Origin of the sequence: Oligoflexus sp. (genome assembly GCF_035712445.1) — a bacterium.
In the GTDB taxonomy this organism is placed as follows: Bacteria; Bdellovibrionota_B; Oligoflexia; order Oligoflexales; family Oligoflexaceae; genus Oligoflexus.
The window spans coordinates 57,672-173,014 of record NZ_DASTAT010000063.1 but is presented as its reverse complement, the minus strand read 5'-3'; the positions used below and the strand labels follow the sequence as shown (position 1 = coordinate 173,014).

Below are 115,343 nucleotides of genomic sequence, written 5' to 3'. Positions count from 1 at the left end.
GCTCATGATTTATGTGGAATCCCAGGCGGAAATCGAACGCTACTCCAATGCCCTGTCCCGGGTGCCTGAGGCCGAGCAGTGCGGTTGGGTGAAGGACGCCTACGGAATTTCCTGGCAGATCGTGCCGACCCGCATGGATGAGATGATGGCCAAGGGTTCGCCGGAAGAAATCCAAAGGCTGGTGCAGGCGTTCCTGCCGATGAAGCGAATGAATATCGCGGCATTGGAGAAGGCCTTCGCCGGGCGCGAGCGCTAGGCGACCTGCGTGGTCGGAGTGACGAGCGTCGGTGCATCTATCCTTTGAAATCTGTTCTCGGGCAAAATCATTACAAAATGCGCGGGAACCGATTTCAAAACAGTGCTGTTGGGTTCGTCGACGCGCACCGCAAAGGTCCCGTTGATGTCCTCGATGAAGCTGCGGACCGCATCCATCCCCATGCCCCGGCCCGAGATATCGTTGACGCGCTCAGAGGTGGAAAAACCCGGCCGCAGTATAAGGTCGACCAGATGCTGATGGGTGACCTCCTGATCAGGCTGCAGCAGACCTTTGGCGATCCCCTTGTCGCGAATCCTTTTGAGGTCCATGCCGCTGCCATCATCCGTATAATCAATCCGCAGCTGATCATGGAAAGGACTCAGCCTGATCGTGATATGACCCTCGGGTGATTTGCCGCGCGCCGTGCGCTGCTCGGTGGACTCCAGGCCATGATCAATGGAATTGCGCAGAAGATGGGTGAAGACGTTATTGATCGTCTCATGGACTTCCCGGTTGATGGAAAAATCCTGATCGAAAAATTCCGTCCTGGGCGGCAGCTTGTTCAGCGAACGGGCCAGATGAGCGAGTCCTTCGACCTGAGCCTCCAGCACCTTATGCAAGGGCGTATAAGCGACCTTATAGAAAAGGGTGCGGATCTTTTCAAAGCGGGATTGATCATCCGCCTGCAGCGCCTGAAAATCAATCTCGCGGATGCTGCGCAGGTTTTCCTCGAACTGGCGCTTGTCGATCAGGATGTAATGATGATCCTGATTGCTGCCGCGACCGAGTTTATGGCGATGGATTTCCACCATTCTGCGCACAAGGCTCAGAATTCCATCCAGATCCTTGAGCAGGAGTGGAATCCTTACCGGCTCCCCGGCTTTCAAAGCCTTGTAGCGATTTTCAGCAGTGTGAACAAGGTCTGTGATCTGCCGCATCTGATAGCTGCGCATCATGCCCTTGACCGTATGCAGATTCCGATAGAGTCGATCGACCGAACCCGCATCGAGCTGATCCAGCCGGACAAGGATATCGCGGTTGGCCTCGGTCAATCGCTCGGTGGCCGTCATCAGACCTTCGAAGCGTTCCTTCGGAACATTGATGATGTCGGCGATCAGTTTCAACTCGGCCGCCTGATCCTCGGCTTCCAGACGCAGGCGTTTGATTTCCGTCACATCCCGGATCACGAGCAGAAGCTTTTCGATGCGTGATCCCGCCATGACCGGACTCCAGTCCAGTTCGAAAATCTGCGTGCCCTGGGGTCCATGACGCTGGATTTCCGTTGGCAGCGCGCTTTGGTTCAATTCAAAGGCGACGCTGTCCTCGCCCACGATCATGCTCAGAGCGTTGCGCAGCTGATCCAGCTGATCCTCGCTGATATCAAAGCCCACAAAGCAGGCGTCGAGGACGTTCATGCCTTCCGTTTTGCGGACGCCGATCATGGTTTCGAGATAAAGGGAATGTTCCTTCGCAAGTTCACCGCTCGGCGACTTCACGGCCATGATACCCTGCCGGATGTTATTCAGTATGGAAACGATATCACGGGTTTTTTCTTCGACCTTCTGCTCCAGGGTTTCGGCATAGTCGGTAAGACTCAGGTTCAGGGATTGGATTTCGCTTTGCTGCTGCAGCAGCGCGGCATTCTTGGTCTTGAGTTCGCGGCCCATCACCATGGTGCGTTCGAAGGTCAGGGCGAAGCGGCGGCCGACCACCAGGGACTGCGTGAAGATGAAAAGAACGAGGCTGTAATGCCCCAGATACATGAAATTATAGGCAGTGGTAGCGACCAGAAAATCATTGGTGTGACCGGCGAATATGATCGCGATGCCCAGGATACCCAGGACAGCTCCTTCCTCCCGAGCCCGTGCCGCTTTGAGACTGACGACGCAAACAGCAAGGAAAAGGATGAGCAGCACGATTGTGTAAGGGACCCAATGACTCTGCGCACGAACAATGGATGTAAAAAGAGCGTGAGTCGCCATGGTTCCGATCATCAAGATCGCGAGGAGAGGAAAAAAGGCAGGGACCTGTTTCGGATACGTATATCGAAGAAAAAGCGATAGGAAGAGGCCACAGGTCAGAGGCGCGAAGGCCAAACCCAAGAGATTCGATTCATAAAGAGACAAGCTGGGCTCAAAAATTCGATAGAGATAGCCATCGGTGGAAAGATAACGCCAGGCGAAAGAAAGACTCAGACCGAAGAGATAGAGCGGTCCCTTTTCGGAGGGCCTTTGAATGAAGAGGGCCAGATTGAAAAGAGCGATCAGCGCGAACAGTCCAAGAACGAAGGATTCTTCATAGACGTGAAGCTGAGCCCTTTTATTCAGGGCATGCTGCGGTCCCAATTCCAAGGGATGCAGTATGCGGTACGAGGGCATCGGCCCCTGAAAATAGGGATAGGCATTGGTCTGAATCAAAAGTATGCCGCTGCCAGTGACGGGAGGCAGCTGAATCGCATTGCTGCCTGTGAAGATATGCACCCGCTCTTTCGGATCACGGCTCACCTTGCCGAGCTGGCCCAAATCATACTGGATGCCGCTGGCTTCATGAAAGAAGAGGAAGCGATGGCTGCGAACGCCCATGTTCTCGATCCAAAGACTGACGGGCTGCTCCAGGCGAAGGCCTTGAATGCGAAGCACATAGGTGCGTTGATAGCGAATGGAATCGCGAGGCGCATCAAAACTCTCGGGGGTGGGAACAGGGGCCGGTGTCAGGGCATGGGCCGAGAGTTGATGGCCCTCCACGAGTTCATCTTCCACGCTCATCCAGGTACCGTTCAGAGAAATTCTGCTCGCGCCGTCCCATGCGGATAGATCGATCGCTCCATTCTGAACCTCAAGCGCTTCCAGCCTTGGGGCTGTCCAGCACAGGGCCATATATAGAAGTGCAAGGTAAGGACGCATGGCAAAAACCTCCCGCGACTTTCCCTCTAACGGCGGCTGCGGGATGGAATGGAGCATGCTCACAGCAGGAATATGCGGACAGCCGCTAACCATTCGTTCGGACTAGGGATTCTGCATGCATTCTTACAATAAAGGAAAACCCCCAGTCCGCTTTTTTACACAGCGAGCGCGCCTTCGGGAACAGGGGCCGGAGCTTTTTGCCGAACGAGAAGCGCAAGGCCAGCCATCAAAGTCGTGGCGATCCCGAGATAAAGGAGTGCAGTCGGCCACGCGAGGGCGCCACCGAATAAAAGTCCGGTGAGGATCGCGCCGACATTTCCGCCGGCTCCCACAATTCCAGCGACCGGACCGAGGGCTTTATTCTGGATAAAAGGAACAACAGCGTAGGTTGCTCCGCAGGCCATCTGACAAAAAAGGCTGAAAACCAGCATAAGTCCGATCGCGGATGAAAGCGTCTGCATCTGAGCAAAGCCGATGAGCGATATGCCTTCACCAAGGATGACGAGGGACAGCCAGGAGACCCGTCCGTTCAGGCCGATTTTCCGCCCAAAGACATCCCCCAGATAACCGCCCAGCGCGCGTGAAAAAATATTCATCATGCCAAAGGACGCGGCAGCAAATCCGGCCGTTTTCATATCGAGTTGAAAGTAGTCGATGAAGTAGAGAGCCGCGATATTATCAATGGTCAATTCCAAGCCAAAGCAAAGGCCATACATCATGGCCAGGATCCAGACCCGATAATCCTTCAGCGCCAGGGAAAAATTCTGCGAGGTTTTTTGAGGCGGGGGAAGGCGACCCGCGCGACGCAGATCGATCAGGTCACCTTCAGGAGTATCCTGGGTGAAACGATAGTAGAGGAAACCCATAACAAGGCAGAGGATGCCCACCAGGATCATGGAGAGACGCCAGGAACTGGACTGCGAAAAACCGAGGCTCAGGATGCCGGCGAAAATCAGGGGCATGGCGAGGTGCGTGGCTCCACCGCCCATGTTGCCCCAGCCGGCAGTGATAGCGTTTGCGGTTCCGACGATGCGCGGGCTGAACATCTGGGTCGTATGATACTGGCTGATGACGAACGAAGCCCCGATGGCGCCGATCGCCACCCTTGCGATCAGGAACGATTCATAACTATGAGTGAAGGCGATGCCGATCACAGGAATCGCCGAGGCGATAAGAAGAGCCGCATACATCCGTCTGGGGCCGATGCGTTCCAAAAGCCCGCCGATCACGAGGCGAAAGATGATGGTGATGGCCACCGATCCTGTGATGATATGCCCGATCTGACTCTTGGTGAGAGACAGTTCCTCACGGATCACGCCCATCAGCGCCGCGCTGCCGAACCACGCGAAAAAGCATAAGAAGAAGGCCATCCAACTCATATGGAAGGCCCGCATCGGCGCCGAACGAAAGTTCCAGAAGGTAATGGAATCAGCCTGACCGTGAGACAACATACTCGCTCCTCTTTGCATTGGATGTGAGGGACATGCTGCTTAGAAAACGGGATTTGAGGCTTTCAATCCAGTCCTTCCGTGATCCATGTGCTCAGGTTTTGCGCTTCCTTCCGGTATGAAAATTCCCTGCTCCTACCACAAGGTTGCAGGAACGAAATGCCTATGCAAAGACAACGGCTGCTTGTTTTCTTTATTCAACTCCCCTAGGAATACCAACCAGCAACCCTCGGGGGTGAGTCGAACCGAGCTGAATGATTTTTGCGGAGGAGAAAGGAATTGACAAGAATGAAGGCCGGTGAAATAAACGCCATGCGTATAGTCGCATAGCTTTGGGTTTCCGCAAGGAAGAGAAGGGAAGACGGTGAAAGACCGTCGCGGTCCCGCCACTGTAAGTCGTTAGACGCCACCAATGCCACTCAGTTGACTGGGGAAGGAGGGGGCGGCGCCGGAGTAACTGCCGGCTTCACGACAAGCCAGGAAACCTGCCCAAAGTGCACAAATTCAAAACGTCCTCGGGGTCTGGGAGGTTTTGGCAGGAGCTTGTTCGACAAGCGCGATCTTGCCTTATCTATCATACAGAAGCAGTGGAACGGACAGCCTGATTTCGGGACTGGGGAGCTGTGGTTATGAGCTTTGCGACCGTGATTGTTGGACACGGAAGTCGCGATGCTGAAGCCGAAGCCGCCTTTTTGCAGTGGATGGATCTTTACAGGTCGCGACATCCAGGGCGGAGCTTTGCGCACGCATTTTTGGAATTGAGCCCACCTTTCATCGGTGAGGTTCTGCGCGAGCAGGCCGCACAGAATGATGACATCGTGGTGGTCCCTCTGAGTCTTCTGCCTGCTGCTCATGTGAAGAATGATATACCGCTGGCCATCACAAGTTTGCGTCAGGAATTTCCGCAGCATCGACTGACCGTCACGCCCGCGCTGGGTCTGCATGCGGCTCTGGTTCAGGCCCTGCAGCAGCAAATCGAGTGCTGCGCGGGATTCGATCCCAAGGAATGGACGCTGCTGGTGGTGGGGCGTGGCGCCAGTGATCCCGATGCGAACAGCCAGCTTTATCAGATCGCTCGCGTGCTGGCGGAAAGCGCCGGCATGCGTCAGCTGGAAATAGCCTTCGTCGGCATCACCTGGCCGCGCTTGGATGAAGTCCTGCAGCGCCTCGCCCGTTTGAAACCCAAGGGTATTTTGATGGTACCCTATCTCCTTTTTCCCGGAGTCCTGGCGACGCGCATCGGCCAGATGTTCGATACCTTCGTCGCTCAGCATCCCTGGATCCGCGGCGAACGCGTGGGGCCTTTGGGAGTGACCACAGCCCTTTGCGAAGCGGTCGAGGATAGAATCGCCGATGCCCGCGGCACGCCGCGCTATGCTTTGCCCTGCGTCAGCTGTCAGTATCGGGTTCCGCTCGGGGCTCTGCAGGAACAGGTGGGCGGCATGAAAAGCCTTCTGTGGAGCGTTCGGCATCAGGCCACGCATCAGCAGGGCAAGCCGCATCAGCATGCGCATGCGCCCCTGAAAAAACATGTGCTGGTCTGCACCAATCACGATTGCAATAACAAAGGATCAACGGTCATCGCCGAAACCATGCAGCGCGAACTGCGAAAACTTTCTTTGCATCGCGAATACCGCGTGACGCGTACGAGCTGCCTCGGACGCTGCGGTGAAGGCCCCACGGTTGCGGTTTATCCCGATGGGATCTGGTATCGCAATTTTCAAAAAGAGGATGTGCCGGCTTTGGTCGCGCAGCATCTGCAAAAGGATCAGCTGCTCAGTGAGCGGATTGATTCCATTCTATAAGGAGTATTCCATGGCTTGTCACGAAATTGCGGCTTTACGTCTGGGAATGATGCGTATTCTGGGAGTGCAGGATCCGGCTCTGATCGAGCATGAACTGGCGGAACTCGGCGAAGCTGGGGAAAAACCAGGGCCTCTTAAGATGCTGAGCCAGGCCAATGACCTCAGAACTTTGGGTTACGCCTTTGAACTGGCGCGGACCGATCTGGAAGATCGTTTGAGTCAGATGAAAAGCGACGATCCCGAGCGCGCTTATGTGCAGACGCTGGCTGTGCTGAATAAAAAAATAGAAAGCGATCTTTCGAACCTTTATCACTATACCTCACAGTTCTTTGAAGATCTGGAGCAGGTGCATGATCACATGCACGTCATTTACCCAGCGGACTGAGGAGCGATCATGGCAGAAATGAGACAAGCGAAGGTTCTCGCGAAGGTGGCAGCGGCCGAACATGGTGCGATTCTGGCCTTTGAATTGGACGGGCATCCCGAGCTTGTGCTCAAGGGTGGGAAATATATCATCATTCACACCGGCCTTGAAAATGCGGAAGGCAAAATCATCAAACGCGCCTACAGCCTTTTCGCAGTGAAGCCGGAGTCGGGACAATTCTTCCTGGCCGTCGCTCCGACTCCAGACGGTGTGGCTTCGCGCTATCTCGCGTCGCTGGAGCCTGGCGATACTCTGCGTTTTTCCGGTCCCTGGGGCCGTTTTCACTGGCCCGAGGGTGCGCAGGAAAAAAAGGTGATCGCGGCCGCCTTTGGCAGCGGGATCACGGGGATCCTGGGATATCTGGCCAGTGTTCCGCGAAATTATGAAGTGGAGCTGCTCTGGTATCAGGACGCTCCAGGGGGCCTGGTCACCGATGCCATGGTCCGTGAGTGCCTCGCGCAGACCCAGATGAAAGTTTACGTAAGGTCGATGCGTGAGGATCCCTTGAATGATTTTCACGCGGTGAATCTGACCTCGCGTTTTATAGCGGCGGGTGAAGGCCAGCGCGTGGATCGCGTGTTTGGATATCTTCGCGAGCTGGGGGTCAGTGATGATCAGCTTCAGAGCGAAATTTTCTATCGGAATCAGGACCTGAGTGATGCAAAAGCAGACCGGTGACAAACCCCTCCGCAGCGGTTTCACCACCGGCGCCTGTGCCGCGGCGGCCGCTCGTGCGGCCAGTCAGTTCTTTCTGCGAGGCATCCCGCTTCAGGAGATTGAAAGCATTCTGCCGAATCGTCAGACGGTGCGTTTTGCGCTGAACCGCTGTCAGTGGGATGATGGTTTCGCTTTGACCAGCATCATCAAAGACGGCGGCGACGATCCTGATTGCACGCACGGGGCCGAGATCATCGCCCGCGTGCGCCTGCATCATGACAAAGCCTTGAATATTTACGGTGGCGTGGGCATAGCGCGCGTGACCAAACCAGGACTGGGACTTGAGGTCGGCACTTCGGCCATCAATCCCGTTCCAAGGCAGAACATTGCCGAGATGGTGCGGCTTGAACTGGATGACAGTATTTATCGGGGCGCGGATATTGAAATCTCGTGTCCCGATGGGGAAGAACGCGCGAAGAAAACCTTGAACGCGCGACTCGGTCTGCTCGGGGGTATTTCGATCCTCGGGACGACTGGGATCGTGCTGCCGTATTCCACAAGCGCCTTCATTGCCAGTATCGTGCAGGCCATCCAGCTGGCCCAGGCGGAAGGGCAAAAGCAGCTGGTTTTTACGACCGGCGGCCGCTCCGAGCAGTATGCGATGCGACTCCTTCCGCATCTTCCCGAATGCTGCTTCATCCAGGTCGGGGATTACGTGGGCATAGCCCTGCGCAATTCCGTGCGTTGCGGCATGGAAGGCGTTCATATCGTCGGCATGATGGGCAAACTTTCGAAGATGGCTGATGGTCGCATGATGACCCATGCCTCGGCTTCGGAAGTGAATATGGAGCTGCTCGCCTCGATTGCGGCTGAGCACGGCAGTCCCCTGGATGTTCAGGAGCAGATCCGCGGCGCGAACACCGCGCGGCATGTCCTCGAGATTTGCCAGGCGCATGAACTGGAAAAAATGCCGAGCATGATCTGTACGCGCACCCGCAATGTCTGCGAAAAGTTTGCGCGCGATAAACTCTGGATCGAAGTCACGATGGTGGATTTCGATGGGAAAACCCTTGGTTTCGATGAACTGCGAAAGGAAACGCCATGAGCGATATGCGGCAGATGACCGAGCAAGGTCGTCGAATTGAAACGGACAGCTTTGCCATCATCGACAGCGAAGTCGGCCCTCACGAGTTCCCGCCTTCGGAATGGCAGATTGTGCGCCGGGTGATTCATTCCACCGCGGATTTTGAATTCAAAGACCTCATGGCCTTTCATCCCGATGCTGTGAATTCCGGCATCCGCGCGCTGCGCCGGGGCTGTCCCCTGGTTCTGGACGTGCAGATGATCGCCGCGGGTTTGAATCAGGAGCGCCTGCAGCACTTCGGCTGCCAGACCTACTGCAGTATCTCCGATCCCGATGTGATCGCCCGCGCCAAGGAACTCAATACCACCCGGGCCATCGAATCCATGCGGAAACTTCACATGATGGGCAAGCTCGAAGGCTCGATCATTGCGATTGGCAACGCGCCGACGGCTCTTCTGGAAGTCCTGCGTTTGATCGCCGATGAGGATGTGCGTCCAGCCTTGATCATCGGTGTTCCTGTGGGCTTTGTTTCAGCCGCGGAATCGAAGGATCTTCTGGCGCAAAGTCAGGTACCCTGGCTGGCGGCACGGGGACGCAAGGGCGGCAGTACGATTGCTGTGGCCATTCTTCATGCACTTTTTGCTCTTGCTGTGGAGGCATGATGCGGCAGCCGGCGGTGATCGTGATCGGAATTGGCGAGGACGGCTGCCTTGGCCTTTCGAGTCGCGCGTATAATTGTATCAGGCAGTCGCAGATTCTGGTGGGCGGTCAACGCCAGCTCGACTTTTTCAATGATTATCCCGGACGCCGCGTGGTCCTTGGCAAACGGGTCAAGGATGCTTTGGAAAGCCTGCGGGATGAATCAGGTGATCATAACATCGTGATTCTGGCTTCGGGTGATCCCCTTTTTTACGGCGTCGGTAGCCTCGCCGTGAAAATATTCGGCGCGGAATTTTGCGGCTTCATCCCGCAGCCGAGTTCGATGCAGCTGGCCTTTGCCGCCGCGGGTCTTTCCTGGTCGGACGCGAGCTGTCTTTCCGTTCATGGACGCACGATCGAAGGGCTTTGCCAAAAGATGCGCCGCCTCAGAAAGGTGGCTCTGCTCACCGATGCGGACAACTCTCCGGTTCGCGTGGCGCTCCATCTTATGGAATATAGCGATACGCAATGGGACGCGATCCTCTGCGAAAATCTCGGCAGTACCGAGGAGCGCATTCGGCATCTGGATCTTCCTGGCCTGAGTCAGCTGACCGACGTGTCACCGCTGAATGTTCTGATACTGACCCGCACAGCGTCGTGGCGTTGTCCGCCTGCCTTTCATTCCGAGCCGGAAGAGGCCTATGCCCGCCGCATGCCCAAGCTGGGTTTGATCACCAAGCGCGAAATCCGTGTTCTGTCCCTTGCAGCGCTTCAGCTGCATGCCGAGGATGTGGTCTGGGACATCGGTGCAGGGTCGGGTTCTGTTTCATTGGAAGCGGCCCGCATTGCGAGTGAAGGCCGGGTTTTCGCGATTGAATGCGAAGCGGAAAGCCAGGGCTACTGCACGGACAATATTTTGAAACATGGCGCGGATAATGTGCGTTTGATTGCCGGCGAAGCGCCTGACGCGCTGGAAGGCCTCGATAATCCGGACGCCGTTTTTATCGGCGGATCCAAGGGTAAACTCGATGCTTTGATCCAGATCGTCTGGCAAAGACTCAATCCCGGTGGTCGCCTGGTCATCAATGCTGTGACCATGGAAAATGTCGGGCAAACGGTGAGCACGCTCAATGGACTTGGACTCAGCTACGATGTGAACCTCGTGCAGATCGCCCGCAGTTCCCTGCTCGCCGGCAAGTATCACCGCTATGAAGCCTTGAATCCCATCCATATATTCTCACTCTGCAAGGAAAGACCATGACAACAGGCAAACTCATCGGCATCGGCCTTGGGCCAGGTGCCAGCGATCTGATCACGCTGCGGGCTCTCCGGCATCTGGAGACCCTGCCTGTTCTGGCCATTCCGCGGCCCAATGCCTGGACACCGTCCCTGGCCTATCGGATTATCAAGGAGCACCTGCCGGTTGGTACGGGTCAGGAGCATCTTTTCCTCGAATTTCCCATGAGCCGGGATCCTGAGATTCTGGTTCCCGCCTGGACCAAGGCCTTTGCTGCGATTCGTGAAAAGCTTGAGGCTGGTCTTGATGTCGGCTTCGTCACGCAGGGTGATCCCTTTGTTTTCAGCACGTTTATCTATGTCTTTGAATCGCTGAAAGAGGATATTCCCGGTCTTGTCGTGGAAATGGTCCCGGGCGTCAGCTCGATCAATGCCGTTCCCAACGTTGCAGGCCGGCCTTTGGTGGATGGGCAGGAACGGCTTGCGGTCATACCTGCAACCTACGGGATCGAGGACCTTCGCAACATTCTGCGGAGCTTTGATTCGGTGGTGCTCATGAAAGTATCGAGCATCATGCCCCAGATCGTTCAGGTGCTGGAGGAGGAGAATCTTCTCGACGCTTCCGTTTACGTGGAGCGTGCGACCACCGATGAACAAAGAATCGTGCATGATCTGCGCCGCATCCGCAACGACCGCTGCGTTTATTTTTCCATGGTGGTCGTGACCAAGAAGCATCGGAACGGTGTTCTGCGCGGGGATGCTCCGAAATCCCAGCTGGAGGCCATGCATGCTCCCTAAAAAGAAACTCGCGATTCATGCGATCACGCGCCACGGATTCACGCTCGCCCAAAAACTGCAGGCGGCGTTTCCCGACAGCACGCTGTTCGTTTCGCAGAAAATTTCCCAGGACGCGCGCGAGAATGTCGTTCCCGTGAAACTGCCCTTGGGTCCCCTTCTGGACGAGGTGTTTCATGCCTATGAAACGCATGTCTTCATCATCAGCGTCGGGGCCGTCGTTCGCATGATCGCCCCTCTTTTGAAGGATAAAAAGCAGGACCCGGCCGTCGTCTGCATCGATGATGCGGGACAGTTTGCGATCTGCCTTCTGTCCGGGCATGTGGGCGGTGGCAATCGGGAGACCCTGCGAATAGCAAGCGCCTTGAACTGTCAGCCTGTGATCACGACCGCATCGGACGTGCAGGGGACATTGACTGTGGATATCCTCGGCCGTGAACTCGGCTGGGTGCTGGAAGATCAGGAGCATAATGTCACAACAGGCTGCGCGGCGGTCGTGAATGAACGCCCGGTTTTGATCGTGCAGGAATGCGGTCAGCCCGACTTCTGGCCTTTGAAAAAAGCCTGGCCGCCCGGCGTCAGCTATACGACGCATATTGAGACCGTGAATCCCGAACCCTGGGAAAAGATCCTGGTGGTTTCCGATCGGGATATTCCGCATCTTTATCCCGAGATTTATGAAAAGGGTCTCGTCTACCGTCCCCCGACGCTCTGGATTGGTATCGGCTGTGATCGCGATACGCCCTATGAACTTTTGCTGCGTGGCCTTCAGCACGTTCTGCGCGAATTCCGTCTGTCCGTAAAATCCATCGCAGGATTTACCAGTGCAGCCGTGAAAGGTAACGAAACAGGTCTTTTGCGGCTGTGTGCGGATTTTAAAAAACCGCTGCAGTGCTATGAAGCCGAGGACCTCGACCGGGTGATGTCGATACAGAATCCATCCGATAAAGTGAAAGAGCATGTGGGAACGCGTTCGGTTTCGGAAGCCTCCTGTCTTTTGGCATCGGGTGCTTCCGAACTTTTGGTTCCGAAACAGAAATACGGCGAAGAAGGCATTAAGCAGAAGATGACGATCGCCATCGCGCGGCAGCCGTTTGCTTCGCGAGAAGGAGTCCAGGCATGAGTGAATACGGGAACACCCCAACCATGAACGGACACGGTAAACTCTGGATCATCGGCATCGGACCCGGCGCGCATGATCTGATTGCGCCGCGAGCTTTGGCCGCGCTGGAAGAGGCGGAGCTGGTGGTCGGTTATCAAACCTATATGACCCTGGTGCGAAAACTCATCAAGGGCAAAGACAAGATCCGCACTGGCATGACCGAGGAAATCGGTCGCGCCCGGGCAGCCGTGGATGCCGCGCGGTCCGGACGCAAGGTCGCGGTGATTTCATCCGGGGATTCGGGCGTCTATGGAATGGGCTGCCTTGTTTTGGAAGTGCTGAAGGAAATCGGCTGGAAACAGGGGGAATCCCCTGAGGTCGCCCTGATTCCGGGCATCACCGCCCTGAATGCCTGCGCTTCATTGGTCGGAGCTCCCCTTGGACATGACGCCTGTATGATTTCCTTGAGCGATCTTTTAACGCCCTGGGAGCTTATCGAAAAAAGAATTCAACACGCCGCCGCCGCCGACTTTGTGATCGGCTTTTACAATCCCGCCAGCGGTCGCCGTCAAAGACAGATTGCCCGCGCCCGTGAAATCCTTTTGGAACACCGCGCTCCGGAGACTCCGGTGGCCCTTGTGAAAAGCGCCTACCGTTTCCGCCAGGAGGTGGTGCACACCGACCTGAACAGCATGCTCGATTTTGAAATCGGCATGCTCACGACGGTGCTGGTCGGTTCCACGCAAACCTATCGCTATGAAGGCCTGATGATCACCCCGCGTGGTTATCGCAATAAATATGATTTGGACAGCAGCGAAGTGCGCCCTGGTCAGACGCCGGGCCATTCCTTGACTGTTCCCCTTTCCGAGGTGCAAAGACCATGGCTCAAGTCGGCCGGCTCGTCGGAGCCATCATTGCCGTAACGGGTGATGATATTTATCTGGTGGGGGACACCAAAGAACCCTGTGACTTCACCCGTTACGGCCTGGAGGAACCGCCCGAAAGAAATGTCCTGGCGCAGCCTTATATCAAGCTGCGCAAGCGCGGTGATTTTCAGATCGAAGGCGTAAGACTCGAACTCGATGTGGAAGGCGAAGCTCTGCCGCAGCTCATGGTCGATACCTTTCTGATCTTCCGCAATGGATCGGTGAGTGAAAGACTCTGGCGCCTTTGCCTTCAATACTGCCCGGAACCTGTCAACGGCGTGGTGCGCGCCGACTGGCTGCGGCATGTCCCCCGCGGTATCTGGGAAATCGTTCGCGATACCATTCTACGTTGCTCATGAGGTGAAGCTGTGACTGTTTATATTATCGGCGCCGGACCCGGTGACCCGGATTTGATTACCGTCAAAGGTCGTAAGTTGATTCAAACCTGCCCCGTGGTGCTTTATACGGGTTCGCTCGTGCCGCGTGAACTTTTGCAGGATACAGCCCCTGGTGCTTTCATTGCCGATACATCGAGCATGCATCTGGACGAAATCATCGGCCACATGAAAGCGGCCCATGACCAAGGCCAGGATATCGCGCGCGTACACACCGGCGATCCCATGATATATGGTTCCACCGCCGAGCAGATGCGGCGCCTCGATGCCCTCGCCATTCCTTATCAGGTCGTGCCGGGCGTTTCATCCTACTCCGCTGCTGCCGCTGCCTTATCGCAGGAACTCACTCTTCCGGAATTATCCCAGACCATCATCATCTCGCGCTGTGAAGGGCGAACGCCGATGCCGGAGGGCGAGGACCTTGTGTCCCTCGCGCAGCATAAGTCCACGCTGGTACTTTTTCTCAGTGTGGCCATGATCAAAAAAATCACGCGACAGCTGCGGCCGCTCCTGGGGGATGACTGCCCCGTGGCCATCGTTTATAAAGCGTCCTGGCCCGATCAGCTGATCCTTAGGGGCACGCTCGAAGATATTTCCGCCAAGGTCACCGAGGCAAAGCTCACGAGCCACTCGATCATCATCATCGGCCGCGTGCTCGGGGCCACGGATTTTGCAGAATCCCGGCTCTATGCCGCGGATTTTTCCCATGGATACAGAAAGGCCAAGGCCGAGGAAACACGGACATGAACGGGCAGCAGGGCTGGGTTTATTTCGTTGGAGCAGGTCCTGGACCTTTGGATCTTCTCACTCTGCGCGCGGAACGTCTGCTCCGAACAGCTGATATGGTGGCCTATGATCATCTGGTGGAAGCGGAAGTCCTGGCTCTGGTGAAAAAGGACTGTGAACTGCTGTCGATCGGCTATCGCGCAAAATCCCGCGGCGGGCAGCATCCGATTCTGCATGACAGGATTCTGGAAGCCGCGAAGGCCGGGGCCCAGATCGTTCGCTTGAAGTCGGGGGATCCTTTGATCTTCGGACGTGCGGCCGAGGAAATGCAAAAGCTCGATGAAGCCGGCGTTGCCTATAGCGTGGTGCCTGGCATTACCGCGGCTCTGGCCGCGGCCGCGGCGGGCAACTGGCCTTTGACCCGCAAGGGACAGTCCACATCCCTGCGGCTAATGACCTGGAGTTCACACGGGATGACGCGCAATCCCGCTGAGACTCTCGCGATCTATATGCCGCGACATGGCCTCCGGGAACTTCTGCGCGATCTTCTGCAGGAAGGCTGGTCACCGACAACACCGGCGGCTTATATTCAATCCGCGCTGCGGTCCGATCAGGCGATTATACGCTCTGATCTTCGAGATCTGCCGCAGGCGGTCGAGGATCATTGTGACAATCGACCCGGCATCTGTTTGATCGGAGAATCCCTGCGTCGCGGTATCGAGCCTTTGCTGGCGGAACTGCCGCGTGAATATGAAAACAGTGCCGCGCTTTGGCAATAAGGATGAGTATGGGACAGATTTTGGTTTATACCGGCCAGGGCAAGGGCAAGACCACGGCCGCTCTGGGTCTTGCCTTTCGAGCCCTGGGACGCGGTCATCGCGTGGGCGTCGTGCAGTTCATCAAAGGCAAATGGATGACTGGCGAAAGGCATCAGGCTGCTCGGACGGAAGGACTTGATTTTCATGTGATGGGCGAAGGTTTTACCTGGGAAAGTGAAGACCTGACGCGCGATCAGCAAGCAGCACGAAAAGCCTGGGAAAAAAGTCGGGAGTTGATCCAGGGGGGCGCGCATCAGGTGGTGATACTTGATGAGATCACCTATGCGATACACTATAACTGGCTCACGCTGGATGAGGTGCTGGAAACGCTCGCGTCGCGACCTGCCGGCACGAGTGTGGTACTGACCGGTCGTCATGCGCCGCAGGGACTGATGGATGCGGCTGACTGTGTCACTGAAATGAATAAGGTGAAACATCCCTTTGATCAGGGCCAGAAGGCTTTGGTGGGAGTGGATTTCTGATGCATTCCATTCCGCGACTTGTGATTGCCGGCGGTGGCAGTGGGGTGGGCAAGACGACTCTCGTTGCGCTTCTGGCTCTGGCCTTTCGCGCCCGTGGTTTGCGGGTCCAGTGTTTCAAATGTGGACCGGATTATCTGGATCCCACTTGGCATAAGCGCGCAAGTGGACGGGAACCGCAGAATCTTGATAGCTGGATGATGGGACGCGAGGCCGTCCTGCAGACCTTTGTCGATGCCACGGTCGAAGCCGATATTGCTTTGATTGAAGGCGTCATGGGGCTTTTCGATGGGGCTGAGCCCACCCGTGATGTGGGTTCGACAGCCGAAATTTCCCGTATTTTAAAGGCTCCCGTCGTCTGCGCTTTGGATGCCAAAGGTGTGGCGCGGACGATACTGCCGCTTTATTTGGGATTGAAAAACTTTGATCCAGAGGTAAAAACAGTCGGGCTTTTGGCCAATCGCGTGGGTTCGAAGGGACATCTTGAACTTCTGAAAAAAGCCTGTGGTGATGAACTGCTCGGTGGTCTGCCGAAGGATCCGGCGCTCGCCATTCCGGAAAGGCATTTGGGTTTGCATGCCGCGCTTTCGGATGTTTTTGATGAGGCGCGCATTCAAACCTGGACCAGCCTCGCTCAGGAATGGCTGGATCTGGATAAACTCTGGGAACTGGCGACGGCCGCTCCGGCATTGGAAGCTGCACCCACAAGTGTCAACCTTCCCGAAAAAACGCGCTGCCGCATTGCAGTCGCCTATGACGAGGCCTTTCACTTTTATTACAGTCATAATCTTCAGCTTCTGCAGAAAGCCGGGGCCGAGCTGGTTTATTTTTCGCCGCTCAAAGATCGTGAGCTGCCGCACGATATTCAGGCTGTGATCATCGGCGGGGGATACCCCGAACTGCATGCCGCTGCGCTTTCTGAGCAAAGCAGCATGCGCGATTCGCTGCGGAACTTCGTGGAAGAAGGCGGAACACTTTTCGCCGAATGCGGCGGGCTCATGTATCTCTGCCGCAGCATTCAAACGCTGGAAGGTCATGAGTATCCGATGCTCGGACTTCTGCCGGCCAGGGCCATCATGCAGCCGAAACTCCAGGCGCTCGGATACACCGAGGTCGAGCAGGATGCGGCGACCATACTCGGACCGGCAGGCCTTCGTTTTCGTGCGCATCAGTTCCGTTATTCGCTGCTGGAGGAGGATGAAAAAATTCCAACCGTCTGGCGCCTTCGTGGCAAAAGACAGGGCGCGGTGATTCAGGAAGGGTATGCGCGCGGGCGTATTCTCGCCAGCTATGCGCATGGTCACTGGGCCTCCAATCCTTCGATTGCCGAGCACCTGGTCGCGAGTATCGCAGCTCCCATATCAGGAGCTGCGTCGCGACCAGCTGAACACTAGTCGTCGATCAGCTGATAAACGGACGTCCAAAAGTCACGAATCACAGGGGGAATGTCGAGTCGGGAAGGTCGTCTTTGCGTCATCAAAACTCCGACAAGTTCCTCTTTGGGATCGACGGACCAGGATGTGCCGAAGGCTCCATCCCATCCCAGGCGTCCCGGGTTATCGGCAAGATCCCTGCGCTGCGTGACGATGGAAAGCCCAAGACCCCAACCGCGAATATCCCAGAAATTGGGAAAGAAAGGCGAGAGGGCTTTCTGCTCCGGTGTGATCTGATCGGTCGTCATGAGTTCAATCGCCGATCGCGAAAGAATGCGCTCATGCCCATATTTACTCTTCTTGAGCAACATATGACCGAAGGCCAGCATATCATCGACAGTCGAGACAAGCCCGCCCCCGCCTGATTCAAAGACCGGCGGCTCTGCATACTGACTGTGATCAGGGTCATCCAGCAGAATGAGGTCCGTGCCGGGAAAATTCGAACCATAGCAGAAGGGCAGACGATGGCGCTTCGCTTCGGGAACATGGAAGGCCGTGTCCTTCATTCCCATCGGCCCGAAGATCCTTTCCTGCAGAAAACGGCTCAGGGGCATACCAGAAACGCGAGCGATCAGAACGCCGAGAATTTCAGCTCCCATCTGATACATCCAACGCTCCCCAGGCTGAAAGGCGAGCGGAAGATCCCCTAGCTTGCGCATGAATTCATCCGCGCTCCCCTGGAAGGGCCAGACGCTGAGGGGGAGCTGAGCTTTCACCATCGCGATCTGAAGGGGCGACATCGGGGAAAGAAAGCCGACCTCGCCATAGCCCGATCGAAAGCTGAGAAGATCACGCACGGTAATCGAACGCTTTGCGGGGACCGTGTCTTCCAAAGGCCCGTCCAGATTCTTTAAAACCTTCCGATCTTTCAGCTCGGGAAGCCAGTCCTCCACAGGATCATCCAGTCGAAGGCGGCATTCCTCGATCAGAATCATGGCGGCCACAGCTGTGACCGGCTTGCTCATGGACGCGAGGCGAAACAGGGTATTTGGTTGCATGGCGGTGGGGTTTTGAAATCCAAAGGTTCCCAGAGCCTCCACATGGATCCTGTCCCGATGCGAGACGAGCAGAACAAGACCAGGCAGTTCACCGGAATCCACATAACGCTGCATGGCAAGATGAAGTCTTTGCAAACGTGCGCCTGAGAACGCTCGTTTGGCCAGAGCTGGAGCGCGCATCATAGGCTTTGTCATAGGGCGTATCCTCCAGATTATTGAGCAGGTGAAAATCATGATAAACTGGATGTTCCAGTTCCCGTTGGATCACCATACTATCACTCGTATAAGGGGTGAGTGCTTGCGATACTTGCTTGGCCTCTTGCTTTTTTTGAACAGCGTGAGCGTATGGGCGCAAAGCCCCATTACCGATGTGAACATGCTGGACGTGCCGGCCGGGACCTTGACCCACGAGGATTTTGCAGAGAAATCCAGCGCTCTCAACTGGCATAAGACCTCGAATGGCGCCGGGTTTTTAGCCCGGCCTCAGCGGGATTATTATGTTTCTTTCGAAGCTCCCCAGGGTGATGCCGAGGGTTACCTGCTGCACCTGCCCTTTCGCATGGGGGGTGTGGACGGAACGGAATATACCTTTCAGCTTTTTGTTCTGGAGCATTCCAACCTGCGCCCTGTGCCTCTGCGGGAACATCGTTTCGCGACCTTTGTCGTGGACCCATCCCTTTATGGAAAGCAGCTGCTTCTCAAGTGTCGGACAGGCCCTTTTGCGACCGCCAGCAATCTTGATCTCAGGTTGTTCAAACCACAGGATCTGGAGCGGAAAACGCAAGAGGATCTGTTCTTTCTGGGAATTGTGAATGGCGTGATCGGGATCATGTCGATCTATAACATCGGGCTCCTGCTTCTCTTTCGCAAGTCCTATCTTTTTTACTATGGTCTTTACACGCTGGCGGCTCTTTACTGGTTCAACCTTGCCAGCGGCTTGTTCTGGTACAATACCTTCATGATTCTCTCGTTTCATATGTCCGTGGAAGCCATCCATGTCGCGACCATTCTGTTTTCCTTCCGTGTGCTGCAGGCCCGTGAATATTTTCCCAGGCTCTATCAGCTGAGCCGCTGCATGATCGTCATCAGTCTTCTTCTTCTGGCAACAATGCTCCTCGGCATGGAGCGTTCGATTTACCTTTATTATGCGATGATTCCGGGCTCCTTCCTGCTCTGTTTCATTCTTGCAGTAAAGGCGGCGCGAATGGGAGACCGATCCGCCTATCCCATGCTCCTTGGGTGGGCGGGACTTTGCCTCGGCGTGATCATCAGCTCGCTGCCGGCCTTCATGGAACACGCGCCGATTTTGGAATGGGCCGCTCCCATAGCGATTTCTTTTGAAATCGCCACCTTCAGCTTTGCGATGGGACAGAAGATGCGGACGAGCGAGCTGAGTTTTCAGCGGGAAAATGAACACGCTTTTGCCGAAATGCGCAAGATGATTTATCCCCATCAGTTGGAACGGGTCAGGAAGGGGGAACATCTTGAGGACACCATGCCCACTCATCCCGATCAGGCTTTGGTGATCAGCTTTGATATTATCGGCAGCTCCAAACTCAAAGACAAAAGCGCCCGCATGCTGTTTCGCGAAGTGTTCGCGCGCTGCAACGAGATGATGCTGGAGGGCTATGACGGCAGTGGATTGAAGTCGCGCGCCTATCGCATCAAGGAAATGGGGGACGGCTTTCTCTGTTCGGTCGGCTACCCCTTCGCGGCCCTCAGTCCGAATCCTGCACGGGAAGCTGTAGTGCTGGCCCAGCGTTTTGCCGATGTTCTGGCCGAGGTGGTTCAGACCATGAAGTTTCAGGAAAAGGTGGCCTGTGGCATCGGTATCGCGTGGGATACCATAACCGGATTTTACCCGGAGGCGGGCGCCAAGGAATATGATCTTTACGGCCGCGCGATTGTGCTGGCAACCCGTTATGAAGGCATGCGGAAGGCTCTCTTTGATGGAAAGCGTGAGCAGAGTCTTTTGATTCTGCAGGACAAGGTCGCAGCGGCACTCGATCCCCATGAAATGCAGGGTTTTGAGGTGATTGAACTCGCCGCCCAGGGGCTGGTGGTGCGGGATGATCCCACTGCGACGCGACTCTATGTAAAATGGCTGTCGGGCTATCCAATGTGGCAGATTGCGTGATGGGAAGAGGTTCTTTGGTACTGATCCTGCAAGACTCTTTATGGGACATGGAATCTTGCAACGGAGGACATTGACATGAATTTATGGAATCTATTCGGCCGATCCGCTCCTGCTTATTCCCGGAACCGTGGTGTTGGCGGAGGCCTCAAAGGACTTGCCGCCATCGCCGTGGGACGCTGGCTTTATAAGAAATGGATGTCCAGCCGCTCCCAGAGGCAGGCGGTCCTTCGCGGCTAGCGATCGTTCAGTCCCTTACCTTCCAGGATAAGGGCCATACATTTTTCGATGCGGGAGCGGCGCGTTTCGGACTGCTTCGCGCTGGAAAAATGCAGGATATAAGCCCTCTGCCGACCCGGAGTCAGAGCTTCAAAGGCCTTTTTCAAAGCGGGCTTCTTTTTGAAAAACTCCTTGAGCTCCTCCGGTACGGGTTCAGGGTTTTTCTTGACCGCGACCTTCTGCCCTGATTCCTCGATGGCTACCGCTTCCTTGATGTAGGCCCTGATCGTCGCTTTCAGGCGCGTGATCTCGGCAGACGAGGTGAACTCCATCCGGCGGGCGGACTGGGAGTTCGGACCGTTGTCTTTCAGAACGCCTTTCGGATCCTTCAGCAGTTCACCCTTAAAGAACATGAAACCCAGGCAGCCATTGAAGGGCTGGATTATGGCGATATTCCGAGCTTCATGGGTGTAGCAGGGTTTGCTCCACTTAAAGTCCTCGTCCAGCTTTGCGCTCAGAACGATCGCGCGCAGCGTTTCGATTTCTTCCTTCCACTGTTTCGCCTTTCGTATGAATGAATCGACTTCCGAATGCATGGCTGGCCTCTGCTGTTGAAGGTGCTGCGTTGGTTTTCGATTGATATTACCATAAAAAAACGGCGCCGCCCGAAGGCAGACGCCGTTCACGAAGACTCAACACCCTCTTAGCGTTTTTGGATGGCTTTGTAGTAAAGGCGCTTCAGGTCTGAAAATTCAGGACTGAAGACCAGGTTGCCTGCTCCCCAAAGAAAGTCCGGCCGTGAGTCCGAAAGCCAGCTTCCCCCTATGATGTTGCCATTGACGTCCAGCTCAAGCTTATAGCGGTAGTTCAGAGGCAGGTGGTAACGGCGATCGAGCTGGTTGCCGTTGCCAAAGGGTTCCCAGGCGGGAGCCATTTCCCCTGTGTAATAGAAGGTGGTCGCGATTTCCACTTCCTTGACCGTGCCGGGGGCTGCGGTCGGCGAAATCTTGTCGCCTTCATAGGTCGCGACTTCCTTCGACGTATACGCGGCAGCCGCCTGGTTCCAGACTTCGCGATCGCGGGTGATGTCCGCGACGAAGCTTTGTTTCTGGATACCCACGATGTTCGTCAGGACAAGGTGGAAGGCACCGGCGTTGGTGTCGCTGCAGCCTTTGGTGCGGAAGGATTCTCGGATCCCTTCCAGACGTTCGGCGGGCGTCAGCTTATCGGTTCCCGCCAGCGCCAGGATTTTAGGCGCTCTGCCCACCGCAGCATTGAAATCTTCGATCAGATTGCGATTTGCGTAACGACGCAGGCTCGCGCTGACTTCGTTGAAACGCTTCTGGGCATACTCAGGCGTATCCGCATAAGCAAGAATATAAGGAACCAATCCCATCTTCACAGCAACGTCGATGCTGGTTTCGTTGAAGAGTGCCTCGATGGCCTTCTCCACGGTTTCATTGTTTTTGGACTCCAGACCGCCGAAGACGCCCTTATCCAGACGGCTCACATTGTTCTGGCTGATATCGCTATTGCAGCGGGTACCCATGAAGGTATTGAAGCGAGTCTGATCATTATCGACGTCAATCATATGCGAGAGCAGAGCTTTCACATCCGAAGCGCCGAATTCGACCTTGATCTGATCCTTGCTTTCCACCGTCAGCGCATTCGGCTCCTTGAAAAGGATCGTCGCGGGGGCCCAGGCGTGGCAGATGCCGAACCAGGTTTCGATGGTCTTGCCTTCCTTGTAATCCGGATTGTCCCGCAGCGTCTGCAGAATCCCGGTGCGGGCGCGCTCGGCTTGCACCGTGGTGTATTCAAAGTCACCGCGATAGATATCGTATTTTTCCGCAGGTGAAAGGCTGCGGATCACAGCCTGGCGTTCCTCTTCGGACATGGCCATCAGCTGATCTTTGGAATAGGTGGAATAGCCATAGACTTCGCTTCTCAGCTTCTGCAGATCCGCGTTGTCATCCAGCTGGCCACGATACAGGCGATCCGAGGATCTGGCTTCCAGACGGTCCAGTTCATCGGTCTTTTCCCAGTTCCACCGATGGGCGACGCCGCCCTGATAGGTCGGCCAGTAGTTGTCCGACCAGGGAGCGCGCTCGGGACGACCGCTCTTGGGCAGCGCGGAATATTTCGTTTGAAAGGCGTTCTCGCTCGCCATCATGGTCACGGGATTATTGGCCGCATCCCATTCGTCTTTGACCTGAGATGTCTGAGAGGCCTCACAGCCTGCCAGGAGGGCGAGAAGAAGACCGGCCGCAATTTTTTGATTCCACATCGTGCTTATTCCTGTGTGCAAAGTTTTTTCAGAGGTTGATTGGTGACTTCGCTCTTCTTGCATTCGACGGCTGTGGCATCGGTGAAGAAGAGTTGCATCGCATTCAGCTTATAAACCGGGCTGAAGTCCTGAACGGCCGTGAACTCAACATCCAGATGCTGAAGGTTCTTCAGGGCCGCCAAGGGGCGAAGGTCGCTCAGTTCAGGGTTATCGGTCAGCACGAGTTCGCGCAGGCCGCTGAGGCGAGCCAGAGGCTCAAGGTTGGTCAGCTCATGGCTGGCCATCGACAGTGTGAAGATGCCGTTGCGATAGAGTGCGTTGGTGTTCTGTTCACGCAGAACCTTGTCGAGCAGCACGCAGTCCTTACGAACGCTCAGGGCATCGGCCATGGCCTTGATGGTTTTCTGAACGGCCGCGTTACCCTGCTCGGCGCAGATTTCGGAGAAAGGACGGTAGGCGGAGACGGTCACCTGCTCACGAATGGTTTGTTTCTTGCCTTCCACATCCAAGGCCACGTTCAGAAATCCGGCGCAGGTGGCAAGATTAGGATCAGCGGTGATGTCGGCGAGGACTTCGATGCTGCCTTCCTTCTGAACCGCGGAGAGTTTGCAGCTGGCAGGCGTAAGGTCGGCCAGGCGATGGGCGGTGATGCTCACGTCGGTGACTTTCACATTGCTCGAAAGCTTATAGCCGAGGGTCGCGATGACGTTATCAGGTTTGGAGGCATCCTTCAGAAGGAATTCCTTGAAGGTCAGGCCGATGTAACGAACAGGAACTCTGACAGCCTGAACAGCTTTTTGACCGGCAGCGGATTCCACGGTAATTTCCGTGTCGCACGAAGCGGGCAGAGCTTTTGCGGCGGTCTGAAGTTCGACATCAGCCAGCCACTGGCCGCGGCTCAGATAGAGTCGGAAGCTGCAGCCTTCGGTCGTGGCATTCAGACGAGGAACTTCCTTCGCGGGTCCTTCCAGTTTGAGCTGAGTGACAGCCACAACCCAGGGTTTTTCCGCGGTCAGAGTATCCTTCTTGCTGCCCACGCTCACGAACTTCAGTTCGTCTTCGATCGTGAGTTTCGTCTCGGCAGTGATGGCATCATATTTCGCGGTCAGGGTCACGCTCGATCCAGGAGTCAGCACCTTGGCCACTCCGCTTTCGATCTGGACCTTGGCCGGATCGCTCGATTCGATCACGAGCTTCGCAGGATCGAGGGCGACGGCCTTGTCACCGGCAAAAGCGAGGACTTTCATATCCAGCGAGTCGCCTGCTTTCAATAGAAAGGAATCCTTTTCAAAACTGAGGCGGGTCGGCTCGATCTTGACCTTCGCGAGACTGATCGTCTGAACGAAGTCGCCATACTGAACCTTGACTTTGGCGTCTTCCAGAAGGTCAGCCGACAGCGCAAGCGTGCCGTCGTTCACAGTGACTTTGCCTTCATCGGCAGCTGCGGCTTCGACAGTGAAGCTCAGGTCCGCGGACTTCAGGCTGCCTTTGAACCCTGTCTCGTCGGTGGCTTCCGCAGTCACAGCTGCACTTTCGCCGCCTTTCAGAGTCAGCGCCTGGGGATTGACGGCAAATTCCTTCACTGTAGCCACGCGGCATTCGGTGACGGAATCTTCCGGTTTGAAAACGAATTGGCCATCATCGCAAAGCGCGACAGCCTGATAGGGCTGGCAGGATGCTTGGAAATTGACGAGGGCTTCCTTGAATCTTGGGAATTCCTTGGTTGCACCATCGGCCGTGTCTTCGCAGTTTTTGCGGGGAACAGCAGGATCGGTGACTTCCACAGTGATTTTCAATTCGGCAGTCAGATCCTTCAAGGCAGCTTGGATCACGACGTCACTGGCACTGCCAAGAGCGGTGACATGACCGTCGGCGCTGACTGTGACCTGATCGCTGGAGGACGACCATGTCGCCTGACTATTATCAATGATAAAGGTTTGACCGGACTGGTCCGTACCTTCCAAAGTCAGGAGCAGAGGGGCGCCGCCGACTTTCAAAGTCAAACCATTCGCTTTGATCGTCAGTTTTTCGAGACGCTGACCTTCGCAATTCGCGTCGGCTGCGTCCGCAAGTCCGTTACAGACCCGCGGCTCAGCCGGTGGTGGCAGCGGCTCGTCTCTCTTGTCTGAATCTTTTTTACTACAGCTGATCAGCAGGGACGTCAGTACAAAGGCATAGGGAAGCCTTTTCAAAACCATCGAAGCTCTCCAAAGAAGGGATAAGTCATCACATGTGACTGAGTCGGCGGTAACAGGAAAACCTTATTCCGCCTGTCATTCACTGTGTAAACACTCGGGTTTCACTTATATTGCGTTTGAGGAAAGTCACAAGAGACAAGATCTCAAAGCCGCATGGAACGCAGATCCGAGAGCAAGGCCTGTGCCAGAGTATGAAGTCGGAGGGGTGCTGGAGCTTTCATGGTCTGAAGGTCATCATCCGAAACGAGCTTCCTCAGTCCAAGCCATAAGAACATATTGCGAGCACCAGTGGAGCGGGTTATGCAACCTGCCCATTGCACAGCAGCGGCGGCTGTCACCGCAGGTGGTTCGTGTGCAGCTGACGTTGCCGTGGTAGCGACTACCTGCGCGGTTTCAGTCGCGACTGTAGCCAAAGCAGGTGAGTGTTGTATTCAAGGCGGATGCTGGGGGAATTTTTCATGACACCTTCGAATTTTCTAAGGCGCTTTCTGCTCGCAATAATTTTTACAAGTTCGTTCGTGTCAAGCTCAGGCATTGCTGAGGTCGGGGAAACTTCGCTTACCTTCTCCCGGCTGGGATTGGTTTGAGTTGGCGGGATGATGATCACAGTACTGTGCAAGTTGGTAGAGACAAGCTGGACAAGACTTTGCTTCTTTTTCCCAGTGTTGGATTCGGTCTCAAGATCTGACGTTTCAGGTACCGGGCAGAGAATAAATGGGGCCAGTATGGTCCGCGAGCGGCGTCAGCAGCTTCCCCTATCTTTTGAATCCATGTTCCCATAAGACCCCCTTAAAAAAATAATTAAATTCAATTATAACAGCATCTTAAAATATTTATGACATATTTTAATGTCAAAAATATAGAAATGCCGATAAAAGGAATGAGTCGCGGTTGATGAATAGATTGTCATAGGAGTTGGTTCATGAGTGTTTATACTCCGGGCAAAGTGGATGCACAGATTCAGTCGTCCGTGGAAGATGAAATCGCGCGTCATATTCGTGCTGTGCTGGTCCTGTTGGGAGAAGATCCGAGTCGGGAAGGGCTGTACAAAACACCCGCGCGCTTCGCCAAGGCGATGCTCGACCTCACCAGCGGCTATGCAGCGGATTTTGCCAAGATTACCAATGACGCAGTTTTCACCCAAACGGACAGTGGCATCGTCCTGGTGCGTGACATCGAACTCTTCTCATTGTGCGAACATCATCTGCTCCCTTTCTATGGCAAAGCCCACGTTGCCTATCTGACGAATGACAAAGTCATCGGCCTTTCGAAGATTCCGCGCATTGTCGATGCGTATGCACAGCGTCTGCAGATTCAAGAGAGGCTCTCGCAACAGATTGCCCGGGAGCTTATGGAACAGCTCGCACCACGCGGTGTTGCCGTTATCATCGAGGCTTATCACATGTGCGTGATGATGCGTGGGGTTGAGAAACAGGCGAGCCGCACCGTAACAACTTCCGTCGTGGGCGCTTTCAAAGAGGACACTGAGCTGCGTCGGGAACTGAATGATCTTATTAAAATCAGTGGCACATGAGAGGGGACCAATATGTTGGACACATTCGGCGAACGCCAACAAGTTCTTCTGAGAGCCCTGCATGCGAAAAAAACCGGGCTTACGATCGATGAACTCGCGAGTCAGTTGTCGATCACGAGAACCGCTGTCAAACAGCATCTGACGGCTCTTGAGCAAAACGGATACGTATCCCGGGGATCTCTTCGCTTCGTGACCCGGGGTCGCCCTGGGCGTTCTTTTCAACTCACTGATCGTGGCGTGGATCTCTTCCCAAAGCAGTATTCCTGGTTCTCAAGCCTGCTTTTGGGTCTTCTTAAAGCTGAAGAAGGTGGTGACGGCCTCGCAGCGAGGCTTCGCGATCTTGCGCGCACGATAGCTTCGCAGATGAAGGCGCAGGTCAATGGACTGACGGGTGAGGCACGAACCGAGGCCATCACCAGAATCATGAATGATCTGTCCTACGAGGCCGTGGTCACGCCGGATGCCGATGGCATCATGCCTGCCATTGAAGCCCACAACTGCGTCTATCACCACCTGGCACGTGAGTACCCCGAGGTTTGCCAGTTCGATCTCGAACTGCTCGAGACCCTCTCGGGAGTTTCCGTGGATCATCAGGAATGCATTGTTCGAGGCGGCAATGTCTGTCGCTTTGCTTTTCGTAAATCTCAAGTAGGAGTTAAGGTATGAGAATTCAGAAGCAGCTTTGGATGAGTTTTGGTTTCATCTCCCTGATCTTTGGAGCGTCAGCTCTTCATGCCGCCGAAGGACCGACTGACTCCCAGATCGCCGCCATCGTCGTGACGGCCAACGCAGTGGATATTGATGCGGGCAGGCTCGCCGAAAAAGTTTCCACGAACAAGGAAGTGAAAGATTTTGCCAATCGCATGGTTGTCGACCACAGTGCTGTCAATAAGCAAGCCACGGATCTTGCCGCAAAATTGAAAGTAAAACCCGAGGCGAGTGACTTGAGCAAGAGCCTGGATGACGGCGGGAAGAAGAATCTCGCCAAACTCAAAACTCTGAAAGCGGCGGCCTTTGATAAGGCTTATGTCGACCACGAGGTTGCCTACCACTTGGCCGTGCTCGATACGATAGACAAGACTCTGATCCCAAATGCGAAGAATGCGGAGTTAAAGAGCCTTATCGAAAAAGTTCGGCCAGCAATTGCCGCTCACCTTGAGCATGCAAAACAAATTCAGGCGAAGCTTGGGGCTGGCTGATGAAAACGTTTCTGATGACGCTTTCAGTATGCTTCGCTGCTGGCAATCTATTCACCAGTGCGGTGGGCCATGGCAAACCGAATCGTGAAATTCATCACGTTCGTATCAAAAACATGGTGTTCGAACCCGCATTGCTTCAAGCCAAGGCTGGCGACATGATTCAGTGGACGAATGAGGACATCGTCCCGCACACCGCTACGGGGCCGAATTTTGATTCGGGACCAATTGCTCCGGGAGTAACCTGGACGGTTACATTGAATGAAGCTGGGATTATCGCTTACAAATGCAGCTATCATCCGACGATGGTGGCTCGCGTTCAAGTGTCACCACCTTCCAAATAACCCTGATCGGAACAGGAGAGATCAACGATAACGCGAGGGTTGCCCAAGCCTGGGCTAACTCTCTTTTCTGCGCCCCGGTTTAATCATCGCCCACCTATGGAAACCATCACCTATCGTGAGGCTGCGCGGCGTGCTTCGGTCGTCATGGATCGCTTCCAGATCGCGAGTGAACACGGATCCAAGCGGAACTGCAACGACCTCACCATCGGCATCAATTACGAAGCATGGCTTCCATGCTTCCGCTGTACCGGGCGAAAACTCTCAACGAGGACGAGGCGAGTCGCGTGTGCACATCTCTGATGTTGACGACGTTCCCGACTCGTCTCGACCCTAACGGCGACTTAAGTCTGACCGAACACACCATCACTAACATGTCGGTCAAACTCAGTAAGGGGAACATGCGTCCCCCTTTTTCCACTCAGAAATTACTCAAATTTATGAGCAACGGTTGCGTAAACATAGCGACCCATGTTGCTGTGAGCCTGCTGGTCGTACCAAGGCCATGTCGCGTTACGATCGTAAGCAGGTTTCGCATCGGCAAGATTTTGCACGCCGATACCAAACTCTGTTCCGAATGGAGCGACATAACCTGCGTTCAAACCATACTCGGCGTAGCTCTTAACATGGAAGTTCGACGCCGGATCAGCGAAATCGCAGGTGCCTGGCGTGTAACCGCCAGTGTGGGTATCATAGGCACTGTCGTAACGGACGTTCGCACCAACACTATACACCTTGGTGAGAAGGTCAGCCGTCAGGGTGCCATTGGGTCCGCTGGTATACTTCGCAACATCGCAAAGTGGATCGGTCGGAGTTTCCTGAGTCTTGGATACCAGAACTTTACTCAGACGAAGACCAGACGACAACCTTGCAAAACCAAAGTCATCATCATAACGGATGTTGACTTCAACGCCCGAACTCTCGTTCTTGTTCAGGTTAAGAAGCCTTGATTCAACATAGTATCCATCTTCATCTAGGGTACCGAATGGACTACGCTTGACAAAGTCTGCATACTTGTCTTCGTTGTTCAAGAGATACTGAGTCCCGAGCGCTCCAATCTTGTCTTTGATGACCAGGTTCCAGTAGTCAAGTGAGACGCTGACAGGCGTGATCGGCTGAACCACGACACCGAAGTTATAATAGGTCGAACGTTCTGGGTCGAGGTCGGTGTTACCTGTGGAACGTGAGTTCACTTCGCGTTCGTCACACTGATCTTCGGGAATTCCCTGGGTCTGGCAATAGACCTTATCGACCGCGAATTCCACGCCTTCGCTGATCTGCAGGAACCGATCGTGAAGGGGAGCCGCTTTGAAACCCGTACCGTAAGACGCGCGGACTTTTACGGAATCAACAAGAGGGTAAGACACGCCGGCCTTATACGTGGTGGCACTCTTGGCTTTGGCGTCGCCGCGACTGTTGGCGATGCTGTCATTTCTGACCGCAGTGCGCAGTTCGAGCTTGGGAATGATAGGCAGAGAGAATTCCACGTAACCGGCTGTCGTGTCCTGACCGCCGCCGCCCACACCACCGGCGGAACCAGCGATTACGCCCGACTGGGATACGGAATCAGACTGATCAAAATAGCTTTCCTGACGATATTCAGCACCGGCAGCCCAGCCCACTTTTCCACCGCCCAGTTCGACGGGAAGTTCGCCATCGAAGGCCAGAGAGTAAGTTTCGAGTTTGGATTCGCCCAAGCGGAAGATTTCGGTCTCAACGTCATCTTTGGCTTGGATCTTGGCATCCGTATCAAACTCATTCAGAACAAAGGGGTTGAAAGTGCCATCCTGGAAGTAGCCAATAACCTTGGACGAGTCAATGTTACCGCCAACGCCGAACTGAATGTTCTTCAGCTGGTGCCTGGTCGCAGCGAATTCCCAGTTGATGTCGTTGAAGGAGCCGGTCAAACCACCGATCAGGTTGAAGCTCTCGTTGTAATTGCTCGTCGCGCGCGGTCCGAATTCAAGGAAACGGCGACCGATACGGTACGACACATCATCGGCTTCGACTTTGTTCGGATCGTTAGGATCGAAGAACGGGCTGAGGGCCTTGATATCCTGCGGAAGGGCATTCCACTGCGCTGCGGTCAAACGGATCTGACCAGGAGCCGCACCGTTGCGGATATCGACTGAGGAGCGCGAAAAGCGGGCTTCACCGAAGAAATTGACAGAATCGGTCAGCTGATTGTCAAAGACCGTGTAAATGCTCTGGCGTTCCGTCTTGGGAATGGCCTGGTAAAGGGGGGCGATGTCGTAGTAGCAGCGACCATCATCACCTTTGGAGGCCTCATCACAGTCCGTGAAAGGACGGGTTTCGGTGGTCACGCTGGTGCCAGTGCCTTGGTTTCGGATCACAAACCCGGGCAGACCTGTGGGGCTACGGCCATCGTCGCCATCAGGAGAAATCGCCGACTTGATAAGGGGACGATCCTTCGCACTGACCCCTTCACGCTTGAAGATGTCGGCGGCGATCAGGAAATTGCCTTTGTCACCCGAAGCCCCGGAAACGACCTGCAGCGAGGTTTCGGTGCCATCTTTATGCTTGGCGTTCTGACCCATGCGAGCCACAACGGAAGTTCCGGAGTACTGTTTTCTTGTAATGATGTTAAGTACACCGGCCACAGCGTCAGAACCGTAGATAGCCGAAGCGCCGTCCGTCAGATATTCAATGCGCTCAACTGCAGCCAGAGGAATCAGGTTGAGGTCAACATAGTCATCAGCGATGGCGTTGGTGGGGAGGCGGCGGCCATTGACCAGCACGAGCGTATACTGGGGGTCGAAATCGCGACCGCCGAAGCTCGCTCCACCGGCGCTTTGCTGCAGAGTTTCGTTTTCCGTCGTCATGCCACCGGATGGAATGCGATTACGAATGAAGTCCGAAACAGTGGCCAGGCCGGAACGAGCGATATCTTCTTTGGAATAGGTGACGACCGGACTGGATGATTCAACGTCGATCTGCTTGATCCGGCTACCGGTGACGCGAATGACTTCCTTTTTTTTCTCACTCTTCTTGTCCGAGTTGGTCTCTTGCTTTGTCTCCTCAGCCTTCTGCTCCTGGGCTTGCGCGTTCACAAGCGAAGAGAGAAGCACAAGACTGACGACGCTGAAAATTTTTCGCTTCATCTGGTAGCTCCCTTTAAATACAAGCATTTCGTTAAAATTCGTGACTTTGGTCATTTTCTATACGTGAAGCTTTCGTAAAAAGCATCAGCAAATCGCCACACTATTCCGCAAAAACTTGGTATGACCGTCAGTCACAAGAGGCGGGAAACGCCTGATTGGCCGAAACTTGCTGGAGCTGTTCATCTTTTTGCATGCGGCTAGCATGGCTCTCCACCCAGCTCCTTGAATTTTATTCAACAAGCCAGGTTGAATCATAAGCCTCTGAACGAGCTGGGACTGAGAAACTTGAAGGGCATGGGATGGACCCGCATCCGCTTGGCGAGTGGGGTCTTGTGCTGGGGAGCGCAAGGGTTGGAGCCGCTGATTGTGGATACGTGTTGTTTGCAAAAATGTCGACTGATGATTCCCGACGTGACGCGAATTGTTCCCACTCGTCGAAACAAAGGCGGCTTGGAATAAACCTGATGCCTTGAACATACTTCCACCCTTTGCAATTAACAGCGGTACCCTTGCCAGACACAGGGCTAGGTGTAAATCCTTGGTGAAAACCTTGCAGGGACTCTCTATTTCGCGAAATGAGCCTGTCGGCGCAGACCCATCTCCGTGAGATCCGCAAGGTTTGAACGCCATAGCCTCGATGCAGTGGACTCAGAAGCGAAATTGTTGTATGAATGATCCACCTTCAATCACAGGGAGAATCCCATGACTAAACTTTTCAGCTCATGCGCGCTGACCTTTGCCCTTCTGGCATTCGACGTTCATGGTGAAGTCCAAAGTCTGAAACCTGAAAGCATGCTCGCTACGGCCAAGGCTTCGCCACAGGCGGTTGAGGCCCATGACCGCAGGGCCTGGCTCGAACTTTTTACGGATAAAGCCCAGATCGAAGATCCCGTAGGCGCTCCACGCCTGCAACGGCAAGGGCGTTCTGACCCTATATTCTCCCGCTTCTATGAAACCTTCATGGCGTCGACGCAGATTCAATTCATCGGTCACGGAGATTATTTTTCAGGTTCGACCATTCTGCGCGATGTGGATATTCGAACGGATATCAGCAGCGAATGCGGCGTGACCGTTCCTGCTTTCGTCAGCTATGATATTCAGGCTGTTTCCGAAGGGCCTCGCATCGCAGCATTGCGCGCGTATTGGGAGCTTTCCAGCAATGTCACGCAACTGGCTGCCCATCCACTGGCCTGCGCCGGCCCTTCGTGGGCTTTGAGTCAACGCATGCTGAGGGAACTCGGCGCATCGTATAGTCTAGGCTATAGCAAAGCACTCGTATCGGTCGGCTCCAAGGGGCAGGCTGTGCTTCGTGATATGATCGCGAGCATGACGGAAAAGAATCGAACCGGCTTTCTCAAACATTTTTCTCAGGCTGCTCAGGTTGATTGCAGCCCTGATGGCTCCGCGCAGACGCCTGAAGAGTTTTGGGAGGATGGGCAACGATCCCAGTTGATTTGGGCGGCAGACAGCAAAATGCTGAGCGCAGGACGCAACACGCTGGGCCATGTTCAATGGATGAATCAGGAGTCTTCCCAGGATACGGTTATTCAGCTGAGTTTTGATCAGCACAAGGCAAAGGTTGTCGCCCTGCGCTGTTACTTCCCCATCCCGGAACCTTTCTAAGCCAGCCCATGCCCGCAGGAGCCAGCCCCCTTGGGAGCCAGGGCCGGGAAATATCCGATAGCGTTGTTAGCTTTCGCGAAATCGACTTGGGATAGAATATAAAAGTATGGCGTGCGTTCGCAGTCTCCCGCTTCATCAGTACGAAAAGGTATCGTAGGTCTCGTTTCTGGGTTGCTGTTGAATCACATCGACGATGGGGTTGTAACGCAGCATACGCCGCGCCCGGTGCGAGAGTTCACCGACCATCGATCGCGGAATTTCAATCGAGACTTCGGGACGGTGCAGCCACTTGCGGCTATAGCCTATGACCACCATGGGTCTTGGCACGGGTGTGCGATTGGGTGTGCCGCGATGCAGGCCGCGTACATCGCGGATCATGACATCCCCACGCTTCATGGTGACGGCCTCCAGTTTGATTTCGCCCTTCTCCATTTTCATGATGCGCTCAGCCTTGCTCAAAAGGTGCGTTCCGGCAGCGATTTCAATGGGGCCATTCTCCTCATTCACATCGACCAGGGGGAAGTTAACGGCCAGCTGGAACGGAGGTGTCTCGATATGAAACTCGGGAAAGAGCGGCGGCGTGTCCCGATGAATCTCCTGATAGTCAGAGCCCAGGAGCGGCGTGTCGGTCGCCAGCTGGCACATCACAAAATCCTCGCCCACCAGTCCTTCGACGATGCTGAGGATATCCTCGTCTTCAAAGATCGTGGGATCAGCGAAGGGTTCGGCGAAAGGCAGCGTCACGTAATAGCGTTCCGCCCCGCGACCGGCTGTCGTGCCGCCGGTATCCATGTATGAGCGCAGCAAGGGCATAAAACGCTCGTTCCAATAATCGATCACAGCGGGCGAAAAATGATTCTCCAGGACGCAGTAGCCGTCGCGCAGAACTTTTTGGGTGAACGTCTTCCGTTCCTCGGCCGTATATCTATGATTTGCCATGAGAGTTTCCTGCTGATTATGCGGCAGCAGACGGATGCCGCCTGTTGTTCAGAACGCCGAAGCGTCTGGCCGTTTTATAGCAGATTCCGGTGTCGGGAGTCCAACAGATCGGGAGGAGGGCCTAGCGTAAAAATTCCAGCACATGAAGTCGATAAGGACTCTCTGGATCGGCGATAGCGCTCGTGTGTCCTTCGATGCTGACATCCATCCAGGTCTTGGGGGCAACAGCTTTTTCATAGAGTTCACGGCCGAGTTTATAAGGCACTACCGGGTCATGAGGATTATGGAGGAAGAGCATCTTCATGGAAAGTTTCGCAATGCCGTCGATCGGACTCCAGTCGTCCGTCACGAGAAAGGACAAGGGATACTGCAAAGGCCAGGTCAGAAAAAATCCACCGAGTTTTTGCCTTGCGATCCGGCGATAGGACGAAAAGCTGCTGTCGATGATGAGACTCTGAACCGGGAGTTCGGGACAGTGAGCCAGGCTCGCGATGGCCACGGCCCCGCCGATGCTCTGGCCGATCACGTGGACTTCATAGGTCTTGAGCACGGGATGCTGCGCCACCCAACGGAACACAGCGCAGCCGTCTTCCACCAGCCCTTCCCGCGTCGGCGGCGTCGCCGTGGAACGCCCGTAGCCGCGGTAATCGAAGGTTAAAACATCAAAGCCTTTTTCGCTGAGCCAGGCGGTAAACATGAAGTGACTCGTCATGTTCTCTGCATTGCCATGAAAATGGATGATCAGCTTTTTACGAGGCTCGGCAGTCAAAGCTTTGAACCAGAAGGCAGCGAGAAGGACATCATCCGTGGATGGAATGCGCTCGTCACTCAGCTGAAAGCCCATCTTTCTCGGATCATAAAGATCCTCCTGCACGGGATAATAGAAGGCCCCGTTGCAGGCCCCTAAAAATGGAGCCATGATCAGACCCATGAAGCGTACGGCCTTCAACTGGCCCGCTCCTGAATGGCAAGCGGCATCATCTCGTCGGCCAGCAGCTCCGAATCTTTTTGCGACAGGTGAAAACGCTGCTGCAGCTGGTGGAAAAGATCTTTATCCATCTGATGCGGCTGCAACCAGATCCAATGCGCAAACTGATTGGCCAGGGCCACCAGTTCATAGGGTTCGATTTGCGCCGCGTGGGAAACGGAGTGATGCCCCTGGATAGCGTCGATCGAAGCCTCGGAAAGACCCCAAAGAGCTCCTCCGATTTCACCGATGACGGTATGCTGATAGCCGGCGTGTCTCTGCTCGGCCGCGGTCCATGGGCCCAGCGTGTGAATGTCATTGATCTCGACCTGAAAACGATCGGCGATATCGGGCCGCACCAGGGCGAGGACGAGCTTGCCGAGATTGCAGAGGCAGCCTGTGATATAGGCTTCGTCCTCGATCATTCCCGTCTTGAATTTTTTGGATAGGTGTTCAGCGATCCTGCCGATGGTCATCGAATGATCCCAGAATTCATCGGTGTGAAAGAAACGGGTTTTGGGTTCCACGCAGCTGATGGCTGCGAGCAGGACGATTTCCTTCACATGATGGCGACCGACCAGCGAGATCGCATGCGACAGCGATTTCGGTTTGGCCTGATGATGCATGGTTTGATTTTCCGCGATGCGGATGATCTTGGCGGCCAGCAGCGGATCATGCCGGGCCAGGGCCGCGAGTTCATGCGAATCGGCGTTCGCATCATCAATCTTCTGCAGCAGCTCCATCACGGACGTGGGAAGCCGCGGCAGGGTGCGCAGAGCTGGGATTTGATTGAAGATGGACTGCGCTTCGCTGCTGAGCCTATGCATGGGATCATACCAGTCGTGGCGGCCTTTTTTAATGACGTTGGTGGATTCGCAGGCACAGTTGAACCAGAGGTGGCCTTCCTCACAGATCCGCCAGCGGCTGGTATGCGCCAGGAAATCTTCGGTAGAGTAGTAGAGGCGCCCGCAATTTTTGCATTCCATGATCGGCTGCGTTGTGGGTTCCATGCTGCATCCTTGAAATTAAAAGCTCATGGCAAGTTGAACATTCACGAAATATTTGGAACTGGCTTTCAGGGTAAAACTTTGTTCACTGCTATCCTGCATCGGCAGTGAAATGAAAACCACCTGCTCCACACTCGCGGATGGGTCCGCTTCCAATCCAAGCAGACGGGCGAGGTCGCTCTCATTCACAACCAGCGTGTCCGGATATCCGGCCGGGGTTTCCGGGGAACTGGCAATCCCCACGACCCGGGCCCGACCGCGTGGGGTCAGCAGATCTATTTCGTCCGGACTGATATAAAGAATCGCCCAGTATTCCGCGTAACTTTCCGCTTCCAACGCCACATCCAACGCATTGAAGCCGGAACGCATGAGTTCCCACGTGACAGGAAAGCGAAAAAAACGATGGCCGGGACGGGTAATATTGGGTTCCTCGGGACTGGCCAGCGCGGCCGCCTGCAGAGGAGCTGCGAGCGGGACGAGCAGCAGCAGAGTAAGGACACGAGCAAGCAAAGAAACCATTAAACATCCGGTCCCTGGTGAAGTGGATCAAACCACTCCATTGTAGGCCAAAAGGCTTGGTGATTAAAGAAGGTTTCCGTTTGCAGGAGTTCTTTTATGCGGCATGGAAGGGGTCGCAGCATTATGGCCGATTGGAGAAGGAAGCCGCCGGGCCGTGCACCCGGCGGCGGAGTCTTAGAAGAAGAAGCGCATGCCAAGCTTGTCGTCATAGCTTGCAGCCCCGCTGGAGAAGCGGGAGAAAGTCACAGTACCAGCCTTCAGCTCGTTGATGAGCGTTGTCATCGCGTTGCTGGTCGTGTTGGACGAGATGTTCGCCGTTTTCAAGTCGACCGTACCTGTCGGTGTTTTGGGAATCTCAAGGCCGCAGTTCAGTGCGTCGTTGTCAAACTTGAGACTCAGGTGACCGCCGGTGCCTTTGATCAGGAGCTTCAGTTCCGCTTCGGTTGCCGCCGTCCAGCCTGTCGCTGTTTTCTTCAGGTACTTGTAGCTGATGCTGCTCATCACGTCGTCGGATGTGTCCGCAGTGCCCTTGTCATCGGTATTGTACTTAACCAGAAGGATCACAAAGCCCATACCGGCGCTGAAGTCAGACACTTTCACGTCGGTCCAGGTGAAGACCTTCTCGCCCGCATCCAGAACGTATTTCCCAACAGGCGGCAGCGCCACTTCCTGGCCCAACTGATAGCGATCGTAGTTGGGGTTGACGGTATAGCTGTGGGTACACCAGCTGCCAGCAGCCAGAGTTCCACCGGACGGCAACTCGCTGCAGACCGAGGCCGGCATGGTCAGGGCGGATTCGAATTTCCACTTGTAGGTGGAAGGCGCCGCAGAGAATGTGCTCTTCTCCAGCTCAGGAATGATACCGGTGCCGGTATAAGCTACATTCACATTCGCAAGGCCACCCAACACGTCATCCGCGAACTTGTTTTTAAGGCTCGTGTGGAAGACCTGGCCGCCATTGGCGTCATTGATCGTAAAGCGGTTATGGAAATCGAGCACGTAGCGCACTTCTGTGCCTGTTACCGAACCATCCGCCGCCATCACAGGCGAATCCAGAACGCCATCGCCGTCGATATCGGGGTTGATGTAACGCAGGGACACATCGTCGATCGCACCGAAGGTGGTCGCTGTATCCGCGCTCATGCTGATGGCTTCCAGGATATCCGCATGCGCTGCTGTCGTGCTGGCCTTGCCGCCGACCACAGGGGTGACATCGCCCATGCTCACACCCACGTTCCCGCGGGTTGGAGCGATGGTATCGAGGGTCTCTGAAGCAAAGCGGCTCACCATCATATCCGCGCCGGTTTTGGTGGCATCCACATAAGCCAGTGTCCAGGGCGAGGGTTCGGGCGTCGCGCTGCTCGTACCGTCTTCTTCCGCAGATTCCTTGATTTTCGCAATCAGCTGCTCATCACTCAAATCCGCGATTTCCGTGGCCACATCAGGATGCTGTTTCAAAAGACGCTCGCGATCCACTGTCGTGCCATCGGCATTGATGTAGACCGTGAAATCATCTTCGGCAGACGTCGGAATCATCAGACGGAATTCACCCGTTTCTTCGTCCACGGGAAAGGCCAATTTGCGGCCGTTTTCCGTATTCAGGGCCACAACATGGGTGACCTTGCTGCCAGCTGTCAGCAGGGCGTCCAGCTGCAAAGTTCCTGTGACAGCGAAACCTTGGGAGCCATCACCCAGTTCTGAACCATCGGTCGCGGACGAATCGGAGCTGTCCGACTTTTTCTTGCCGCACGCTTGGACGAGGGCCAGAGATGTGACAAGCGAAACGGTAAAAATCTTCTTCAAGATGCAACCTCCTCTAGTTTTCTTTCGTGCCTATCGGTCCTGGTCACCTGTCACTAAGCCTCCAGCTCATACTTTTCATACAGGAAGCAGGGTCTTGCGGTATTCCGAAGGTGCGGTGTGCACTGTTCGGTTTAACCGAACAATCCCTACAGATTTTTCTGATTTTCTTAAGTGAGGCTTCTTCCGATACTCAGATATCGCCTGGGAACTCCATCCTGGCCTTATCGTGAAGGGATCAAGCCATGCAAAAACCAAAGCCTCCGTACAAAGTCACCGTTATTCCGGGCGACGGCATCGGACCTGAAGTGACCGCAGTCACCAGACGTTTGCTGGAAGCTGTCGGTGCGCCCATCATCTGGCAGGAGGCGGAAGCCGGGGCCAAGGTTTTCAGGAAAGGAATTCCCTCGGGCGTGCCCCAGGAAACGATCGACTCGATTCTGGATACGGGCCTTGTCCTGAAGGGGCCGCTGGAAACACCCGTAGGCTACGGGGAAAAAAGCGCGAACGTCACGCTCAGAAAGTCCTTCGAAACCTTCGGCAATATTCGCCCTATTCGCATCATCCCCGGCGTCCCCACGCCTTATTACGGCCGCAACATAGATCTCGTGGTCGTGCGTGAGAATGTCGAGGACCTTTATGCGGGCATCGAGCATATGCAAACACCGAACGTCGCCCAGTGCCTGAAGCTCATGAGCCGCAAAGGTTGCGAAAAAATCGTGCGCCTCGCCTTCGAAGTCGCCCGCGCCGAGGGCCGGACCAAGGTCCACTGCGCGACCAAGGCGAACATCATGAAATTAACAGAAGGCCTTTTGAAACGAACTTTCGAAGAAATCGCCAGCGAATATCCGGACATCACAGCCCAGCACATCATCGTCGATAACTGCGCGCATCAGCTCGTGCGCTTTCCCGAGCAGTTCGAAGTGATCGTCACTTCAAACATGAACGGTGATATCCTTTCCGATCTGACATCGGGCCTGGTCGGTGGACTCGGGTTTGCGCCGTCTGCGAACATCGGTCGCGATGTGGCCATCTTTGAAGCCGTCCATGGTTCGGCCCCATCCATCGCCGGAAAAAATCTGGCCAACCCGAGCGCCCACGTCCTTTCCGGTGTGATGCTGCTCAGGCACCTGGGCCTTTTCGCGGAAGCGGAGCGGCTGGAAAACGCCCTTCTTTACACCTGGGGTTCCGGCGCTGCAGCCACCAGCGATGTCGCACCTTTGCACGAGGCGGTCGGCACGAGCGTTTTTGCTGAACTCGTGGAATCCAATCTGGCAACAGCGCCGGGGCGGACGCAGACGCGGCCCTATCGGCCTTGGGATATGGGCCGCGTCTATAGCTGCGATAAACAGCCTGCAAAACGCCAGGACGTGGGTGTGGATGTCTTCATCGAAAGCACAGCCCCTTTGCAGGAAATCGGCCGCGAATTGGAACGCTGCGCCCAGGGTTTGCCTCTGACTCTGACCATGATCTCGAACCGCGGCACCAAGGTCTATCCGGATGCTGTGGCCATGCCTGATCTGGTCGATCATCACCGCTGTCGCTTCAACCGGAAGGCCGGTGCGCCCATGCCTCAGGACGCGGACGTCCTCGAACTTTTGAGACGCATCAGCACCATATTCCGTTGGATGCATTGCGAAAGGCTGCTTGAAGTCGAAGACAAGCCGGCCTTCACCAAAGCTCAGGGCGAGAACTGAGCCAAAGTCAGTCGAGGCTGTAACCTTTTCGAGGGGCTCACGGCCCGTCTTCAGTCGGTGTGAGGAGGTCGAGTATAAGGCTGGTTTTCTTGCCTGACACCATCTTCGGTTCCGCAGGTTTTTCTGAGTTTATCGGTTCCTGGCTTCTCAAGGTGGAATCAGGCATCGACTTGCAGCCTATGCTTGCGGCGAGCCATAAGTTTAAAGCTGCCAGACGTCGAATTTTTGGATTCATTTCGATACTTCCTTGCCCAGAGTGCAGACCATAGCATCGGTCGCGTCCTTTCCTATCGTGAATGGATGACCGCTGCTATAGGCGATCACGGCCAAACGAAAGCAGTCATCATTGGTGACGGGCTTGTTCATGATGCGTGAGTACCATGCGCTTACCTGGTCAGTCTCTGAATTCTTGCCGATCACCTGGAATCGACCAGGGTTGACCTTGACAGCTGTTACAGTGTCGAAAGAAAACTGAGCAGGCTGCTGGGAAAAGCCCGAAGTGGCAAGCGTAAAGGAAACAAAAAGTAGGTGCCCTCACGTCCTAGGAGCGCGGCTCCGCCCCGCACTTTTTCCTGCGGCTCTTTCAACTGTGACTGAAAAGTAAGCTTTAGAAATCCTATTCAACCCTAACAGGTTAGCCTGCTTCACAAGCTCACCAGGTGCGAGCTTGTGCAAAATTCCAAAAGACCGCTTTTTTTTAATCAGTCTGGACCGATGGGGGTCTTGGTGTGTTCGTGACCTTGTGATGGCCGGCCTGGCCTGGGATGGACGATGCTAGCAAAATACCAATCGAATCTTTTTCTTGTAGCGGTCTTGGGGGTCTTGGGGGTCTTGGGGCCAAGCAATTGCAGTGACTCCAACAGCTCATCGAGCCGCGTCGTGGAAGTCGGGTCTGCCAGCGTTGGTGGAACGATCAGCGGTACCCTTATGGTTTCCGAAGGCGCATCAGCGTCTTCTGTTGCGAATGCCAATATCACGGTCCAGAATCACCCGGAAATTGTAGGCACCACTTCTGGGGATGGTTCGTTTGTCCTCGACAATGTTCTGCCGGGCACTTTGAACGTAATCGTGACGTCCAGCGATGGAACATCCCTAACGGAAGGCCCAGCTCAATACGCAAAGATGTTCAAGGACGTTGTGGTTCGCCATAAGGAAACCAATCAGCTGGGAGCGCATGAGTTCAAAAAGTCTGGTGCTGTCAGTGGCAAGGTAACGTTCTTTGACAATGCCAATAATCTGGATCTTACAGGCTCCGACGTCTATATTCCGGGAACCTCCTACATCGCCAAGACGGATGAAAACGGAGCCTTTACTCTGGCCGGACTTCCTGAGGGAACGCTCACTCTGAAAGCGCAGCACACCGGCTTTGCCATCCTAAGCCTGGAAGTGGAGATCAAGTCCGGTGAAACAGTCGATCTAGGGGAGCTCCCGCTTTCTTTGTCCAATGGCCCTGAAGGTGCTTTGTCCATTCGCTCAGACATGACTCCGAGCATCGCGGGTCGAACGGAAAAGCTGTCGCTCAGTCGTAAGGTGCTTCTCGACATCAGTTTTGACAAGAACAGTTCGCTCATGAAGATCTCTGATGAACCTTCCTTTTTGAATCGCAACTGGGTTCCTGTGGCAAGAACCTACGAGTGGACCTTTGAGAACGATGGGGCTAAAAAACTTTACGTCATGTTCTCTGATCTCAACGGACTGGAAAGCTCACCCTACAGCGACAGCATCCTGGTGGATACAGAGGCTCCTACGCTCAGCAGCATTCAAATTCTCAATGGATGGGAGCAAAGCGCTGCCCGCAGCGTCTCCATCGATTTGCTTGCTGCGGATAGTGGCTCGGGTCTAGCAGAGGTTCTTTTCAGCAACATTTCCAATAGTTTCCAGGAGAGCGATAAGCAGTCGTTTAACAGCCGCCTCGACTGGCAGCTCAGCAGCAGTGATGGTGCGAAGATCGTTTATGCCAAAGTTCGTGATTACGCCGGACGTGAATCGACAGTGGTGCAGGATAACATCAACCTGGCAAGTACGGGACGCACTATTGTTTACGCCACAACTTACACAGACGACGTCGTGCTCAAGAAGGGGCAGAGTCCCTTCTGGTTCAAACAAGGTGCCGAATCCCTTATTTTCAAGGGACGCCTGACGATTGAGGCGGGAGCCACGGTCTTTGTCGATGATAATCTGTCCGTTAAATTCAACGGGCCTGTCCGTTTCGAGGGCAGTGCGGCCGACCCTGTGACCATCAGGACGGTAACGCTCAATACAGGAAGCTGCATGCCTGGGGGCGGTATGGAGCTTCTTTTCAATGGAGCCCCTCCCGGAGTCACGGCTGGCAACCTGATACGGTATGTGAAGTTCCGATCCATTCGTCAGATCAGACTGAATGGTGGCCTGGTTGAATATAATGAGTTCGACGGCAGCGGTTGCACCAATACCACAACTGGAGCCATCTATAAGACTGGTTTGGATAACCTCATGGTCCGCCATAATACTTTCAATGCCTGGGAAACTGGATTGAGCGTCAGTGAGGGGGACGGCAACACCAGTTTCATCAATAACTCGGGAACTTTCTCGGCTGGTGTGAAGCAGTCAGGAACGGCAGCGAATACGACGGTCACGGGCAATCAATTCACTTCCCATGAGTTGGCCGCGAACTACGATGGCTTGCTGAGCTGGGGTAATAATGCTGACATTCTTGGTTATGCTCAGAACAGCTTTGCCGGGAAGGGCACGACCCTTTTGATAGATTCTGGGCGAAGCACGGATTTGAATCTAACAGGTCTTTCAATCAGTGAGTGTCGCCGCCCCCTATACAGTAGGAATAATCGAACAACGACAGTCAGCCAATCCACCTTAAACTGTGAATATGCTGACATGAGTACCCATTACTCGACAGCGAGCGTCATTTACCAACAGAATGTCATAAAGGTAAGCAAGGCCTTGATCACAGGCGGAAGCTCTGATTCGGGAGCTGTTCAGTTTTCAGCGAACAAGCTGACCATCGACTGTGGCAATAGTCCAGGTACTTACTGTGATCTGTTCTATGCTCAGGGCAAGGAATGCGGGACTTCTGACAATGGTAATCACGGTTGCTGGAGTTCAAGTCCATCCTGTTCCGTTGACAACTATGTCAATGCCAGCCTTGACGCTAACAATATCTACTGTAAAGGTGATAGCAGCTCAGGATGCAGGGGATTGACCCTGCATCTGGCGCCTAATAACGCGAATACCGAAGCGGATGAAGCGGTCTCCTGCAATTTCAACTATGGCAATGGCCTCCAGCTCTCATTGGACAACAATTATTGGGAAAGTTCGGCTGGCTATAAATCCATCGCCCAGGGAGCTAACCTTCAGGCCAGTGCTTTGACGGATAATGGGTATACAGCCTCAACTTTCGATACAGTGGCAGGACTGAGCAGTAACTCCATTATGGCGAGCTTTCTTATGCCCATCGCAGGCCAAACGATGAGCTTTACGGGCTGGCCAACTTCTGTTAACACCAGAGCTTTCAATACCAGCGCACCGCCGTGAGGAAAGGGCGATTTCAGGATCAACGGATAGCTTGATACTCGTACGAAATCGAATTCTTAGTCATGGCCCTTCGAGAAGTCGAAGACAAGCCGGCCTTCACCCAAGCTCAGGGCGAAAACTGAGCCGGCTTTTTGTTCTGTTTGAAATTCAGTCGAGGCTGTATCCTTTTTCGTGGGGGAACAGCATGGACAAGTGGCTGAATTATCATAACCTTTATTATTTTTGGACCATCGCCAGGGACGGCAGCATGACGAAGGCCGGCAAACGCCTGCGGCTTTCCGTGTCCAATCTGAGCGGACAAATCAAGGCCCTTGAAGAGTCCTTCGGCCAAAAACTTTTCACGCGTCAGGGCCGCAGCCTGGTGCTGACTGAAGCGGGCAAGATCGCGCTGGAGTATGCGAATACCATCTTCACATCGGGGCAGGAGCTTTACGAAGTTCTGACGACCAGCGAAGGGCCTTCGGCCAAACCGCAGCTGGCGCGAATCGGGGCCCTGAATTCGATGTCGAAGAACCTTCAGTATGCCTTCGTCAAACCCCTGATTTTTGAGCGTTCCATCCGCATTCGACTGACCGAGGGCTCGCTCAGCGAGCTGGTGCGGCAGCTCCACAGTCATGACCTCGACGTTGTCCTTTCCAATATGCCCGTCCGCAGCGATCAGGATCAGGAGATCTTCAACCAAAGACTGGCCGAACTCCCGGTCGACCTTGTCGGGCATAAGCGTTTCCAAAATCCGAAAGAGGACTGGCCCAAGGCCTTGGACGGCCTGCCCTGTTTCGTGCCCACTTTGGAAAGCCGCATCCGTAACGAATGGGAACATTTTTGCGTCCAGCACCGGGTCAGTCCTGTGATCCTGGGCGAGATCGAGGACATGGCCATGCTGCGCCTCCTCGCGCTTTCCGGTGAGGGCTGCGCTCTGGTGCCCCAGGTCGTCGTGCAGGACGAATTAAAGGCCCGAAAGCTTGAGGTCATCTACCGCCCGAAAAATATCAAAGAGAATATCTATGCGATCACAAGGCGCCGTCTGAAGCCGCATGACGTGATGGATGACGCGATCACGCGCTTCACCCGGGATATGAAGACCTGGAAATAAGGGCCTATGAGCCGGATTTGAACAGGCCTCCCCCATTTCATGTTAAAATACGTCCTGATTCCATGGCCCAGATCATGGAGCGGAGTGGAGGGACAAAGATGGCACAATCGGGTTGGGTCGCTCGTCTGCAGTTGGGGCTGGCTCTGTGGCTCTTTTTTTGGATGGCGCCCCTGGAGGCTGGCATTCATCGGGCCCCGATTGTCATTCCGGCTCATAAAATGCGGGCCATTGCTCAATACCCCACCCGGAATTATCGCGTTTTTCGCACAGGCCCCACGGGGGAAGCTGTGCCCATTCCCTTTCAGATCGATGAAATCAATGGCATCGGTGATTACGTCCTGAACGAAGGGCCTCAGCCCAATCTGCAAACCGGCGACAACGTCTTCAATAATCTGGACGAGCTGAGTTTCATGGGCGACGACGTGGGGCCGGTGGGTGCGCCCAAATCCTGGCCGAGTGGGCAGACCCCGCACGCAGTTTTTGAGATTCGCATCACGCCGCCGGCCGGGGTGCCGGATACCGCGGAAGGTGCGGTCTATGTCGCGGTTTATCTGCAGAATATGCCAGGCCAGGTCGATCAGAAATATGTCGTCTTCAATCTGAAGTCGGGTGAAATCATGACCTCGCGCTATCGCTATCGTTTTGATCAGAAAAATTATCTGGTCGTCAATGGCGTCGACATGGTGAAACCAGGGCCTGTGCCGGGTGCGGACAAGGTGCCGCTTATCGACTCCTCGACCTTTTATGCCAAGGCGGACCTTAAGTATTTTCTGACCCTGCAGGTGAATCATCGTTCGGTGAACAGTCGCCTGGAAGCCTTTAAAACCGGGCCTGTGCGCACCATCGTGCGGGTCACCTTCATCTATCAGTTCCTGAAGCTGAACTTTGAAGTGGGGATGTATACCGAGGTCAGCTTTTTCAGTAATTCCGTCATCCTCCCTGCCATCATCTATAATCCTTTGGATGGGATCAAAAGCTTGAATCGCGGCAGCGGCTTTTACTACGGCTTCGCCCTGCGGGAAAGCCCCAGCCGCTATGAATTCAACACCAATATGAAAGCCTATGAGGAAGAGAGCGTCGGCAGCGGGCTCCTCAATTTTCTGAAAAAGGAAGAGAAGCCCGAGAAGGAATACTGGGCCAGCCTGATCGGTGAGGATCGCATGATGTACGTACTGATGCGGCCGTCGCAGCAGATGCTCCAGGACGGCAATATCCCCCGGTATTATGTGAAGGATATCAACGGCGACGATCTGAAGAAGCGCAACAACAACGACACAAGGCCCATAGTCGAAAGCCCTGTGAACCTTGGGCTCTATTTCGACCTGACCCGTTTTCGCGAGGGCGAGCATTTCATGTCGTTCCAGCTTTTCTTCGAGAACAAGAAGGACTATAAAAATATTGAGCTGTTCAAATCACTGGACCGCTGGGCCATCAAAGCCGCGCGACTTTTCTAAAGGACACCTGGATGGAGCATGAAATTCCGCCTTCGCAAAAGGATCGACAGCTGCCGATGATCATCAACCTGAGGGGCGATGAGGATCTGGTGGATGAGTTCAATTGGGATGCCGATCAGGTGATGGAATTTCTGGGTATCAAAAGGTCCCGGCTGACGCAAATTTCCGGCAAGGAACTGCGGGTGGCGCGGATCCGGCGGGATCGTTATCTGCGGCCGGTTTATCGGGAAGCCGACGTGCGGGATTATCAGGAATGGACCCGGGCGACCGCCACGCACCAGAGTTCCTCGCGGGCCATTGAACAGGCGATCGACAGCCTGGATGATCGTTTCAGTGATATTCTGGTCGTCCTGCAGGAAAAGCTTTTGCAGTATGAGGAGCGTTCCACCGATCTTTTGAAAAGTCAGCTGCATAAACTGGATGAAGCCGGTTTTCAGCGCTTTCAGGATATCCGGGATGGGCTGGAAACCCAGCAAGGGCTCAGCGACCGCCAGGATAAGCAGCAGCTCCGCGTGCTGGAATATCTGATCCAGCAGAAGGAAACCCTGGCTTTTTCCCAGGCAGAGCTGCAGGAATTAAGAGCCTTCCTCGGTAGCTTTCATCAGGACATCCGTGCCCTCCTCGTGGCTCAGCAGGGTCTGCGGCGCAAGATGGAAGAGGCGCAGGCGGCGTTTCAAAAAGCTTTGCACGAGCAGAGTCGGGGCTTTCAAGAGGCCCTCAAAAGCATGCAGGAAACCCTCGCCCTTCTGCAGTCCGGCCAGCAGCAAATCCTAAGGCAGACAGAGCCCATCGAGGCTCCTGCCCCGGCCCCGCTCAAACAGATGCCGCGGCGCCCCACGCCCCTTCATGCAAGGCGCAGGAGCCTGCAAAAGCCTATGGCCGCGCCCCGTGACGCGGCTCCGCAAAAGCAGCAACCATCACCCCATGACGAAGCGCCCGAAAAAGTCGATGGCGGCGCCCTGTGACGGCGGCTTCGAATGAGCCGCTTTCAGTGCCCCATGGGGCGCGTCCGCTGCTGATGATGTTGCGCGAGATTATGAAGGAATGTGGTTCCGAATCAGCTGGATCATGGCCGCGATCGACCCTTTGATATCCAGATCGCTCGTATCAAAAACGATGGCGTCCGGCGCCTGAATCAAAGGCGCTGTTCCGCGTTTGGCGTCCTGCTGATCGCGCTGCAGGATGCTGGTCTTGATCGCTTCCAATTCCGCGGGATCAGGTTTTTGCCCTTCCTGCAGCTGGCCCATGCGGCGCAAGGCGCGCACTTCCAGGGACGCGGTCATGAAGATCTTCAGATCCGCATCGGGAAAGACCACCGTTCCAATGTCACGGCCATCCACGATAGCACCAACCGGCGATTGCAGCGTCAGGCGTCTTTGCAGCGGCAGAAGGAGTTCACGGACCAAAGGGTTCTTGGCAATCGAACTGGCGTCCTTGCCGGCCTGGTCGGTATAAAGCTGAGGTGTTAAATTCTGACCATGAAAGCCCACGGCCTGGGTCGTCGGATCCCATTGGAGGGCTTCACAGAACTCATTGATGATCCCACGCAGGGCTTCATTGTCTTCGAGGCCTTGATTTCTTTGCCGCGCAATCAGAGCGATCGAGCGATAAAGAAAACCGGTGTTGACGTAGGTCCAGCCGAGTTGCCGGCAGACTTCCGAACAGACGCTGCTCTTGCCCGATCCTGCAGGACCATCGACAGCTACGATTTTACAAGTTCGGGATGAAGGGGCGGACGACGTCATGCAATCTCCCGAAAAATATCTTGGTCAAACGATACTGTCCAGCATCTCATAAAAGTCAGGAAAGCTAACACCTACACATTCCGAATCCAAAATACAACAGGGCTTTTTGCTGCGTCGAGCCATGATTGCCGCAGCCATGGCCAGTCTGTGATCACCGACTGAATCATAGGTGAAAGGCTGAACCTCACGGAGGCGCCCGCCGATTTTAAGCGAGTCACCCTGGACGGAAACCTCGGCCCCGGCGAGTCGCAGAAGCTCGGCCGTCTTGCTGAGTCGGTCGCTTTCTTTGACGCGCAGCTCTTCCAGACCATGGAAAGTCGAGGGACCATCCGCAAAAGCTGCGGCCACGGCGAGGACGGGAATCTCATCGACCAGGGTGGGAACTTCGGCCGCTTCAATATCGGTCGGACGGAGGACGCTGCCACCCTGCAGCGTGATCTGCATGACAGGTTCCACAAAGCGCTGATCGTTATCAGGCGTCAGAGTCAGCGCCGGACTCATCCGCTGCAGCACTTTCAGAAAGCCGGTCCGCGTGGGATTGTCCAAAACTTCCGGCAAACGGAGCGTTCCTCCTTTGCGCAGAAGTCCGAGCACGCAAAAAAATGCGGCCGACGATGGATCGACGGGAATCATATAGCGTCCGGGCGGTGGAGCGAAAGGACCTGTGACACGGACCAATTCCCAACCGTCCTTGATTTCGGTCACAAGTTTCGCGCCCATCCTCTGCAGCATGCGTTCGGTATGATCGCGGGAACCTGCGGGCAGGCGCACGGATGTTTCGCCCTCACAGAAAAGGCCGGCCAGGAGCACGGCTGATTTCACCTGGGCCGTAGCCTTGTCGACTTCATGCGCGGCGGCGTGAAGTTTTTGTCCTTGAATGGTGAGCGGCAGAAAATTGCCCTTTTCAGGACCTTCGATCATGGCTCCCATACGGCGCAAGGGGTCCACCACGCGGCGCATGGGTCGACTGGAAAGGCTGGCGTCACCGGTCAGACGAACTTTCAGTCCGGGCTGCGCCGCTAAAATCCCAGAAATCAGTCGGGCCGTGGTTCCGCTGTTGCCGCAGTCCAGATCGACCGAAGGATTCTTGAAGGCGGAAAAACCTTCCGAACGGACCCGAATGCTACGCGAATCGAGGGCTTCGATCTGAACACCAAGGGCCCGGAAACAACTCATGGTTGACAGACAATCCGCGCCGAGCAATGGTTCACGGATGATGGTTTCGCCGCGAGCCAGGGCTGCGAACATCACCGCGCGATGGGTCAAGGATTTATCGCGACCGCAAAGAACGGTCGCGTCGTTGGGAAAAGCTGAAGGCGAGGCTTGTACGGTGCGCTTGGGGGTGACGTTGGACTTCGTCATGATATCTCGTAATCCTCCCGGATCTTTTTTCGTCCCTAACTTTCAGGGTCCTGGTCTGCGGGTCAGTATGGCGAGAGAACTTCGGCTTGTCCACCTCCCAAAGACGATGCTGTGACGAGGATGTCGCGAGTTTAAAGGCCTCAAAAGGCCACGAAGTCTGGCTAAGTTTCAGTATCCACTGCTAATAGTTGCGTCTCGTCACAAGGTCTTGATAGAATAGGTCTTGGGCCTCCGTTTCTAACAAGGGGAAATCAATGGTAAAGTCTGAACTGATCGAGAGTCTGGCCGAACGTGCTGACATAACGCTCGCCAAGGCTGAAGAAGTGGTCGATCTGTTTTTCAACAGCATAACCGAAACCCTCGCACAGGGTGATCGAGTTGAAATCCGCGGCTTTGGTGCGTTTACGGTTCGCGACTACAAATCCTACAAGGGTCGTAACCCGAAGACTGGCGAACAGATCACGGTTCCACCGAAACGTCTGCCGTTCTGGAAGACGGGTCAGGAACTGAAACAACGTGTGGACTCCGCCTTCATGGACAAGATCAAACGAGGCGAAGCCTGATTCGCGCTTCTTTTCCTTTGTTGGAGCCTGCCTAAACGACCACTCAGAAAATCCAGCCCGCGCGGGACCTTATGGGTCCTCGCGGGTTTTTGCTGGCCCTTCGGGCTATGACGGACATCAGCAAGGACATCGCCTTCGAACATCCCCCCTTGACAACGAGCTGAACCGGCACAATGTATGTGCGGTGTCGTCACGTGAAGAGGAGAATTAGGGATGCCGCTTTATGAGTTTCGCTGTGGGGAATGCGCCAAGGTTTCGGAATTTCAACTGAAAATGTCCGATCCCTCACCCACGACCTGTCCGGTCTGCGGCAAAGGGGCTTTGACCAAAATCATGAGTTTGCCCGCCTTTCAATTGAAAGGGAGCGGCTGGTATAAGGATGCTTACGACGGCAAGTCGAACAAAAAGCCGGAAGCCTCCACCCCGTCGAGTGGCGAAAGTAGTTCGAGCAGTCCGGCAGCGGCGGCACCAGCAGCACCGGCAGCACCGGCGGCACCGACGCCGAGCACACCGAAATCAGATACCTGATCGAAGATTCAGACCTGGGCATCCGCTGATCGTTCAGAGCTTCAGCTCGTCGGTAATCAGAGCCTTGATGTCGGTGATGCCATGCCCTCCGGAAGGCACTGCGTAGATGCGGTGAATGGCCACCGAATCATTGCTGGCTATCAAAGAAGAATGATCCTCGATCGGGGCGATGCGCGGCAGCTGCCGTTCATCCTTGCGAATCAAACGCAGATAATTCCGGCTCCGTGAGTCCGGGCCGCGCGGTTGAAAGCGGGTCAGGGAATTCCCCGATGAGATGAGCTGATGGCGAATGCCATGACGGGTCAGGATCTTTTGAACTTCCGCGACCGTCTGCATCGACAGCGTTTGCGCCGGACCCGAGATCTCATAGACCCGCTTCCAAAGCCGCCGGTTATACAAAAGATCCGCGACCAGGATAATCACTCCATCCCGCTCCGCTGGGGAACGCAGAACGCGCGCCGCCTCATACAGCGCCTGGCCGATATTGTATTCATCAATAGCCGCATAGCTTTCCACCCGCGCCGGCAAACGCCAGCCCTGCAGGATATCGGTAAGGTGCCGCATCATGGCCTCGGCGGCGACCGATGATTTATGGAAGTAAAGCTGCAGATACATCGAATAGCGCGCCCGCAGATAATCCTCAAAAGCCGCAAGGCCCGAGAGCATGATCGCGACGTGCAGCTGCTGATCATTATCATCATAATAAACACAGAGCGAATCAAGGATGCGATCGACATCGAAAACGCCATAGACGACGCCGCACTCCCGGCTGTCGCGCAGCAGATAATCCATGCGATCAATATCGAGTTCGCCCGAGATGAGTTCACGGACCAAGGGGTAGGCGCCCACCTTCAGAAGCGGAGAATTCTCGGAAGGAGGGATGGCCGGATTGATGATGGCGATCACATCGCGCACATCGAATTTCGGCAGACGGCTGACGGTCCCGCGATAGATATCACGAAACATGCGCTCAATAAGGAGTATGGAATAAATCTCATGCCGCACCCGCGCCTTTTCAGGGTCCTGGCCCTTGGCCTGCAGTTCGCTGATGCGGTCCCTCAGATATTTCTGCAGGTAATCCGGCAGATCGGGGTTGGCCTGCAGCACCTCGGTCCAGGTCGGCATGAAATGTTCGCCGCTATGGGAAAAGGGAGGATGACCGACATCATGAAGCAGGGCGGCGAGACGGAAACACTGCAGCACATAGTCTGAAGAAAAAACGGCATCCATCAGGCCAAAGGTCGGTGCGAGCCGCCCATGGCTGCCTTCACCGCGCGGCTCGGAACCGGGAAAATCCTGATAGCGGGCCAGTGAATTCCGCAGGCGCGCCTGGTTGGTTTTTAATTTATCCCAGGCCAGGGATCCCAGGTGCAAAACACCCAGGGAATGTTCAAAGCGGGAATGCGTCGCACCCGGGAAAACATAGTGCAGAAAGGCCAGCTGCTTGACCCGGCGCAGCCTTTGGAAGAAGGGGTGGGCGATCACGGCATCTTCGAGTTCCGTAATATCAATGCTGCCATGAAGATTGTCACGGATTCGACGAACGAGATTGAGACTCATGGTAATAGCTACCCTTCACATCCGACAGAAATTTGACGCCACGCAGATCCATTTCATTCCGCAGTTCCTGCAGCATCATGAAAACAGCCAGGGGACCGCGATACACAAGACTTGTATAGATCTGCACCGCGGATGCTCCCCGGGCTATCCTTTGATACACGTCCTGACCTGAAAGAATACCGCCAGAGGCGATCAAGGGCAAGGACCCACGGGTCACTTCATATGCCCATTCCAAACAGGCATTGGCCTGCAATGCAATCGGATGGCCACTCATCCCGCCTTTTTCCGGCCGCTCGACCCTGTGCGTATTGGTCAGGACAAGGCCTTGAAAACCCGCTTCCGCCAGAGCCTCCACCAGGGACTGAAAGGTTTTCCTGGGCATGTCGGGATCCAGCTTCACCCAGATTTTTCCCAGATCTTTTTTATGGCGGAAGGCCAGTTCCTTCAGAAAGTGTTCGTTGGCGAGACCACGCAGACCTTCCGTATTGGGTGATGATACGTTGATCACGAAATACCGGGCATAAGGGGCGAAAACCTCAAGGCCATGCGAGTAATCCTCGATCGCGGCGTCTTCGCTCGTCTCTTTATTTTTGCCTAGATTGATCCCAAGGGGAACGGGGTCGTGGTTCCAGGCCAGCTTCTCAAGCCGACTCCTCACGCGCTCGGCTCCATGACTATTAAAACCCATGCGATTGATCAGACCGTCCTGATCTTCCAATCGAAAAAGCCGTGGTTTGGGATTGCCGCTTTGCGGCCTCGGCGTGATGGTGCCCAGTTCCAAAAACGACAGGCCCATGCGGGAAAAACCCTTGGGCGCGCGAGCATTTTTATCGAAACCAGCGGCGAGACCAATGGGGTGCGCCAAATCTCCGACACCTGGCACCTGAGCATCCATTCCATCCAGAAGCGGCGACAAACTTGGCAGCGGCAAAAAATCAATGAGGTCACGCTCAAGCATCCACATGCCGACGTCATGCGCAGCTTCCGCTGGCAGAAGGCGTAAAAGCGCTGTGCCCCAACGGGCGAGAAGGGCCGTGGGACTGCTTGTGCTAAGGGCCAATCGAGATTCCATGACATACCCATGCAAAGAAAGTTGGATGACGGTTATCAATAACTCCTCTCGCATTCAGTTGTCCATGACACTCTCAGCGTTCGTCCCGCACCCCTACGCAAACCGCTGACTTCGATGTTATACTGAAAGAAACGAAGCCACTCGTATCGTCCAAAACCAGCCCGCCTCGCGCCATGCAGGCCAACAGGGCTCAGGTCCATGGGACAAGGAATCCACGCATGTTTATCGAAGGTATGAAAATCATCCTGCAGGATGGCGACACGCCGCGTGTCTGGCGTTTTCGCAATGACCAGGGCGTCCATCGGAATATTTGTGTGCTCGAGGCGCCTGAAGATGAGCAGCAGCTCTTCATGGCCGCGCTGCGCTGGGGTTTCGGCGGTCCGAAAGATCCGCGCATCAAAGCGGCGACGATTCATCTGACCGATAATGATGGTGATGCCTGGGTGCTTGATCGCAGCATGGATCAGCTGCGAGCCTATAAAAACCGTCAGGCCTTTGACGGTCGCTCGGAAAATTGTTTGAAGGAAATACTGAAGGATTATCTTCCCGCGGATGCCGCAGACGCCGTCACGCTCAGTGATGTCCTGCGTGAATATGATCTTCTGTTCGACGGGACCGCTCTTAGGGCTCAGCAGCGTTCCCTCGGCCGCGTGCGCAAATCCGCTTTCGAACGTCAGGGTCGCGAGCGGAGTGATGAGATGGCCCAGACCCTTCAGACGCTTTTGCGTTTGGAGCAGCTGCCGACCCGGACTCAGATCGAGCAGCTTCTGCAGAACGGGGAAGCGATCATGCGGCGGAACTTTGCCCTCAGGCAGCAGGCCCGTGATGTCGGTGGTGCGGCGGCTCACCTGAATCAGCTGGACACCAGTCTCTCGTCCCGCCTGGATCAGGAGCTGAAGCAGCTGGAGCAGATTCAGGAAACCGCGACGCCGCTCCTTGATCCGGCCCGCAGTCCCAAAGTTTTGAAAGAACGACTGGGCGAGGTCGAGCAGGAGCTTTTGAATCTCAGCTCCAGCCTTGAACTTAAAACGATGCCGGCTCCGGATTCCGATATCGACTGGAGCCTCATCCTTCAAACTTTGACCCGATACCTCGCCTATGAAAAACTCGAAAAAGCCGCGCGCAAGACCGTCCAGGACGCCCGTTCGCTGGTGAAGCCGGCCTATGATGAATACCGGGCTTCGGTCAGTCGCTTTTTGCAGATCGACCGTGATCTGATTCGGGAGCTGGAACAGTGCCTCGCGGAAATCGCCGAGGGTGTGCGGCGTTCCGAAGGCGATGACGCCGGGAAGAAGGATGGTCTTGCCGTCAAACTCAATAAGCTTTTGGGTTGGCAGGCCAAGGAAGGCGAGCAGCCCGGACAGCCAGCTCCGAGCGCCGCACAGGAGCTGGATCAGGCGCGCCTTGCGGTGAACCTTTGCCTGAATCAGATAGGCAAGCTCTATGCCGATCTCGAGGCGCATTCTGAACTCCATGATCAGAAACTTCAGGATCTCGATGACCGCTATGAGAAAGTGGTTTCTGAATATGGGAAGGCTCGTGAGCAGTGGCTCATCGTGAGTCGGAAGGCGCAGCTTCCCGCCGAAACCAGCCTGCGCTCACTCATTAATTATATCAATAATTACAATAAGATAAACCTTCTCCTTCAGAAGAAGGCAAGGTTCGAGGAAGAGCTCGCGACCTGGCGCGCGCAGGTGAAAAACCTCGGCCGTCTTCTGGAAGAATGGCGAACCCATACGGGCAGTCAGAAGTCGCTCGCATTGGATAACATTCATTTGATCCTGGCCGAGGCCCGCGGCGTGCTTCAGTACGTGGCCAAAAAACGAAGCCAGCTGGAAAAGATCCGGGGCATCGAAAGCAAGCAGGAGGCCTTCCGGCAGCTTCGAGAAAGGATCGACCAGGATTTTACTCATCTCGGTGCCCGCTGGAAGAAACTCACGGGCGAGATCGGCCTTGGCGAGCTGCCGATGCCGACCGAGCAGTGGGGACAAATCTATGCCACGGGTATTGAATGGCTCGCCCTGGATCGACTCTTCGTTCCGGACAGCAAAGCCCTGAAAAATGAGCAGATTTTCGCTGCGGAAACCCTTGATCATCCGCTCCTTTCCCTCCACTGGAAAACCGGGACTCAGGGGAACAAGGCGAGGATCGCGCTCCTTCGTGAGATCGAGCACGCGGATGATGGTGGCCTCGTCCTTATCCTGACCGATGACTCGGTCCTGGTCGAGATGATCCAGAAGATGGGCGTGAATCTGGGAACGCGTTCAGCAGCAAAGGCTCCACAGCCTCAGGCGGCACCGCAGCCGGCCGTGAAAACGGTCATGTCGGAGAAGGCCAAGGCCGCTCTTGAAGTCTTCGCCAGCAGACAAGCGGGTGGTCCTCGCGAGCGGAGCTGATGAAGAGCCCTCAGAAATTCATCAGAATTAGGGCAGAAACTGAGAGTCCCGGGCGCCTGAAAGCTCGGTCCGATAAGGGCTCCAAGGTCGGGAAAACGCAGCGAAAAAAAATGCTAAAGGTTTTTTCAGAGTGCTTTTCCCGAAGAAAATGAAGAGCCGACTCTTTAGTTCTGAGCATGTGGTCCGATAGGTAAACAACAAGTTTGAGAGAAGGTGATAATGAGATCCTTCTCACGCGCAAAAGATGTGTGCTAAGATAAAAATCAGGTTCAGTTCTTTCGTAAGGTGGTAACCGGGGTCCTTAGAGATCCCGTCGGTCCCGGGTGGGGCTCATATCACATCCAAAGTTAGGAGGAATTGAGAGTTATGGCGAAGAAGACTACGAAGAAAGCTGGCAAGAAGAAGGCAGTTAAGAAGGCGACGAAGAAAGCTGTGAAGAAGAAGACAGCCAAGAAAGCCACCAAGAAAGCAGCTGCCAAGAAGAAGCCAGCCAAGAAAAAGGCTAAGAAAGCTGCCAAGAAAAAGGCTACCAAGAAAGCCGCCGGCAAGAAAAAAGCCAAGAAGAAGTCCAAGGCGAAGCGCAAATCCCGCAAGTCGTCCGTGACGGTCGACGGCGGCTCTTTGCCAGCGCCCATGTAATCCGGTACTGCTCAGAAAATATTAAACACCATCCAGACTTGGGTGGTGTTTTCTTTTTTGGGGGCATTCGACCTCTGACCCTTCCCCTTCCCCCGAACGCAAAAAAGGGAAGGATCGCTCCTTCCCCCAAACAGGCAAAAATTTACCGGACTGTAATCCTTAAGTCAGATCCAAAGCCTTGGTCACGCGATCTATGAGGTCCTGCAGCTTGATGGGCTTCGCAAAGACGTCTTCCGCGCCCGCCGCCAAAGCTTCCTCACGGGTCTTGTCGCTGTAACCGGTAATCAAAAACACTTTAGGTTTTTTAGGGTTATGCTTCTTGATGTCTTCGAGCAGCTTCATGCCGCCACCTTTGGGCATTCGAATATCGCTGACGACAAGGTCAGGATCCTTTGCCTTCACGATCTCAAAAGCCTGAGCGGCATCGTGAGCCACAAACGTTTCAAAGCCCTGGCTATCGAAGGTGAAGGACATCATTTCACAAATGTCGATTTCATCATCCACGATCAGGATCTTGGCCATAGAGCACACCTTCCCCAACTTTACCGGCTGTCTTGTTTATGGCCTATCATCTCATTCTTGCCTGGCAAAAGGAAGCCGGAACAGCAGGTAAAAAAGCGAAGGGGACGCAATGACGCGTCCCCTGGATAATTCTTCATCAAGTCGATGGATCAAAGCTTCTCGAAGATCCCTGCAGCGCCCATGCCTGTCCCGATACACATCGAAACGAGTCCATACTTCTGCTTGTCTCGTTCCATTCCATGCAGAAGGGTGGCGGTGAGCTTCGCGCCGGTGGCTCCCAGCGGGTGACCCAAGGCGATCGCGCCCCCGGTGGGATTCACGAGTCCTGGATCGATTTCAAGATGCCGCATGACAGCCAAAGCCTGGGCGGCGAAGGCCTCGTTCAGTTCGATGCGCTGGATGTCCTTGAGCGAGAGTCCGCCGAGTTTCAAAGCCCGGGGAATCGCCTCAATCGGTCCAATCCCCATCACGCGCGGGGGAACGCCGGCGACGCTGAAACTGACGAAACGGGCCATCGGCTTCAGGTTATATTTCTTCACAAATTCTTCCGAGACCACCATGCACATGGCAGCGCCGTCGGACATCTGCGACGAGTTTCCGGCTGTCACGACACCACCGGCGCGGAAGGCTGGCTTCAAACCGGCCAGCGCTTCATAGCTCGTATCCGCGCGCGGACCTTCATCGGTGTCCACCGTCACGTCCTGGACAAGAGCCGTTCCACCCGGACCAGGTGCACGCAGGGTCGCCTTCACCGGCAGGATCTCTTTTTTGAAAAGACCCTTTTGAATGGCCTCGGCCGCCTTTCTGTGGGATTCCAGCGAAAAGCGATCCTGATCCTCCCGGCTGACTTTATAGTCCTTCGATACGTTCTCCGCCGTCAGACCCATACCCAGGTAATAATCACCGCGACCCTCTTTCATGATGGTGCGACTGCCGACCGCTTTATGCCCCATCATGGGAACGAGCGACATGGATTCCGTGCCGCCGGCGAGGATGCAGTGCGCGGCGCCCGCCTGGACCTGGAAAGCCGCCATGGCAATGGTCTGAAGGCCCGAGGAGCAGAAGCGGTTCACGGTCACGCCGGGAACTGTGTCGGGCAGATTCGCAAGCAGTACAGAGAAACGGGCGACGTTCATACCCTGCTCGGCTTCGGGCATCGCGCAACCGACGATGCAGTCGTCGATCTCATGGGGATCTATACCAGGATTGGCTGCGACCACCGCTCGGATCAGATCCGCGCACAGGTCATCGGGGCGTTTGCTGCGCAGGTTGCCACGGAAGGCCTTGCCCACCGCCGAACGCAAGGGACTGACGATATAAGCAGTTTTCATGGAAAAAGTCCTTTCTGATCAATTGCGCAAAGGTTTACCGGTCTTCAGCATGTGCTCGATGCGTTCCTGAGTCTTCGTCTCTTTGCAAAGCTCGACGAACACCCGGCGTTCCAGATCCAAAAGGTATTCTTCCGAAACCGTCTGGCCGCCATCGATCTCGCCACCGCAAAGCACGGTCGCGACCTTCTCTCCCACCAGGGCATCATACGGCGAAATCTGCCGTGCCTGCACCATGTTGTAGAGCATCATGTTGAAAGTCTGAATACCGGGATCGCCGGCAACCTTGATATGGGTCCTGGGCAGTGGCGGCTGATAGCCGTTTTCCACGAGTTCCAGAATCCGGCGTTTGGCGCGAATGATTTGATAATCACGAGCCAGGGTCACAGTCGCCTTGGAACCATAAAGTCCCATTTCGATCGCTTCCGTTCCCGAAGTCGAGGTTTTCGCCATTCCAATCAGAAGGAAGGCGCGCTGCAAAAAGGGCATCGGATCGGCATTTTCACCAAGGGCCGCCGTCTGATAAGCACGGACCGCCAGTTCCTTGGTTCCACCGCCGCCGGGGATGAGACCCACACCGACTTCGACCAGACCCGCGAAGGTATCACCGGCCAGAATCTGTTCGCTGGTATGCAGCGAGACTTCGCAGCCGCCGCCCAGAACCAGACCCTGCGGACAGCTCACGCTGGGGAAAGGCGCATACTTGATCATCTGCATCACGCCCTGGAAGCGGCGCAGAAGCGTGTCGATGTCGCTGAACTTGTTTTCCTTGATCGCACCGATGATGCCGCGAAGATCGGCGCCGGCCGAGAACACTTCACCGTCGTTGCCGATCACCATACCCGCGAAATCGCTTTTTACTTTTTCCACAGATTTATGGATCAGATCGGTGATTTCACCATTGATCGAGTTCATCTTGGAATGGAACACGAGGGTGGCCACACCATCACCGATGTCCACGAGGCTGGCGCTCGCATTGCTGAGCACCACGCGCTTGTCTTCCGGATTATGCGCCTTCGGCAGATAGAAAAGGTGCGGCTGCTTCGGAATCGGCTGATCCTTGCCCTTGGGTCCGAGGTACTGAGACGTGGCTCCCGTCAGGTGCCAATCAACGCTGTTGGGCGCAGGCTTATAGAATTTCACGCCGGCCTTCAGCCAGTCGGGAAGCTTCACGCCTTCCAGCTTCATGCGCTCCAGGACGGTATCGTAACCCAGGCCCTGCCAGAGTTCGAATGGACCCCATTCCCAGTTGAAGCCCCATTTGATGCCGTTGTCGATGCTGAGCGGCTGACCGTCGGCGATTTCCTCGAGCAGGATCGCGGAATAGGCCATGGTATCGCGCAGCGTCCTCCAGATGAACTGGGCGCCGGCATCGTTGTGGCTCAAAATAAGTTTCAGGCGTTCGATGGTGTCATAAACTTTTTTGGTCTGTTCCATCCAGGGGAAGGTCTGCGGTTCCTGAGCCACGTAGCTATCGTTTTGCGGACGATAGGCGAGGATCTCGGTTTCACCCTTGGCATTGGTCGTCTTTTTATAGGCGCCGACCGAATTCGATTTCTGGCCCAAAGAACCTTTTTGAATCAGGCCTTCGATCCATTTGGGAACCTGGAACATTTCGATGTAAGGATCCTTGGGAGCATAGAGCTGAACGTTCTTCGCCACATGAGCGAAGACATCGATCCCGACGACGTCCATGGTGCGGAAGGTGGCCGAGGCCGGACGGCCCATCAGTTTGCCGGTCAAGGCATCCACGGTTTCCACGCTCAGGCCCAGGTCTTCCATATGCTTGAACGAGCACATCATGTTGAAGACGCCGATGCGGTTGGCGATGAAGTTGATCGTGTCCTTGGCGTAAACGATGCCCTTGCCCAGGTATTTTTCGATCCAGTCGGCCAGCTCTTTCACCAGCTTCGGATCGCTTTTCGAATGCGGGATGATTTCCAGAAGCTTCATATAACGCGGCGGGTTGAAAAAGTGCGTGCCGAAGAAACGACGATGGAAATGCTCGTCGAGGTCTTCCGACATCTTTTCCAGGGAAAGGCCCGAGGTGTTGGTCGTGACGGGAATATGGGGCTTCGCATGCGAAGCGATCTGCTTCAGGATGCTTTTTTTGATATCCAAACGTTCCGCAACGACCTCGATCACCCAATCCACATCGGCGACGACCGACATATCGTCTTCGAAGTTGCCGGGAATGAGGTTCTGCAGAACCGAATCCGAGGCCAGCGGCGAAGGCTTCAGTTTTTTCAGGTTTTCAATGGCCAGAAGGGCTGGAGTCGAGCGGAAGTTTTTGCCGATAAGCTTGGCGATCTTCGGATCCTTGTGTGGTTCCTTGGCTGCCAAATCGAGAAGATGGGTGCGTACCCCAGCTGCGGCGAGATGGGCTGCAATCTGCGCCCCCATCACACCAGCACCGAGTACAGCAACTCTGCGTATTTTGAGCGGCATACATGAACTCCTAAAAAATTCGTAGTCGGTTGCGGTCCATTGCCCGTCAGCCCCACGCGCGTTTTGTCCGTTGTCCATCCACGCACGTCAGCCCATTGCATTTGGTCTGGCCTATGCTTCACCAAATTCTCGTTTGTTTCAAGGAACCTTTTGCGGGATGAACGCGGGATTTCTGAAAGAGGAGACAGACGTGAGCTGAAGAGTTTGAAAAAATCCAATGCGGGTTTTTATGAAAAAACAAAACCCTGTTCGCCAAGGATGACGAACAGGGCAGGGTCACTTATTTCAAATCGAGGTAGTTCTTGATCCGGGCCGCGACCTGCTCGGGAGTAAATCCATACTCCTTGGCCAGATCACCGGCCGGGGCGCTGTCACCGTAACGATCGAGTCCGATGTTCAGGCCGTCGCTGCCGGTGTACTTCTGCCAGCCCAAAGTCGAGCCGGCTTCGATGGACACTCGTTTGCTGCATTTCGGATTGAGCACCTTGTCTTTGTAGCTTTTCGGTTGCTCATCGAAGAGTTCCCAGCAGGGCATCGACACCACTTTGGCTTTGACGCCGGGCAGAAGCTTCAGGGCATCCAGGGCCAAGGAGACTTCCGAGCCGGTGGCCATGATCACAAGTTCAGGCGTGTCCGTGTCGACCACAGCATAGGCACCAAAGCGGGCCTGAGCCAGAGTTTCCGACGACACAGGCAGCATCGGGAGTTTTTGCCGCGACAGGCAGATCGCCGAGGGCGCGCTGGTCAGGTTCAGGGCAACTTCCATCATGACCTGGGTTTCATAGGCATCGGCCGGACGCATCAGATAGAAGTTGGGAATCAAACGGAGCGACATCATGTGCTCGACCGGCTGGTGGGTCGGGCCGTCTTCACCCAAATGGAAGGAGTCGTGGGTGAATTCATGAATTACGCGGCAGCGTTGAATCGCGCCCAAACGCAGGGCGGGACGCGAGTAGTCGGCGAACGAGAGGAAAGTGGCATCGAAGGGAATCACGCCGCCGTGCAGCGCCATACCATTGGTGATGGCGGACATCGGGAACTCACGCACACCGAAGGCGAGGTTGCGATTTTTGGCATTTTCGTTGCTGAAGTCACCAACGAGATGCGCGAAGCCTTCCAGACAGTTCGAAGGTTCCAGGTCGGCACTGCCGCCCATGAGGTTCGGCAAGGCTTCGGCCCATTTCAAAATCACATCACCGAAGGCGTTACGTGTGGGATGTTCTTTATCGCGCGGCCACTGAACCTGAGGCAGGTTGCGCCAGGTATTGGTTTCGTAGTAGGCGGTGAAAAGTTTTTTGAAGTTGGCGTCGGCCTGTTTCGTCTCAAGGCGTTTTTTCCAGTTGGCCACGCGCTCGGATTTCGCACCGAAGAATTTGCGGAAATTATCGTAGAATTCCTGGGGCGCGTAGAAGGCTTCGTTCGGCAGACCGAGGCGTTCCTTGGTCTTGGTGCGTTCATCAGCAGGCAGCGGCGAGCCGTGGGTTTTCTCGCTGCCTTCGAGCGAGTGAGCGCCCTTGGCCATCGTACTGTTGCCGATGATGAGCAGAGGCCTTTTCAGTTTCTTTTCGGTGCTGTCGAGTACCTTACGCAGCTGGCCGTGATCGTGGCCGTCGACGACCACCACATCCCAGCCCATGCCTTCGAACACCATCTTATAATCATCGGATGCGGAGCGGGAAATTTTACCCGAGATCTGCACCGCGTTGCGATCGTAATACCAGATCAGGTTATCAAGTTTCAGGTGACCTGCGAGCGACGCCGCACCGAGGGTGATATCCTCCTGCATACAACCGTCACCCAAAAGCGCCCAGGTGCGGTGGCCGAAGAGCTCTTCATCCAAAACCGCCGCCTGATGTTTCGCCGCAATGGCAAAACCCACGGACATGGCCGCGCCCTGGCCCAAAGGCCCGGTCGTACATTCCACGCCATCGGTGATGAAGTTTTCGGGGTGACCCGGAGTTTTGGAATGCAGCTGACGGAAGCGTTTCAGTTCATCCATCGGCAGCCAGCCAATGGAGTGCAGGAAACTATAGATCAACATGGACTCATGGCCAGCGCTCAGAACGAAGCGGTCACGGCCCAGCCACTTGGTGTCTTTCGGATCGAAACGGAGGTACTCACGGAACAGGAGATAGGCAAAATCCATGCTGGACATGGCACCGCCTGGGTGTCCTGATTTCGCTTTGTCAACGCCGTCGATGACAAGGCCCTTGAGCACATTAATCGTTTGCAAGTCATTCATGGAAATGTCCTCGGTTCGGGAATCTATAGGGTGGCGGCGGGAGTATAGCGGTGGGGCCAGTGATGGTCAAATCACTTCGTTTGAGGGGCTGATGAGCCCCGCAGGATTGTCGGCTTAATAGAGATCACGTTCCTGTGGAAGATCCTGAGCGCCGGGTATTTCTCCGAGTTGAATCGGTATGTTAACTTGTCCGGCACGGCGTCGAAAAACCTTGGCATTCACCCGATCCCCGGGCTTTTTCGACCTTAAAAAGACCTGCAGATCACCGATGTTTTGAATCTTCTGTTCGCCGAGCGACAGAATCAGATCACCGACCTGCAGAGTCGCGCGTGCGGCCGGTCCTTCCACGATCAAATTGTCGACCAAAACCCCGGCGCGAATGCTGGGATCATAAAGTTCCGCGACACTATCGAGCGAGGGAATATTTCTGGCCACAAGGCCGAGCCAGGGCCTCTGTAGCTTGCCGTCCTTGATCAGATCCCGGATCAAAGCCTGCATTAACCGGGATGGCAGAGCAAAGCCGAAGTGGGAAAGGCCCGCGCCCGGTGAAGCCAAAAGACCGATGACACGTCCGCGCGTATCGACCAAGGGCCCACCAAGATTGCCAGGATGAGTCGGTAAATCCAGCATGAAATGCGCATCGAAAGGACCGGCTCCCATGACCTGGCCTCGTGCGGCAATCATGCCTGATGTCACGAGTGGTTTGAAACCCAAGGGGAAACCAAAACCCAGGACGGGGTCGCCGGTTTCCACGGCATTGCTGTCGGCAAAATCCAGCGTGCGCAAACCTTTTGCATCTTTGATGCGCAAAAGGGCCAGATCACTCTGCCGATCTCCACCCACGTATTCCGCGGCGTAACGCTTTTTTTGCGTCGTGATGATTTCGAGGCGCTGGAGTCCGTCGACGATCTGAAACGAGGTGACGACGTAGCCTGCGGGCTGAATCAGAAAACCCGTCCCGAGCGGAAAGCTCGTGCTGTTTTGCGGCGGCTGACTTTGAAAAAAATGGAAATAAGGATCCGTCCCATTCGCAGGACGCAATGGCCTTTCCCTGGTCTGAATATGCACGACGCTGGGCTCGACCTGCGCTACGATATCATGAAAACTCTGAAAAATGCGTGCTTCCGCCAGGGAGGGGAGGAGACAGCATAGGATTCCGAGGTGGCGCAAAAGACCGAGGCCTTGTTTGGCAGCGAGGCGGCATCGCAGACCGAGGCCTTGTTTGGCAGCGAGGTGGCGCCAGAAACCGAGGCCTTGATCGACGCCGAGGCACCATCCGCTTTTTCTCATGATTCGCTGTCTCCTGAAATTTTCATTTCACTATTATAGCATGGAAGCGACTCCCGCCGGATACGGGTCGAGAAGCTGTGGACTTCGATCGAGCTTCGCGCGATAATTTGGGAGTTCAAAAGGTTACATGCCAAAAGAGGTGCCCTTGAAACTCGAAAAAAAGAAATTCCTGGCCGTCCTGCTTGCGTTGGCTGGGGCTGGGGTGTTGAGCCTTATCGTTCTGGGAGGCTTCACAACATACCTGGTGTACTTTGGCGATGTGTCGGAACTTAAAAAATCGACCATCCTCGCCCGCATCAACGAGGAAACCACGCTCTATACCCTTGATGAGCAGACCAAGATCGGCAGCATCTTCGATGACGCGCATCGCAGCTATGTGACGATCGATCAGGTGCCCGAGCATATGATCCAGGCGATGGTGGCCGCGGAAGATAAGAACTTCTTCCAGCATTTCGGCGTTGATCCGACCGCGATCGCCCTGGCTTTCGGCGAAGGGGTGCAGAACGGTTTCCGCTTCAAACGCGGGGGTTCCTCGATCACCCAGCAGACCGTGAAGAATATCATGGATCATCGCGAACACTCCTTCAAGCGGAAGATCAAGGAGCTGATCCGCTCGTTCCAGCTGGAGCGCATGTATTCCAAGCAGCAGATCCTGGAATTCTATCTGAATCAGTTTCACGTCACCGCGAACGGCAAAGGCATAGGCATTGCCGCGCGTTATTATTTCAACAAGGACGTGAAGGAGCTGAACTTGGTCGAGGCCGCCTTCATCGCCGGTTCGGTGAAGGCTCCGAACAAATACAATCCCTTCGTGAAGTATACGCGCGAAGACAAGGAAGAGGCCTGGAACAACGCCAACTGGCGGAAGAACTACGTTCTGCGCCGCATGTATGAGCAGGGCTGGATCAAGGAAGACGAATTCAAGGTCGCCTTCAATGAAAAAGTCCCCTTCAACCAGGGTAAATTCCGAACCCAGGAAGTGGCCCTGGTTTCCCTGATCCGCGGCCAGCTCGATAAGAAGGAAATCCTGGAAGCCCTGGACATGGAATCCATCGCGGAGCTGAACCACGCCGGGCTCAAGGTTTATACGACCATAGACCAGAAACTGCAGGATGCCGCCCAGCTGCAGATGCGCCGGAACCTGTCGCGCCTGGAAATGATCCTGGATGATTACAAGGTCGAGGACAAGAAACTCTATCGCTCGCTGCGTGATCTGGAAGTCAATCAGTTCTATTACGGCAAGGTCGATAAGGTCGTCAAAGGCAAGACGCCTGAAATTCAAATCGACTTCGGTTTACCCAAAGGCGTGATCGGCACCGATGCTTTGATTCGCACCGCGAAAATCCTTTCGATCCCCACCTACCGTCCCTATGAAGATCATCTGAAAGAAATGATGGACCGCATCAAGGTCGGCGACATCGTCTTTGTCGAGGTGCTCGAATACAACGAGGAAACTCATCAGGCGGTGCTGGAACTCAAAAAACGCCCGAACGTCAACGGCGGTCTGATTGCGATTGACGAAGGCGAGGTGCGCGCCGTGGTCTCGGGCTTTGATTCGCAAGGTTTCAACCGCGCGGTCTTCGCCACCCGGCAGCCGGGTTCGGTCTTTAAATCCGTGGTCTTCTTCGCCGCCTTGCAGCTCGGCTGGACCATCCTCGATCGCATCGATAACGAACGCCGCATCTTTCCCTTCCAAGGGAAGTTCTATCTGCCGCGCCCTGACCACAGCAGCCCTTATGAAGATGTTTCGATCGTCTGGGCCGGTGTGAAGTCGGAAAACCTTGCGACCGTCTACCTGACCGCGCATCTATTGGACAAGCTGAATTTCGAGGAGTTCAAGGAGCTTTTGAACTCCATGAACCTGATGCCTTTGGATGGTGAAGCCCCCCGCGACTTCCATTACCGCGTGGCCAAGGAAACGGGCGTGCAGCTCGACAATAACGGGGTGAAAGAGTTCATGCTCGCGCGCGCGGTCGAAGAACTGAAGCCCGATCTGATCTTCTCGGGCCGCATGGAACTTCTGCGCGAAGTGAGCAAGATGTGGTGGGGCCGCGGGTACATGACCGAACTCCAGAACATCTACCGTCTGGATGAAGGCGATGTTTCGGATCGCGAACGGAACCTGCGCATCGACCTTGTGAAGAAAAACTGGGAACGCCTTTCGACTCTCGCGCTGGATGCCCGTCAGGACTGGAAGGTTCTGGCCGCGCGCGTGGCGAATTCGGGACCTGAATCCCTCTTCACCGATCCGCAGACATTGGGCCTCGTCGCCCGCTTCCGCGTGCTGTCGTCCGGTCACCGTCCGGCTCTGGGCTATGTGAAAGAACTGCCCGGCGAAGAATTCAAACCCGGAGCCAAAGGCAAGCTTGTGAATATAGATCCGCCCGTGGGTCGTCCTTTGAATCCGCTCGACGCGCAGGCCATCTGGGGTGGCGGCGGCGTGAGCCTTGAGGATGTGAACCTCGGCGGCTTTCTGCCCCTTCGCTACTACGATCGCATCGCCCAGTCGATGGAGGATCTTTATCAGGGCGTGATCTCGCAGAAAGATCAGTACTCCCTTTATCAGTACTTCAATCATCATGACTTCCGCATCATCGTCGGCCTTCGCTACCTCAGCAACCTGTCGCGCGCGATGGGCGTCTATTCGAAGCTGGAGCCGGTCATGTCCTTTGGTTTGGGAACCAACGATGTGTCGGTCGCGGAGGTGGCGAAAGTCTATCAGACCTTTGCGAACGGGAAGATCTACCGCTTCTATAAAGATGGTCCTGATAACCAGCTGAACTTCATCCGGCGGATCGAGGATCGTGATGGGAACCTGCTCTATGAACCCAAACGCCAGGAATTCCAGCTGGTCGATCCCTGCTACGCGGCCCAGATGAGCGAGATCCTCAGAAAAGTCGTCACCCACGGAACTGGTCGCCGGGCCCGCGGTGAGCTTTACCTGGAATATCCGATCGAGGGCCAGCCAGCGGACAAGATGCGCAGGATCGGTGTCCCCGCTTACGGCAAAACAGGAACGACCAACGATTACGTGACCGCTTACTTCGCTGGTTTCGTGCCCTTCCCGGTGAAGCCGAACGAAGCCCTGGAGCCCATGGTCCATACCCACGTGATCGCTTCCTATGTGGGCTACGATCATAACAAGACCATGCGTCGCGGCGGTTTCCGCATCTCGGGTGCCTACGGTGCCCTTCCGATCTGGACGGATTATGCGAAGGCCATGATCAAGGAAACCGGCTATCAGAAGATGCTCGACCCCAATGAGCCGGCCATGGCGAACATCCAGGTCTGGCCAACCCGCACGCACAGCTGCTCGGCCCCGGTTGCCGTGGACCTGCCGCAGGGCCTTGTCATGCAAGGTGCGGGTGATGGTGATTCCTACGAATTCACCAACTTCGAAAAAGAAGGCGAAACCTTCCAGAATGAATTCGCCCGCAGCGCCAGCGTTCGCTCCTATGTGAACCTTGCCACAGTTTTGAGCGGCGGATCCCGCGTGCCCCGTCGCGCGTTCCAACCCTTCTTGAAACCTGATGGCGTGCAGAGTGGTCCCAAACTGATCGAAGGTCTGCCAGGCAAGGATAATGCGGCGGCTCGCGAGGGCAGCATTCCCGTCCTTCCCGTCATGGAACAGGTTCCCATGGCGAAAGGTGAGGCCCCGCGGGAAACAATGGGTGTGTCCACTCCCGCGGGAACTGCTTCCAATCCCGCTCCCTCCGCTCCGTCCCCTGCTTCGCCTGCGGCTCCCGGCAGCGTGGCCAGCGAAGTCCCGATGGCTCGACCGGCCGAGAAAAGCTCGGGCGCGGAAAAAAAGGTGGAACCCGGTAAGAAAATCGAAGAGGATGCAGGGCTTCAGGACGATGAACTCTGGTGATCTCTGGTCTTGAATTCAGCGCAGAAGGAATCTTTGATGAGTCGCAAAACTCTCTCGTTCGCCCGCAGTAAAAAGCTTTTTGATGAAGCCTGTCAGATTATTCCCGGTGGTGTGAACTCACCCGTTCGGGCCTTTAAACAGGTCGATGCGCATCCGCTCTTCATCAAAAAAGCTGAGGGTGCTTATGTGTGGGACGTCGATGGTAACCGTTTTGTCGATTATGTCGGCAGCTGGGGCCCGGCGATCCTGGGCCATGCGCACCCCGAAGTGGTGAAGGCCGTCACCGAAGTCCTGAGCCAGGGTTTTTCCTTCGGCGCGCCCTGTGAAGCCGAGATCACGCTGACCAGGAAGGTGCAGGAGATCCTGCCGAGCGTGGACATGCTGCGTCTTGTATCGAGCGGAACGGAAGCCTGCATGTCCGCTCTGCGGGTGGCGCGCGGCTATACCGGCCGTGAAAAGGTGGTTAAATTCACCGGCTGCTACCATGGTCATGCGGATATGCTTTTGGTCAAGGCCGGCTCGGGGATTGCGACCCTTGGCATTCCTGGCAGCCCCGGTGTGCCTCAGGGATCGACCAAGGATACGATCACCCTGGCCTTTAATGACAGCGAAGCTCTGAAGGCCCTCTTCGCCCAGCAGGGCAAGGATATCGCCGCCTTGATCGTGGAACCTATCGTCGGCAACGGCAACTTTATCCGACCCAAGGATGGTTACCTGGAGCTGATGCGCGAACTCTGCACCCAGCATGGGGCGGTCTTGATCTTTGATGAAGTGATGACCGGCTTCCGTGTCGGTTTGAGTGGCGTGCAGGGTCTTAAAAAGATTAAGCCTGATCTGACCACCCTCGGCAAGGTGATCGGCGGGGGCATGCCCATTGGCGCTTACGGCGGCAAAGCGGAAATTATGAACAAGGTGGCCCCTGCGGGACCGGTCTATCAGGCCGGAACTCTGTCGGGTAACCCTGTCGCTGTAACCTGTGGAATTAAGACGCTGGAACTCCTCCAAAACAAATATGCCTTTACAGACTTGAGCCGGCGTACTAGAGAGCTGGTTCTGGGATTGAAGGAGCGGGCCACGCGTCATGGTGTAGCGCTTTCGGTCGACAGTGAAGGCGGCATGTTCGGCTTCATGTTTTGCTCGGAATTGCCCACCTCGTTTGAGGCGGCGGCCCAGGCGAATATCGACCAGTTCAAGCGTTTCTTCCGGGGCATGTTGCATCAGGGTGTTTACCTGGCTCCGTCGGCGTTCGAGGCCGGATTTGTTTCCTTCGCCCATGGCGATCAGGAGATTGCCGCGACTCTTGAAGCAGCCGATTATGTTTTCGCTAACTTGAGTCAATATTAAAATGAAAAGTGCCAGTACAGACCGCCAGGACACGACCTTCATCGGTTGTTCGAATTCCTGGAGTTCGCATCCTCTGGTTCAAGAACTCGAAAAGTACGCCCCTCGTTTCCACCTCGTACGCGATGATGGAGCGGGCCTGAATAAGAAATTGGAGCAGGGCGAGGTCGCCATGGCCTTCTGCCCTTCCATCAGTCTTGTGCGTCACGCCGATTTTGAAATGGCCCTGCCTGTGGGTGTCGCGGTCGAAGGCGGCAGCGCCCTGGCCCTCTGGGGTCTCAGCAATCACAATATGCATCTGAAAAATGTCATCGACGCGCGCATCGACGCGCTGCGTGATGTTTTCCGCTGGGCGCAGCTCCACAAGACGGAAAACCTGAAGCAGGCCATGACGGTTCTCACGCAGGGTCTTGCCGGTCTTCCCGTGCCGCGCCTGGAAAGTCTTCCGACCATGCGTCTCACGCCCTCGGCCTCGTCATGGAATGTGCTCGCGCGCGTTCTATACAGGCTGATCTTCGGTGCGGACGCTTACGATTCGCTTCAGCGCCTGAGCAACGGTTCCGGGAATAACTGGACGGGTGGCGGTGAAGACGGACCGAGTCTTGATCTTCGCATTGAAAACGAAGCGCTGCAGAAGCGCTGCAGTTTCCGTTATTACTATGACCTGGGTGAGATGTGGCGAAGCATCACCGGCCTGCCTTTCGTTGCGAACGTTTTGCAGAAAAATCGCCGCAATGCCGCCAACTGCAGAAGCTCGCTGGCGGAAGTCCTGGAGCTGGCGCAGATGCGCATGCAGGTGGAACCCTGCAATTATCTGCCGGATATCCTGCCCCGCAACTGTCAGCAGCAGAGCATCGACCTCTGTTCGATGTGGAAGGGCGTGCACTATCGTTTGAGCGGTGAAGACCTGCGGGGATTGCTCGTATTTCTTTCGCTGGCCAAACCCATCGAGAAAAAATCGGTCGAGGATGAAGCCTTTACTTTGAAGATGCTGCGCTGGCAGCAGAGAGAGGGTTTCATGAGCGGACAGCTGGCCTGATGCTCTTTCGCAGTTTAGTTTACGGATTGCTGGCTCATCTGATCATCGGATGGGCCTTCTTTTTTTTCCTGCCCTCGCACAGCCGTGAGATCCCGCGTCCTCGGGTGCCTGTGGAAATTCACTTTACGGAAAAGCCCGCACCTTCCGCCAAAGGCCGAGGGACGGGCGGAGCCAGGGCGCCTGGACGTCCGCGCCCTGCGTCGGCCCCGACGCCTTCCGTATCCACACCGCAGACGACTTATGCGGATCTTCTGCCCAAAGCCCGTCAGGGACAAATTTCCTTGCCTGCACCCGCGGAAAATGGCGATGCCGCTTTGCTGCCGGGACAGGATTTCAAAGCGGGCACGACGGGCGTCACCAAACAGAAGTTGATGGTCGATGCCAGTATTCTTTCCGGTGCCCTTGACGTTCCCCTGCATGCCCGCCGCATTTCAACTGGTTCAGAAGCTTTTCTTCGCATTGTTCGATTGGACGGGAAGCGTTTGAAAATCGTCGCTCTGCGTGGTGATCCTATGCTGCGTGCGGTTCTTTTCGAGAATCTGCAGGAGTCGCGGATTCGGGCGCTGATTCTGGAGCTGATGGATGCCCTGGAAGAGGACTCGCTGCCTTTGACCCTGAAAACTCTGACCGGAGCCGCGGAACGCCTGCAGGATGAAACAGATGTCAGCTGGATCGGACGGCGACTCATCATTCGCAAGTCGGCTCCTCCTCAATCGCGGGCGCCTGCAGGGGCGCTCACGCTTCCTGATGAGGATGCAAAGAAAGCCGTTATCCGCGATAGATTGGAATTCGAACGCTTTCAAAGATCTCCTGCTTATCGTTCCGCCATACAGAATCACGATCTGCCTTCGGAGCCTTGAGAGTGTTTCTCTTGCGTGCTCGCGTCGGCGTCCTGCCTCCCTGTTCTTGCGTTCTCACCTGCCCTGAGATAAAGATATTAGTGCATCACTCTCTCGATAAACATGGGTTTTTACCCATGCCAGCGGAACTCTCGGAACAAAGGAGCAAGACTTCGTGTCCACTGCATCGCTTCCTCTTTTGCCGACAGATGTTATCCCTCAGCCGCCGCGTCTGCCGTTTCTGGGACACGCGCATCACTTCATGGGCGCGGATTTTGTCCAGGGTTTGATGAAACTTTCGAAACAGTATGGACCCTTCTTTGAATTGCGCCTCCCCGGTGATCGCGTCCTGGTCGCTACGGATTATGCGCTGGCCGAGGAACTGTGCGATGAAAAGCGCTTCGGCAAACGCATAGGCGGCCCTTTGAAATATGTCAGGCGCTTCACGGGTGATGGACTCTTCACAGCCCGCAATGACGAGGAAAACTGGGCCAAGGCTCATCAGATCCTGATGCCGGCCTTCAGCATGAAGGCCATTCGCAGCTATTTCCCCGGCATGCTGGAAACCGGCAAAAAACTGGTGGAAAAATGGTCCGCCTATGATCCGACGGGCGTGGACGTCGCCGAAGACTTCACACGCCTCACCCTCGATACCATCGCTCTTTGCGGTTTTGACTACCGCTTCAATAGCTTTGAAAACGACGAACTTCATCCCTTCGTGAACGCAATGCTGCGCTGCCTCGCGGACTGCCGTCGGCACGTCCGGTCGAGTTCCTTGCAGAAATTCCTCGATTTCCGCGGACGCCGGCAGTTCACCCTGGACCGTGACCTCATGTTCCGCATCGTGGATAACGTGATCGCCGAGCGCCTCGCGCATCCCCGTCCTGGGCAAAGGGACCTTATGGGGCTTATGCTCGAAGGCGTGGATCGCAAGACAGGCACCACCCTTGATGCCGAGAACATCCGCTTTCAGCTGATCACCTTTTTGATCGCTGGTCATGAAACGACCAGCGGCTGGCTCTCGTTCGCCCTTTATTTCCTGGTGAAGCATCCCGAAGTCATGGCGCGCGCAGTGGCGGAAGTCGATAGCGTCTTCGGTGTGGATAATCAAATGGATCCGACCTTCGTCGATATCCAAAAACTTTCCTATCTGGATCAGGTCCTGAAGGAATCGCTGCGCCTTTGGCCCACGGCCCCCGCATTCTCCCGAACACCTCATGCGCCGACGACGCTGGGCGGCAAATACCGGCTGAGACCGGGCGATCGGGTGCTGGTCTTCACACCCTTTTTGCACCGCGATCCTAAAGTTTGGGGACCGAACGCGGACGCCTTCAATCCCGATCATTTCAGTGCGGAAGCCTGCCGTCAGCGTCCGGAAAAGGCCTATCGACCCTTTGGGACAGGCATGCGCATCTGCATCGGCCAGCACTTCGCGAGTGTGGAGGCGACGCTTGCGCTGGCGCTTTTACTGAAGAATTTCGAGTTCGAGGATTATCAGAACTATCAGCTGAAGATCATAGAAAATCTGACTCTCAAGCCCCAGGGTTTTCGGCTCAAGGTTCATCCCAGGCGGGCAGTCGTTCAAAAACCGCTGGAAAGAGCCCGCGGCTGAGGCCAGTGGATCCGCAGCAGCGCGCCGGGGCCGCGATCATTGGCCGTAAATTCCACGGCGCCGCCGTCCTCCTCACACAGGCTGCGAACCGCGCTCATGCCCACGCCCCGGCCGCTGGTGGCCGTGATTTCACTCGTGGTTGAAAGCCGATCCTCGAACACCAGCTGCGCGAGCTCCCGTTCGGATAGTACGTCCAACCCAAGCTGCAGCGCCCGCGCGCGGAGTTTGGTCCAGGCGATTCCATGCCCGTAATCCCGAATGGTGAGGTGAAGTCCGGCGGCATCTTCGGTCGCTTCCACTTCAATGCGGACGGCGCCCACGCTCTGACCTTCGCTCTGCGGTCCACGATATCCGTGATCGATGACATTGTTGAGGGCGTGCACAAAAATGGCTTCCAATTTGTTTAGAATGATCGGCGGCCAATGGCTGACATGATCACGGGCCGTGATGCCGTCAAATGCAAGGCCGCTGTCTTCACTGCGCCGACGCAGATCGGGGAGCAAAGGATCCAGACAGGCGAAAAGGGATTTGACGGCATGATGCGGCGTGGCCCCATAAAGTTCCACAGACGTATAAGCGGCAAAACTCGCCTGAAAGCGTTCGAACGCGGCCTCGATATCCTGCCGTGCGGGAACCTTCTTCATAAAAATATCTTCGAAATCATGGGCGGCCTGCGCCAGCTCGCGAAGTCCAAAGCTCCGGGCGAGACCCTTCAGGGTATGAAGACGCCTGAAAATTTCCGCGTTCTGACCTTCAGCCATCCACTGCGGACAGCTCTTCATAAAGCTGCGCGTGTCCTGGAACACGCGGGCCGTTTTCTCGGGCCCCAGTTCAATCAGTTCCTGAAGGCAGCGCGTGATGCGATCACTCCGCAGACGTTCCAGGGCCAGTTCTTTCATCAGCTCCTTTTGATGCGTGATGTCACGGAAGCTTAAAAGAATGGATGACATGCGCCCGTGCGAACCATAAATCGGCTGCCAGTGCAGAGCCAATATTCTTTCCTTGTTCCAGGTCAATTCCCATGGCAGCAGATGCTGATTGAAGTCCCAGGTCAAAGGCCCTTCGCTCATGGACAGCGACAGGACCTCTTCAAAGGTGCGAATTTCATCCGCTGTAAAAGGCCCGGCCGCGAGCACATCCCTGAGAATATGCTGGCCGACCAAAGGCCGTCCAAACACATTTTCCACATACTGCGAATAGCCCGTTCGGATGCGGAGCTCGGCATCAAAGGTCAGGATGCCTTCCTGAATCTGCTGCAGAATGCGGCGCATGTGCGTTTCCCCGCGACGGAGCTGCCGGGATCGGATCGTAGCCAGCAAGAGGGAAGCAATCGCCACAGCCGCCAGAATAAGGCTCATCAGCAAAAGAAAGCGCAGCTCCTCGGCATCCCTGAGGCGCTGGTTCTGCATGCTGTTTTCAGCTTTCAGGACTTTATTTCGTTCCTCTTCCACCCGCAGGCCCAGATCGACCATGGCTTTCGAATATTCGCGGGTCTCGCGCTCATTTTTGATGCGATCACTCAGAGCCAGATGCTGCTTCAGATGCAAAAGGGCTTTGGCATCATCGCGCAGGGCTTCCCAGGCGCGTGCCAGCAGGCGATGGATTTCACTTTGATCCTGAAGATAATCAACCGGGATGAATTTTTGAGCTTTTTGCAGAGCGTCGACCGCTTCGAGCGGCCGCCCGGCGGCTTCATAGGCGGCCCCGAGTTTTTTATAGGCGTCGCCGGTCCAAAGGTTATTTTTGAAGGGAAGAAATTCTTTCACCGCCTGCTGACCATGGGCAATGGCTTCGTCGTGGCGTTTGAGCTTGGTGTAAAGGGTGGCCAATGCAGCTTCCCCTTTGGCGATCGTCCAGCCGTCACGAAACTCGCGGGCTTCTTTTTGAGCCTTGTGAAACCAGGACTCGGCCGTGGGCCAGTCCTTTTCACTTTGCGAGGCGCTGTAGTGAAGCCCCATTTCATGAGCATTGGTGATGCAGAGCGATCGCATATAGCGGCGACCACATTCCGCAGCGATTTCCTCATAAAGTTGACGAGCCCGCAGCGGTTGCCCTTCGGTATCGAGCACCATCGCCATATCTATCTTGAGTCGCAGGCCTTCGATGACAGGAAGGTTCGGAACCTGATCCAGAAATGCCGCCGAGCGCTTCTGCAGTTCGATGCTCTTCAGCACTTCCCCGCGCTCATAAAACCAAAAGGCATGCTCGCGCAGTATGCGCGAAGCCACCAACGGCTGATTCATGAGTTCGGCCTGCTTTAAAAGCTGGGTGAATTCTTCGCTCTTGTCGGCCGCCCGACTGTCGAGCAGCGCATCAAGTTCCAGATCCAAGGCCTCGCGGATCATCCCCAGTTCCCGCGCCATGCGCCTTGCTTTCTGACGATCGTCCGGGGTTCCGATCTTGTCACCAAAATCATTGGAAACCGAACTTTCCGCCCATATGGCCCGAATCCAAAGCTGCTCCTGGGCCTCGGGCCCACGTGTGATCACATCGCGAGTCAGCTGCAGGATAACGCGCGGATCATCCTCTTTGATGAAAAGCACGCGCTCATCATCCAGGATGTCACGAACCTCTGTGACAGCCAGCAGATGAAGGGACAGGACGATCAGAATGAGTGCGCTACGTAATCTCATTTCCAAAGCATAACAGGACCTTGCTTGAAAATTTTGCCCGGTGCGACACTGTCTTGGTTCTATCCGCTTTTTATGTTCCTTTTTCTATTGATTTCAGTTGGTTACGCATGGTGCGCTCCTTGCATCCTTTTCCTCGTTATGAGTAAAAACTGACGGAGATTCACCATGCATCGCATCTTAACCCTGACTGCAGTAAGTTTGCTGCTGTTGTCCTGCAAAGGAAAAAATAGCAGTGACGATCGGCAGTTCGGCTCTCTGAGCGCGAGTTTTGGCAGCAAGACCTATGGTCAAGGTCAAGGCGGCAGCGAGGATGCGGTGATCGTTCCGGACGAGGATACGGTTATCATTGATAAGAATGTGGATGGCGGCATCATCGACTCCATGGGGAAAGGCGGCAAGGGTGAAGAACCGGCCAAGGAACCACCGCCTCCTGGCAAGGAAACGCCGCCCCCTGGCAAGGAACCTCCGGCTCCGCCCAAGGCCCCCGAGCTTCCCAAGGAGCTGAAGGATAAGCTGGCCAAGTGTTGGCCGCAGTGGGACAAGGCCGCTGCCGGTGAAAAGTATGACATCCGTGAAGTGAATGTGAATGTCGATAAGCTGAAAAAATCCAATATTCAGCTGGCCGGTGACAAGCCTGAGGTGGTGTTCGTGAATATCGCGTCCGCCAGTTCCATTGAAAGAGTGGGCCTTGCTCTGGATAATGCCAAGGGACTCTACTGCATCGACGTCAAGGCTGAAAAAGGCATCGAACGCCTGGATATCGCCTATGTGTGCGGCGCGAAACTCGGCCTTGTCGATATCGAAGGCGGTAAAGCCAAGAAGGTGAATATTCGCGAAGTGTGCGATAAGCCTTGATCAGCACGCTGCTGCCAGTCCCGCTTCCTAGTATTTCAAACCTGTAGTCATGAAACTCTCAGGCATCATCTGTCGGCGCTCCCAGGCGCAGGCGGAAGGTGCCTTTGACTTTTCGACCGCAGGCCACCATTCCGTCAAGGGTCATGAGATCATTAAGGCGCCAATCGGTTTGATGAATTTGTACGAATTTGCTCTTTTAACTGGAGGCAAAATACGCTAAGTCTTGAAAATTGATGGGATGGAAGTGAGGTAAGTCATGGATAATAGAATCATTGCGCTGGAGCGAATCGACGAGCTTCGGAAATACGACACCGAGGATAGCCCTTTTGTCGATGAACTTCTGTCCGGCTGTTTGGAAACGGCCCGTCAGACGACATCCTTTCTGAAAAATCATATTGGCGAACGCGACAAGAAAGTGCTGAACAGCAAGGCCCACACGGCCCGAGGATCCTGTCTGGACGCCGGCTACAACCGGCTGGCTGAAATCTTTGGCACCATTGAAATTGCAGCCAAAGACGAGAGTTTTGCACAAATCGAGACGAGTCTTCCGGATCTGGAACGCGCGCTCTCGGCCACTGAGCAGGCTCTCCATCATCTTCTGGCCCAAAAGCACTGAGTCGTCTGAACCCACGCCCTGTGGGTTTCCCCTCCCGCTGTCCGCTGTAACTCAAGGTAAATTTGTCGGAAGCCGAAAGTCTACACATATTGACATAGTGGGTCGGTGGATGGCATTCGCTCGTATTATCATGTATCTGCTTCTCCTGCAGTTTGGCGGGATCCGTCCTCTTTGGGCGGCGAGCCTGAAGCAGGTCACAGTGAAACACGGCGAAGTCGATTTGAGCGCATGGGACAAGGCGCACGCCCTGCGTTTGACAGGCGACTGGTATTTTTTCCCGCATGAGCACATCACTCCGCAGAATTTTCTGGAGCGCTGGCGGCACAATCCTCAGAAACTGCTGACAGCTCCAAGCGGCGAGCGTTTCATGAACGCGGCGCCTTCTCTCTTCAAGGACGATTTTGCAATCGCCACCTATGCTCTGGTTGTGCATAAGGTGCCGCCAGGGCAGCTGGCGTTGGAAGGGGCCAGCGTTTATACCAGCGGCCGACTGCAGGCTTTCACGCTGCAGGATCCGGAAGGCAGCCTTGCGCGCTTTGATATCGGTGAAGCCGGACTCGATCGCGAGCATTCCCGTCCTTTAACGGCCCGGGACAATCTTCTGCCTTTGCGCGCGAGCCCTGATCAAACCTGGGTCATCCTGATTCATGCCAGCAACTTTCATCACAGTTGGGGCGGGCTGTGGCTGGCGCCCCGCATCGGTGATTATTTTGATCTGAGCCAGTATCTGAAACTCCAGGATAAACTGAACTACTGGCTCCTCGGGGTGATCTTTTTCCTGGCTGTTTATAGCAGTTCGCTTTATCTGCGGCGTCCTGAGGATCGTCCCAGTCTGTTCCTGGCGATCTTCTCGATTCTTCTTTGCATCAGGCTTCTGGCGATTGCCGAAGCCGCGACGCCCTTCATTCCGGATTCGGCCTTCAAGTTCGAAGTGATCTTTAAAATTATCTACGGAACAATGATCATCGGCCCCTTGAGTCTCCTCTATTTTACGAACAGCTGCTTTCCTGGATTTGTTCCCAAAGCCTGGATGAAAAGCCTGACGCTGCTGTTCGCCTTGCAGTGTTCACCTCGGCCACCGTCTACGGTCAGCTCAGCAATCTTCTGAAAATGATCAGCCTCTTTCTGGGCTTCAATGGGATTTTTATTCTGCTGCGGGCTGTTTGGGCCCGTAATGAGGGGGCTGTGATTTCGCTGAGCGGGATAGGCTGCGTCGTGATCGGAGCCGTCCTGGATGTTTTGAATTCCTATGGCTATGATTCCTTGCCGCAGAATTCCACAGCCATGGGCATGAGCATATGTATCATCTGCCAATCCCAGATCGTAGCCCTTCGATTTGCCAGCGCCTTCCGTCGCTCGGAACATCTGAGTCGGGAACTGCAGTCCGAGGTGGCCATGCAGACGCGCGATATCAAGTCGATCCTGGCCCACATCCGTCAGGGTATTTTTACGATCAGCACGACCGATAAGACAATCGACGAGCTGCATTCGGAATATCTGAAAGACCTGACTCACCAGCCGCAGATGAAGGGACAGACTCTTCGGACTTTGATCCTGGATCGGGCGCGACTCAGTGAGGAAGAAAAGAGCCTGACGGAATCGAGCCTGGATGCCGCCTGGGCGAGGACCCGGTCGGCTTCGAACTCAATGCCGCGAATCTTGTCCATGAACTGGAGTTCGCAGTGCCGGGAACGGAGGAAACCCGAACGCTTCAGATCGACTGGAATCCGATGCTCAGCAAGGCGCAGACCGTAGAGAAAGTCCTGGTCAGCATTCGTGACGTAACCAAGCTCAGACGACTCGAAGCGCAGGCGCGACGTCAGGAAGAGGACATGAAGGTTATCATGGAACTCATTCAGATCCCCGAGGATCGCTTCCATCGCTTCGTTGACAAGACCCTGGCCTATCTTCAGGAAAACCGGACGATCCTTCAGGAAGGGCGTCAGGCCCCTGCGGATGTCATCAAGCGGCTCTTTGTGAACATGCATACCATCAAAGGCGCGGCGCGGACTTATTATCTGGGTGCCCTGTCCAGCGTGAGTCACGAGGCCGAGCAGTATTATGCGGCTCTGCAGAAGGGTGAGGCTCTCTGGGATTCCGCGCGTCTTTTAAAGGATCTGGACCGCGTGGAAGCCGTGGTGGAACATTATCGTCTCGTCAGTCAGTCCCGTCTGGGGTGGCAGTCTGGAAATCAGGCCGTGCGCATGTCGCGGAAGGATATCGAAGACACGCTCGATAAGCTTGGGCGTCTGGAAACCATGAATTTAAATGAACCCGCCCTGAAATGTTTGCATGAGTCGCGGCAGGTTCTTTTGAAGAGCTGCTCGACGGCGCTGGCCGGCGTTATTGATGAATGCTGCCGCGGCATGGATTCGATGGCCCGTGATCTGGGCAAGGCCACGCCGATCGTTGTGCTTGAACCCAGCTCCATTATGCTCAAGGATAAAGGCGCTGATCTTCTGCACAGTCTTTTAACGCATCTTCTGCGCAATTCCCTGGACCATGGCTTTGAATCCACCGAGGAGCGCCTCCGCAAAGGAAAGCCGGCGCAGGGGCGGATCCACGTGGGAACAAGGGTCAGCGCGCCTTATTTTTATTTTCATTACCGTGATGACGGTCAGGGCCTTGATCTTTTGAAATTGGAAAGCATCGGTAAAGAGCGGGGACTACTGCCGCCGCAATATACCGATCAGGACCTGGCGGAACTCATTTTCCGTTCCGGTCTTTCCACCAAGGACGCGGTCAGTGATATTTCCGGCCGTGGTGTGGGGCTGGATGCGGTGAGGAGTTATCTGGAAGAGGAGGGTGGCTCCATTCAGGTGACTTTGGGATCTTTGAATGATCGTGCCCATGTGCAGTTCACTCTGATCATGGCGCTGCCGCTCGATCTTTGTTTCGTAACGAACACTCAGACCCACGATTCATTCGATGTCGCTGGATGACATCGTGCCCCGCTGTTAAAACTTCCGCATGAATGGTCTTATTCTTCTTCTCATAATGAATAGTCTGGTCTTCCTCCGCTGGCGCGGAGAAAGGCGCCTTGCATCATGGTCCGGGTCCACGCAGAGTTTTCTGCGTTGTCTGGAATCGCGGGAGTACCAGAGCCCAGGGCCGCTCACTGACCCTTTGACAGTTGTTTTCAGAGAGCAGCTCCGCAGCGGACGTCTGCAGCCTCAGGCTTTACGAACACTTTTGACATGGATTCACAGCCTGGAACGTAGCGACGGGGAACGCCTGCGGGTGGGCTATGGTGCGGCCCTGCGACTTGGCCTGGCTGCAGGACTGGGCCTTGCGACCAGTCTGGTTCTGGATGGCAGCTGGTTTTTACGCATGGCGGACAATCCTCCTGCGCTTTTATTGATGGGTGGGAACCTTCTTATCCTTATGCTCTGGCTCAGGCGTCTTCCGGCTCATCCTTTGGCCAGTTCCCCGTCATTGCAGGCGAATTTCACCAGGGCGTGGCTCGGTGCGAGTCAGGCTGGGCCCTGGCACGAGGCCTGGATCCGGGAGCTGGATCACGCGCGACTTCGGGGACGCGATCCCCGGACTGAGCAAATGCGGCTGCTGGAGGATTGGCTTCTTTCGGAAAGTCGGGAACAGGAAAAGCGTTTGACCTGGGCTGACGAGCTGTTTGGTCTTGTTGAATTGGCCAGCTCCGTTTATTTTCTGGGAACTGCCTGCACGCTGCCACTTCTGAAACTTTGGGGCGGCTAATCCCGGACATGTTTGGCAAGGAATCCCTATGCGATGGCCCTTACTCTGGCTTTTCTGGTTCAGTTGGTTTGGATGGATGGGACGGGCGCACGCGCAGGGCGTGAACGCAGGGCCTTCGCTGTCCATAAAGCCCGTACCGTCATGGGTTCTGCACCATGAAGCCACGACCGCATCCGTGGGGGAATTCGATGGTCCGGTGACCTACCTGCTTGTCGATCGGCAGGATTCTTTTGTAGGTCCGGCGCCGCAATCCTTCTTCCGCCTTGTCGGACGCATCAATAATCCCGCCGGCCTGGATGAGCTGAGTCAGATCATTGCGGACTTCGATCCGGGTTATGAAAAATTGATTTTCCATCACATCACCATCAAGAGGGATCAGGATCAACCCGTGATCACCCTGAAGCCGACTGATTTTGAAATGATTCGACGTGAAAAGGACAGCGAGCGGCAGATCTTCGATGGAACGCTCACGGCGTCCTATCTTCTGCACGACCTGAGGGTCGGTGATGTTGTGGACTATGCTTATAGCGTGGTGGGGCAGCAGCCTCTTTTGGGCAAGAAATATAGCGGCCGGCATGATTTGAATTGGACGGTGCCGGTGCTCGAAGCCCAGATTCGTCAGATCTGGCCCCGGGAGGCCTCGGTGCAGTGGAAAGCCAATCGCGCGGATGTTGCCATCCAGCAGCGGGTGGAAGGTTCAGGGCTCATCATGCAGTGGACCGGCCGCAAGCTGCCGCCCCAGCTGAGCGAGGATCAGGTTCCTGAATGGATGGATCCTATGGATACCCTGACCTTCAGCAGTTGGAAGGACTGGGATGAAGTCGTGCGGTGGGCCCTGCCTTTTTACCAGGTGAAAGGCGCGAGCGATCAGGCCGTCGAGGACATGGCCCAGCGCATACGCGAGCGGGTCCAAGAGCAGAAGGCTCAGGTCGAGGAGGCCATTCGTTTCGTTCAGGACGATATTCGTTATGTTGGTATCGAGCTGGGTTCGGGTTCCTTCGTTCCCCGGCAACCGGATGAGGTTCTGCGGAAAAGGTTTGGTGACTGCAAGGACAAGGCCCTTCTTTTAACGCGTTTGATTCAAAGACTCGGCTATGAGGCCTTTCCTATTCTTGTTCGCAGTGAAGGCGGGCAGGAACTGGAGGCGATGCCGGCCACGCCTTTGGCGTTCAATCATGTGATCGTGGGTGTGAAGGATCCGGCCAAGGGCGCTCTTTATTGGGTGGATGGAACTCTATCGCATCAGGGTGTGAAGCTTGAGTCGCGGGATTATCCCGGGTTCTATGTGGGCTTGCCTTTGCGGGAAGGGGCGCGGGAGCTTTTGAAGCAGGATCCGGCGCTGACTCCGGTTGGACGCATCGACTATCAGGAACGCTATGAGACTCAGGATTTTTTGGAGCCTATCGTCCTGACGATTCAGAGCCGGTTTTCCGGGTGGCAGGCCGAGAAAATGCGCGCGGATCTCGCGGCCCAGGGCTCGGTGGTTTTGAGTGATAATCTGGCTAACTATATCAAGAAGCTTTATCCCGCGGCTGAGATTCAGCAGGCGCCGGTTTTTCAGGATGATCGACTGGGTAACGAACTTACCATAACCGAGAGCTATTCGGTTCCTGATCTTTGGCGGCAGACGGACAGCGGCGCGTGGCGTCTGGATGTGGCGGCCGGGGCTTATATCAGCCAGTATCTGATGCAGCCCGAGAAGGTGAAGCGCGTGCATCCCGTGGCGCAAATGTTTCCCCTTCAGATCACGCACAGGCAGGATGTGGTGATCCCCGCGGAATGGTCAGTGCCTGCGCATGACTTCACGATCGAGAACAGTGGCTTTCGCTATCACTTGACGCAAACATTCGCCGATGGCGTTCTTTCGTTCGTGCATGACTACACGAGCCTTGCGGATCATGTGGATGTTCGCGATCTGGCTGTTTACCTGGAAGATGCGGATCAGGTGCGGCAGGAGCTGGGACGTTTCGTGACCTATCAGCCCAAGGCGAGCCCTACGTTCTGGGAACGATTTACGGTCGCTTTTCCGCAGATACTGGGACTTTTCATACTTTTCCTGGTGGCCATCGGCTGGCAGCTGCAGAGTGACGATTGGGTCAACCAGCGCATGATCTGGCCGCAGCGTTCACTGCTTTTCATGTTCGTCATGCTCATTCTGAGCAGCGGTGCCTTTGCCCTTTTCTGGTATGCCGATGCCGACAGGCGCATGCGCAAAACGGGTCGCAGCATCGCGCCGCGTTCCCTGCTCTGGCTTTCGCTCGGCATCTTTGCGGCGGCTTTGACGAGCCGCGGGATTCAGGTGATCATGGATCCGGCTTCGTTTCAGGAGGCGCCTCTGCCTATGCTGGCCGTAATTCCAGTCCTGCATCTTCTGTGGGCCGCGCTCATGCTGCGCCTTCTGAAACAGGAATTCCCGGAGCTCGGCTGGCATTCCTGGGCATCCTGGATTTTCGGACCACTCTATTTTCAAAGTAAAATGCAGCGACTGCCGATTCCTCATTCGGATGCGGCGTTGGTGCCAGCCCCAGAAAACCCTGCAACTGAGCCGCTGCTGGTCATAAGCAGTCTGCATCCGGCCGAAGAGGGCCACGAACCACGCTCCGAGGGAGTTTAAGCCTTGCGTCAATTATGGTCATGGATTGCTTGTGCTGTTTTAGGCCTTTGGCCCCAGATGAATTTCGCTCAGGAAAAAGCCCGCGAACAGAAGCTGGTGCTGTCCATAGGCATCGGTAATTTTGAAGACGCGCGCTGGCCGAAGCTGCAGTTCGTCGAAAAGGATGCGGCCTCTGTTTACCAGGCGCTGAAAAATAATTTCGACGGCGGCTGGCTTTTAACGCCGCAGAGCACCGGAAAAGCCGTGACCCGACAGAGCGTGCTCGATGCGATCGCCCAGCTGGAAAAGGAGAATAGAAGCGAGAACGATACCGTCGTGATTTATTTTTCGGGCCATGGAACCCTGGCGAGCGGACCCCGTCCCGAAACAGGCGGACTGGGGCTGCGCAAGTTTCTTGTCATGGGCGATACAAAATTCGCTCAAACGGAGGCCACGGCCCTTGGCATTGATGAACTCCTGGCCCGCTTTCAAAAGCTCCGGTCCCGGCGCAAGGCTCTGATTATTGATTCCTGCTATGCAGGCGGCGGGAAGGCCTATCTTACCCCGCAGATCATGAACATCCTCGCCCAGCAAAAAGCCGGTGCGATGCAGGAGCCTGTGGATTCGGTGGTGGAAAGCGCAGCGATCTATACGGCCAGCGCCTGGGCCGAGGAAGCGCGAGAAAGCGAAAAGCTGGGTCACGGTGTTTACACCTACTTCCTCCTCGAAGGATTTAAATCCGACCTGGATGGTGATGGCGCTGTTTCGATGTCGGAAGCCCATCAGTATGCGAGCAACCGCGTGATCGCCTATACCCAAAGCGGCCAGCATCCGACGGCCAAGGTGGAATTCGTCGGCAAGGATCCGGTGATCGTCAGCGGGAAATCCACCAAGGTGGGGGATTCCATACTTTACGCCTGGCAATGGACCCTTAGAAAATACGAAGTCTTTGTGAATAAATCCCCGATCGGAACTCTGGAGCAGGGTGCCGTTCGCATTCCGGATGGCAAGCATCAGCTGATCATCATGGATCCGGAAAGCAAGAAGGTTGTGCTGGATCGGGTCGTGGAATTCGAAAAGGGTCGCGACTATTCCCTGTCCGAACTCTTTGTCAGCCAGCCCACCCATCATGTGACCTTCGGCCCCACGGCCCTGCAGTTTTTTGCCAGCGATCTGAAAGAACGCTGGTCACCCAAACCCTGGGCCGGCTTTCAGATCAGCTATCAGAAGGACGAGGCCTGGCGGGATTTCAACCTGCATGCGCAGCTGTCTCAGTTTACATCCCGGCGCCAGAGCGTCTTGATCGACCTCGACGATGATGGCAGCGGCGGACGCTTCGATAAGACCGAGCAGGATATCTCCGCGCAGAAAATCTCGCTGGCCCTGGGCAAGCATGAAGACATCGGCTTTTTATCCCGGCGTGCCAGCGGCATTCAAACCCGTTGGCAGTGGCAGGCGGGACCCGAGGTCCTTTTGATCAAGCGCTCGCTCAGTGTGTATGGGGATCGTGATCTGAAGGAAAAACAGACAGTCGGTGGTCTGGCGCTCGGCTTATCGCTGCACAGCGTCTTTCTCTATCCGCATATTGATGTGAGCCTGGGGGCTCAGGCGGATGTCCTGCGGGATGTTTTTCTTGATGATGGCGTGGCGGTGGCCTCGGTCTTTTATCTAGGACTGGGCAGCAGCTGGTGAAATAAGAAGGCCCGGAATCACCGGGCCTTTTTGTTTAGCGGGACAGCGAGCGTTTGGCCGGTTCGCCCAGCATCTGCAGGGCGCCCAGCGGATTGATGATACCCGAACCGAAGTCAAAGTCGAATTTGGGCTCCATCGAATAGAGCAGAAGAGTTTTCAGATCCGCCAGCGACTGACGACCTGTCTTCTGCAGGATGAGGGCGATACTGCCCGTCGCATGCGGAGTCGCCATCGACGTGCCCGACATGTATTCATAGCTGTTGCCCGGCATAGCTGAATAAATATCCACACCCGGCGCTGCAAGGTCGGGCTTGAACACATTCAGCACATTTTTTCCGGTACGCCAGTAGTTGGGACCGCGGCTCGAAAATTCGGCGATGGTATTGGTCGCATCGAATGCGGCGATCGACAGAACTTCCGCAAAGCCACCGGGCATGCCGTTGGGCGAGGCGCCGCTGTTACCAGCCGCGAACACAGGAATGATGTCCGATTCAACCCAGGCGATGATCGCGCGGTGGAAGGCTTCGTATTCGATCATATCCACGATGTCGAAGGGGATGTCGAGACCCCAGGAATTGCTGATCACATGCGGGAAATCTTCGGTCTCGGGATTCCCATCGGGATCGTACATCCACTGCATCGCATTCAGGAGCCAGGCGTCGCTGGCACTGCCTGTGGCGCTGAAGGCTTTGGCCACATAAAGATCGACGTTGGGTGCGATGCCCGTGGTCGCGCCGGCGATGGTGCCGGACACGTGCGTGCCGTGACCGTTATCATCATAGGCATAGGCGATGCCGTTCACGAAGTCCTTGAAGACGACCTTGTTCTTCTTTTCAAACTCGGGGTGACGACTCTGGATTCCGGTATCAATCACACCAACCCGCACACCAGTGCCGTTGATTTCAGGATAGCTGCTGCGGATGACGTCGGTATTCAGGCGGCGCAGTCCCCAGGTCGGATCCATGACCACAGGGGCATCACGGGTCACAGGCGCTATATACTTGCGGGTTTGATTGACGAGCACGCGGTCCACGAAGTCGAGCTTTTGAACCTGGGCGACTTCATCGGTCTTCAGCTGCAGTTCCATACCGGAAACCAGCCAGAGATCCTGAAAATTCACAGTGGATTTGTTCGCACCCAGAGCGGCGAGCAATTTATCGATGCGCTCGCTGTTGCTGACGCGCTTCGATAGCATCTGCTGCTTATGAGCGTCCTTGCCGGTGACAAGGCTGGCCTGATTTTTGAAAAGAACGATGTAGGATTCAGCATGCAGAGCCGCTGTCCATCCCCACAAGACCAATAGCAGGGTCCATTTATTCATCATTGGGTTCGACTCCTTAGTTCACGGACTGGATAATGATTTTCTTTCCAGCAGCCTTGGCGGTTTCGATGGTGTTCAGACCCAGGTTTGTTTTAAAGCTGGTGCCATCGGTCAGGAACAGTTCCACAGGGCCGTTATAGCCTTTGGGGAACTTTTCATTGATGAAGGCGCGCATCTTCTGCTTCTGCTCCGTCGATACGTTCAGGAGCACACCGCTCTGAGAAAGCGTTGTGGACAATTTGATAGGAGCCGCTCCAAATTCCAGTTCTTCCGTACCGACCCGCACCTTGCCGATCGCATAGTGGAGCTTGCCGGCCATGAACTCACCGGCGCGCAGAATATCCCATTTCATGCGGGTTTGCTGGGCCACGCGTTCCACAAAGGCCTGGGGCCTTGCGAACAGACCTTCCTCGCTCAGATTGCGATCATCGACTTCATCCATCGAAATATCGTAATCGACCATGACCTGCACCAGGCTGTCGGGAGGCATGATGATGGTGCCGTCTTTGGGAATCGAGATCATCTGAATGCGCCCACCCTTGTAAGGAAACTTATGGCGATAGGTGGTGCCGTCCGAGTTGGTGCGGACGTTGGAGGTGTAAGTGTAGGCCGTGGGATAAAGCTTGGTCACGATCTGCTCGACGCCTTCTCCGGTCGGCGAATTATCGTAGGTGACTTCGTAAACCCACAGTCCCGATTCATCGACAGTTTCCATGTCGATCTTGGCAAAACCATTGGTGCGCACTCCCGGTTGACCAGGATAAGTTTGGATGGCGCAATTGCTCAAAAGCAGTCCTGATGCCAGACAGCCGAGCAGAGCCCACCCTTGGGGTCTCAATACCATAGCCCTTCTCCTTCAAGTTGTTTGCATCATAATAGCCCATGTCTCAGTTGGCGGTCTGTAAAAATATACCGGCTCAGAAAATATCAGTGCTTAAAAAATAAACGCATAAAATTTCTTTTGTGGAGCTTCGGCGAAACGGCTAGAGTCCTGTGGTTCTTTCCTGAACAGGTGTAACGATTCCGTGCGAAAGCATGTCCTGTCAGGATTTCGTGTTCACGTTTCCAACGGTGGAGCAGGCTTTCCCATGCACGAGGCGCAACCACAACGGCAATTGACCTTCCGAGCGGCCCTGGCCGGCATGTTGCTCGGCGGCTTCATGAGCCTTTCGAATCTTTATGTGTCGCTGAAAACCGGCTGGAGTATGGGCGTTTCCATTACAGCCGGTATTCTGGCGTTCGCCATCTTTTCGATCCTTCTGAAATTACGCATCGTACGCCGGGCCTTCGGCATGCTGGAAAACAATGCCATGCAGTCGGTGGCCAGTGCCGCGGGCTATATGACCGGCGGCGGAACCGTGGCGGCGATTCCCGCTCTTATGATGATCACAGGGGAAACGATGGGCGCGTGGCCCATGTTTTTCTGGATCAGCATGATCGCGATGCTCGGCGTGGTGATGGCGATTCCCATGAAGCAGCAGATGATCAACGTCGAGCAGCTGCGCTTTCCCACGGGAACTGCAGCCGCGGAAACTCTGCGCGCTTTGCATGATCACGGTGATGGCGGCGAGAACAAGGCCGCGAAGTTTCTTACATGGGCCGGCATCGCGGGCGCTGTCGTGGCTTTTTTTCGCGATGCGCATGGACGTTTCGTGCCCTTCAACATTCCCGAAAAGTTCAACATCCCGGGCATCAAACTCGCGGGTCGGCCGCTGGTCGATTATACCTTTGCCTTCGAAGGCAGTTTGATCCTGATCGGCGCCGGCATGATCATGGGCTTTCGCGCGGCATGGAGCATGATGCTCGGGGCTGTGATCAACTACGGTGGCCTTGCCCCCTGGCTCTATGAAAACGGCGTGATCGACGCCAAGCTTGGTTATAAAGTGATCGTGGGCTGGAGCGTCTGGTTTGGTTCCGCCATGATTCTGACCAGTGGACTCTTGGCCTTCGCGTTTCAATGGAAAACCGTGGTGCGTGCGGTGAAAAGCGTGTCGGCGGCTTTTGGCGAGGCGCAGGATACGGATGTTCGTGAAGTGCCGATGAGCTGGTTTTTCATAGGCTGCGCGATCTTTGCGCCGATCGTCATCTTTCTGCAGTGGTTTCTTTTCGACATCAAAATCTGGATGGGTATCCTGTCCGTCTTCATCAGCTTTTTCATTGCGATCGTCGCCTGCCGCGCCACCGGGGAAACCGATACGACCCCGACCGGCGCGCTGGGCAAGATCACGCAGATTACCTTCGGCGCTCTGGATGCGGGCAACGTGACGACCAACCTGATGACAGCCAATGTCACGGCTGGCGTCGGCCTGCATTCGGCGGATCTGCTCACCGATTTGAAAAGCGGCTATTTATTGAAAGCCGATCCGCGTCAGCAGTTCTGGGCGCAATTTTTGGGTGTGACGGCCGGCTCGCTCTTTGTGGTTCCGGCCTATCATCTTCTGATTCCGACCGCCGATGTCCTCGGCACTGATAAATGGCCCGCACCAGGCGCGCAGACCTGGAAAAGCGTGGCGGAGCTTTTGGTCAAAGGCTTTGCCACCCTGCATCCCACGGCCCAGGCGGCCCTTCTTATTGGCGGCTTGCTCGGCATTGTGCTGGTGCTCCTGGAGCAGTACGTGCCGCGCTGGAAAAAGTACATACCCTCGCCAACGGGACTCGGTCTTGCGTTCACTATGCCGGCGTACAACACCATGGCCATGTTCATCGGTGCCCTGGTCGCGCTGTGGCTGGAAAAAAAGAAACCAGAGTTCGCTGAAAAGGCAGTAATTCCAATAGGTTCTGGTTTCATCGCGGGCGAGAGTCTGATGGGTGTTCTGATCGCGATTTTGGTGGTGCTAGGCGTCCTCGCCTAATCCAACTAGACATGGACTTTCCTGGGAAACAGGTGTAAGGATCAAAGTTTGACCGGAAAACCCTTCCGATCCAGCCTGACCTTTTGCCAGGGAGCCTCCCCATGGAAAATCGACTTTCAGACTCCTTTGTTGCTGCCAGCCTTGATGCCGGGCATCAAAATTTGGCCTGGGAGCCGGGACCGCCTTCGGGTTTCTTAGCGGGTATTGATCTTAAGGCTATCCTTTCCGATCCCAATGCTGCGGAAATCGTACCCGAACTGCCGACTCAGGCCCTTTATTATGCCTTGAAACAGCAGGGCGTCGAAGACGCGCTCGATCTATTGCCTCTTTTGAGCCCCGAGCAGGTCGAGCGCATGCTCGACTACGATGCCTGGACTCAGGATGAGCTGGTCCCCAAAAAATTCTTTTCCTTTCTGAAACCCTTCGGCGAAATCAGCCGCGAGCAGCTCTACGAGCGTTTTGCGGATTTGGATGAAGAGTATCAGCTGGCGGCTCTTCAGGGCTTTTTCAGGGTGCATGAAGTGGAAGATCCCTATGATCTGCCGGAAGACATCGCAGAAAAAGCCTATCGCATGCCTTGCAACAAAATCTTCTATGAGATCCTGAGCGAAGATGCCGATGAAATCGCGTTCTTGGAAGAGCTGATGGAATCCCTGAAGGAAAACAACATGCGCTATGCGTATGCGATCCTCGGGCACTCCACTTACTCACCGCCTGGCGAGGCGCTGGCCGAGGTCGCGCGTTTCCGTCGCGGGCGTTTGGAAGATGATGGCTTTGTGAGTTACGAAGAAAGTCTCAGCATTTTCGCGCCGATCGATCACGCCAGCCTTTTGAAAAAATGGAACGAAAGCGAAAGGACCCAGGATCTGACCAGCCTCGCGCTGCAAGGCGGCTCCGGCTTGTTCCTGGACGCGGTCATGCTCGCGGCGCGTGATGAGAACGTTTCGATTGATGAACTCTATCAGCTGCATCAAAGCTTTCTTTATCTGGCCAACGCGCTCTGTGCCGCGGGTCAGGTCGCCCCGGATGATATCGCCGGTTTGAATCGTCTTCTGGAACAGGGCAAGGCTTTGTTAAGCCTCGGACTTGAATATCTGGGGCAGGGTGATCTGGGCCTCGGCATTCGCATCGTGCGGAATGAAAGCGCCCGCACGCTGTTCCGCGTGGGTCTGAGCCTTGTCGATGTGGTTCGTGAAGAGGTCGTTCAGCGCTTCGAAGCCATGAATTGGCCGCGCGCGGACCGTCTGCGCCGCTTCTATATCGCGCGGCAGTGGGGCCAGATGCTTCTGGAACTCGATCGCCATTGGGTGACTCATGTGGGTCTGCAGGCGGGCGAAGTCCTGAAAGGTCTGTTCAACCGCTTCCCCATGGTGCCCATGCGCATGATGCAGGATCAAAACCGCATCGTCTTCGCGCCGATCGTGAACCTCAGGGAGCTTTTGCAGCTGGAAAAGAACCTGCAGAGCATCATGGGTTACCTATATGCGGCGACTTTCAGCGGTCTGCCCTTGAATCAGCCGGTGGATTTGATCCTGCGTGAAAGCGCGATGGCAACGATCCGCAATGCGCCGGGGGACAGCAATGTGCCACGGGTTTTGGAGCAGTGGAAAGAACGTTTGCGTGCCGATCAGGCCCGCTGGTGGGTGGGCGAACCCACAGGTCTGGATGAAATACTGGATACCGTGATCGACATGATCCACGAGGAATTGCATGGTCTGATCGTCCTGCCCCGCGCGGGCCGTTCGGTTCATGATTCACAAAGCGAGGTGCCGACATGAATGAGAATCAGGAGCAAAACACTGATTTTTTGGATCAGGATGACTGCGATGCCTTGGCCAAGGCCATGGAATCCAAATATGCGATGGCTCTGAAAGGCCGGAGCTTCAGAGTCGAGGCCGAGGTCAAAGGCCGCGGCGTCTTCGTCAAGGTGATCCTCTCGAACCAGGATAAGAGTTACTATTATCCGGTGGAAGCCCGCGTGCTTTACGAGAAAGAGGAAATGCAGCGCGGAGAGGCGGCGCTGTTCCTGCTCGATTACATCGATGCTTATTTCGATGAGTATCTGACCCAGGAAAGCGAAGAGATTTATCTGCCGATCGACTGGGCCGACTTTCAGTATGAAGCCATCGACTTCCAGATGCGTGGGCAGATTCTGAATTTGAAGTTGGAAGAACTCGCGGAAGAGTTTTTGAAGAAGGGTTCACCAGCCGTTCATTGAAAAGGCTGGTGATCAGGACCCGGTGGCTGTACGTGCGGTGTTGATGATCTTCGCACCGTCGTGCAGCGACACCATGTTACGACCCTGGTGTTTCGAATCGTAAAGCGCAGCATCCGCACGGGCCATGGCTTCGGAATAGGTTTCCTTGCCGATCTGAATCGTGGCCACACCGCAGCTCAAGGTCACGGGTATGTGCTGCTCTTCAAAGATCATGACCTCATCCTGGACCGCCTGACGAAGCTTGTTCGCAGCAATGGCCGCGTTTTCAAAAGTCGCTGCGGGCAGGATCACGAGGAATTCCTCGCCACCGTAACGGCAGCAGACATCAGTCTTGCGGAAAGTCTGCTTCATAATCCTTGAGACATTTTTCAAGACATAGTCACCGGCCTGGTGGCCGTACTTGTCGTTGATCTTTTTAAAGAAGTCGATGTCACACATGACCACCGAGATATGATAGCGCTCATTCTCGGGCAGGGCTTCCATGCGGGAGACCTGACCAGTCAGGTATTCTTCGAAATAGGCCCGGGTGAAAAGGGTCGTCAGGGGATCGGTGATCGACTGAATCGCCTTGTCTTTATATTGATCCTGCAGATTGGTTTCTGCCGTCACGTCACGAAGCAAAAGGAAGAAGCCGAGCTTCTGGCCCGTGCTCTGCTGCACGAAGGGATAAATACCGAGGATCAGGTTCAGCGTCTCGCCATCCGCCTTGCCGGCGACATGGCCCCGCACTTCGTCGATCCGAATAGGGCTATCGTATTCCAGGAGTTCCTTGAAGCCGATGGTCTTGCCATCCAAAGAGAATGTCATGATGGAATCAAGGCTATCCGCCTTCAGGAGCTGGCGGAGCTTTTGGCCCGTGACCTGCGCGAGCATCTGATTGGCTTTGACAACGCGACCCTGGGCGTCGATCACCACATAGGCGTCCAGCAGTACCTTGACGAAATGCTCAAAGCGCGCAAATTCCGTCGTAATGCTTTCCAGGTTGTCCAAACTTTTTACCGCTTCTGACATGCCCGCACCTTTTTAGGACCGCATCCTCGTCAACCGTTCCTCTGCTTCTCTCTAAGCCGCGAGGAAGGCGAAATACTCTTCTTCCATCTCTTCCAGTTCCATCTCGGCACCACAGGAGCTGCACTTTACAGGGTCCAGTCCAGCATCCGGATTTTCGGGAAGATTTTTTCCAGCTTCGAAGAGTATATCCTCTTCATGACCACATTCGTCACAAACATAGCAACCATAAACGGAGCGGATATCCGCATTACCCTTGAAGCTGGGTATCATGTTGATTTGCATCACAATCTCGCCCGTGCATTCTTCGAAAACAATGCTCCGCTGATCCTTCTGCAGGTCTCTCATGAAATTGATCCAGCTGCGAACTCCACAGCTGTTGACAGAATCGACATTCTTGAAATTGAAGACGACCTGCTTACCCAGCTTGGGGAGTAATTGACTCAAATGAACCTCCGCCTCGGCATCAATCGGCCCGGCATAGTTCACATGGTCCCATCCATCCTTTTGGACGATTTGAATGCTAATCCCCATGAAATCCCTCTCAGTATCCCATCGCTGGCACAACACTAGTGTCCAGATCGGATTGAAAGCAGAATCCTTGAGACAAAAAAGAAAAGGCCGCACGGGGCGGCCTTGGGCAAAGTTGTAAGGTCTTGAAATCAGCCGCCTTCCCGAAGGTAAGGCGAGGACTCAAGATAAGTTTTGAGGCGGGCTTTGATTCGCTCCGCTTCGTCTTCCGTACAAAGATCCTTACCGATGGCGGTATTCAGCTGCTTAAAGAAGCTTTCCCACAGTAAGGGCATTTCATAGTTACGGGAGGTCAGGAGTTCTTCAATCGGATCGCCGGTGGTGGTCTTGGTAATTTCCCAACGACCGTCGCTCTTCATGATGATTTCCGCCTCGTTGATCGCGCCGAAGAGGTTATGCTCGTTGGCCAACGATTCCTGATAGGCACCCACCAGGAAGAAGCCCAGGTAGTAGGGCTTCGCCGAAGGGGAGTGCAGATCCAGGACATTCCGCATATCGCGGCGGTCGATGAATTTCTCCAGGCAACCGTCCGAGTCGCAGGTGATGTCAACGATCGTGGCCTTGTGCGTTGGCTTCTTCTCATGATGAGACAAAGGAATCACTGGGAACAGCTGATCGATCGACCAGGAGTCCGGGATGGACTGGAAGATCGAGAAGTTCGCCAGGAACTTGCTCACCATGCGCTGCTGCAGGTTCTCGAATTCCTCGGGCTGGTGCTTCTCGTAGGACGAGAAGAACAGGGCCCGGCGGCAGATCCGGTAGAACAGCTGCTCAGCGTTCGCACGATCCTGCAAAGTCACATAGCCCAGGTTGAAGAGCGTGAACATCTCTTCATAGTATTCGATCGCATCATGGTAGTACTCGACGAAGTTCTTTCTGTTGATGTTATCCAGAATGTACTTCAGTTCCGAGAGACCCTTGTGCGAGCCGTTCTTTTCCTGGGGAAAGAACTCATATTCGCCAGCCGCCGAAAAGCTTTCGGTGCTTTGCACTTCACGGATGTCGGTAATCACGATCGAGTGATAAGCCGCGATCACGCGACCGGATTCGGTCACGATCTGGGGGCTCGGCACGTCTTCGTTCTTACAGACTTCACCGATCTCGTAGATCACGTCGTTGGCCAGCTCCTGCAGGGAGTAGTTGGCGCTCGACGCGAACGAGGTTTTGCTGCCGTCATAGTCGACGCCCACGCCGCCACCGATGTTCAAACACACAGGCTTGAAGTTCATCTTGTGGACTTTCGCGTAAACGCGCGAGGCTTCCTTGATCGCGTTTTTGATGCGCTTGATCTCGGTCACCTGGGAACCGATGTGGAAGTGCAGCATGTAAAGGCGATCGCGAAGGTTCGCTTCGTCGAGCATCTTCAGACACTGGAGCACTTCGATAGTCGTCAGACCGAATTTCGACGATTCGCCCGAGGACTTCGCCCATTTCCCGGAGCCGCGGCTGTAAAGCTTCACACGGATACCGATGTAGGGGCAGTGTTTCGGGTCGATCTTCGCCTGATCCAGGATCATCTGCAGTTCGTCCGGTCCTTCGACGACGAGCACAGCGTTCTTGCCCATGGCGTTCGCCACGAAGCCGAGGTCGATGAATTCGCGGTCTTTGAAACCGTTACAGACGAAGAGGGCGTCAGGACTCAGATCGTAGGCAAGGGCCGCGATAAACTCGGGCTTGGAACCGACTTCCAGGCCGTAGTTGTATTTCAGGCCGCAGTCCACGATGCTGTCGATGAACTCACGACGCTGGTTCACCTTGAAAGGGAATACAGCGCGGTGGCTTCCTTGATAGTTATACTCCCACATCGCGTCCTTGAACGCGGTGTGGAGGCGAGCGATCTGGTTTTCGATAATCTGCGGAAAACGCATGATCATAGGCGCATGAATGCCCAGCGACTTCGCTTTACTGATAGCCTCTGGCAAATCAATAAAAAGATGTTCTTCACCTGTGGGGTGGCAGACGACATTGCCATTGTCAGCAATGCTAAAATAGCCGGCGCCCCAGCCGTCGATGCCGTAGAGTTCGCGAGCTTCCTGTATCTGCTGGATATTCATAAGCTTTTCCCCGCCAAAAGAGACCTAAAGTAGCGATACTTTAGTGAATCGCTAGCAAATTGCAAGCCTTAATACCCCCTTGGGAAAAAATGATCGAAGCCCATCGCCAGCGCCTTGTCAGAGGCCCGTGAACCCACTAAGCTCCACTCCGTAAGTCGTTAGGAAGATACGGGCTGACGTCACAATTGAGCTGACGTCAGGGTTGGGCTGACTTCAAAGTCGAGCCAGCGTCGGGGGTCGGGCTGACGTCAAAATTGAGCTGACGTCAGGGTTGGGCTGACTTCAATGTCGAGCCGGCGTCGGGGTCGGGCTGACGTCAGGGTTGGGCTGACTTCAATGTCGAGCCGGCGGCGGGGTTGGGCCGTCTTCTGAGTCAAGCCAGTCAGGGAAGGGAGCAGGATGAGTCTTCGCCTCAGCACTGGATTTTGTCAGGGCATGCGTCTTGAAAATCCTTCATCGGTGACTCGTCCGACAGCCAGTCGGGTGAGAAGCGCCATTTGGAATACCTTGCAGATGCGGCTCCAGGATGCGCGCGTTCTGGATATCTGTGCCGGTTCGGGAGCCGTCGGTATCGAGGCGCTCAGTCGCGGGGCCAGCCGGGCGACTTTTATTGAACAGGATCGGGCCGCGCTCAAGGCGCTGGAACGCAATTTGGTGGAAGTGGAAAGGCGCGCGAAGAACCAGAGTCTTCGCATCGGGATCCAGGTCCTTGGCAAGCCCGCAGAAGAGGCGCTTGCGAAGTGCGAGACCGGGGCTTTTGATATCCTTTGGATCGACCCGCCCTTTGCCGTCATCTCTGAGCTTTTGCCCAAGCTCGTGTCCGAGTTGGATCGCGTCGCGCACGAAGAGAGCGTCCTGGTCGTGGAAAGCGATAGCGCCGACCTTGAAAAAATTCCCGCCCTCTTAAACCCCACTGGGCAAGGAACGTGGCATCTTCAGAAGCAGAAAGCCTATGGTAAAATTGGGGTGAGCTTCTTTAGCAAAAGAAAGAACGAGGCATGAAAACATCCAGCAAAGTCGCCATTTTTCCGGGGAGCTTTGATCCCTTCACCATCGGTCATCAGCAGATCGTCGAGCAGTCGCTCGATCTCTTTGATGAGGTGATCATTGCCATAGGCCAGAGCGCGACCAAGGTTCCGCTGCTCAGCACCGAGCTGCGCCTCGAAGCTTTGCTGGAGACTTTTGCCTCGAGCAAGCGGGTCAAGGCCGAGGCCTTTTCCGGACTGGTTGTCGACTTCGCGCATAAAAAAGGGGCACGTTTTCTGATTCGTGGCCTGCGCAATGAAACCGACCTGGCGTTCGAGCTGCCGATGGCCCACACCAACCGCTGTCTGGCCGCTGATATTCAAACGGTCTTTCTGCCCACGTCCCCGGAACGGGCCTTTATCTCGTCCACTTTGGTACGCGAAATCGCCAAGCATCGCGGTGATTTCACACCGTTCGTGCCCGAAGCCTTCGCGCGTCGCATGAAAGCGGCCAACCCCTGATTTTTGGTATGGTCATACATACCTGCAACACTTGACCTGGATTATAAAATCGTTTCTAATGGGAGAAGGTCACAAACGGCACATAAAATGAAGTCAGTTGGGGGTTAGAAACCTCTAACGAGTGTCAGCTATTCATACCTGGCAATGGGAGAGTCGATGAAGAAGGTGGAAGCAAACCGTTACCCCCATTCGGCAACCTTGTTCAGGTTCTGCAAAGAAGCCCTGGAAATCCGCTATGACGGGAACGTCAAGGTCATAGACCAGGACGTAGGGGCCATCCTCGGCTATGATCCTGCCGACTGCAGCCACTGGAAAAAGGGCAAGAAGAATATCCGCTCGCTGAGCACCCTGCGCAGCATCGCCGATCACCTGAACGTCGACGAATCCCTTCTGATCGACATCACCTCGGGCAAGGTCTCGCTCGATGAAGCGGTCTTTGAATTCCGCGGCTATGGCCAGTTCACGCTGAGCGGCAAGCCTTTGGAGAGCCTGAAGAAGGAATACTTCAAAAACCCCGGCAAGTGGCAGTCCTCGGGTCAGACCTCGGCCTTCGAAGAAGTCTTCGACATTCAAAGATACGCGGTTGTCCGACTGGCGGAAGAGATCATTCGCAACGGTGGCTTTACCGAAGCTCCTATATATATACCTGAGATCCTCCGCATGTTCCCTGCGATCCAGCTGGCCACCAAGGTCGAGCAGGAAGAGCCTTTCACCGTTCGTCAGGAAGGCGAAGGCCGCGAGCTGAAAACCGTGATCATCAGCCGCGAATCGGAAACCCGTCCCTACATTCGCTTCATAGCCGCGAAGACCCTCTTCAAACACCTCGTCGCCAGCCAGTACGCGGGCACCGAGGCGTTCGCGAGCAGCCCCGCTGAAATCCTGGATATCCAGTCGAATATCTTCGCCGGAGCGCTTTTGATCCCTGGCGAGATGCTGCGCCGTGAAGTGGACCGCATCGATACCTCGTTCGATCTTCTGCGGCAGCTGGCGGATATGTTCTGGGTGTCCCGCTCGCTCATGAATCAGCGCCTGCGCGATTTCCTGGAATTCCATAATTAATTCCACAGCTGATTGTTACGACGTGAAACGAATGGCCCGCTTCCACCCGAAGCGGGCTTTTTCTTATTTAAAACAAAGGTTTAAGCAGTGGTTTGGGTGTTTCCGCCCCATGGTTCAAACTCTGTAAATTAAAGTAATAAGCTGGAAAGCCGAAACTTTAACTGGAAGCCGAGAGTTAAATTTTATCCTCCAGGACGGGATAGATGAGCCAGCTGTTTAGATTAAAAAATGGAACTGTGCTGCTGTCAACGGAAGCGCCTGGCGGGATCTATAACTCCGGTCAACTCAAAAAAATCGCTGAGTTGTGCTCGAAGGAACTGGCGATCGTCAAAGCCACCGAAGACCAAAGGCTGGCCCTTTTCGTCAAGGAAAGCGAAGTCGAGAAAGTAGCGAAAGAGCTGCGGGCCATGGGCCTCGGTTTCCGCCACTATCAGGATGCTTTGCATCAGCCCGTGTCCTGTCTGGGTGAACTCTGTGAAGAGCACGAACAGCCGGCCATGGCCACGGCCATGGATATCACGAAGGAAATCGCCAGCATTCAGCTGACCGCTCCTCTTAAGATCGGTATCAACGGCTGCGCCCGCTGCTGCACCCCCTGCCATACTCTGGATATCGCGGTGGTCGGCGATGCCAGCGGCTATCGCATCAGCCTGGGTGGAAAAACCCGTCAAATGCCTGAATTTGCCAGCTATTTCGCAGAAGGCGTGCCGCCCAAGGAACTGCCGAAGCGTCTGAAGTCTGTGATCGAAACCTTTAAGAACCTCGCAGAAGACGGCGAAACGCTGCACGACGTGATCGAACGCTGCGGCGTCACCGACTTTGTGCAGGCGCTGGCGCCTTACAGCCAGGATGCGGCCCACCGTGAAGATCCCTTTGCGAACGAGGCTGCGGCCGCGGAATCGCTAGATGATCTGGCGGTTCCGGCGGATGAACTCGATTCTTTGGATGAAGCAGATACCGCGGCGACGCTGGAAAGCGATGAGCCGGACATGGATCTTGAGACTAATCTGGCGGTCGATGATGACCTGAGTATCGCGGATGATACTTTGGATGACGGCGCCCTGGAAGAGATTCCCATCGAAAAAACCGGGCAGGGTTCGCTGGAAGATGATCTTTCGCTCGGGAACGAGGATGCGGATCTTGAACTGGATGATCTGAGCCTTGAGAGCGACAGTCTGCTTGCGGACGAGGCTCCAGAAATCGGCGACGACAGCCTGCTCGTGGAAGAGACTGCGGATATCAGCGACAGTCTTATGGATGATGCGGCTGAGCTGAATATGGAAGACAGCGACGTCCTCTTGGATGATGCGAGTCTTGATGCAAGCGACAGTCCATTGGATGACCTGAACGTTGAAGCCATCGACGATGGACTTTTGGATGATTCCGGTCTTGAAGCGAGCGCGACGGCAGATGGGGACGAGCTGAGTCCGGAGCTTGATGCCGGTCTTGAAACCATGGACTTCAGCAGCGATGTTGCGAATCTCGACAGCACAGCGGCTGTGACAGAAGACGATATTGATCTGGACGGCTCGGATCTGGATGTTGTGGATAGCGCTTTGGACGTGCAGACGGAAGCCGATCTGGACCTTGATGAGTCCATGACGCTCGAAGATGATATTCCGGAAGATCTGAGCGTAGGCGCTGAGCTGGATATCGACGACGCGGCCCTGACGACTGCGGAAGCTCCGCTGGATGAAGACCTTGAAGGCATCCCGGAATTGGATGAGGATCTTGCGCCCGAGGAGCTGACACCACCCCCTGCGAAAACTGCTGCGCCTGCCAAGGTTCCAGCCGCTTCAGCCCCGGTTGTGAAAGCCAAGGCTGACGCTGCGCTACAGGATGATTTCGGCGAGGAACTGCCCGGCGATATGCCCGAACTTTCCGATGAAGAAGAAAGCCAGTTCGAGCAGAAGCTGCATGCGTCCATCGACGAGGAAAGCCGCCTTCTGTCCAACGCTGACAAGGATCTCAACATCGGAGACCGGGAAGCCGCTCTGAGTCTTCTGGAAAATTCCGACACGCTGGATGATGATGCCACTCTGGACGGCATGGCCGTTGACGACGAGCTGGTTGCCGACGAGCTGGTTGCCGACGAGCTGGCCGTTGACGACGAGCTGGCCGTTGACGACGAGCTGGCTGCCGACGAGCTGGCCGTTGACGACGAGCTGGTCGCTGACGACGTGCTCGAAGAGATCGGCAGTGATGACGAGCTGGAAACAATATCCGAAGATGAGTCGATGCTGGCGTCGGATGACGCAGAAAAAGCCGATGAAGTGCTCGAACCGATCCAGGAAACGATGGAAGAATTCCCCGAGCCAGGTCCAAGTGAACTGGCCCATATTAAGTCACGTCAGCTCGGACAGAAACTCCAGGGCTCGGCGCCCCGACAGCAGTTTAAGGTCAGCGCCATTACCTTCCAGGACGAGCACATGCGCGTCAACTTCGAATCCGGCGCGTATGTGGATTTTGATCTGAGCGCTTTGGGTTTGGGCGAGGAACGCAATTTCCGCCTGGGTGTGCAGAGTGTTTCGGTCACCAGCACCAGCGAAGGTTATATACTCGAAGTTGACGGGATGCGACTTTTCCATCCAAAAACAAGTTTCCCAGCGGCGTCGTGAAGTTCAGACCTGGACAAGCCTGGCTCCGATCAATATTGTGAAGCCTTAATGTTGAGAATTCTTCTCAGTACGTCTGATCGGACTCATTGAGGTAATCATGACCCTCGGAGAACTTAGAAAAGGCCAGAAAGCTCAAGTGATACGCGCTCCCAAGTCACAAGGACTAGGTGAGCGCCTGCTTGAATTTGGCTTTGTCGAGGGGGCTACGCTGGAAGTATTGGCAGAGGCTCCTTTTGGAGGCGACCCCATTCTGGTCATGATCCACGGAACGAGAGTAGCGGTTCGGCGTGACGATGCGAGTGGCATCCAGGTTTCACTCCTTCAACCCTAAGTCGGGCCGCATGATGACGCAAAATGCTCCAACTCTCGCTCTCGTCGGCAGTCCCAACTGCGGAAAAACTGCTTTATTCAATGCTCTGACCGGACTCAATCACAAAGTTGCGAACTATCCGGGTGTGACCGTGGACTGGGCGGAAGCGTTCAGTCGCAAAAATTTCGGCGCGCCTTTGAAAATTCTCGATCTGCCGGGGACCTACAGTCTGAACCCGCAAAGTGATGACGAGCTTCTGACAAGGCAGATCATCCGCCGGGAAGGGCAGTACCCTGTGCAGGCGGATGTGCTTCTGTGCGTCGCCGATGTGAACAACCTGAGCCTTCATCTGCGTCTTGTGATGGAAGTGATCGCGCTCGGTCAGCCGATGGTGTTGGCTATCAGCATGATCGATCAGGCGGAAAAAATGGGAACCATGCCCGATCTTAAGGGCCTGGAAAAAGCGCTTGGAATCCCTGTGCGTGCGGTCAGTGCTTTGAAAAATCGCGGTCTGCAGGAGCTCATGGATACCATTCATGAGGTTCACGCCAAGGATAGACGCCCGCAAACTCTGCCTTTACCGCAGGATCCGGCCAGCCGCCTCCGTTTTCTGGATAAACTTTTGCAGAAGGTGCAGCCGAATGCACGCAAACGCGGAACGGGCTGGACTGATCGCATCGATCGCTGGCTTTTGCATCCCTTTTTTGGTCCTGTGATTCTGATGCTCGTGTTCCTGCTCGTCTTCCAGGCGATTTTCTCATGGGCGGGCCTGCCTCAGGATTGGATTGAAGGCGCGATGGCAAGCTTTGGGGGATTGATCGGCGATCAGCTGCCGGATGGACTTTTGAAGAGTCTGCTCGTTGATGGCATTATCAGTGGCGTCGGGGCCGTGGTCGTATTCCTGCCCCAGATTCTGATACTCTTTTTCTTCCTGCTCGTACTGGAGGATTCGGGTTACATGGCGCGTGCTGCGTTTGTGCTCGATCGACTGATGCGAGGCGTGGGATTGAATGGCCGTTCGGTACTGCCGCTTGTTTCCGGTTTTGCCTGTGCGATTCCCAGCATCATGTCGACCCGCATCATGGGCAGTCGCCGCGAACGTTGGGTGACAATTTTGATCACGCCGCTGATGACCTGCTCGGCGCGTCTTCCCGTTTATACGCTTCTGATCGGAGCTTTCATTCCCGAGCGCATGATCTTCGGCTTTTTGAATCTGCAGGGTTTTGTGCTCTTTTCGCTTTATATCGGCGGCCTCGCATCCGCATTGCTGGTCGCGTGGATTATCAAAAAATTCGGTTGGGTCGGAGGTCCAAGCAGTTTTGTGATGGAATTGCCGAGCTATCGTTTTCCCAGCAGCCTCAATGTGGTGCGGGGACTTTATGATCGCGGTCTCGCTTTTCTGACCAGAGCGGGAACTTTCATCATGGCCGTTGTCATCATCCTTTGGTTCCTTTCCACTTTCCCCATGGCTCCCGAAGGTGCGACGCTCCCGAGCATCCACTATTCCTTCGCAGGAAAACTAGGGCAGTGGCTGGAGCCGGTGTTTGCTCCGCTGGGTTGGAACTGGAAAATCGTGGTGGCCTTGATCCCCGGCTTTGCCGCACGTGAGGTCCTGGTCGGGGCGCTCGGCATGGTCTATGCGATCGATCATTCCCTGGCCGATGAACAGCAGGTGACGGCCTTAACGTCGATCCTGCCGCATGAATTGACTCTTGCCGCTGCGGTGGCGCTTTTGGTTTGGTATATATTCGCACCGCAGTGCTTTGCAACGTTTGCTGTGATGCAAAAAGAAACTCGATCCTGGCGGATGACTGCTGCAGGATTTGTTTATCTTCTGGCACTGGCCTATCTCTTTGCGTGGGTGGCCCACGGATTGACAGCGGCACTGGTCTGAAGGAGGGCTTATGCAGCCTTGGGATTATCTCGTGTTCGTGCCGGTTTTTGGAGCCGGTTATTATCTGTGGCAGAGACGGAAGAAGAAGACGTCCTGCGGTGCGTGCTCGGCTTGTCCGAGTTCGAAGGGATGCGGGAGCAAGGGTGACCGGAATGCCCGCGGGGCTTGATTGCTGGAACATGGTGACACCCGCTTCTTTTTTTTGGATGAAGGCCTTCCCTTTTTTCTGTTAGAGACCGTTTGAGCGGCGAAATACAACTAGCGAGAAACAAAGCAATAAACCTATTTTAAGAAGCGGCCTCGAGCTTGCACTACTCCGGTGAGAGAACTGTGTTCCACACCCAAGAGGTTGCCATGCTCATAAGCAAACTTCACCTTCATCTGCCTTTACGTTTCCATTCTGCCTTCAGCCTTTCCACTCTGATTTTGTTTATACCTCTGTACGCTTGTGGCAAAAAGGCGGAAGCCTTCAGCCAGACTGCCAGTACCTGCCCAACAGGGTATTTGTTGGTCGCCCATGATCCTGACTACACGGACCAGGATTTCTGCGTGATGAAATATGAGGCCAAGATGCAGGCGGGCTCCCCGGTTTCAGTACCGGCAGGCGATCCATGGGTTAATGTGAACCTAACGGAAGCAGAAGCTGCCTGTACGAGCCTGGGTGAAGGCTTTGCGTTGCTCAGCAACGCCCAATGGATGACGATTGCAGCAAGCCTGGCTCAGAATCCAGAGAATTGGACGGGCAACGTAACGGGACAAGGTTCCCTCTATAAGGGGCACGCCCTTCAACCTCCAGCCACGGCCTGTCCTGCTGATGCCAATGATCAATTGGCATTTGTCGAGAATGATTGCAGCGCAAAGAGTCGCGATCAAATTTCACCTGAGCGGCAGAGCTTGCGCCGCACCTTGGCTTTAGAATCCCAGATGATATGGGATCTTGCCGGAAACGTTTGGGAATGGGTGAGCTTTGATCGTGGTAATCAAGACAAACCAGGTCCTTATGAAACCACTTGGCATGAATATCGGGACATTGCTCCCACCGCAACGTTTCCCATCACTGACTTCATTCCCAATCAAAAAGCCTTTTGGGATGCAGCGTGGGACAACAGTCACGGGATAGGAGTTTATTCTGGTGGGCCCAATGGAGAGGGCGGCGCGATGATTCGCGGTGGCGGCTGGTATTTCGGCCAAAGCACAGGTCTTTTCTCGGCCAGCATCAAATATGATCGCTCGCTCAAAAATGCCAATCTGGGTTTTCGATGTAGTTATACCCTCTAAGAATTCGAACTTTTCCTAACAACCGTCTTTGTTGGAGCCTCAAGGCTCCACATAGGGCTCCTATTTGCCTGATAGAGAGGACTCACGATGCAGCAGCCAATGAAATCGCCCGAGCAGGATATAGCAATTGTCGCCCTGGATGGATACTTTCCCGGAGCGGATGGACCTCAGGCTTTATGGGAGCTCTTAAAGAATGGACGAACATCCGTGGGACCGGTTCCTGCCGATCGTTGGGATAAGGACCGTCCCCTGGATCCGGTCTGGAATGTTCCTGGATTCGGCGCATTTCTTGATAAGGTTCGGGATTTTGATCCACTGTTCTTCGGCATTTCAGCTCGCGAAGCCGCTGAGCTTGATCCGCAGCAGCGGCTCCTCCTCGAAGTTGTCTACAGAATGTTGGAAAATGCTGGCGTTGATTTTAGGCAGCAGCGTTGGCTCAAGACCGGCGTGTATGTTGGCTCAGTCTGGCACGATTATGAACTGCTCCGTAAGAACCAGGCAGCTTCAACGACGCGACATAGTGCGGTGGGACAGGCTGATGATGTTCTTTCATCCCGGCTTTCCTATTACTTTGGCTTTCAGGGACCATCCCTGACTGTGCATACGGGTTGCTCGGCGTCGCTGGTTGCCTTGCATCTCGCCTGTGAGGCTTTGCGCTCCGGAACCATTGAACAGGCTTTAGTTGGAGGCGTAAACCTTATTCTCACCCCTGACGTTTCGGTAGGTCTTACTGCATTCGGAGGCCTTTCCGCAGAAGGTCGTTGCAAGGCCTTCGATGAATCCGCCGATGGCTTTGTGCGTGGTGAAGGTGTGGCTGCACTCTGGCTTATGCCAAGGGCAAAAGCAGAAGCTGAAGGCTGGCCCATTCAGGCTATCGTTGCCGCAAGTGCTGTGAACAACGATGGGGGAGGTGATAGTTTTGTTTCTCCCAATGTTTTGGCCCAAGCGCAGCTTCTTCGCAATGTGTATGCAGCGGCTGGAATGTCGATTGATGACATTGATTATGTGGAAACACACGGCACAGGCACCAAGAAAGGTGACCCGGTTGAAGCTGCAGCACTGGGTCGAATTTTTCACGGCCGTAAAAATCCACTGCCGATCGGCTCGATCAAGACGAATATTGGACATTTGGAAGGGGCCTCTGGTTTGGCCGGTGTTTTCAAGGCTTGTCTGATTGCTCAGCATCGTGAGATTCCGCCTAGCCTTCACTTTAGAAAAGGCAACCCGCAGATCAAATTCAAAGAGTGGAACCTGGACGTTGTCACCGACCCGCGCCCTCTGGATAAAGAGAGCGAAGTCGTTGTCGGAGTCAACTCCTTTGGTTGGGGAGGCACCAATGCTCATGTCGTTATTAAAGCTGCCAAGTCGAGTTCTCTGAAGGAGATCACGCCAGCGGAAAGCACCAACTATCTTTTTCCTATCTCGGCTCCGCAGAGTGAATCCCTGAGCAGGCGTTTCGAGGATCTTCGCCGTTGCCTGGAGGAGAAACCGCAGAGCCTTGCAGACATGAGTTACACACTGGCGAAGCGCACGCCTCAATTCATCGTCCGTCAGCTGATCCGGGCCACTGATCACGATGATCTCATGACTCAACTGGCGACTGGGGCTGAGGCCGCTCATACGGGTCTTACGAATAAGCCTGTCATTGCCTTTGTATTTCCGGGACAAGGCTCGCAGTGGCTGGGCATGTGCAAAGAACTCGTGAAAACTGACCCGGCCTTCCGGGATGCCATCGAAAGCTTTGACCGGGGACTGCAAGGCCTTGTGTCCTGGAAAGTTTCTGAGATCCTGAGCGACATAGAGTCGCAGGGCTGGCTTAGCGACATTTCTGTTATCCAACCCCTGCTGAGCGCTGTGATGATCGGTCTCGCGGCTTCGTGGAAAGCGCAAGGCGTTACGCCTCACTATGTCGTTGGACACAGCATGGGCGAAGTTGCGGCTGCTGCTACAGCAGGCATTCTGTCCATTGAAGAAGCGGCCCGCTTGATTTGTATTCGATCGAACCTTCTGATGCAAAAGCGTGGGCAAGGTTTGATGCTGCTGGTGGATCTCGGCAGTAAGGAGGCAGAAGCCTATATAGCTGCGTATGCAGAACGCGTAGCCATTGCCGTAGTAAACGGTCCTCGCACTGTGGTTCTTTCGGGAGAGGCGCAGGCCATCGAGGAGCTTCAGGCTCTATTCGAGAGTTCCGAAATCTACTGCAAACTCATTCGAGTCGATATCGCCTCGCATAGCCCTCAGATGGACAGTCTGCTCGATTCTTTGGCCGAAAGCCTGGGACCGATCGCCCGACAGGACAGCAGTATCCAGATGCTGTCCACTGTCTATGGTGATGTGGTTAGCGCCAGTGAACTCGACACGCAGTACTGGCTAAAAAACCTGCGGGAATCTGTTCGGTATTATGAAGCGATTGATAATCTCCTTCAAAAATATGGCGTCACTCATTTTGTGGAAATCTCGCCTCATCCCGTGCTGAAGCAATCCACGGTCGATGCCATTGCCTTGAGCGATCGCAAAGCGGTCGCACTGGAGACCCTCCGTCGTGACCAGGACAGCCAAAAGACGCTGGTCCAATCCTTTCAGGATGCCTGGACAGAAGGCTTGCCTATCAGCTGGACAGGTTTGGTGGCAGACGCAAACTTTGTGAAACTCCCAGCACAAGCCTGGGATAAGAAAGCTTACTGGATTGAAGGCGGACAGGCCTCGTTGCGTGACGACGCCAAGGGAAGTCTGCATCCTATCGTCAATCGCTTCCGGGTGCTTGCGGATGGCTCGCATAAAAAAGTCTCTCATTTTTACTTAAGTTTGGAGCAGCAGCCTTTCCTGCGGGAACATCAGGTTGACAAGGCGAAGATCGCACCGCTAACCCTGAGTCTGGAACTGTTTCTGGCTGCAGCTCTCTATGAAAACATACAGGATGATCAGGACGAGCTCGTCATCCGCTCCATAAATCTTCCAGGTGCCTTGCTTTTGCAGGATGGAAACCCTGTTCCTTGTCAAATGCTCCTGACAGCCAAGGGACAGAAACGCTTTGAGCTGAGTCTTTTCTCTGGCGAGAGCTCGGATGACGTTACATGGAGTCTGCAGGCCAAGGCCCAACTCTTGGCCGAACCCAGGACCTTTTTACCCAGAATTGAAGCTGCTTCACTCACGGCCATGCTCAGCACAGACGATGTCGTGAATGCCGATACCCACTATGAAATGATGCAGGCGCATGGCTATTATTACGGGAAAAACTTCCAGCTCCTCCATCGCCTTCGATTGGATGCACGTGGTGCCTGGGCCTGTGTCCAGCAAGCAAGCAAAGCCCGGCAGCGTTCCCAATCCTATCGCCTGTGCCCCATGACGCTGGACGCCTGTCTTCAAGCAGGGCTTCACGCTCTTTTGGTGCGTAATCCAGGTAAAAAGGCTTTGCCAGTCGGTATTGAAGAGCTTCGCGTGCATCGACGTCTTCCTTCCACTCTCTATGCGCATGTTGTGATCAGAGAAGAGAACGATGGACTTGCCCTGCTGGATGCCAGGCTTTATGACGAAGAGGGCGAATGCTACGTAAGCCTTATTGGGCTTCAATTTCGCTTGACTGCAGGGCAAAACGCCCATGGCTATGTGCCCATATCTGCCAGTTGGGTGGAACAGCCCCTGTCGGATTCTGTCAGCATCAGCGGCCGAGTCCTGCTCCTTTCAAAATCGCCTGAGGCCGCACAGCTGCTGATAGGACAACTGCCTTCGCAATCTGAGGTGAGCTGGGAAGTCGGCGAACCCGGAAACGAGGACATCAGCTATGCTGACTATGAGCGGGTCATCCTGGATCTCCGGGAAGAAGGAACCGATCATGAGCTGGTCCTGCGGATTTTGCCGATGCTGCAGCGTCTTTATAGAACGGCACCGAATATCTCCCTGCTGGTTTTAACCGAAGGTACGCAGCAGCTCGGTGAGGAAACTGTCACCCAACCTCTGTTGGCTGGTGCCTGGGGCTTTCTTCGCGCTTTGCGTTATGAATGGACCAGTGCACAGTTCAAGCTGATTGACTTCGACTGCTCAAGTCGTGAGGCCGATAGGTCCCTGCCTTATTCTGAAATTCTGAGTCTTGATGCCGATGAAGAAGTCGCCTGGCGTGGCAAGCAGCGTTTTGTGCGACGTCTAGGCCGCAGCCGCGATAAGTCGCTTTACGAGCAGCCCATGCTGGAAGCCCAAACAAACAAGGCCTTTCGCCATGTTTTACCGCGCCCTGGGCAATTCGAAAACTTTGGAGCGGAGACTCAGACACCATCATGTCTCGGGTCTGGTGAAGTGGAAGTCGCGGTTGAGTATGTTGGACTGAACTTTGTTGATGCCTTGGCGGCCATGGGCTCCACATTCAATGTGGGACAAAGAAATGAATTGAAACTCGGTGGCGAGCTGAGCGGTGTTATCACTCGGGTCGGGCCTGAATGCGCAGGCTATGAACCAGGAACTCCTGTGATCGCGACCCACTTCGGCTGCCTTGCGAGCCACATCAAAGTTCCCATCACTCTGCTTCGACCACGACCGGAAGGGCTTGCAGCGCGTGAAGCCGCTGCCATAAGTCTCGCGTATATGACGGCGTGGTATGCACTGGTCAAAAGGATAAAAACCCAGCCGGGTCAGACGATTTTGATTCATGCAGCCAGCGGTGGACTGGGGCTGGCCACACTGGAAGTGGCTCGCATGCTAGGGCTTAAAATTCTGGCGACGGCTGGCAGTGAAACCAAGCGTCAGTACTTAATCGAGCGTGGTGTGGAAGCGGTGTTTTCCTCGCGCGAGGGACAATTCGCGGAAGGTGTTCTGGCCTATACGAAGGGCCGTGGTGTGGACATCGTTGTCAACAGCCTCGCGGGGGAATGGCAGGAATTAAGTCTCGATATCACAGCGCCTGATGGTCATTTCCTTGAGTTAGGCAAGAGTGATATTTACGCCGAGCGCGAGCTGAATCTGCGACGCTTCAAAAAAGCCATTTCATTCCACGCGATTGATCTGGCGGGCTATCAGGCACGTGATCCCGAAGGCTTTGGCAGGCTATTGCAAGAGGTTTTGGAGCAGCTGCAGTCGGGTCAACTCAATCCACTGCCTGTTCACGAATTTGCGATTGACGACCTGGAACAGGCCTTGCGCCGATTCTCGCATCCTGAGCATATCGGCAAAATTGTGCTGAATATGCAAGGGCAACCCTCACGTATGTGGCGGGCTCCCTTTGCTCAAGGCCTGGCTCACGCAGAATCCACTTATCTTATCACAGGCGGTTTGGGCGGATTGGGTTGGGCCATGGTGCAAACCCTGGTGCGACTCGGTGCCAAACATCTGATCCTGATATCCAGGAGCGCCGATAAACGGCAAGAGGAAATCGCAGCGTTACGTGAACAGGGTATATCCCTGGGCGTTTGGGCTTTGGATGTGAGCGATTATGCTGCTCTTGAAGCTCGCTATCTGCTGGAAAAGGATATGTGGCCACCTGTGAAGGCTATCTTTCATGCGGCAGGCGTTCTTGATGATGCCATGCTGGAGAATATAAAGGCCGAGCAGTTTTACCGTATATGGGCTCCGAAGGTTCAGGGTGCCTGGAATCTTCATACGCTGGCTGAACGCCATGCTTGGGACCTGGACGCGTTTGTCCTCTATTCTTCAGCTGCCGCTCTTCTTGGACTTCCGGGTCAGGGGCTCTACTGTGCTGCGAACGCTGCCTTGGATGCGCTGTCGATGATGCGACGGAGTCAGGGAAAAGCTGCAACAGCTGTGAATTTTCCTGTGGTGGCTGATGTGGGCCTTGCAGCCATAGATGAGCAACGCGGTCAGCGACTCATCAGTCAGGGTATGCAGGCATTGTCAGCCGAGCAAGTGAGTGCTGACCTCATCGCGGCTCTGCAGCAGCATCCTGTTCTGCTCTCACTCTGTTCTCTGAAGATCGACCAATGGCTGGCGAGTTATCCCTTTTTGAAAAAAAGCCCCATGTGGAGTGCCTTGCTGGCTAGCGGAGAGTCCAATCAAGACGAGGTGGGTGGCTTGCGTCAAACTCTGGCTGGCCTCCAGCCAGAGGCGCGTACCGAAGCCTGCCGCCAGACTCTGCGAAGAATGCTGAGCCAGGTCATGCGGGTTGATGAAGCGAGTCTCAGTCATGAGTTGCCTTTCATGCAAATGGGCCTTGATTCGATGATGAGTCTGGAGCTGCGGAATCGGCTGGAGGAGGCTTTTGAAACGAACCTTTCGCCGACCATATTGTGGACCTATCCCAGTATTAATCAGCTTCTGCCGGCTTTATTAGCCAGGATAGGCCTTGCTCATGAAGCCGCCGAGAGTTTGCAACAGCCTGGGGCTGATGCGACTGACGCTGCTGCAAATGTTGATGTTGCTGAGGAACTGGCCAATCTCCTGGCTGATCTTTAAGAGGAATTCATTGTGGAAATCTCAAAAGAACAAGAGGTCTTTCGGAAAGCTCTTGCCAAGCTCAAAGAGCTGAAAGACGAGAATGAAGAACTCAAAGCTTTGGCAAACGAGCCCATCGCAATCGTGGGTATGGGCATTCGCTTGCCTGACGTTCAGTCGCTTCAGGACTTCTGGCAGATCCTGCGGCAGGGCCGCAGTTTGATCGGGCCCGTGCCTGCTCAACGTTGGAAGGACGATACGGCCTCTCTGGAAAAGCTGCCGCCCTATGGCAGCTACTTCCGTAGTCTCGAATGTTTTGATACCGAAAACTTCGGTATTCATAAACAGGAGCTCGACAACCTTGATCCTCAGCAGGCACTCACCCTTGAGGTAGCCTGCGAAGCGCTGCAGGATGCCGGCATCTCCAGGCAGAGCGTTAAAGGCAGTTCCACCGGGGTTTTTATAGGGGTTTGTAGTAACGATTATGCATACCAGCAGCAGTTGCCTGATAACCAGTTTTCCGTGTCTGGCTCCGCATTTAGTTTTATAGCGGGTCGTTTATCTTTTGCTCTGGATATTCAAGGTCCCTCCATTGCTGTGGATACGGCCTGTTCTTCATCGCTCGTGGCTGTTCATCAAGCCTGCCAAAGCTTGCGTTCCCAGGACTGTGATATGGCTTTGGCCGGGGGAGTCAACCTCGTTGGCTCACCGCGCTCCATTCTTCGCTTAAAGAAAACTCGTGCTCTCTCACCCAGTGGTCAGTGCCGTACTTTTGATAAGGGTGCCGATGGTTTTGTCCGTGGTGAAGGCTGCGGTGTGGTGGTCTTGAAGCGGCTGCGTGATGCCATGAAAGATGGTGATCAGATTCATGCGGTGATTCGTTCTTCGCTTGTATCGCATGACGGTACGGGGACTGGTCTAACGGCGCCACATGTTAAGTCCCAGCGTGACCTGCTGAGTCGAGCCTTGGAACGGGCTGGTCTCAAGCCTCATGATGTCTCCTATATTGAAACGCACGGGACCGGGACCGCCTTGGGCGATCCCATCGAATGCGAAGCGATTCATCAAGCCCTGGGCGCACGATCCGTGGAAGCTGGTCCCTGTTACCTCGGAGCATTGAAACCCAATATTGGGCACACGGAAGGTGCTGCGGGTATTGTGGGACTCATTAAATTGGCCTTGGTGCTGCGCAAGGGGATCATTCCACCCAACGTGTCCTTTTCAGAATTGAATCCTCTGATTCAACTGCCTGCAGGTCATTATAAAATTCCCCTCCAGGAAACAGCATGGCCTCAGAGCCGCAAGCGTTGCGGAGGCGTCAGTAGTTTCGGGATGGGGGGCACCAATGCCCATGTCGTGGCAGAGGCTTTCGTGCCCCAGGATCTTTCGCCTTCTGTTGAGTCATCAGCTTCATCTTCGTTGTATTCCATCGTCCTGGCCGCTGATGATGAGGACATCCTTGAAGCCTATAAAAAGCGTCTGCTCAGCGTTGTCAAAAGCTGTGAGATCACGAATCTTTCCCAGATCGCCGCGACTTTGAGCCGTCGCCATCGGGATGAGCTTGGACAGCGCGCGATCACGGTGAGGACTATGGAAGAACTCGAGCAGCAGCTCGCGCAGGTCGGAAGCTTTGGTGAAACGAACCATCGGCCTTTTGTTGCAGCCGGATCTGTTTCACTGTGCTCGTTACCTCCGAGGCCTTGGCGGTATCAGCTTCAGACTGCTGGCAGCACGCATGAGGCTTCCAAGCCGAAAAGCGGCTCTCAGGAGCTTGATTCCGCTGAATCATTGCCCAGTGCATGGGTCTATAAAAGACGCTGGGTCGAGGCAGAGTTGATGGCAGATGAGGCAAGACCCGTCTTCAGCTGGGACCTTCAGCGGCATAAACTCTTCTTTGTGGAAGAACCCAGTGCGGTACTTGATGCTCGGAAAGAAGTCAGCTGGGATGAGCTGCGACAGCTCAAGACACCAGGCTTTCGCCTGCTTGTTCCGTGGCCTGATCTGAGCATTACAGATCTCCTTCCCGAGGGCCAAGCTGCGGCTGCCATGCAGCGCCTGTTCCAGTTTCTGGCTGAATTTCCCAGGGAGCTCAGCTCTCGTTTGGAGCAGTTGCTGCTCGTGACCCATAACGTGTGGTCACCAGGTGCGGATGCCATTGATCTTCTCTGGGGCGCGTTGCCAAGCCTGCGACTGGAGATGCCGCATCTGCCTCTGGCCATTGTCGACATCAACGATAGGGCAGACCCCAGAGATCAGGAAGCTATTTGGACCATTTTGCGCAGCCGGCCCGATCACAGTCGGATTTTGATCTGCCAAGGAGAAATCCTGAGTGAGCAACTGCTCCCCACTGATTTGACTTTGAGATTGGGAGCCCTTGATCCGGGCCTTACCTATGTCGTGAGCGGTGGTTTGGGAGCCGTTGGACAGACAATTCTCACGGCTTTGATGGAGCAGGGTGCGAGGCGTCTTGCGGTCCTGACACGACGGAAGGAATCCGAGCTGTCCGCTATGGAACAGCAATTCCTGCGGGGAATAAGGCAAAAAGCTGAGATTCTTGTGCTCGCAACCGATATGGGGCTGAAGCCCTCTGTTTATCAAGCCATCCAGCAGCTGAGTCAGCAAAATCCGCTTGGACTTCACGTCTACCATGCAGCGGGGAATTTTATGCGCTTGGATCGTCAGAGCTTGAATCAGGAGAGCTTCAAAGATTTGAGCGCAGGCAAGGTTCTGGGAGCCCAGTATCTTTTGGATTTGGCTCAGGACTTTCCCATCAAGGAAATCCTTTTTCTTTCTTCAGCAAGCGCCGCCTGGGGTATGTCCGGCTATGCATTATATGGTGCGGTGAATGGAGCTTTGAATCAACTCGCGCGGCTGGGCCGTCGACAGGGGATTCGTGTGCGTTCGATTGAAGCTGGGCCATGGAACCTGCAGGGTATGGGAAGTGATGCCCAACGACATACCCTGGAAAAATCTGGCTGCCATCTTCTGGAGCCCCGACTCACTGCGAAACTTTTGATTGCTTTCATGCAGTCGGAGCCACGCTGTTTGCTTCTGGCTGATATGCAATGGCAAAAGTTTCTGCCTCTCCTGGAGCGACAGCGTCACGATTCATTCTTCACCAAGCTACGAACTGTGGCATCAACGGAAAAACCGCTTCATGCGACTCGCAAGGATCACCCTATGAATGAACTGCAACTCGTTGACCTCATCAAAAACATCCTGCAACGAATTACCCGAATAGCGTTGAAGGATCTGGACAGCAAAAAGGGCCTGTTTGATATTGGTATCGACTCGCTCACGTCGATCTCGCTCCTGGAGGAATTGGAGAAAATTTTTTCCATCGAGCTGGGTATTGCGACCCTCTATAATTTCCCGTCGATTGAAAGGCTCGCCGCTCACCTCGCTTCACTTGAACTGACAGGACCCGCTTTGCATTCAGATGCCCCCAGGAAACAGGACAAGGCCGAATCCCCCGTCCTGCCATCCTCAGGAGCTTCGACCAGCTGCCGCGAAGGCGAGGCGGGCCAGGGACGCGACATTGCGGTCATTGGCATGGCCTGTCGCTTTCCAGGTGGCATTAAGAGCCCCGAAGAACTTTGGGATAAGCTCGTGCATGGGGTCGATTGCGTGAGTCCAAGCGCCAGCCGCTGGGAGCTCTGTGGAATTGATCCGCAAAGCAGTCGGGCGCTTGGTCATGACATGGGACTGCTGGATCAGGTTGAAAAATTTGATGCGACCTACTTTGGAATACCTGGACGGGAAGCGCTCAGCATGGATCCGCAGCAGCGTATTCTACTGGAACTGGCGCAGGAAGCCATTGATGATGCAGGACTCGAGGCTCGTGATCTGAGCCAAAAGCCCTGTGGTGTGTTTATTGGGGCCTCCAATAATGATTATGCGGAACTCTTAAAATCGCAGGGGCTGGATGCTATCGACGCCTACTATGCGAGTGGCACAGCACTCAATAGCCTCGCGGGACGCATTTCCTACCACTTTGGTCTGCAAGGACCTGCTCTGGTCACGGATACTGCCTGCTCATCATCCCTTGTCGCTTTGCACCTTGCAGTTCAGAGCCTGCGCAAAGGAGAATCCAAACTCGCCTTGGCGGCTGGGGTGAATGTGATTCTCGCACCCTTTCACAATCAGGCAGCCGTGCAGGGGCATATGCTATCAGATCAAAGCCGCTGTCAGACTTTCGATGCAGATGCCGACGGCTTTGTCCGTTCAGAAGGCTGTGGAGTTTTGCTCCTACAGCCTTTGTCTGAGGCCCTCGCTCAGGGGCATCGCATTTATGGTGTGATCAAGGGCAGTGCTGTTAACCATGACGGTCGCAGCAATGGCTTTACTGTGCCCAACGGAGCCGCTCAAAAGCGGGTTTATGAAGAGGCTCTTGCAGATGCGGCTGTGGATGCGAATCAGGTCAGCTATGTGGAAGCCCATGGAACAGGGACAGCCATTGGTGATCCGATCGAAGTTGATTCGATTCAGTCCGTCTATGGCAAGGCCAATCCCCAGGGGCTGCTGGTGGGTTCCATCAAGTCGAATATAGGGCATATGGAGAGCGCTGCCGGCATGGGCAGCATCATGAAGATTCTGCTCGCTTTTCAGCATGGAATGATTCCTGGCAATTTGCACTACAAAAAGCGCAATCCCCTGATCAAAGCGAAAAACATAACGGTTGTGGACCATGCCGTGTCTTGGCCCAATCATCAGGCCGTCAAGCGTGCTGCTGTAAGCGGTTTTGGTTTTAGCGGTGTGAATGCGCATGTAATATTTGAAGGTCCTGAAACCAGCATCCTGGGCTCGACAGAAAAAGAGGAGGAAGAATGGACCGTTGTGGTCAGTGGACACAGCGAACCTAGTCTGAAAGAAAATATCGCGAGACTGGACGCGTATCTGCAGCGCCACCCGGAAAGCAGCCTCCGGGATCTCGCCTTCAGCCTGGGGCAGCGCCGACGTGAAGAATTCGTTGCGAGCTGGACCGTGTCCTCTCTCAGCCATCTGCTATCTCAGCTCAAGAATCCAACGGCTCTTTCGCGAGCAAACGGCAAGCTGGCATTCCTCTGTTCAGGTCAAGGGAGTCAGCATCATGGTATGGGCCGCTATCTTTATGAAAACCACCCGACGTTTCGTCATGTGATTGACAGCTGTTCTTCACTCCTGGAAGGGCAGTGGGAATACTCGTTGACTGATCTGATGTTTGATCCCCAGCTGCAGGATTTGGTTCACGAGACTCAGTATACGCAAGCCCTCCTCTTTGCCTATGAAGTTGCTTTGGGTCGTCTGCTTTTTGAATCAGGCTGGAAGCCTGACTACCTCATCGGCCACAGTGTGGGTGAGTATGCTGCGGCGACTCTTGCCGGGATGCTGTCTCTGGAGGATGGTCTCCGTCTGATCGCAAAACGTGGTGAACTGATGCAGCTGACGGATGCAGGCGGCATGCTGGCTCTTTCTCTGGATGAAGTCTCCGTTCTGAGTCTCTTGCAGGAAGCGGATCTTAAACTTGATATTGCGGCTGTGAATGGTCCCAAGCAGCTGGTGGTGTCAGGCCCTGAAGCGGAAATCGGTCGACTCTTGAGTCTCTGCCAGGAACGGGGCCTGAGAGCCAAAGCTCTCACTGTCTCGCATGCCTTCCATTCTGCAACAATGGATCGCATTCTCAAGGCATTTTCTCGGGAATTGCAGCGCGTGACGCTGAACCCTGCAAAAATTCCTATCATCAATAATGTAAGTGGCAAGGCATCTAGCACGCTCATGTTGGAAAAATCCTACTGGATCGATCAACTCCGTGGCACGGTTCGTTTCCATGCTGCTTGCCAGGAAGCCATCGCTTTAGGCGTGACGCACTTTGTCGAGATTGGTCCTGATCAAACCCTGTCGATCCTGGGCTCGCTGTCGGGAGGGGACGCAGCTGTTCAATGGATCGCGTCTCAGGCTCGCAATCAGGATCAGGCGCAAAGTTTTCAAAAGCTGAAGGCCAAACTCTTTGATATTGCGCCCCATGCCCAGGAAAAGTTGCCGTCCAGCGGCATGCTCTTGAGTCTGCCCCCCTATGC

At 55.0% G+C, this 115,343-nt stretch carries 85 protein-coding genes and 1 riboswitch (2 of these 86 cut by a window edge); of the genes, 57 read left to right on the top strand and 28 right to left on the bottom strand.

Going from position 1 to position 115,343, the window contains the following annotated elements:
• On the top strand, window positions 1-256 hold the 3' end of the coding sequence (locus VFO10_RS13525; RefSeq protein ID WP_325140964.1) for a VOC family protein. Its footprint begins 635 nt before the window's first position; 256 of the gene's 891 nt are visible here — the last part of the coding sequence; its start codon lies off the left edge, out of view; its stop codon occupies window positions 254-256.
• On the opposite strand, the gene VFO10_RS13520 is transcribed toward VFO10_RS13525, so the two are convergent.
• Together VFO10_RS13520 and VFO10_RS13515 are read right to left on the bottom strand one after the other, a co-directional pair.
• Window positions 253-3,159 carry a 7TM diverse intracellular signaling domain-containing protein gene (locus tag VFO10_RS13520; RefSeq protein WP_325140963.1) on the bottom strand — a complete coding sequence of 969 codons (2,907 nt, stop codon included), beginning with the start codon at window positions 3,157-3,159 and terminating at the stop codon, window positions 253-255. The two genes, VFO10_RS13525 and VFO10_RS13520, sit on opposite strands and share 4 nt — an antisense overlap.
• 155 nt (window positions 3,160-3,314) lie before the next feature.
• Window positions 3,315-4,610 (bottom strand): MFS transporter, encoded by a 1,296-nt coding sequence (locus VFO10_RS13515; protein WP_325140961.1) that lies wholly within the window; start codon window positions 4,608-4,610, stop codon window positions 3,315-3,317.
• Between the two features lie 314 nt (window positions 4,611-4,924).
• Window positions 4,925-5,114: riboswitch (cobalamin riboswitch) on the top strand.
• Between the two features lie 122 nt (window positions 5,115-5,236).
• Here VFO10_RS13515 and VFO10_RS13510 point away from each other — a divergent pair.
• Genes VFO10_RS13510 through VFO10_RS13445 form a run of 14 tightly spaced genes read left to right on the top strand, consistent with a single transcriptional unit; the run spans window position 5,237 to window position 17,087 of the window.
• A complete protein-coding gene (locus tag VFO10_RS13510; RefSeq protein WP_325140959.1) occupies window positions 5,237-6,412 on the top strand; it encodes a CbiX/SirB N-terminal domain-containing protein in 1,176 nt (391 codons plus the stop codon).
• A 10-nt stretch (window positions 6,413-6,422) separates the two neighbouring features.
• Window positions 6,423-6,797, top strand: coding sequence for a DUF3209 family protein (locus tag VFO10_RS13505; protein ID WP_325140956.1), 375 nt, complete (start codon window positions 6,423-6,425; stop codon window positions 6,795-6,797).
• A 9-nt stretch (window positions 6,798-6,806) separates the two neighbouring features.
• Window positions 6,807-7,514, top strand: a complete 708-nt coding sequence (locus tag VFO10_RS13500; protein ID WP_325140954.1) for an FAD-binding oxidoreductase — start codon at window positions 6,807-6,809, stop codon at window positions 7,512-7,514.
• Entirely contained in the window at window positions 7,495-8,598 is a 1,104-nt protein-coding gene (locus tag VFO10_RS13495; RefSeq protein ID WP_325140952.1) for a cobalt-precorrin-5B (C(1))-methyltransferase, read from the top strand. The genes VFO10_RS13500 and VFO10_RS13495 overlap by 20 nt, the downstream gene beginning before the upstream one ends.
• Window positions 8,595-9,239 (top strand): precorrin-8X methylmutase, encoded by a 645-nt coding sequence (locus VFO10_RS13490; protein ID WP_325140951.1) that lies wholly within the window; start codon window positions 8,595-8,597, stop codon window positions 9,237-9,239. Before VFO10_RS13495 ends, VFO10_RS13490 begins: the two co-directional genes overlap by 4 nt.
• Window positions 9,239-10,477: a precorrin-6y C5,15-methyltransferase (decarboxylating) subunit CbiE gene (gene cbiE / locus VFO10_RS13485; RefSeq protein ID WP_325140949.1), complete on the top strand. Its 1,239-nt coding sequence runs from the start codon at window positions 9,239-9,241 to the stop codon at window positions 10,475-10,477. The genes VFO10_RS13490 and cbiE overlap by 1 nt, the downstream gene beginning before the upstream one ends.
• Entirely contained in the window at window positions 10,474-11,250 is a 777-nt protein-coding gene (gene cobI / locus VFO10_RS13480) for a precorrin-2 C(20)-methyltransferase (RefSeq protein WP_325140947.1), read from the top strand. Before cbiE ends, cobI begins: the two co-directional genes overlap by 4 nt.
• The gene (locus VFO10_RS13475; protein ID WP_325140945.1) at window positions 11,240-12,370 is read left to right on the top strand and encodes a cobalt-precorrin 5A hydrolase; all 1,131 of its coding nucleotides are present in this window, start codon (window positions 11,240-11,242) and stop codon (window positions 12,368-12,370) included. The genes cobI and VFO10_RS13475 overlap by 11 nt, the downstream gene beginning before the upstream one ends.
• The gene (gene cobJ, locus VFO10_RS13470; protein ID WP_325140943.1) at window positions 12,367-13,272 is read left to right on the top strand and encodes a precorrin-3B C(17)-methyltransferase; all 906 of its coding nucleotides are present in this window, start codon (window positions 12,367-12,369) and stop codon (window positions 13,270-13,272) included. The genes VFO10_RS13475 and cobJ overlap by 4 nt, the downstream gene beginning before the upstream one ends.
• Entirely contained in the window at window positions 13,230-13,634 is a 405-nt protein-coding gene (locus tag VFO10_RS13465) for a hypothetical protein (RefSeq protein ID WP_325140941.1), read from the top strand. The genes cobJ and VFO10_RS13465 overlap by 43 nt, the downstream gene beginning before the upstream one ends.
• A 9-nt stretch (window positions 13,635-13,643) precedes the next feature.
• Window positions 13,644-14,417, top strand: a complete 774-nt coding sequence (gene cobM, locus VFO10_RS13460; protein ID WP_325140939.1) for a precorrin-4 C(11)-methyltransferase — start codon at window positions 13,644-13,646, stop codon at window positions 14,415-14,417.
• Window positions 14,414-15,175 carry a uroporphyrinogen-III C-methyltransferase gene (cobA, locus tag VFO10_RS13455; protein ID WP_325140937.1) on the top strand — a complete coding sequence of 254 codons (762 nt, stop codon included), beginning with the start codon at window positions 14,414-14,416 and terminating at the stop codon, window positions 15,173-15,175. Before cobM ends, cobA begins: the two co-directional genes overlap by 4 nt.
• Before the next feature lie 8 nt (window positions 15,176-15,183).
• Complete coding sequence (gene cobO / locus VFO10_RS13450) at window positions 15,184-15,696, top strand: cob(I)yrinic acid a,c-diamide adenosyltransferase (RefSeq protein ID WP_325140935.1); 513 nt, start codon at window positions 15,184-15,186, stop codon at window positions 15,694-15,696.
• The gene (locus VFO10_RS13445) at window positions 15,696-17,087 is read left to right on the top strand and encodes a cobyrinate a,c-diamide synthase (RefSeq protein WP_325140933.1); all 1,392 of its coding nucleotides are present in this window, start codon (window positions 15,696-15,698) and stop codon (window positions 17,085-17,087) included. The genes cobO and VFO10_RS13445 overlap by 1 nt, the downstream gene beginning before the upstream one ends.
• Here VFO10_RS13445 and VFO10_RS13440 read toward each other — a convergent pair.
• Window positions 17,084-18,319, bottom strand: a complete 1,236-nt coding sequence (locus tag VFO10_RS13440) for a serine hydrolase domain-containing protein (protein ID WP_325140931.1) — start codon at window positions 18,317-18,319, stop codon at window positions 17,084-17,086. The two genes, VFO10_RS13445 and VFO10_RS13440, sit on opposite strands and share 4 nt — an antisense overlap.
• 103 nt (window positions 18,320-18,422) lie before the next feature.
• On the opposite strand from VFO10_RS13440, the gene VFO10_RS13435 reads away from it, so the two are divergent.
• Entirely contained in the window at window positions 18,423-20,261 is a 1,839-nt protein-coding gene (locus VFO10_RS13435) for a 7TM-DISM domain-containing protein (RefSeq protein ID WP_325140930.1), read from the top strand.
• A 75-nt stretch (window positions 20,262-20,336) separates the two neighbouring features.
• On the top strand, window positions 20,337-20,498 hold the full coding sequence (locus VFO10_RS13430) for a hypothetical protein (RefSeq protein WP_325140928.1): 162 nt from the start codon (window positions 20,337-20,339) through the stop codon (window positions 20,496-20,498).
• Here the strand turns inward: VFO10_RS13430 and VFO10_RS13425 are convergent.
• From VFO10_RS13425 to VFO10_RS13415, 3 genes are all read right to left on the bottom strand, one after another.
• A complete protein-coding gene (locus VFO10_RS13425) occupies window positions 20,495-21,073 on the bottom strand; it encodes a YdeI/OmpD-associated family protein (RefSeq protein WP_325140927.1) in 579 nt (192 codons plus the stop codon). The two genes, VFO10_RS13430 and VFO10_RS13425, sit on opposite strands and share 4 nt — an antisense overlap.
• 107 nt (window positions 21,074-21,180) lie before the next feature.
• Window positions 21,181-22,764 carry a hypothetical protein gene (locus VFO10_RS13420; protein WP_325140926.1) on the bottom strand — a complete coding sequence of 528 codons (1,584 nt, stop codon included), beginning with the start codon at window positions 22,762-22,764 and terminating at the stop codon, window positions 21,181-21,183.
• A gap of 5 nt (window positions 22,765-22,769) precedes the next feature.
• Window positions 22,770-24,962, bottom strand: coding sequence for a leucine-rich repeat domain-containing protein (locus tag VFO10_RS13415; protein ID WP_325140924.1), 2,193 nt, complete (start codon window positions 24,960-24,962; stop codon window positions 22,770-22,772).
• Window positions 24,963-25,944: 982 nt separating this feature from the next.
• On the opposite strand from VFO10_RS13415, the gene folE reads away from it, so the two are divergent.
• The 4 genes from folE to VFO10_RS13395 are packed head-to-tail and all read left to right on the top strand — an operon-like array spanning window position 25,945 to window position 28,036.
• Window positions 25,945-26,496 (top strand): GTP cyclohydrolase I FolE, encoded by a 552-nt coding sequence (folE, locus tag VFO10_RS13410; protein WP_349259367.1) that lies wholly within the window; start codon window positions 25,945-25,947, stop codon window positions 26,494-26,496.
• A 12-nt stretch (window positions 26,497-26,508) separates the two neighbouring features.
• Window positions 26,509-27,162, top strand: a complete 654-nt coding sequence (locus VFO10_RS13405; RefSeq protein ID WP_325140921.1) for a helix-turn-helix transcriptional regulator — start codon at window positions 26,509-26,511, stop codon at window positions 27,160-27,162.
• 20 nt (window positions 27,163-27,182) lie between these two features.
• Complete coding sequence (locus tag VFO10_RS13400) at window positions 27,183-27,695, top strand: DUF4142 domain-containing protein (RefSeq protein WP_414697033.1); 513 nt, start codon at window positions 27,183-27,185, stop codon at window positions 27,693-27,695.
• Window positions 27,695-28,036, top strand: coding sequence for a plastocyanin/azurin family copper-binding protein (locus VFO10_RS13395; RefSeq protein WP_325140917.1), 342 nt, complete (start codon window positions 27,695-27,697; stop codon window positions 28,034-28,036). The genes VFO10_RS13400 and VFO10_RS13395 overlap by 1 nt, the downstream gene beginning before the upstream one ends.
• A gap of 425 nt (window positions 28,037-28,461) precedes the next feature.
• On the opposite strand, the gene VFO10_RS13390 is transcribed toward VFO10_RS13395, so the two are convergent.
• On the bottom strand, window positions 28,462-31,155 hold the full coding sequence (locus tag VFO10_RS13390; RefSeq protein ID WP_325140915.1) for a TonB-dependent receptor domain-containing protein: 2,694 nt from the start codon (window positions 31,153-31,155) through the stop codon (window positions 28,462-28,464).
• A 702-nt stretch (window positions 31,156-31,857) separates the two neighbouring features.
• Between VFO10_RS13390 and VFO10_RS13385 the strand changes: the two genes are divergently transcribed.
• A complete protein-coding gene (locus VFO10_RS13385) occupies window positions 31,858-32,778 on the top strand; it encodes a hypothetical protein (RefSeq protein WP_325140913.1) in 921 nt (306 codons plus the stop codon).
• Between the two features lie 135 nt (window positions 32,779-32,913).
• Here the strand turns inward: VFO10_RS13385 and VFO10_RS13380 are convergent, their stop codons facing one another.
• From VFO10_RS13380 to VFO10_RS13360, 5 genes are all read right to left on the bottom strand, one after another.
• A complete protein-coding gene (locus VFO10_RS13380) occupies window positions 32,914-33,717 on the bottom strand; it encodes a phytanoyl-CoA dioxygenase family protein (protein WP_325140911.1) in 804 nt (267 codons plus the stop codon).
• Between the two features lie 121 nt (window positions 33,718-33,838).
• Window positions 33,839-34,666, bottom strand: coding sequence for an alpha/beta hydrolase (locus VFO10_RS13375; protein WP_325140909.1), 828 nt, complete (start codon window positions 34,664-34,666; stop codon window positions 33,839-33,841).
• Window positions 34,663-35,694 carry an HDOD domain-containing protein gene (locus VFO10_RS13370; RefSeq protein ID WP_325140907.1) on the bottom strand — a complete coding sequence of 344 codons (1,032 nt, stop codon included), beginning with the start codon at window positions 35,692-35,694 and terminating at the stop codon, window positions 34,663-34,665. Before VFO10_RS13370 ends, VFO10_RS13375 begins: the two co-directional genes overlap by 4 nt.
• 15 nt (window positions 35,695-35,709) lie before the next feature.
• Entirely contained in the window at window positions 35,710-36,210 is a 501-nt protein-coding gene (locus VFO10_RS13365; protein WP_325140905.1) for a hypothetical protein, read from the bottom strand.
• Window positions 36,211-36,384: 174 nt separating this feature from the next.
• On the bottom strand, window positions 36,385-38,013 hold the full coding sequence (locus VFO10_RS13360) for a hypothetical protein (RefSeq protein ID WP_325140903.1): 1,629 nt from the start codon (window positions 38,011-38,013) through the stop codon (window positions 36,385-36,387).
• Window positions 38,014-38,255: 242 nt separating this feature from the next.
• Between VFO10_RS13360 and VFO10_RS13355 the strand changes: the two genes are divergently transcribed.
• Window positions 38,256-39,707 carry an NADP-dependent isocitrate dehydrogenase gene (locus tag VFO10_RS13355; protein ID WP_325140902.1) on the top strand — a complete coding sequence of 484 codons (1,452 nt, stop codon included), beginning with the start codon at window positions 38,256-38,258 and terminating at the stop codon, window positions 39,705-39,707.
• A gap of 231 nt (window positions 39,708-39,938) precedes the next feature.
• Here VFO10_RS13355 and VFO10_RS13350 read toward each other — a convergent pair whose 3' ends face one another.
• Window positions 39,939-40,073 (bottom strand): hypothetical protein, encoded by a 135-nt coding sequence (locus VFO10_RS13350; RefSeq protein WP_325140900.1) that lies wholly within the window; start codon window positions 40,071-40,073, stop codon window positions 39,939-39,941.
• Between the two features lie 465 nt (window positions 40,074-40,538).
• Between VFO10_RS13350 and VFO10_RS13345 the strand changes: the two genes are divergently transcribed.
• The 4 genes from VFO10_RS13345 to VFO10_RS13330 all read left to right on the top strand — a co-directional run bounded on the left by VFO10_RS13345 (window position 40,539) and on the right by VFO10_RS13330 (window position 46,747).
• On the top strand, window positions 40,539-43,235 hold the full coding sequence (locus tag VFO10_RS13345; protein WP_325140898.1) for a carboxypeptidase regulatory-like domain-containing protein: 2,697 nt from the start codon (window positions 40,539-40,541) through the stop codon (window positions 43,233-43,235).
• Between the two features lie 184 nt (window positions 43,236-43,419).
• Window positions 43,420-44,328 (top strand): LysR substrate-binding domain-containing protein, encoded by a 909-nt coding sequence (locus VFO10_RS13340; RefSeq protein WP_325140896.1) that lies wholly within the window; start codon window positions 43,420-43,422, stop codon window positions 44,326-44,328.
• A 98-nt stretch (window positions 44,329-44,426) separates the two neighbouring features.
• On the top strand, window positions 44,427-45,782 hold the full coding sequence (locus tag VFO10_RS13335; protein ID WP_325140894.1) for a hypothetical protein: 1,356 nt from the start codon (window positions 44,427-44,429) through the stop codon (window positions 45,780-45,782).
• 11 nt (window positions 45,783-45,793) lie between these two features.
• Window positions 45,794-46,747, top strand: coding sequence for a hypothetical protein (locus tag VFO10_RS13330; RefSeq protein ID WP_325140892.1), 954 nt, complete (start codon window positions 45,794-45,796; stop codon window positions 46,745-46,747).
• A 69-nt stretch (window positions 46,748-46,816) separates the two neighbouring features.
• Here the strand turns inward: VFO10_RS13330 and cmk are convergent, their stop codons facing one another.
• Entirely contained in the window at window positions 46,817-47,527 is a 711-nt protein-coding gene (cmk, locus tag VFO10_RS13325) for a (d)CMP kinase (protein WP_325140890.1), read from the bottom strand.
• A gap of 24 nt (window positions 47,528-47,551) precedes the next feature.
• A complete protein-coding gene (gene aroA / locus VFO10_RS13320) occupies window positions 47,552-48,889 on the bottom strand; it encodes a 3-phosphoshikimate 1-carboxyvinyltransferase (protein WP_325140888.1) in 1,338 nt (445 codons plus the stop codon).
• 254 nt (window positions 48,890-49,143) lie between these two features.
• Between aroA and VFO10_RS13315 the strand changes: the two genes are divergently transcribed.
• Both VFO10_RS13315 and VFO10_RS13310 read left to right on the top strand, forming a co-directional pair.
• Window positions 49,144-49,452 (top strand): HU family DNA-binding protein, encoded by a 309-nt coding sequence (locus VFO10_RS13315; protein WP_141732027.1) that lies wholly within the window; start codon window positions 49,144-49,146, stop codon window positions 49,450-49,452.
• Between the two features lie 213 nt (window positions 49,453-49,665).
• Window positions 49,666-49,980 carry a zinc ribbon domain-containing protein gene (locus VFO10_RS13310; protein WP_325140886.1) on the top strand — a complete coding sequence of 105 codons (315 nt, stop codon included), beginning with the start codon at window positions 49,666-49,668 and terminating at the stop codon, window positions 49,978-49,980.
• 33 nt (window positions 49,981-50,013) lie between these two features.
• Here the strand turns inward: VFO10_RS13310 and VFO10_RS13305 are convergent, their stop codons facing one another.
• Both VFO10_RS13305 and VFO10_RS13300 read right to left on the bottom strand, forming a co-directional pair.
• Window positions 50,014-51,540: an HD domain-containing protein gene (locus VFO10_RS13305; protein WP_325140884.1), complete on the bottom strand. Its 1,527-nt coding sequence runs from the start codon at window positions 51,538-51,540 to the stop codon at window positions 50,014-50,016.
• Window positions 51,509-52,612, bottom strand: a complete 1,104-nt coding sequence (locus VFO10_RS13300) for a quinone-dependent dihydroorotate dehydrogenase (RefSeq protein ID WP_325140882.1) — start codon at window positions 52,610-52,612, stop codon at window positions 51,509-51,511. Before VFO10_RS13300 ends, VFO10_RS13305 begins: the two co-directional genes overlap by 32 nt.
• 218 nt (window positions 52,613-52,830) lie before the next feature.
• Between VFO10_RS13300 and VFO10_RS13295 the strand changes: the two genes are divergently transcribed.
• Both VFO10_RS13295 and VFO10_RS13290 read left to right on the top strand, forming a co-directional pair.
• Window positions 52,831-55,008 (top strand): hypothetical protein, encoded by a 2,178-nt coding sequence (locus tag VFO10_RS13295; protein WP_325140880.1) that lies wholly within the window; start codon window positions 52,831-52,833, stop codon window positions 55,006-55,008.
• A 366-nt stretch (window positions 55,009-55,374) separates the two neighbouring features.
• Complete coding sequence (locus VFO10_RS13290) at window positions 55,375-55,647, top strand: hypothetical protein (protein ID WP_325140878.1); 273 nt, start codon at window positions 55,375-55,377, stop codon at window positions 55,645-55,647.
• Between the two features lie 159 nt (window positions 55,648-55,806).
• Here the strand turns inward: VFO10_RS13290 and VFO10_RS13285 are convergent, their stop codons facing one another.
• The 5 genes from VFO10_RS13285 to VFO10_RS13265 all read right to left on the bottom strand — a co-directional run bounded on the left by VFO10_RS13285 (window position 55,807) and on the right by VFO10_RS13265 (window position 63,477).
• Window positions 55,807-56,169 (bottom strand): response regulator, encoded by a 363-nt coding sequence (locus VFO10_RS13285; RefSeq protein WP_325140876.1) that lies wholly within the window; start codon window positions 56,167-56,169, stop codon window positions 55,807-55,809.
• A 149-nt stretch (window positions 56,170-56,318) separates the two neighbouring features.
• Window positions 56,319-57,500: an acetyl-CoA C-acyltransferase gene (locus VFO10_RS13280; RefSeq protein ID WP_325140874.1), complete on the bottom strand. Its 1,182-nt coding sequence runs from the start codon at window positions 57,498-57,500 to the stop codon at window positions 56,319-56,321.
• Window positions 57,501-57,518: 18 nt separating this feature from the next.
• On the bottom strand, window positions 57,519-59,945 hold the full coding sequence (locus tag VFO10_RS13275; RefSeq protein ID WP_325140871.1) for a 3-hydroxyacyl-CoA dehydrogenase/enoyl-CoA hydratase family protein: 2,427 nt from the start codon (window positions 59,943-59,945) through the stop codon (window positions 57,519-57,521).
• Window positions 59,946-60,225: 280 nt separating this feature from the next.
• Entirely contained in the window at window positions 60,226-62,187 is a 1,962-nt protein-coding gene (locus VFO10_RS13270; RefSeq protein WP_325140869.1) for a transketolase, read from the bottom strand.
• 114 nt (window positions 62,188-62,301) lie between these two features.
• Complete coding sequence (locus VFO10_RS13265; RefSeq protein ID WP_325140868.1) at window positions 62,302-63,477, bottom strand: S1C family serine protease; 1,176 nt, start codon at window positions 63,475-63,477, stop codon at window positions 62,302-62,304.
• 145 nt (window positions 63,478-63,622) lie between these two features.
• On the opposite strand from VFO10_RS13265, the gene VFO10_RS13260 reads away from it, so the two are divergent.
• The 5 genes from VFO10_RS13260 to VFO10_RS13240 all read left to right on the top strand — a co-directional run bounded on the left by VFO10_RS13260 (window position 63,623) and on the right by VFO10_RS13240 (window position 72,179).
• On the top strand, window positions 63,623-67,348 hold the full coding sequence (locus VFO10_RS13260) for a transglycosylase domain-containing protein (RefSeq protein ID WP_325140867.1): 3,726 nt from the start codon (window positions 63,623-63,625) through the stop codon (window positions 67,346-67,348).
• 36 nt (window positions 67,349-67,384) lie between these two features.
• Entirely contained in the window at window positions 67,385-68,692 is a 1,308-nt protein-coding gene (gene hemL / locus VFO10_RS13255) for a glutamate-1-semialdehyde 2,1-aminomutase (RefSeq protein ID WP_325140865.1), read from the top strand.
• 1 nt (window position 68,693) lies between these two features.
• Window positions 68,694-69,728 (top strand): hypothetical protein, encoded by a 1,035-nt coding sequence (locus tag VFO10_RS13250; RefSeq protein ID WP_325140863.1) that lies wholly within the window; start codon window positions 68,694-68,696, stop codon window positions 69,726-69,728.
• Window positions 69,728-70,588: a hypothetical protein gene (locus VFO10_RS13245; protein ID WP_325140862.1), complete on the top strand. Its 861-nt coding sequence runs from the start codon at window positions 69,728-69,730 to the stop codon at window positions 70,586-70,588. The genes VFO10_RS13250 and VFO10_RS13245 overlap by 1 nt, the downstream gene beginning before the upstream one ends.
• 154 nt (window positions 70,589-70,742) lie before the next feature.
• Entirely contained in the window at window positions 70,743-72,179 is a 1,437-nt protein-coding gene (locus VFO10_RS13240) for a cytochrome P450 (RefSeq protein ID WP_325140860.1), read from the top strand.
• Here the strand turns inward: VFO10_RS13240 and VFO10_RS13235 are convergent.
• Window positions 72,149-74,812, bottom strand: a complete 2,664-nt coding sequence (locus VFO10_RS13235) for a tetratricopeptide repeat protein (protein WP_325140858.1) — start codon at window positions 74,810-74,812, stop codon at window positions 72,149-72,151. The genes VFO10_RS13240 and VFO10_RS13235 overlap by 31 nt on opposite strands.
• Before the next feature lie 165 nt (window positions 74,813-74,977).
• On the opposite strand from VFO10_RS13235, the gene VFO10_RS13230 reads away from it, so the two are divergent.
• The 8 genes from VFO10_RS13230 (at window position 74,978) to VFO10_RS13195 (ending at window position 84,282) form a co-directional block, all read left to right on the top strand.
• Window positions 74,978-75,667 carry a hypothetical protein gene (locus VFO10_RS13230; RefSeq protein ID WP_325140857.1) on the top strand — a complete coding sequence of 230 codons (690 nt, stop codon included), beginning with the start codon at window positions 74,978-74,980 and terminating at the stop codon, window positions 75,665-75,667.
• 256 nt (window positions 75,668-75,923) lie between these two features.
• Window positions 75,924-76,283: a hypothetical protein gene (locus VFO10_RS13225; protein ID WP_325140855.1), complete on the top strand. Its 360-nt coding sequence runs from the start codon at window positions 75,924-75,926 to the stop codon at window positions 76,281-76,283.
• A 109-nt stretch (window positions 76,284-76,392) separates the two neighbouring features.
• Window positions 76,393-77,391 (top strand): hypothetical protein, encoded by a 999-nt coding sequence (locus VFO10_RS13220; RefSeq protein ID WP_325140854.1) that lies wholly within the window; start codon window positions 76,393-76,395, stop codon window positions 77,389-77,391.
• A 2-nt stretch (window positions 77,392-77,393) separates the two neighbouring features.
• Window positions 77,394-78,038 carry a hypothetical protein gene (locus VFO10_RS13215; protein ID WP_325140853.1) on the top strand — a complete coding sequence of 215 codons (645 nt, stop codon included), beginning with the start codon at window positions 77,394-77,396 and terminating at the stop codon, window positions 78,036-78,038.
• Window positions 77,966-79,225 carry an ATP-binding protein gene (locus VFO10_RS13210; RefSeq protein WP_325140852.1) on the top strand — a complete coding sequence of 420 codons (1,260 nt, stop codon included), beginning with the start codon at window positions 77,966-77,968 and terminating at the stop codon, window positions 79,223-79,225. The genes VFO10_RS13215 and VFO10_RS13210 overlap by 73 nt, the downstream gene beginning before the upstream one ends.
• A gap of 28 nt (window positions 79,226-79,253) precedes the next feature.
• Window positions 79,254-79,997, top strand: coding sequence for a hypothetical protein (locus tag VFO10_RS13205; RefSeq protein WP_325140851.1), 744 nt, complete (start codon window positions 79,254-79,256; stop codon window positions 79,995-79,997).
• Window positions 79,998-80,025: 28 nt separating this feature from the next.
• A complete protein-coding gene (locus VFO10_RS13200) occupies window positions 80,026-82,611 on the top strand; it encodes a DUF3857 domain-containing protein (protein ID WP_325140849.1) in 2,586 nt (861 codons plus the stop codon).
• Window positions 82,612-82,614: 3 nt separating this feature from the next.
• A complete protein-coding gene (locus VFO10_RS13195) occupies window positions 82,615-84,282 on the top strand; it encodes a caspase family protein (RefSeq protein ID WP_325140845.1) in 1,668 nt (555 codons plus the stop codon).
• 34 nt (window positions 84,283-84,316) lie between these two features.
• Here the strand turns inward: VFO10_RS13195 and VFO10_RS13190 are convergent, their stop codons facing one another.
• Together VFO10_RS13190 and VFO10_RS13185 are read right to left on the bottom strand one after the other, a co-directional pair.
• Window positions 84,317-85,606: a S8 family peptidase gene (locus VFO10_RS13190; RefSeq protein WP_325140843.1), complete on the bottom strand. Its 1,290-nt coding sequence runs from the start codon at window positions 85,604-85,606 to the stop codon at window positions 84,317-84,319.
• A 13-nt stretch (window positions 85,607-85,619) separates the two neighbouring features.
• On the bottom strand, window positions 85,620-86,447 hold the full coding sequence (locus tag VFO10_RS13185) for a hypothetical protein (RefSeq protein ID WP_325140841.1): 828 nt from the start codon (window positions 86,445-86,447) through the stop codon (window positions 85,620-85,622).
• A gap of 244 nt (window positions 86,448-86,691) precedes the next feature.
• On the opposite strand from VFO10_RS13185, the gene VFO10_RS13180 reads away from it, so the two are divergent.
• The 3 genes from VFO10_RS13180 to VFO10_RS13170 all read left to right on the top strand — a co-directional run bounded on the left by VFO10_RS13180 (window position 86,692) and on the right by VFO10_RS13170 (window position 90,673).
• On the top strand, window positions 86,692-88,455 hold the full coding sequence (locus tag VFO10_RS13180) for an OPT family oligopeptide transporter (protein WP_325140839.1): 1,764 nt from the start codon (window positions 86,692-86,694) through the stop codon (window positions 88,453-88,455).
• Between the two features lie 101 nt (window positions 88,456-88,556).
• Window positions 88,557-90,233, top strand: coding sequence for a DUF6178 family protein (locus tag VFO10_RS13175; protein ID WP_325140837.1), 1,677 nt, complete (start codon window positions 88,557-88,559; stop codon window positions 90,231-90,233).
• Window positions 90,230-90,673: a hypothetical protein gene (locus VFO10_RS13170; RefSeq protein ID WP_325140835.1), complete on the top strand. Its 444-nt coding sequence runs from the start codon at window positions 90,230-90,232 to the stop codon at window positions 90,671-90,673. Before VFO10_RS13175 ends, VFO10_RS13170 begins: the two co-directional genes overlap by 4 nt.
• Before the next feature lie 12 nt (window positions 90,674-90,685).
• On the opposite strand, the gene VFO10_RS13165 is transcribed toward VFO10_RS13170, so the two are convergent.
• From VFO10_RS13165 to speA, 3 genes are all read right to left on the bottom strand, one after another.
• Window positions 90,686-91,684 carry a sensor domain-containing diguanylate cyclase gene (locus tag VFO10_RS13165; RefSeq protein ID WP_325140833.1) on the bottom strand — a complete coding sequence of 333 codons (999 nt, stop codon included), beginning with the start codon at window positions 91,682-91,684 and terminating at the stop codon, window positions 90,686-90,688.
• A 51-nt stretch (window positions 91,685-91,735) separates the two neighbouring features.
• Window positions 91,736-92,215 carry a hypothetical protein gene (locus VFO10_RS13160; protein WP_325140831.1) on the bottom strand — a complete coding sequence of 160 codons (480 nt, stop codon included), beginning with the start codon at window positions 92,213-92,215 and terminating at the stop codon, window positions 91,736-91,738.
• Between the two features lie 128 nt (window positions 92,216-92,343).
• Entirely contained in the window at window positions 92,344-94,266 is a 1,923-nt protein-coding gene (gene speA, locus VFO10_RS13155) for a biosynthetic arginine decarboxylase (protein WP_325140829.1), read from the bottom strand.
• A gap of 399 nt (window positions 94,267-94,665) precedes the next feature.
• On the opposite strand from speA, the gene rsmD reads away from it, so the two are divergent.
• The 10 genes from rsmD to VFO10_RS13115 form a co-directional block, all read left to right on the top strand.
• Window positions 94,666-95,268 carry a 16S rRNA (guanine(966)-N(2))-methyltransferase RsmD gene (gene rsmD / locus VFO10_RS13150; RefSeq protein WP_325140828.1) on the top strand — a complete coding sequence of 201 codons (603 nt, stop codon included), beginning with the start codon at window positions 94,666-94,668 and terminating at the stop codon, window positions 95,266-95,268.
• Window positions 95,265-95,753, top strand: a complete 489-nt coding sequence (gene coaD, locus VFO10_RS13145) for a pantetheine-phosphate adenylyltransferase (protein ID WP_325140826.1) — start codon at window positions 95,265-95,267, stop codon at window positions 95,751-95,753. The genes rsmD and coaD overlap by 4 nt, the downstream gene beginning before the upstream one ends.
• Before the next feature lie 156 nt (window positions 95,754-95,909).
• Entirely contained in the window at window positions 95,910-96,812 is a 903-nt protein-coding gene (locus VFO10_RS13140) for an ImmA/IrrE family metallo-endopeptidase (RefSeq protein ID WP_325140824.1), read from the top strand.
• Between the two features lie 203 nt (window positions 96,813-97,015).
• Window positions 97,016-99,430 (top strand): hypothetical protein, encoded by a 2,415-nt coding sequence (locus tag VFO10_RS13135; protein WP_325140822.1) that lies wholly within the window; start codon window positions 97,016-97,018, stop codon window positions 99,428-99,430.
• A 97-nt stretch (window positions 99,431-99,527) separates the two neighbouring features.
• Window positions 99,528-99,761: a FeoA family protein gene (locus tag VFO10_RS31315; protein ID WP_349259366.1), complete on the top strand. Its 234-nt coding sequence runs from the start codon at window positions 99,528-99,530 to the stop codon at window positions 99,759-99,761.
• 10 nt (window positions 99,762-99,771) lie between these two features.
• Window positions 99,772-101,634, top strand: a complete 1,863-nt coding sequence (gene feoB / locus VFO10_RS13130; protein WP_325140820.1) for a ferrous iron transporter B — start codon at window positions 99,772-99,774, stop codon at window positions 101,632-101,634.
• Window positions 101,635-101,644: 10 nt separating this feature from the next.
• Window positions 101,645-101,803: a FeoB-associated Cys-rich membrane protein gene (locus VFO10_RS31450; RefSeq protein ID WP_414697030.1), complete on the top strand. Its 159-nt coding sequence runs from the start codon at window positions 101,645-101,647 to the stop codon at window positions 101,801-101,803.
• 185 nt (window positions 101,804-101,988) lie between these two features.
• Window positions 101,989-102,912, top strand: a complete 924-nt coding sequence (locus VFO10_RS13125; RefSeq protein ID WP_325140818.1) for a hypothetical protein — start codon at window positions 101,989-101,991, stop codon at window positions 102,910-102,912.
• A gap of 87 nt (window positions 102,913-102,999) precedes the next feature.
• A complete protein-coding gene (locus VFO10_RS13120; protein ID WP_325140816.1) occupies window positions 103,000-109,308 on the top strand; it encodes a type I polyketide synthase in 6,309 nt (2,102 codons plus the stop codon).
• Between the two features lie 12 nt (window positions 109,309-109,320).
• Window positions 109,321-115,343: the 5' portion of an SDR family NAD(P)-dependent oxidoreductase gene (locus VFO10_RS13115; protein WP_325140814.1), read on the top strand. The gene runs 2,692 nt beyond the window's last position; the window shows 6,023 of its 8,715 coding nt (coding positions 1-6,023); its start codon is at window positions 109,321-109,323; its stop codon lies beyond the right edge, outside the window.

What these genes read in the sequence shown, in the direction of transcription:
- cobO (WP_325140935.1), top strand. Translation starts at nt 15,184, where the DNA reads ATGGGACAGATTTTGGTTTATACCGGCCAGGGCAAGGGCAAGACCACG.
- VFO10_RS13250 (WP_325140863.1), top strand. Translation starts at nt 68,694, where the DNA reads ATGAAAAGTGCCAGTACAGACCGCCAGGACACGACCTTCATCGGTTGT.
- VFO10_RS13365 (WP_325140905.1), bottom strand. Translation starts at nt 36,210, where the DNA reads ATGGTTTCTTTGCTTGCTCGTGTCCTTACTCTGCTGCTGCTCGTCCCG.
- VFO10_RS13140 (WP_325140824.1), top strand. Translation starts at nt 95,910, where the DNA reads ATGAAGAAGGTGGAAGCAAACCGTTACCCCCATTCGGCAACCTTGTTC.
- VFO10_RS13405 (WP_325140921.1), top strand. Translation starts at nt 26,509, where the DNA reads ATGTTGGACACATTCGGCGAACGCCAACAAGTTCTTCTGAGAGCCCTG.
- rsmD (WP_325140828.1), top strand. Translation starts at nt 94,666, where the DNA reads ATGAGTCTTCGCCTCAGCACTGGATTTTGTCAGGGCATGCGTCTTGAA.
- VFO10_RS13220 (WP_325140854.1), top strand. Translation starts at nt 76,393, where the DNA reads ATGGCATTCGCTCGTATTATCATGTATCTGCTTCTCCTGCAGTTTGGC.
- cobJ (WP_325140943.1), top strand. Translation starts at nt 12,367, where the DNA reads ATGAGTGAATACGGGAACACCCCAACCATGAACGGACACGGTAAACTC.
- VFO10_RS13475 (WP_325140945.1), top strand. Translation starts at nt 11,240, where the DNA reads ATGCTCCCTAAAAAGAAACTCGCGATTCATGCGATCACGCGCCACGGA.
- VFO10_RS13190 (WP_325140843.1), bottom strand. Translation starts at nt 85,606, where the DNA reads ATGATGAATAAATGGACCCTGCTATTGGTCTTGTGGGGATGGACAGCG.
- VFO10_RS13370 (WP_325140907.1), bottom strand. Translation starts at nt 35,694, where the DNA reads ATGGAACCCACAACGCAGCCGATCATGGAATGCAAAAATTGCGGGCGC.
- VFO10_RS13170 (WP_325140835.1), top strand. Translation starts at nt 90,230, where the DNA reads ATGAATGAGAATCAGGAGCAAAACACTGATTTTTTGGATCAGGATGAC.
- VFO10_RS31315 (WP_349259366.1), top strand. Translation starts at nt 99,528, where the DNA reads ATGACCCTCGGAGAACTTAGAAAAGGCCAGAAAGCTCAAGTGATACGC.
- VFO10_RS13500 (WP_325140954.1), top strand. Translation starts at nt 6,807, where the DNA reads ATGGCAGAAATGAGACAAGCGAAGGTTCTCGCGAAGGTGGCAGCGGCC.
- VFO10_RS13245 (WP_325140862.1), top strand. Translation starts at nt 69,728, where the DNA reads ATGCTCTTTCGCAGTTTAGTTTACGGATTGCTGGCTCATCTGATCATC.
- VFO10_RS13235 (WP_325140858.1), bottom strand. Translation starts at nt 74,812, where the DNA reads ATGAGATTACGTAGCGCACTCATTCTGATCGTCCTGTCCCTTCATCTG.
- VFO10_RS13270 (WP_325140869.1), bottom strand. Translation starts at nt 62,187, where the DNA reads ATGAATGACTTGCAAACGATTAATGTGCTCAAGGGCCTTGTCATCGAC.
- VFO10_RS13425 (WP_325140927.1), bottom strand. Translation starts at nt 21,073, where the DNA reads ATGCATTCGGAAGTCGATTCATTCATACGAAAGGCGAAACAGTGGAAG.
- VFO10_RS13355 (WP_325140902.1), top strand. Translation starts at nt 38,256, where the DNA reads ATGCAAAAACCAAAGCCTCCGTACAAAGTCACCGTTATTCCGGGCGAC.
- VFO10_RS13390 (WP_325140915.1), bottom strand. Translation starts at nt 31,155, where the DNA reads ATGAAGCGAAAAATTTTCAGCGTCGTCAGTCTTGTGCTTCTCTCTTCG.
- VFO10_RS13225 (WP_325140855.1), top strand. Translation starts at nt 75,924, where the DNA reads ATGGATAATAGAATCATTGCGCTGGAGCGAATCGACGAGCTTCGGAAA.
- VFO10_RS13200 (WP_325140849.1), top strand. Translation starts at nt 80,026, where the DNA reads ATGCGATGGCCCTTACTCTGGCTTTTCTGGTTCAGTTGGTTTGGATGG.
- VFO10_RS13465 (WP_325140941.1), top strand. Translation starts at nt 13,230, where the DNA reads ATGGCTCAAGTCGGCCGGCTCGTCGGAGCCATCATTGCCGTAACGGGT.
- VFO10_RS13505 (WP_325140956.1), top strand. Translation starts at nt 6,423, where the DNA reads ATGGCTTGTCACGAAATTGCGGCTTTACGTCTGGGAATGATGCGTATT.
- VFO10_RS13395 (WP_325140917.1), top strand. Translation starts at nt 27,695, where the DNA reads ATGAAAACGTTTCTGATGACGCTTTCAGTATGCTTCGCTGCTGGCAAT.
- VFO10_RS13510 (WP_325140959.1), top strand. Translation starts at nt 5,237, where the DNA reads ATGAGCTTTGCGACCGTGATTGTTGGACACGGAAGTCGCGATGCTGAA.
- VFO10_RS13310 (WP_325140886.1), top strand. Translation starts at nt 49,666, where the DNA reads ATGCCGCTTTATGAGTTTCGCTGTGGGGAATGCGCCAAGGTTTCGGAA.
- VFO10_RS13440 (WP_325140931.1), bottom strand. Translation starts at nt 18,319, where the DNA reads ATGACAAAGCCTATGATGCGCGCTCCAGCTCTGGCCAAACGAGCGTTC.
- VFO10_RS13285 (WP_325140876.1), bottom strand. Translation starts at nt 56,169, where the DNA reads ATGGCCAAGATCCTGATCGTGGATGATGAAATCGACATTTGTGAAATG.
- VFO10_RS31450 (WP_414697030.1), top strand. Translation starts at nt 101,645, where the DNA reads ATGCAGCCTTGGGATTATCTCGTGTTCGTGCCGGTTTTTGGAGCCGGT.
- VFO10_RS13290 (WP_325140878.1), top strand. Translation starts at nt 55,375, where the DNA reads ATGGCGAAGAAGACTACGAAGAAAGCTGGCAAGAAGAAGGCAGTTAAG.
- VFO10_RS13305 (WP_325140884.1), bottom strand. Translation starts at nt 51,540, where the DNA reads ATGAGTCTCAATCTCGTTCGTCGAATCCGTGACAATCTTCATGGCAGC.
- VFO10_RS13520 (WP_325140963.1), bottom strand. Translation starts at nt 3,159, where the DNA reads ATGCGTCCTTACCTTGCACTTCTATATATGGCCCTGTGCTGGACAGCC.
- VFO10_RS13300 (WP_325140882.1), bottom strand. Translation starts at nt 52,612, where the DNA reads ATGGAATCTCGATTGGCCCTTAGCACAAGCAGTCCCACGGCCCTTCTC.
- VFO10_RS13340 (WP_325140896.1), top strand. Translation starts at nt 43,420, where the DNA reads ATGGACAAGTGGCTGAATTATCATAACCTTTATTATTTTTGGACCATC.
- aroA (WP_325140888.1), bottom strand. Translation starts at nt 48,889, where the DNA reads ATGACGAAGTCCAACGTCACCCCCAAGCGCACCGTACAAGCCTCGCCT.
- VFO10_RS13385 (WP_325140913.1), top strand. Translation starts at nt 31,858, where the DNA reads ATGACTAAACTTTTCAGCTCATGCGCGCTGACCTTTGCCCTTCTGGCA.
- VFO10_RS13295 (WP_325140880.1), top strand. Translation starts at nt 52,831, where the DNA reads ATGTTTATCGAAGGTATGAAAATCATCCTGCAGGATGGCGACACGCCG.
- VFO10_RS13335 (WP_325140894.1), top strand. Translation starts at nt 44,427, where the DNA reads ATGGCACAATCGGGTTGGGTCGCTCGTCTGCAGTTGGGGCTGGCTCTG.
- VFO10_RS13175 (WP_325140837.1), top strand. Translation starts at nt 88,557, where the DNA reads ATGGAAAATCGACTTTCAGACTCCTTTGTTGCTGCCAGCCTTGATGCC.
- VFO10_RS13400 (WP_414697033.1), top strand. Translation starts at nt 27,183, where the DNA reads ATGAGTTTTGGTTTCATCTCCCTGATCTTTGGAGCGTCAGCTCTTCAT.
- VFO10_RS13125 (WP_325140818.1), top strand. Translation starts at nt 101,989, where the DNA reads ATGCTCATAAGCAAACTTCACCTTCATCTGCCTTTACGTTTCCATTCT.
- hemL (WP_325140865.1), top strand. Translation starts at nt 67,385, where the DNA reads ATGAGTCGCAAAACTCTCTCGTTCGCCCGCAGTAAAAAGCTTTTTGAT.
- VFO10_RS13445 (WP_325140933.1), top strand. Translation starts at nt 15,696, where the DNA reads ATGCATTCCATTCCGCGACTTGTGATTGCCGGCGGTGGCAGTGGGGTG.
- VFO10_RS13430 (WP_325140928.1), top strand. Translation starts at nt 20,337, where the DNA reads ATGAATTTATGGAATCTATTCGGCCGATCCGCTCCTGCTTATTCCCGG.
- VFO10_RS13160 (WP_325140831.1), bottom strand. Translation starts at nt 92,215, where the DNA reads ATGGGGATTAGCATTCAAATCGTCCAAAAGGATGGATGGGACCATGTG.
- coaD (WP_325140826.1), top strand. Translation starts at nt 95,265, where the DNA reads ATGAAAACATCCAGCAAAGTCGCCATTTTTCCGGGGAGCTTTGATCCC.
- VFO10_RS13315 (WP_141732027.1), top strand. Translation starts at nt 49,144, where the DNA reads ATGGTAAAGTCTGAACTGATCGAGAGTCTGGCCGAACGTGCTGACATA.
- VFO10_RS13165 (WP_325140833.1), bottom strand. Translation starts at nt 91,684, where the DNA reads ATGTCAGAAGCGGTAAAAAGTTTGGACAACCTGGAAAGCATTACGACG.
- VFO10_RS13495 (WP_325140952.1), top strand. Translation starts at nt 7,495, where the DNA reads ATGCAAAAGCAGACCGGTGACAAACCCCTCCGCAGCGGTTTCACCACC.
- VFO10_RS13280 (WP_325140874.1), bottom strand. Translation starts at nt 57,500, where the DNA reads ATGAAAACTGCTTATATCGTCAGTCCCTTGCGTTCGGCGGTGGGCAAG.
- VFO10_RS13415 (WP_325140924.1), bottom strand. Translation starts at nt 24,962, where the DNA reads ATGGTTTTGAAAAGGCTTCCCTATGCCTTTGTACTGACGTCCCTGCTG.
- VFO10_RS13215 (WP_325140853.1), top strand. Translation starts at nt 77,394, where the DNA reads ATGATCAGCCTCTTTCTGGGCTTCAATGGGATTTTTATTCTGCTGCGG.
- VFO10_RS13350 (WP_325140900.1), bottom strand. Translation starts at nt 40,073, where the DNA reads ATGAACAAGCCCGTCACCAATGATGACTGCTTTCGTTTGGCCGTGATC.
- feoB (WP_325140820.1), top strand. Translation starts at nt 99,772, where the DNA reads ATGATGACGCAAAATGCTCCAACTCTCGCTCTCGTCGGCAGTCCCAAC.
- cobI (WP_325140947.1), top strand. Translation starts at nt 10,474, where the DNA reads ATGACAACAGGCAAACTCATCGGCATCGGCCTTGGGCCAGGTGCCAGC.
- VFO10_RS13515 (WP_325140961.1), bottom strand. Translation starts at nt 4,610, where the DNA reads ATGTTGTCTCACGGTCAGGCTGATTCCATTACCTTCTGGAACTTTCGT.
- VFO10_RS13135 (WP_325140822.1), top strand. Translation starts at nt 97,016, where the DNA reads ATGAGCCAGCTGTTTAGATTAAAAAATGGAACTGTGCTGCTGTCAACG.
- VFO10_RS13330 (WP_325140892.1), top strand. Translation starts at nt 45,794, where the DNA reads ATGGAGCATGAAATTCCGCCTTCGCAAAAGGATCGACAGCTGCCGATG.
- VFO10_RS13265 (WP_325140868.1), bottom strand. Translation starts at nt 63,477, where the DNA reads ATGAGAAAAAGCGGATGGTGCCTCGGCGTCGATCAAGGCCTCGGTTTC.
- VFO10_RS13120 (WP_325140816.1), top strand. Translation starts at nt 103,000, where the DNA reads ATGCAGCAGCCAATGAAATCGCCCGAGCAGGATATAGCAATTGTCGCC.
- cobA (WP_325140937.1), top strand. Translation starts at nt 14,414, where the DNA reads ATGAACGGGCAGCAGGGCTGGGTTTATTTCGTTGGAGCAGGTCCTGGA.
- VFO10_RS13275 (WP_325140871.1), bottom strand. Translation starts at nt 59,945, where the DNA reads ATGCCGCTCAAAATACGCAGAGTTGCTGTACTCGGTGCTGGTGTGATG.
- VFO10_RS13230 (WP_325140857.1), top strand. Translation starts at nt 74,978, where the DNA reads ATGCATCGCATCTTAACCCTGACTGCAGTAAGTTTGCTGCTGTTGTCC.
- VFO10_RS13490 (WP_325140951.1), top strand. Translation starts at nt 8,595, where the DNA reads ATGAGCGATATGCGGCAGATGACCGAGCAAGGTCGTCGAATTGAAACG.
- VFO10_RS13185 (WP_325140841.1), bottom strand. Translation starts at nt 86,447, where the DNA reads ATGGTATTGAGACCCCAAGGGTGGGCTCTGCTCGGCTGTCTGGCATCA.
- VFO10_RS13205 (WP_325140851.1), top strand. Translation starts at nt 79,254, where the DNA reads ATGAATGGTCTTATTCTTCTTCTCATAATGAATAGTCTGGTCTTCCTC.
- speA (WP_325140829.1), bottom strand. Translation starts at nt 94,266, where the DNA reads ATGAATATCCAGCAGATACAGGAAGCTCGCGAACTCTACGGCATCGAC.
- cbiE (WP_325140949.1), top strand. Translation starts at nt 9,239, where the DNA reads ATGCGGCAGCCGGCGGTGATCGTGATCGGAATTGGCGAGGACGGCTGC.
- VFO10_RS13180 (WP_325140839.1), top strand. Translation starts at nt 86,692, where the DNA reads ATGCACGAGGCGCAACCACAACGGCAATTGACCTTCCGAGCGGCCCTG.
- cmk (WP_325140890.1), bottom strand. Translation starts at nt 47,527, where the DNA reads ATGACGTCGTCCGCCCCTTCATCCCGAACTTGTAAAATCGTAGCTGTC.
- VFO10_RS13420 (WP_325140926.1), bottom strand. Translation starts at nt 22,764, where the DNA reads ATGTGGAATCAAAAAATTGCGGCCGGTCTTCTTCTCGCCCTCCTGGCA.
- VFO10_RS13380 (WP_325140911.1), bottom strand. Translation starts at nt 33,717, where the DNA reads ATGGCAAATCATAGATATACGGCCGAGGAACGGAAGACGTTCACCCAA.